Raw genomic sequence first — 115,343 nt, 5'->3', positions numbered from 1 at the left:
GTAAAAACCCTCAAAAATCATAGATGAGATATAGCATCTAATAATTAAATTGTATACTATTAAATAATAATAAGGGCCCATGAATTCATCATGAACCCTTATTAAAAATTTACTATCTATTATTGTTCATCATTAAGATAGATATATTTATCGGATTTCAATTTAGACACGAGGTCAGGCACCAAACCGATAAGGCGATCAAAGCTATTGCTGTAAGGATTGCCTTTAATGTTGAATAACTCGATGCGTTCGCCTTTAATCACGAGCACAGCGCTTGGTTCCATGCGAGCGCCGCCGCCACCGCCGCCACATTCATGATTCTTGCCAGATGTATTGTGGTTTGTGCCAGTGCCGAAACCAAATGTTACGTCCACAAATGGAACCAATGTAGTATCGCCGATTTGCACCGCTTCACCGACTACAGTTTCCACCTTAATCATATTTTTGAACTTCTCAAAAAGGACTTCTAAATTTTCTTTTACGTTACTGTTCTCCATCGTAGTACCTCCACTGATGTCAACTATGCGTTAGCGGCCTGTTCCGCTTTCAATCGTTCTAATTCTTTCTTTTCTTTGCGCTTAACCCAAACGACCTTGACCGTTTCAGCTATGAGTGCACGCATTGGTTGTGAAAGCACGAATCGCGTGCCGTGCCATGCCAACGCGCCTAGAATAATGCGCCCTTTAATGTGGCCGCTACCTTCTAAATGCCAATTCAAATAATCAATCTCGATATGTTCAGCCTGTTCAGGCCAAATACTGTACAACATCGAAGCAAACATGCCACCCTTAAAAGGATCACCGATGCCGATACGCCCTTCTACAGCGATATCTCGTGGTTTAGAATGGTCATAACACCGCTTAGAAACAAGCAACAATTGACGCCACAATTCCGTATTCGTCACATGTTTCATGAACCAAAAGGTCGGGATTTTCGATTTAAAGCTAGCCACCGGATCATTAGGATCTGGTTTTTGAAAGCGCGATTTTACGCTATCTTTCAAGCCGTCTATTTTCGTAAATACCTTCTCTTTTACGGTGCCATCACTATTGAAAGTGACCTTTTCCATCACTTCATCATCAGGTTTCATCGTCGGGTTATCGCGAATTGAATCATATTGTGCAGCCCGCGCTTCAGCACCCTTATTATCATCCTTAGATGCATCAACACGTTCAACGCGAACCTGTTTACCTTGTGCATCTGATGTTTGCCCTGCACTGCGCGTAGCATCTAGGCTTTCACCAGAAACACCAGTAGTCGTCGGCTCAGTCGGTTCAGTACCGCCCTGGCCATCACCTTGCATGGCTTTCATCATCGCTTCCGCCTGCGCAGCCATCGGATCATTTTCAAATTCGTCAACAGCCTTCTGATATTCGTCATCAACCCGTTGTTGAATCCATTCGTCGTATTCTTTCACAGGGCCTATTTTCTGCATACCTAATAGATAAAGTTGTTTAAAAAAAGGTTTGCCCTGAAAATATGCGAGATGCAGCGACAATACGCGCCACAGCCATTTGACTGACAGTTCTACGCGGTACGGCGTCCTGCCGTTCCATTCGATGCTATATGTGATTGGCGTTAGTAGGATAATCATGATCAGCGCTACGATGAGAAGCACTACGACGAGTGCCACAATAGCGACTATACTCAACCACATCACCTCCTTAGGTTATGGGATTTGTGAAAGTATACTCTAATTTTCAATGCCCTTGCGAGCCATTACACCTTGCATGTAATAATGCTTAACTTCCTTCATTTCCGTTACAAGATCGGCCACATCAAGAAGTTCTTGCGGTGCCCCGCGCCCCGTAAACACCACTTCGGTTTCCGGATTACGAGCCTCTAATAGAGCCTCCGTTTTTTTCCAATCAATGAGTTCAAAGAACAAAGCCATGTTATATTCGTCGAGAACCACCAAATCATAGTCGCCGCTAGATACAGCCTCTAACGCGCGTTCATAGCCCTTTTCAATAAGCGCTACATAATCCTTAGGCGGATTTCCCGATTCAAATACAACCACCTCATCACCCCATTTGGCGAGCTCATCCTTGCTCTTCATGCCTTCCTTGATGATAAAAAACGGTTTACCTACAGTTTCTAATGTAATATTTTTGAGGGTCGGTAAAATATTATGTTCACTATACACTTTAGACTTCATAAACTGTAAAAATAAAACCTTTTTGCCAGCGCCTATAGCTCGTATAGCGAGACCGATTGCAGCCGTCGTTTTACCCTTGCCTTCGCCGGTATAAACTTGTACATAGGCCTTCATAGATATACCTCCGTTCATATACCATAATTGTACAATATTTATAGACGAAAAGGAATAGATATCACATGAAAGACAATCCTAATTATGCATAAGATAATAATATCTATTGATCCATTAATTATATTACCTACACATTGGTGCCAAACATGATGATGATGGGGCCCTAAATCCTCCACCGGCCAGGTCTGACTACGGCCTTCGGCCTTCGCAGGGCCAAAGTCGGATTTAGAACCCCATCATCATCTTACCATCTAGCACTTCAATAATGTATGCTTATAAAATAATAGATACCAATACAATATCCAATAGATATTATTATCAACCCAAAAGGATTATCCCACATGTGATATCTATACCAGCAGTATATAAACATGTACCAATTATGGTATATGAATTACTACCAACCCAGCCGTTTGGGAAGAGATGTAATGAATACTTGTTACATAGGTTCCTTATAGTGTGTCCCAAAAAATAGAACAGGCCTGTTCTATTTTTTAAGACACATATACTAGGTCCCCAGAATTAGTACACTCCTGTTCTATTTCAAAACACATATACTAGATCCTCAGAATTAGTACACTCCTGTTCTATTTTAAAACACATATACTAGGTCCCCAGAATTAGTACACGCCTGTTCTATTTTTTAAACACATATACTAGGTCCCCAAAATTAGTACACGCCTGTTCTATTTTTTAGGGCACATATATTAGGTACTCAGAATTAGAACACGCCTGTTCTATTTTTTATAAGGCATATATAAGCCAATCTCGTACACTTCTTTATCCTAAATTGTACAATGGTATTTTATGCCAATTAGTCAACTAAATTTAGATAGAAAAAAGATAGACCCCTCCGGAAAATGATTTCGGGCTCCGCGTAAGCGCAGTAGCTTCCCCACTCCCGCCAGTTTAGTAATTAATATATAGCGTAGAAAAGGAGTGTCCTCCAAAAACAACTTCGGGCTCCGCGCAAGCGCAGTAGCGTGTTGTTTTTGGAGGACACTCTCTTTCACATAGCATATTTAATTACTAATTGGCAAAAATACCATTGGATCAACCGCGGATCCATTAATCCGTACTTCGTAGTGTACGTGTGCGCCAGTACTTTTACCAGTACTACCCATAAGGGCGATGACTTGGCCTTGTTTTACGGTCATGCCCGGTGTAACGAGAACGGCGCTATTGTGGCCATAGCGAGTCACAAATCCGTTGCCGTGATCGATTTCTACGAGGTTACCATAACCGCCTTCGGTGTAGCCTGCAAATGTTACGGTACCCGCTGCAGTAGCAACGATAGGTGTGCCGTAATCGTCAGCGATATCGACACCTTCGTGGAATGCGCTAGCAGCACCGGTCACAGGATCGACACGAGTGCCATATGGGGATGTAATAACACCCTTACTTGGCCAGATGCTTGGCGTTGTACTATTCGTATATCCACCAGAACCTGTGGTGTAGTTCAATTGTTGCAATGCAGCGATGTCTTGAGCCCCACCATCGCGCAAAATGTTTCGCATCGTGTAGAAGCTAACCAATAATTTTTGTGCATCCTTATCTAATTTAGATAGTCTTGCTGAAAGTTGCGCCGCACTTAGCGTGGGACTAGTCTCATCGCTAGCGGCTTCCTGCTTTGGGTCAGAGCCATCGCTACCACCTTGAGATGGTGTGCCGGACTCAGCACCCTTCAACATTTGTTTGTTTTCTTCACTAATTTGATTTAAGTTTTGGATTTTCTTATCCAACACTTCTGTTTTTTGTTGTAACAGTTTTAATTGTTCTGTTTGCAATTGTGTTTGTTGACGCAATTGAACGATTTCTGCTTGTCGTGCAATGCCCCAAATGGATAAAACAAGTGCTGCTACAAATAAGATTACGGCCACTACGGCTACAATCTTCGCTTGTTTATGACTCAATGTAATGGTGCAATTATCACCATTCTGAGACACTACAGAACTCAAAATACTTGGTACTTTCAAAATGCCTTCCTTACTTTTAATCATTTCTCAACTCATCATGCATGTGCGCTCTATATGAACACGATAAGGCGATTTGCCTATTGAGAATGGATAACGCTCGCTAACGCTTCCTCATTCGTACGTTCCCCAAGCGCTTCATTTAAACTTTCTAATTCCTCTTGTGAAAGATTAACGAGACTTTTACCTTTCACAATTGGTTTACTGAAAATACGAGAGTCATTTCGGCCATAGATACTGGAAATGCAAACCCCATTATTATTGCCATCAAGCAATGTAAGGGCAAAGGACAAATCGTTGCCGATGTTATCAAATGCATTATACTTCTTAAAGCCGATTTTTTGCAATGTGTTGCCTTGAATATTGCGAATTTGAGTTTGTTCCTCAATCATATCCTGCAATCCCTTTGCAGCCTCGCGAATTTCAGTGATTTCTACTGAAAGTTTACGTTCTAGGCTAGCCCCGTTTTCACCTTGCATGAAGAAATTGAACTTCTTCGTTAAGCTCCCTAATCTAATGTGTAGGATAATGCAATATACCAATAAAATAACGGCTAATACGCATCCTAATACACCGATATAGGGTTGTATAGATTCTAACATTCAAAACCCTTTCTATCTAATTCGTCCATAAACGGACTAATAGCACGTTCTAGTATACCATGTAATGACGCAATAAGTACACCATAATTCACAATAGGCGTACCTTGCACAACGGCACAATCAATGCGTCGTAACACCTCGCGACGCGTCAACATACAAGCCCCGCAATGGATGATAAGATCATAACCGCTCACATCCTTAGGGAACGCGCCACCGCTGGTAAATTCAAGCTGTAGATTCGTATGCCCCTTCTTTTTAAGCCACATCGGAATTTTAACGGTTCCAATATCATCGCATTGGCGACGATGTGTGCAGCCCTCACTGATGAGCACACGCGCACCAGGTTTCAAGTTGTTAAGGGCTTTCACCCCCGTTACTAAATCCTGCAATTTTCCCTTGAACCGAGCCATTAAGATGGAGAATGATGTTAATGGAATATCTGTAGGCGTCAACGCATTCACCGCTTCAAAGGCTTGTGAATCGGTGATGACGAGTTTTGGTTTTTGTGAAAGCTTACTGAGCATGGTCGGTAGCTCTTCTGTTTGGCACACCAAGGCAAGACCTTTGTGGTCCAAAATTTCGCGAATTGTCTGTACTTGAGGCAAAATCAACCGTCCCTTTGGCGCCGCCGAGTCAATAGGACATACCAAGATAATAGCATCCCCAGAATCAACCAACCCCTGCAACAAAGATTGCTCGCCTTCTACATCGAGCGGTGTTAACCCTCCTAGCAAATCGAGCAATGTAAGACGATCGCGATTCGATGTAAAATCCGTAGAGCCTACGACAGTGGCAATAGCAGATAAATCAGGATACGCATCTACATAATTTGGATTAGTATCATTACCATTGCTATCGTTATCATGAGTGCTTTCACTATCAAAAGCGTTAATTTCATTGATGAATAATGCGACAGGCACATTGTTTTGTTTCAACTTATTAAGCCACATCATATCATCAGCAGTGGGCGCTTCATCATTACGCAACACATAGACAGCGAGATTGATTTTTTTGATAATTTCTTCGGATTTTTCAATGCGAAGAGCGCCCAGTTCCGATGTATCGTCAATACCCGCTGTATCGGTAATGACCACAGGGCCTAGAGGCAATATTTCCATAGATTTGCTAACGGGATCGGTCGTAGTACCTGCCACCTCAGACACAAGGGATACTGGTTGATCCGTTAGCATATTAATTAAGGTCGATTTACCCGCATTACAACGTCCAAAAAAGCCGATGTGTACGCGGTTCGCCTTTGGTGTTTGTTCCATTATACGCGAAACTCCATTGTTTCTTCATCATCTGTGCTCTCCTGAGCATCCATATACGCAATAAGACGTTCTAATTCAGTTTCAGAGCTAAAGGCAATTTCAATTTTACCTTGTACCTTCTTACCAGCTCTAAATTTAATAGATACTGGAGAACCTAGGCTCAATTTTAAACGATCTACCAATGCGCGAACCTCAGCTGTATCATGTGGCTCTGTAGTGTCTTTAGACTTAGTCTTTTTAGACATCATTGCTTTCACGAGCTGCTCTGCTTGACGAGCGCTTAACTCGCCCTCTTTGATGCGCTCTGCTGCTTCTACTTGTTGCGCTGCACTACGTAAAGCCAATAAAGGTCGAGCTTGACCAACAGTTAAATCGCCTTCGATCAAATCCTTTTGAACAGATGCAGCTAATTTCAAAAGGCGCATCATATTGGCAATATAAGAACGACTACGTCCAAGTCGTGCAGAAATCATCTCCTGAGTTTGCCTATACGTATTCATCAAACCTTGATACGCCAAAGCTTCTTCAATCGGATCCAAGCCTTCACGTTGGAGATTTTCTACTAAAGCGACTTCTGTCATTTCCTCTGTATTATAATTTTTTACAACTACAGGTACTGTTTCTAGGCCCACCATCAATGCAGCGCGATAGCGGCGCTCACCGGCTACGATTTGGTATTTATCCTTTTGCTTGCGAACGACGATTGGTTGAAAGATGCCTAAATTCTTAATAGATTCAGCCAAAGTAGCTAAACTTTGTTCATCAAAATTCTTACGTGGTTGATCCTCATTAGGAATCACTTCCCCTATAGGCAACTCGTGAACTTCACGCTCAGGTAAAGCCGTCTCTATGGACTGTTCTCCCATCATTGCTGCTAATGTTTTTCGTTCCTTTTTCTGCTTCATCGCCATAATTAACCCCAATCTATTAGTACTTTCACACCGCATATATAAAATGCAGCACAAACCAATATACAGTTTGTGCTTACATTACATAATCATATTTATTTAGTCTATTCCATACCAATTATTTCGTTTTCTTAGAATCTCGAATAACCTCTTTAGCTAATTTAGTGTAAACAGCCGCACCCTTTGATTTCGGATCATACACAATAATCGGTTCCCCATAACTTGGTGCTTCACTGAGGCGAACATTTCGAGGAATAATTGTTTTATACACCTTAGTACCAAAGAACGATTTTACCTCATCTGCCACTTGGACAGACAAATTAGTACGTCCATCAAACATGGTAAGTAACACACCTTCTATTACAAGTTCTTTATTAGATGTTTGTTGCACGATTGTAATCGTCTTAACCAGTTGACTAACACCTTCCAAGGCATAAAATTCAGTTTGAATTGGAATCAAAACACTGTCAGCCGCTGTGAAAGCATTCAATGTTAGCAAACCAAGAGATGGCGGGCAATCAATGATGATAAAATCATACTCATCGCGTACAGAAGCGATGGCTTTTTTCAAAATTGTTTCACGTGAAACAATCCCTACTAATTCTACCTCAGCACCAGCCAATTGAATCGTTGAAGGCACTACAAAAAGCTTTTTAAGCATTGTAGGTTGAATCACATTAGTAATGTCTTCACCATCTATCAACACATCGTGAATACATAATTCCAAATCATCTTTTTCAATGCCTAATCCAGAACTAGCATTACCCTGCGGATCCAAATCTATTAATAACACCTTTTTGCCTGCATCAGCTAAACAAGCACTGAGATTAACAGATGTTGTAGTCTTGCCTACACCGCCTTTTTGATTAGTAATCGCTATTACTTTGCCCACAAAATTCACCTCAACTTTACGTTCAAAAATATTTCATTTCATTATAACATAGGGCACGCAAAAGAAATAGAACTTTATAGGTCTGACCATCATTTTTCAAATAAAATCTAAAAACAAATAAGAATGTTTCACGTGAAACATTCCAAAAAACATATGTTCACTAACATGATATATGAGCTTATAAATTTATTTGATTATGTGTTATCACTTAATTGATTTACACCATTATGTATAAAATAATTACGTATAACTTTTTTCTATGGACGCACCTTAATAAATTATATGAAGCTATGACCTTTACAGTATATATAGATATATTTATACTTATAAAAGACAGTATTTTAATAGGTTTAACATTTTAACCATACAATCTATTTTATTTTTAAAGGAGGCGTTTCACATGCCCATTTATAACGGAATGCTTCCCGTCATCAACAAGGATGAAGTAAAGCGATATGCAGGACTTCGTCATGCCGAAGATTTTCCAGAAAAATTCGTCGACGAAGCTTGTAAAGAAATCCAATTATTAGCGACACCAAAGGGTGTCTACCAAGAATATGATTACGATGCGGAAAACAAAGTTATCCTAAGTAATCCGCCGCTCAAAATTGAAGGTTCTATCATTGAAAAACATCTTGAAAAATCAACGAAAGTGTATGTGCTAGGTGTTACAGTCGGTGAAGACGTTGAAAGACGTAGCGAACAGCTATTCAAACAAGGCAACTACACCGTAGGTCTCTTACTAGATGCAGCTGCAACAACTGCAGTTGAACAAGTGGCTGACCAAGTTAACGAGGTAATCAATAACATTGCTAAGAAACAAGGTTATGCACCTACATGGCGTTTTAGCCCAGGCTATGGCAACTGGCCTTTAGAAATTCAACCACAACTTGGCAAAATCATCAAAACCGAACAAATCGGACTACAAGTTACAGAAAACTTCTTATTATTTCCAAGAAAATCCGTAACAGCTATTATCGGTTTGATGCCAGGAGATCAATGCTTGACAACAAAACGCGGTTGTAGCTCTTGCTCACAAAAAGATTGCCAATCAAGAAAACTTCCAGAAAAAGCAGCGGCTACAAAACCAGAAACAAGCAAAACAACAGCCGAAACATCTGGTATAGCTATGAAAGCACAACCAACAGAATAAAATTTTAACACACGATGTTTCACGTGAAACATTACCTTGTACATCTGTACCATTGTACCAATTCTGTACCATTGTACCCATATGCAGGCAAAAATGTTTCACGTGAAACAATCTATTTATGATAATAAAAAGATGCAATTATGATGATGAACAACGAGATTGTAAGCCCGCACATACAAGTAGCTAACAGATTTTGTGAATAAACATTACTTTCACAGCGACTTTGGCCCTGCGGAGCCCAAAGGGCGTAGACAGACCCGGCCGGTGGAGCGAGAAAGAAATGTTCATTCACAACTCTAATGTTTACATACTTTAAGGCGGGCTGACATCACAGAGTTCATATATCAATAATTGCATCTATTATATATAAAGGATGATTCACATGTACATTTTTGACGGCGCTATGGGTACAATGCTCCAAGCAGCAGGCCTAGAAGAGGGCTATTGCCCAGAATTATTTAACGTGGAACGACCAGAAGTGGTAAAAAATATCCACGCACAATATTTACAACATGGTAGTGATGTAATTACTACTAATACATTTGGCGCATGCGGCCTTAAATTAGAAGATTACGATTTACAAGATCGTGTAAAAGAAATAAATATAGCAGCCGTAAAGGTTGCCAAAGAAGCAATTGCAGAGTTCAAGCCATCCGCTCGTGTGGCTGGTTCTATGGGCCCTACAGGACGTTTTTTACAACCATTGGGTAATATGAGCTTTGATTCTATTTATGATACATATAGAGAACAAGCAGAGGCTTTGATTGAAGGCGGCGTTGATTTCATCATTATCGAAACGATTATCGACGTACAAGAAATGCGTGCCGCTCTATTAGCATCTTTAGATGCTCGTGAAGCAGCAGGTAAGACTAAAGAAGATGTACAAATTATCTGTCAATTTTCTTTCAGTGAAGACGGTCGTACCATCACTGGTACACCTCCAGAGGTTGCTACAACTATCGTAGAGGCAATGGGGGCTGATATCATCGGTATTAACTGTTCTCTTGGACCTGAACAAATCACACCACTTATCGAAAAAATCGCTAGTGTTACTAATTTACCAATCATCTGCCAACCAAACGCAGGTATGCCACAACTCATTAACAAGCAAACGGTATTTCCGCTTTCAGCAGAAGATATGGGCCCATTGATGATTCCAATTGTTGATGCAGGTGCCAGTTATGTAGGTGGCTGCTGTGGTACAACACCAGCGCATATTCAATCAATTTCTGACGCTGTGAAAGCACATACGCCTAAGGAACGTGCTCATATTGAACCAAAAACGGTGATTACAAGTCGTACAAAATTGCTTGAATTAGGTCATAATGTTAAACCGTTGATTATCGGTGAACGCATTAACCCAACAGGTCGTAAAGTGCTTGCTCAAGAACTACGGGACGGTTCTTTCATTTGTGTAAAACGCGATGCCTTAGACCAAGTAGAAGCAGGTGCAGATATCCTCGATGTGAATATGGGGGTAGCCGGTATGGATCAAACACCTTTGATGGAAAAAGCCATCTTCGAATTATCCATGCTTGTGGAAACGCCATTGTCCATCGATACATTGGATCCAAAAGCCATGGAGGTAGCCCTTAAAAACTATCCTGGCCGTGCACTTATCAACTCTGTAAATGGAGAAGAAGAGTCCATCACACACGTTATGCCATTGGCTAAACGCTATGGCGCTGCATTACTTTGCTTGCCAATCTGCAGTGGTGATTTACCTGAAAAGGCTGAGGATCGCGTTGCTTTGGCTGAAAGCATCGTAAATCGCGCATATGGCTATGGTTTACAACCGCACGACCTCTTGCTTGACCCATTGGTATTAACACTTGCCAGCGGCGAAGATAGTGCACGACAAACGCTTAGCACATTGCGTTTATATAAAGAAAAATTCGGTTTCCCAACTGTTATGGGCTTATCCAATATTTCCTTCGGCATGCCACAACGCCCATATCTAAACGGTCAATTCCTAACAATGGCCCTTGCATCCGGTTTGACTACACCAATCATGAATCCGCTTAACTACGCAGCTAAAAAAGCATTTGTATCAAGCACTACATTACTTGGTTGGGACCCAGGTTCTGCTGAATTCATCAAAGAATATGGTTACGAAGACGAAACTACAGCACCAGGCAATGCGGCGCCAAAAGGTCCAGATAAAGCATCCTTTGACAGCAACGATCCATTAGCCAATATCCGCACTTGTGTAGAACAAGGCGAAAAGGAAGCCATTGTTGATCTTGTAAAAAAAGCATTAGCTGACGGCATGGACCCATTGGATATTACGAAAAAAGGGCTTTCAGAAGCCATGAACGTAGTAGGCGATAAATTCGGTTCTGGTAAATTATTCTTGCCACAAGTTATGCTCGCTGCGGAAACGATGCAGGCTGCTTTCAATACCATCAAAGAAATCATTCCGGCCAGCGACAGTTTAGATAAAGGAACCGTTGTTGTAGCCACTGTTAAGGGCGATATTCACGATTTAGGCAAAAATATCGTAGCTGCATTGCTCGAAAACAATGGTTATAAAATCGTCGATCTCGGCAAGGATGTTGACCCTGAGGTCATCGTACAAGCCATTAAGGACAACAAGGCGGCCCTCGTAGGCATTTGTTCCTTGATGACGACCACAATGCCTCAAATCGACAATACCATCGCTGCTATTCGTGCAGCCGGCCTTAAAACGAAGGTCATGGTTGGTGGCGCCGTAGTATCCCAAGATTACGCTGACCAAGCGGGCGCAGATATTTACGCCAAGGACGGCATCGCGGCTGTAAACCACGCGAACGATTTCTTTGAAACTTTGAAATAATGGCTAATCTAGGCATATAATATAGATAATACTCATGGTTAAAGTCTAAAATAATGCTCACATAACGCATATGAGGCTTTCACCATACATAGAATAGATAAGAGGTATATGATGACATTACGTGAGAAACACCAAAAAGGCCAGTTCACCATCACCGTTGAATTGGACCCACCTAAAAGCAGTTCTGCCCAAAAGGTTTTTGAACAAGCAGCGCGCCTAAAAGGCAAGGTTGACGCCATAAACATTGCGGACAGCCCTATGTCTAAAATGCGCATGAGCCCTATTTCCTTGTCCTATTTATTGCAACATAATGAAGGCATCGAAACGATTTTCCACCTCACATGCCGTGACCGCAACATCATAGGCTTACAATCCGAACTGCTCGGTGCTGCAGCACTTGGTGTTAATAACATTTTGACACTGACAGGCGATAAGCCGGACCATGGCGACCACCCATTCGCACAATCCGTATTTGAAGTGGACTGCATGGGCTTACTAAATATTGCTAAAACATTGAACAGCGGTAAAGATTTAGCAGGTAACGACCTCGATGAACCTACGAACTTCTACATTGGCGCTACAGGCAATCCTGGTGCTCCTGATTTAGAAATCGAACGTCAAAAACTAGCTGCTAAAATCAAAAATGGGGCCCATTTTGTGCAAACACAACCAATCTATGATTTAGAACAAGCTAAACGTTATATCGATAAAATGTCTGAATTCAATGTACCTATTATGCTTGGTTTGATTCCTCTTAAAAGCTTTAAAATGGCAACATACCTACACGAAAAAGTGCCTGGGATTAACCTTACCCAAGACATTCTAGACCGCGTAGAAAAAGGCGGAAAAGAAGCGGGTACAGAAATCGCCATCGAAACCTTGGAACAAATCAAAAAAATCGCTGCAGGCGTACATATCATGCCGCTTAATGATATAGATACGACTTTGCATATTATTGATCACGTGTAATACTTTTAATACAACAGTAAAAGGAATGTCCTCCCAAAACCTCCACCGGCCGGGTCTGACTACGCCCTTCGGGCTTCGCAGGGCCAAAGTCGGTTTTGGAAGGACATTCCTTTTTATTCATTTATAAGACATTACACGTGATTAAATAATATGCAAATCTTAAAAGAACAGGGAACAAATCAATTTTGATTTGTTCCCTGTTTCGTTATACTGTAAAAAATAGACCATTCCAAAAACGATTTCGGGCTCCGCGAAGCGCAGTAGCGTATCGGCTTTTGGAATGGTCTATTTTTATAGCGGTCTATCTTTGATTTCTTTTGGTTTTCTCGGATATTTCCCAGGTGTTTTTCCTGTTTTCTTAATGTACACGATAGCTCGTTTATCATCCAATGTCGGTAAGGTCACGGTTTTTACATCTTCGATGGATGCTTTTAATGTGCTAAGGGCTTTATCAGATTCGCCGACTTCTTCTTCGTAGATAGCGCCTTTTAAGGCGATAACATAGCCTCCTTGTTTAACGTAGGGCACGGTCCATTCTAATAGGATTGGTAATCTTGCAACGGCACGGCTTGTGGCGATATCAAAGCTTTCACGATAGTCCTGATGACTCAAATCTTCAGCGCGTCCATGTAAGGTCTTGCAGTTCGTCAATTGCAATTCGTCGATAACGGACTCAAGAAAGGTAAGGCGTTTCTTGAGGGAATCAAACAATGTTACGTGCACGGTTCTATCATAAATGGCCAAGGGAATGCCGGGAAATCCTGCACCGGTCCCGACGTCAATAATAGAGGAACCAGATTTGATTATCAACGGATCATAACAAGATAGGGAATCAATCATGTGCTTAACCACGACTTCCTTCATATCCGTAATACCCGTCAGGTTGAGGTATTTATTTGTTTCAATCATGCGTGCATAGTACACGTAGAAATCTTTTGCTTGCTGCTGTGTGCATGGCAAACCAAATGCTGCCATTTGTGAAAGCATATATTCAACAAATTCAGATTCACTAGCGATAGGCACATCATATTTTTCTTTCATCGGTGCTCCTAACTATATGTATGTAATTTAGGCTAAAATTCATTTATTCGCGCTGTAAGGCCTATTTAAGTGTTTTTATGATAACTTAATATAAAGCACTTAAAAAAGAGCATACAAGCGAAATATAAGAGTCATATTTGTATCTATTATACCATATTCTCAATATATTCTCATTTATTATATAGATAAAAGTGCAAAAAGAGGAGGTACGCATAAAAATCTTATATCATCTAAACCGCCTCATAATTGTAAACCTATTTTGTTAACCTTCTAACACATCCTTTTCCAAATTTATATATCTTATTTCTACCTTTTAAATTTTACTATTTATCTCTAATTTATCACTATGAACTTTTCTTCACATACAGATTATTTTGTCTATTCTGAATGTACACTCAGTGTATTTCTCTAGTGTACATATTTTACTAGTATAATAATATGTATTTTATAAATATTCATATAAATTTACAAACTTTTACGTATATACGCACTTTTACATTTATAAAAAATAAAGCTTGCTAATGGTATCATTTATAGATACACTACAATCAATAGGAGGTGATACCCATGAAACAAAAATGTATGTGGTTCTTATTTAAACTTGGGCTATCCTTATTTACTCCAGATTATATGAGTCAAGGTCGCGAAGTCGATGAGCATCAGGAACGGGAAATCTTATAACAGAAAAAAGCTAGTTAATCAAACGATTAGCTAGCTTTTTTCTATGTAATCACATATTCTATTTGTTCCTATTATATTGTTCTAGTTGAATCAACAGTACAGACACGTCCGCCGGGGATACGCCAGAGATACGGCTGGCTTGGCCGATGGAGTGAGGGCGAATTTTGTTGAGCTTTTGTTGCGCTTCAAGGGAAATACCTTTAATTTCTGTATAATCCCATTCTTTTGGAAGAATTTTTTCTTCCAGTTTGCGAACCTTCTCAACTTGTTCCATTTGCTTTTTGATGTAACCTTCATAGGTAATGGCAATATCCATAGCTTCTTCTACGTCAGGTGTAAAGCGTTTCAAACCGAATGCATCAGCTACGGTAGCATAGGAGAGTTCGTTACGTTTTACCAAATCATATGCGTGGATGCCTGTTTTGATAGGGGCTGTGCCCAAGCTTTCAAGCAAGGCTTGCGTTTCCTTGGACGGATTGACAGGTGTGTTGCGCAACAATTCCATGCCTTCTTCGATGGCCGCTTTTTTAGCTGTAAATTTAGCCCAACGATCGTCTTTCACAAGGCCGATTTCACGACCTTTTTCGGTAAGGCGCATGTCCGCATTATCTTGACGAAGCAATAGACGGTATTCACTACGGCTCGTCATCATGCGGTACGGTTCGTTGGTACCTTTTGTCACGAGATCATCGATGAGAACGCCAATGTATGCTTCGGAGCGAGCAAGGATGAAAGGTTCCTTACCTTCAAGCCATAAAGCAGCATTAATACCAGCCATGAGGCCTTGTGCAGCGGCTTCTTCATAGCCAGATGTACCATTAGCTTGACCTGCAGAGTAGAGGCCTTCAATATGTTTCACTTGAAGCGCTGGTGTTAATTGTGTTGGGTTCAAGCAATCGTATTCAATAGCATAGGCAGGACGCATGATTTCGACGTTTTCAAGACCAGGAATGGTGCGAAGGAATGCATATTGTACGTCCATAGGAAGGGATGTACTCATGCCTTGTACATACATTTCATTTGTGCCCATTCCTTCTGGTTCTACGAATAATTGATGGCGTTCTTTATCGGCAAAGCGCACCACCTTATCTTCGATGGAAGGGCAGTAGCGCGGGCCAACACCTTCAATTTTACCGCTGTACATAGGAGCACGATGAATATTGCTTTTAATAATCTCATGCGTTTCCTTATTCGTATACGTCAACCAGCACACATCTTCGTTGCGGTTGATCCATTCATCCATAAAGGAAAAGGCATGATGATGTGCATCGCCTTCTTGAACGGCCATATTTTCAATATTAAGCGTCCGTTTATCTACGCGAGCTGGCGTGCCAGTCTTAAAGCGCATCAATTCAACGCCATTATCTAGTAGGGATTGAGAAAATTGTTCCGCTACCCGTTGCCCATTTGGGCCACCTACATAGTCGATATCGCCGATGAGGATTTTACCTTTCAAATAGGTCCCTGTACAAAGAATGACAGCCTTAGCGCCATAGAATTCGCCAAGCTCAGTAACGATGCCCGTTACCTTGCCATCCTCAACCTTGAGCTCGGTCACCATGATTTGCTTAACATTGAGATTATCCGTATTTTCCAAGGTATGTTTCATCAAATGTTGGTATTTAATTTTATCTGATTGGCAGCGCAAGGAATGCACGGCAGGGCCTTTACCCATGTTGAGCATACGCATTTGAATAGCCGTAGCATCCGCATTGATACCCATTTGACCGCCCAACGCATCGAGCTCATACACAAGATGGCTTTTACCAGGACCGCCAACGGCAGGGTTACACGGCATAAGTGCAATATTATCCAAACTGATGGTCGCCATCAACGTGCGATGACCCATGCGGGCGCAGGCGAGGGCCGCCTCACAACCAGCATGACCGCCACCGATGACGATGACATCATAATTATCTACAGTATACATATCTATTGAATTCCTTATATTTATTACTTATTTTGAAAGTTATTTACCTAAACAGAAGCGACTGAATAGTTCGTCGATCATGGATTCACGAATGGTATCGCCCGTAATGTCGCCTAGTAGTTCCCAGGCGCTACGCAAATCGGTAGCGACAAAGTCCACCGGCATGCCCATGTCGATGGAGGAGAGGGCTTCTTCGACTTGAGCCTTCGCTTGTTCCATGAGGCTGATGTGGCGCACGTTACTGATCATAGCGCTGTTATCTTGTTTTACACGACCGCCATAGACGAGTTCTTGCACCCATTTAGAGAGAACTGCAGATCCTTCGCCGTCTTTGGCACTGATGCGCTCAATAGCTGTAAATGTGCCGTGTTCTTCGATATTTTCGTCTGTAACGACTTGTGCCACATCGGACTTATTGAGGAGTACGATGGTATTCAAACCGCTCACAGAGATCAAAATTTCGATTTCTTCAGGGGTTAATGAAGTAGACCCATCTATAACGCAGAGCACGATGTCTGCTTTGTTGATATAATCGCGAGCACGCTCCACGCCGAGGGCTTCTACCGTATCTTGAGTATCGCGAATACCTGCCGTATCGATGAGGCGCAATGAAATGCCTTCTACGGTCATATATTCTTCAATACTGTCCCGCGTCGTTCCCGGAATATCCGTTACAATAGCGCGGTTTTCGCGCAAGAGAGCGTTCATAAGGCTCGATTTACCTGCATTGGGGCGGCCTACAATAACCGTCGTAATACCATCGCGAATAAGACGACCTGTGTTCGCTGTAGACAAGAGTTCATCCATAGCTTTCAAAATAGGCTCTAGCTGCTCACGAACCTCTTGGCTCGTTACATCCTCGATATCCTCCTCAGGATAGTCGATAGTTACCTCTAAATGAGCAATCATGGCGATGAGCTGTTCACGCACATCTTTTACAAAGGACGAAACTGTGCCGTCCAGCTGCGATACAGCGAGAGAAAGGGAGTCCTCTGTTTTTGCTTCAATAATATCAATGATTGCCTCTGCTTGAGTGAGGTCGATACGTCCGTTCATAAAGGCGCGCTTCGTAAATTCGCCGGCCTCTGCCATGCGCACATCATGATTTACGAGCAATTTCAAGATTTGTCGAACCGGCACAATGCCGCCGTGACACTGAATTTCCACCACATCCTCTGCCGTGTAGGAGTGGGGGCCCTTCATCAATAACACAAGAACCTCGTCGATGGTCTTGTTCGTCGCTGGATCCACAATCGTCCCGTATTGAATCGTTCTATTTTGGCGGTCCATCAACGGAACCGTGCCAGCGCTCTTGAACAGGCTATTTACAATAGGAAAACTATCCTTACCGCTGACCCGAATAATACCAACCCCGCCGATGCCGGGCGGCGTCGCAATGGCCGCTATTGTATCATCTATATACATAAAAATCTCCGTACTTCGAATATCTTTAATTTCTTCGCCTGTGAAAGTTAAACTAAACCAATCTTACCCATGCGAAGATTACCTTAGGTTAGCTTTCACCATAACCTATCGTATTACGTATAAATAAAATGGTGGTGGCGGTGGCATTCTGAAACCGACTTTGGCCCTGCGGAGGCCGTAGGCCGGAGTCAGACCCGGCCGGTGGAGGTTATCAGAATGCTATCGCCACCAAACACTTTTATTTTTTGTAAGAGATCACGATATGGCGGAATGGTTCATCACCAGCGGATTCTGTGACGATGTGTTTATCATCATGCAACGCCGTATGAATGATTTTGCGTTCAAATGCATTCATAGGTTCTAAGGAAACCTTTTGACGGTTACGTTTTACCTTAGATGCAAGGCGTTTTGCAAGATTAATCAACGTTTCTTCACGACGAGCACGGTAATTTTCCACATCCACCACGATGTGACAATGGCCAGACACCTCTTTGTGAGCCACCAAATTCGTTAAATATTGGATAGCATCAAGGGTTTGACCGTGTTTACCAATCAAGATACCAAGGTCTTCACCATGTACTTGGAACGTGATTTTATCAGCGGTAAACATCTTTTCAATCATCACGATAAGGCCCATTTGACCGAACATCTTTTCAAGGAATTCCTTACCTTTTTCAGCGATGATTTGTTGTGTTTCTTTTGAAAGCTCTTGTTTAGCTTTCACAGATACCGGTGAATCATCAACAGATTCAGCCACATCGCGTTCATCAGTCGCAACAGGCGTATCCGATACAGCATCAGAAGTCTCAGCGATGACTTCTTTTTCTTCTTCCGTAGCCGCAGCTGATACCGTTGTATAGAACAAACGAACCACAGCTGGTTTACGGCCAATACCTAAAAAACCATTAGAAGGTTGTTCAATAACCTTTGTTTCTACCAATTCCCGGCCATCTATAGAAAGTTCTGCAACCCCTTTAGCGATGGCATCTTCAATCGTTTTAGCAGATACATCGATAAATTCCATAGTGCCTCCTATTTATTAGCTTCTAAGCCTTTGTAAATGAAATGTTGTTGCACCAATTGGAACACATTGGATACAATCCAGTAAATAACAAGACCAGATGGGAAATTCAAGGAAATGTAACCGATGAACAATGGCATAAAGATTTGCATAATCTTTTGTTGTTGTGCAGCGGCACCACTAGCACCCATACCAGTTTGTCGGGACATAAGCCATGTGGACAAAGCACTCAATACTGGCAAAATGTAGTATGGATCTGATTCGCCAAGGCTAGGAAGCCATAAGAAATGTTCGAATTCAGGATTGTAAGGATATCCTTGCAATGCGTAGAAAATAGCGATCAAGAACGGCATTTGCACCAATAAAGGCAAGCAGCCAGCCAATGGGTTTACGCCCATTTCTTTGTACATAGCGCCCATCTCAGCTTGTAAACGTTGAGGGTCGTTTTTGTATTTTTCTTGAAGCTCTTTCATGCGAGGTTGTAACTCTTGCATTGCTTTCATAGATTTAATTTGTTTTACTGTCAACGGCGCTAAAATCGCTTTAATAATAACAGTAATGATGATAATAGCCACCCCATAGCTTGGGAAGCCGACCATGTCAGTGAAGTTGAAAGCATATGTCACAAGTGTGCGCATAAATTCAACTAAATAGTTAAAAATTTCCATTGTTTCTCCTTCGAGTGCAGGTCTAAATTGGGTTCCTTCGCGCATCCATATATCGTTATGGTATGGTCTAAATTTCATCCATACAGATGCTCAGGTATTTCCAAAATTGTGCTCGCTTAGACGAATATTATTTGTGAAAGTTTTCACTAACGCCATTTTACTATTGCTTGTGAAAGCCCTAACTAGCGTTAGCTTTCACCAAAACCAATCTACGGAACGGGATCATACCCACCCTTGTGGAATGGATGACAACGCAAAATGCGTTTTAGCCCAAGCCAGCTACCTTTCAAAGGACCATATTTTTCAATGGCCTGCAGAGTATATGCGGAACAAGTGGGATAATATCGGCAACATCCCGGTTTGAGAGGGGAAATGGCAATCTGATAGAAGCGAATAACGAGCCATAAAACAAAGGTAATACCTCGTTTTATACAATTTAATACAGTTATACATGTATTTTTCATAGAATTCACCATGATTGGATTAGCGTATGTATCTAAGACATTTCCACCAAATCCATATACCTCATAATACGCGAATAGGACCAAAGCATAGCGCTGTCCATGCTTGTGGTCCTATATAGGATTATACTAAGAGCTTGCTTTTACGCAATAAGTACAGTATTTCCTTTTCCGCTCGTTCATAGGTTGCGTCCTTCAGAGGGCCACGTCCAACGATAACAATATGATACCCTTCGCGAATTTGATGCTGATTGAGGCGATACACCTCTTTCATAAGGCGACGTGCTCGATTGCGTTCAACCGCACAACCCACCTTTTTACCCGTCACAAATCCGATGCGAGTCTTTTGCTTCGCTACAGGCATACGATATAACACACATAGGCGTCCTACCTCGTACTTACCATGCTTATACACAAGGCGATATTCATTATTGTTTATAATACGTCTCGTTTTATCTAAGCGGTAATCCATTGTATCGTCCGAGTCCTATAGAATAGAAAAACTTGGCAAGAGCGCCAAGTTTTCTGAAAGCTCTTGCTGAGCCATTATATTATGCAGATAAGCGTTTTCTGCCTTTAGCACGTCTTCTTTTTAATACGAGACGGCCACCGATAGTTTTCATGCGTTCACGGAAACCATGGGTACGTTTTCTCCAAAGAGTATTTGGTTGATATGTACGTTTCATTAGTAAAACACCTCCTCGTTATATATTTGTTTTACTTATACCATAACAGGGTAATTATAGAGGGAAAACGCAAATCTGTCAATAAAAAACAGGTGTTTTCTTAGCATTTTTAGTATATGCGAAACCGATATCACACTATTTTTGAATATATAATTTGTTTGCTGCCAACATTTTCATAATTTAGTAATGAGGAAAGGACCATGATTTTTCGCTCCACCGGCCGGGTCTGACTACGGCCTGCGGCCTCCGCAGGGCCAAAGTCGCTGCAAAATCATGGTCCTTTCCTCATTCTACTGTAACTATGAAAACGTCAAACAAATTATATTGCATTCAAAGATCATCCTATCGGTTTCGCACATATTAAAAACAAATAAGTAAATACCTGTTTTTTTTATTGAAACAGATTGCGCGCACCTTCCCTTGGCGGGGAATACAAAATCTACTATTTTAGGGCAACATACCTACACCTCTTTTGAAATAGAACAGGCCTGTTCTATTTCCGGAACACCCTATATACATACCTATTTCGAATTAGTACACGCCTGTTCTATTTTTCAGAACACCCTATACACATACCTATTTTGAATTAGTACACGCCTGTTCTATTTTTCGGTACACCCTATACACATACCTATTTCGAATTAGTACACGCCTGTTCTATTTTTCGGAACATCCTATACACATACCTATTTTGAATTAGTACACGCCTGTTCTATTTTTCAGAACACCCTATACACATACCTATTTTGAATTAGTACACGCCTGTTCTATTTTCCGGAACACCCTACTTATTTCCCTGCGAAGGGCGGAGTCAGGCCCTGCCATTTTTCTTCTACCCATTATGAAATTTGTTTATTTTAACTAGTTTTAGATTAAAGTAGGTTTGGTGGTCACTTTTTCGCGACTTTGGCCCTGCGAAGCCCGTAGGGCGGAGTCAGACCCGGCCGGTGTTCCCCATTCCCATATGAAATTTGTTTATTTTGACTATTTTTGATCAAAAGAGGTGAGGTTATCATTTTTTTGCGACTTTGGCCCTGCGGAGCCCGTAGGGCGGAGTCAGACCCGGCCGGTGGAGTAAAAAAATGATAACCTTACCGACCTACGCAAAAATACGAAAATAAACAAATTCCATAAAAGTTATCCACAGATAGAATGACAATCTTCCTCATTTTTGGTACAATCATAATTGAAATTGGTAAAAAATATATATTTTTATAAGTTTTTTTCGGATAGTTTAGAAAAGTTATCCACATTTTTTCTCTTTTGACCTATGAATAGTATAAACTCAGTATTTATAAGGTTGGAAGGGAATTTTATTTTCTCTTATTCACAAGTTGTGCACAGGTTATTCACAGGTATTTGTGGTTTTTCCACAGTTTTAGAATAAGTTATACACATAACAACGAAAGTTATACACATTTTTAGTAAAAGTTATACACAAGAGGAACAAAATGCAAGCAGCTGATATTAATGATATATGGGAACGTATATTACAAGTAGCAAAACAAACACTGCCGCCTGCGATTTATTCAAGTTTGAGTACTTCTCTCATACCGATGAGTATAGATAATAATTCTATACACATTGGGGTTATGCAGAGTTTTATAAAAAGTGTCATCGAATCTCAGCAAACGGTAAGTAAGTTGTTAACAGATGCCATCAAGCAAGTGACAGGCAAAGAATTAAATATGGTTTTATTGGATCTGTTTCCACAAAAGGATGATGTTCCAACAGCACCGCATGTAGCAGATACTTTCACAGAGAATACTGCAGAAAATACTAGTACAAACACTATAGAAAATACGGTGGTAAGTGACGCGGACAACATCGATAAAAAATCCTCAAAACCTGCAAAGCAGGAGGTTCCATATCAAGAGGAATTTTACACACCGGTGTACGCAGATCCTGTGTATATCCAGCGTAAAGAGGTGGACGAGTTAATTCCAGATGAACCGATGTTTCCTGTAGAGCAGCCACAGATGGTGCAAACGTTGCAATCTACGGATATTCCTATCGATTTGTCATCGTCACAGCTCAACAGTGGTTATCGATTTGATAATTACATTACAGGCAATGCAAACCGCATTCCGTTTGGAGCAGCACAAAACGTGTCGGAGCATCCTGGCGGCGATTATAATCCGCTCTTTATCTACGGTCCATCGGGACTCGGTAAAACGCATTTGATGCACGCTATCGGCAATGCCATCGTTGAAAGATATCCTAATCTCAAGGTGATGTGCACAACGAGCGAAAAGTTCATGAATTTGTTCATCGAATCTATACGCAAGCGACAAGGAGAGTTGTTCCGTAATACGTTCCGCAACATCGATGTATTGCTCATTGACGATATTCAGTTCTTGGAAAATAAAGAGGGCACGAAAACAGAGTTTTTCAACACCTTCAACGAATTATTAGACAATAACAAGCAAATCGTCCTCACCAGCGATACTATGCCAAATGACATGGACCAATTCGAAGAGCGCTTGCGTTCTAGATTCCAAGCGGGCTATGTGGCAACCATGGAAAATCCAGATTTGGAAACGCGCATTGCCATTTTGAAAGCCCTCGTTGAAAAGGAAAACAACAAGAATCGTAATCTCGTTATCGACAACGATGCCATCAACTACGTGGCGTTACAATTCGACGAAAACATTCGCGTATTACAAGGGGCTTTCAATAAACTCATCGGTACCGCATCGCTAGAACAACGGACCAGCAGCATTGATTTGGAATACACGAAAAAAACATTATCCGACATCATCACGACAGAACGGGTAACACTCATCGACATCGAGTCCATTCAAGACTTTATCAGCACCTATTTCAACATTAAGAAACAAGATTTGTTAGGCAAGAAACGGAAAGCCCAATTCGCATTTCCACGACAAATTGCCATGTATTTGTGCCGCGATGTGATTAATGAAAGCTACCCACAAATTGCAGCGGCTTTTTCCAGAGATCATACGACGATTTTGCATGCGTACGATAAGATCAGTAAAGAAATCGACAAGAATCCGGAAACGAAACAGATTATCCTAGACATCAAAGCTAAACTGTCATCACTCAATTAAAACGGGTGTGGATAACTCTGTGGATATATTGTGTATAAATCTGTGGATATTGCAGAAATCAATATTTTCTGTGACTATGTGGATAACCTAAAACAAGGTATACACACACTTATCCACAACTGTGGAAACGCATGAAATCTAGTAAACTTTCACATGTACACACATTCACAGCGCCTACTACAAATACTACTAAACTAACAAACAAATCAAAAACATATCAGAAAACCGATCTATCGTTGATTATCTATAGAGCATCAACGAAAATCGCACAACGAATATTACAAACAAGGAGAGTATTTACGTTATGAACATCAAATTCCCTAAGGCCAATCTCCAAAAAGCCATTAACGTTCTACAAAAAGTATCACAAAATAAGACAAGTTCAAATCTACCAGGATCCATTTATATAACTACAAAAAATAATCAAGTGGAACTACAAGGTAACGATTTTGAATTGGGCATCAAATTAACAATCGACGCGGAAATCCTAGAACCAGGTACTTTAGTGGTTGCTTCCCGTTATTTCCAAGAATTAATCCGCAAATTACCAGGCGAAACGATTCAATTAAGCAAACCAGAGGATGGCAATACACTAAAAATTACATCCGGTTCCTCTGAATTTAATTTAGTAACCTTGCATCCAGACGATTTCTCCTTGGTAGAACAAATTCACGACCAAGACTATGTCAATATCGATAGCCAAGCGATGAAAGAACTCATCGACCTTACGAACTATGCAGCAGCAAGCGACGATGATCGCCCTGTATTTGCTGGTGCTTTGCTGGAAATCAAAGATGCAAACGACAAAGAAGTGACTATGGTTGCTACTGATACTCATCGCATGGCTGTTAAAAAGGTAACCATCGATGAACCTGCCACATCCCCTATGCGCGTTATCATTCCAACAAAGGCTTTGGCAGAAGTATCTCGTTTATTGCCAACCGATAATCCTTCTATTATTAAAATCATTTGGAACCGCACACAAATCGTATTCATGTTCGAATCCATCTACATTATTTCCCGCTTAATCGAAGGCACGTACCCAGAATATGAAAAGGTAATTCCTGCTCAATTCGATTCTAGTGCCGTTGTAGATCGCAAGGAATTTGCCGGTGCTGTTGATCGCGTATCCTTGTTAGCAAAAGATATGAGTTACAACGTTATTCGCTATGATTGGTCCGAAGAACAAGTGACTTTGTCCAGCCAAAATGCTGAAATTGGTATGGCGAAGGAAGAAATTCCTGTGGAATTTAAGGGCACACCGTTTACGATTTCCTTTAATGGTCGTTATATTTCCGATATTTTGCGTCATAGCACAGGCGATAACATACACATGTATTTAAAACAAAATGGTCCTGTTGTGATTCGCCAAGATAATAATCCGAACTATACCTATGTAGTAACACCTGTTCGTACAAATTCTTAATTGTTAGATATGGTAATATATTCTCATATTTGTGAAAGCTATTTCTAATACTGCTTTTTATATTGAGAATTAATTATGTATTATATATAAATAATTGCATATTTATATGCATAAAAATTCATATTATCAAGTATATAATGATGAGTTTTAGTCATGATTATATACTTGGTATATCCTGTAATTTGTCCACCATAGGAGGACGTTATGAAACAACAACCTGTACCAATCCATACGGAGTATATTCAAATCGATCAATTGCTTAAATTAGAAGGCGTCATTGAAACAGGGGGACAAGTAAAAGGTCTCATCGATGATCAAGTGCTGACATTAAATGGCACCATCGTTACAGAAAAACGCAAAAAATGTCGCGTTGGCGATGTGATTGGTGTAGAAGGTCTCGATGTGGAATTCATCGTTACCAAAGAGGAGGCATAATCGGTGAGAATTAACTCACTGCAATTGTTCCAATTTCGCAACTATAAGGATTTAACCCTTGATTTGCAGCCTGAAATCATCGTCTTGTACGGCACCAATGGGGCTGGTAAAACCAATATTTTAGAGTCCATTTACGTCGGTACCATTGGTAAAAGCCACCGTACAAACGATACGTCGGATATGCTTTTATTTAACGCTGATGAAGCGGGTATTGTGGTGAACTTTGAGAAAAAGGAGACGCCGCAAAAGGTTAATATCAAGCTATTTCGACAAGGTCCTAAGGATATCCGCTTAAATGATACTAAGATTTCGCAAAAGGAATTGATTGGTACTTTAAATACGGTCATCTTCTGCCCAGAGGATTTACAGCTCATTAAGGGCAGTCCATCGGGTCGTCGCAGATTTTTAGATATGGAAATATCTCAAACGAGCGCTACTTATTATCATCAATTATTGCAATATAATCGTTTATTGCAACAACGGAATACATTGTTGAAGGAATATCGCGGTAAACAGAATATTCCTCTTGCTGAATGGGATGTACAACTGGCGGATATGGCGGCTTTCATCGTAAAAAAACGGATGGAAAGTTTAAAGAAAATCAATTTGCTTATCGATTTGATGAATCGTAAATTGACGGGAGGCCTAGAAAATCTCACTATAGGCTATGAACAATCATATGGGGAAGAGGGTCATATGGTGTACACGAAGGAGGCCTTTTACGATTTATTGCAAGAGGCATTGCCTCAAGATCGTCATCGCATGACGACAAGCGTAGGTCCTCATCGAGATGATTTACGATTCTTTTCCGATGCTATCGATTTAAAAAAATTTGGATCCCAAGGGCAACAGCGGACGGCTGTGCTTTCACTAAAACTGAGCGAATTAGAATTCATCAAATCCGAAGTAGGCGAATATCCCGTATTGCTCTTAGACGATGTGTTGAGCGAGCTCGACGAGGCGAGACGGAACAATTTGTTGCAGTTCATTCATAAACGCATTCAAACCGTCATTACCACGACGGATATACATGATTTTGAAAATATGCAAGGTGTTCAATTTATTCAATGTCAGGAGGGGCACATCCATTATGGAAAGCCTTGATATGTGCTTAGCTGGTGGCCTACATGAGTTAGGTTTACTGGAACAATTTAAACTGAATACCCTCGTTCATCATTGGTGTGATGTGGTGGGGCCGATTTATGCTGGTCATACGCGCATCATCGACATCAAACCTCCAAAAATTGTGCTCAGCGCGGACAATTCGCAGTGGATGCAAGAGGTTAAGATGAACCAAAAACGCATCCTTAAGGCCATTAATGACTATTACAAAAGTGATATTATTACAGAAATGGGCCTCATCATGCATCGGCAGAGCTATGTGAAAGAAACGGCTAACACAGACATTCTGAAAATAGACATGCCCGACATCGATGGGTATATCGATATGTCGAAAATCGCCTTGTCCGATGATGATATGAAATCTATTGATGCTATGGTTGAAAGCTTAGCAGAAGAGAAACTAAAAGAACCGTTTCGTAAGGTGCTCATTAGTAGCCGCAAAAAGGAAATCTATTTGCTTGAACACGGCTATCATCGATGCGAGCGATGCCATACGTTGATGAGTAGACAAACAAAATATTGTGTGTCCTGCGAATATGAAATGCATCGTAATCATATTAATGATATAAAAACACAAATTAGACGACGTCCGTACATAAAATATAGCGAAGCTCAACAATACATCAAATGCACTTTTAAAGATTTTTCCATAGCCATGCGAGAACTGATTTATTTCTATTTAGATAAGGTCTACCACGGATCTACAAGCCGAAACCACATGTACATGGCCACCATGCTCATCACTCATAAACGGCTTGAAGAACTGACAGACCAGCACGTTATCAACTTGTGTAATAAATATCGATCAAAATTCTTGAGCGAGGAAAAACAAAAAGAGCTAAATATGCTTAGGGGTGTATTGGAATAGATGACCATTATTTCTCGCTCCACCGGCCGGGTCTGACTACGCCCTTCGGGCTCCGCAGGGCCAAAGTCGCTGCGAAATTAATGGTCATCTATTCAATAGCAGGACAGAGAAAAATGGAGTTTATTTAGCATTCTTACTTAGATGAAAATAAGAGGAGAAATATGTATCTTCATATTGGCGATAATTTTAGTATCCCTATGAATTCGATCATTACCATGATTCATGCGGAGTCTGGTAAGCATCATAGGACGGGCATTTCTCATTATGACGCAGAGGTTATATACATTGTGCCCGAGGATAAGGTAAAGACGTATATTGTAACAGATGATGGTGTGTATGCATCTGGTATATCACTTAAAACGCTTAAAAAACGGATTGATGAGTTTTATATGCTTTTAAGTAGCAAATTATAGGGCTTTCACGATATAAGCAATCTATAGTATAATAAAGAGATAATCTAGCACCGCAGATGTATTGTGTATTAGCATATTGCGGTTTATGTCGTTAGGAGGAGTTTGTTTAATGGCTGAAGAAAATTATGGCGCTCAGAATATACAAGTTCTTGAGGGTCTAGACGCGGTCCGTAAACGCCCAGGGATGTATATTGGTAGTACGTCCATTCGCGGTTTGCATCACCTCGTTTATGAAGTAGTAGACAATTCAGTGGATGAAGCGCTTGCAGGGTATGCGACGCATATCGAAGTATCCATTAATGAAGATAATAGTATTACCGTTGTCGATGATGGTCGTGGTATTCCAACAGGAATGCATGAGTCCGGTATGTCTGCGGTAGAGTTAGTTTTAACAAAATTGCATGCTGGCGGTAAATTCGGCGGTGGCGGCTATAAGGTATCAGGCGGCCTTCACGGTGTAGGTATTTCCGTAGTCAATGCGTTGAGTGAATGGACTAAGGTTCAAGTATCTCAAAATGGCATTATTCAAGAAATCGATTTTTCCCGTGGTCATAAAACATCTGAATTGCACGAAATCGGCAAGGCAGAAGGTACTGGTACGACTGTTATTTTCAAACCAGATTCTGAAATTTTTGAAACGACGGTGTTCAATTTCGATACATTGAAAATTCGTTTACAAGAGTTGGCATTCCTTAACAAAGGCCTTCGCATCACATTGAGCGATTTGCGCCAAGAGGAACCTCGCATTGAAAGCTTTCATTACGAAGGTGGTTTAAGTTCTTTCATTACATTCTTAAACGAAAATAAGGAAGTTGTTAACCCTACTGTTATAGACATCGAAAATACAAAGGATGACGTTGTGGTAGACGTGGCGTTGCAATACAACGATAGTTACAGCGAAAACTTGTTGTCCTTCGTAAACAACATCAACACTGTTGACGGCGGTACCCATCTATCCGGTTTCCGTGCTGCCTTGACGCGTACCCTCAATGATTATGGCCGTAAATCCGGTTTGATCAAGGAAAATGAAAGCAATCTTTCCGGCGAGGATGTACGTGAAGGTTTGACAGCGGTTGTGTCTGTGAAAGTATTAGAACCTCAGTTCGAAGGTCAAACTAAAACGAAACTTGGCAATAGCGAAGTTAAAGGTATTACCGATGTTATCGTATCTGAAGGTCTTAAAACATTCTTTGAAGAACATCCACAAGATGCGAAGAAAATCATCGAAAAAGCAACGATGGCAAGTCGTGCTCGCGAGGCTGCTCGTAAGGCCCGCGACTTAACACGCCGTAAAAATGCGTTGGAAGTATCTAGCCTTCCTGGTAAATTGGCAGATTGCTCTGAAAAAGATACATCTATGACAGAAATTTATCTAGTCGAAGGTGATTCTGCGGGCGGTTCTGCAAAACAAGGTCGCGATCGTCGTTACCAAGCGATTTTACCATTGCGTGGTAAAATTCTTAATGTAGAAAAGGCGCGTCTTGATAAGATTTTAGCGAATAACGAAATTCGTTCCATGATTACCGCATTTGGTACAGGCATTGGCGACGAATTCGATATTACAAAATCCCGTTATAACAAGATTATTATCATGACAGATGCGGACGTTGACGGCGCTCACATCCGTACATTGCTTCTCACATTCTTCTACCGCTATATGAAACCATTAGTAGAAGAAGGCCATATCTACATCGCACAACCGCCTTTATACCAAATCAAAAAAGGCAAATCTCATTGGTATGTGTACTCTGATGCAGAATTGACGGCTAAGCTTGATGAAGTAGGCCGTGATGGTATCACAATCCAACGTTACAAAGGTTTAGGTGAAATGAATCCTGAACAATTATGGGAAACAACAATGAACCCTGAAAATCGTACGATTTTACAAGTTAGCTTAGAGGATTCTATCGAAGCTGATAAAATCTTTACGGTTCTCATGGGCGACAAGGTTGAACCTCGACGTAAATTTATTGAAGATAACGCAAAATATGTGCGCAATCTAGATTTGTAAGAGGTGACCCATGACAGATAATCAGAATACTAACGTAGAGTATACTTCTAATACTCAAAAACATTTAAAACGATCCCTCAAAGCGCGTCATATGAATATGATCGCCTTGGGTGGTGCCATCGGTACAGGCTTATTCGTAGCCGGTGGTGAAGTAGTAAGTACGGCTGGTCCTGGTGGTGCTCTTGTGGCCTATGGCCTCATCGGCATCATGGTATATTTCCTCATGACATCCCTTGGGGAAATGGCGACGTACTTGCCAATTCCGGGTTCTTTCGGAACCTACGCAAAACGCTATGTAGACCCTGCCTTTGGCTTTGCCTTAGGTTGGAACTACTGGTTTAACTGGGCTATTACATTGGCTGCCGAAGTATTGGCAGGGGCGCTCATCATGAAATATTGGTTCCCTGACATACCGGCCATCGTTTGGTCCGCATTATTCCTGTTAATTCTATTTGGGCTTAACTATTTGTCCACTCGTTCCTTTGGTGAAAGCGAGTACGTGTTCTCGTCCATCAAGGTTATTACCGTTTTCGTATTCCTATTCTGTGGCTTTATGCTCATCTTTGGTATCGGCGGTACATCCCCTGGATTTGAGAATTGGACAGTAGGGGAAGCACCATTCGTAGGAGGTTGGGAATCCATCCTTGCTATCTTCATGGTGGCTGGTTTCTCCTTCCAAGGTACTGAGCTTATCGGCGTAGCCGCTGGGGAAGCAGAAGACCCTGAAAAGAACGTGCCAAAAGCGATTAACTCCATCTTCTGGCGCATCCTATTGTTCTATATTGGGGCTTTCATAGTTATCGGTTTCCTCATTCCTTACACTGATCCAAACCTATTGAATTCCAGTGTAGAAAACGTATCCATTTCTCCATTTACACTCGTATTTGACCGTTTTGGATTCGCGTTTGCAGCTAGCTTTATCAATGCTATCATCTTAACTGCCGTATTGAGTGCTGGTAACTCTGGCCTCTATTCCTCTACGCGTATGCTTTACGCACTCGCTAAGGAAGGTCAAGCACCACAAATCTTTGCAAAACTCAACAAACGCGGCGTTCCAGTTCCTGCATTGATATTGACTACAGCCATTGGCTTGTTTGCATTCCTTACAAGCTTTATCGGCGAAGGTACAGCGTATACATGGATTGTTAACATCTCCGGCCTTTGCGGTTTCATCGCTTGGGTAGGTATTGCCATTTCCCATTATCGCTTCCGCCGTGCGTTCATTGCACAAGGTAGAGACCTTAAAGAATTGCCTTACAAGGCGTGGTTGTTCCCAGTTGGTCCAATCTTGGCGTTCATCCTATGCGTTATCATCATCTGTGGCCAAAACTACTCCGCTTTCACAGGCGATACCATCGACTGGTACGGCGTATCCGTTGCGTATATCGGATTGCCTATCTTCTTCGCTGTTTACCTAGGTTACAAATACATCAACAAAACTAAACTCGTTCCGTTGAAAGAAGTAAACCTAGATCGCGATTTTGATAAATAAAAACGCAATACAATTAGACCTATTCATTATGAAAGTAGTGAATAGGTCTTTTTTTGTACATGCAGTATTAGGTTATTGTTTTTATATGAAAGCTATCATTATGAGATTGTTTTTCTATAAAAGCCTTGCTATAATGAATCAAAATATATTGTAGTTAATTAGAGAGGATATAATTATGATTATTACCACAACTATGCATATTGAAAACAAACCTGTACAAGAGTATAAAGGTATCGTATTTGGTGAGGTCGTAGAAGGCCGTAACTTTGTAAAAGATTTTATGTCTGGTATTCGTGACATCGTTGGTGGCCGCAGCGGAAGCTATGAAGATTCCTTAATGAGTGCACGCCAAGCAGCAATCGATGAAATGGCAAAACGAGCTAGCAAAATTGGCGCTAACGCCGTTATTGGCGTATCATTCCAATACAGCACAGTAGGGGCACAAAATGGCATGCTTATGGTGACATGTAATGGGACGGCCGTTGTAATTTAATCAATATTAATAGGATAAGTAGTGTCTCCTCACTCCATTGGCTATACGGCCTAAAGGCCTACCCAAAAGTCGTTCGAAAACACTACTTATCCTATTTTGCTTAAAATTCCACCGGCCGGGTCTGACTCCGGCCTTCGGCCTCCGCAGGGCCAAAGTCATGAAACAAGTGGCCCCATCTATTTTCTATTAAATACAATCGAACTAAGGAGAGAAGGCCTACCCATTACTTAGTCCTGAACGTAAGATTTCATGAAATGAAATCCACAGTGAAGGTAAAGTCGCATGGAAGTCATGTTCAGCTTTTCTTATTAAATACGACAGGCTAAATTAGAGAAAAGGCAGCAGATCAAAAAATCTGCTGCCTTTTAGTATTCAATGATGGGGCTCTTAAAAAATTAGAACAGGCGTGTACTAATTTAAGAAAGGTGTGTATAGTGCTTTTTAGAAATAGAACAGGCGTGTACTAATTTAAGAAAGGTATGTATAGTGCTTTTTAGAAATAGAACAGGCGTGTACTAATTTAATAAAGGTGTGTATAGTGCTTTTTAGAAATAGAACAGGCGTGTACTAATTTAAAAAAGTATGTATGGTGCTCTTAAAAAATAGAACAGGCCTGTTCTATTTTAAAATAGGGATATGTATGTAAGGCAATATAAAACAGCAGGGCTGCCACCCTGCTGTTTTTTCTTTGTTGCGTGAATACATTGCAACTTATTTATTTCCCTTGTCAAAGTTATATTAACATTATCAGAATTAGTAGTCAATCAATTATTAGATTGATAATAGATATCTATTTATATTATTTATTTAACCTTATACCATGTTGCGTACATAACTGGTAGTACGATGAGTGTTAGTATGGTTGCTACGAGTAGACCGCCGCTGAATGCGATGGCGAGTGGACTCCAGAATACGGATCTCATGAGTGGTATCATACCTAGGATGGCCGCGATGGCGGTTAGCATGATTGGTCTGAAACGCAATGTAGCGGAGTTGATGATGGCTTCGCGGGCAGATTGTCCTTCGGCGCGGTGAATTTCGATTTGGTCCAACAGGATGATGGAGTTACGAATAATCATACCGGAGAGGGCAATGATGCCGAGTATGGCCATAAATCCAAGTGGTGTACGCGTAATATTTAAGGCCAGTACAACACCGATGAGTCCAAGCGGGGCTGTAAATAGGGCCATAAACATAAGGGCAATTCTCTTTAATTGGAACATGAGAATCGTCATGATTGCAAAGAGCATGATTGGCATTGGCACAAGCAATTTTTGTACAGCAGTGACGCTCTTTTCAGCAGAACCATCGAGATCAATAGAATAGCCAGTTGGTAAGTTTTGACGATATTCAGCAAGTTTATTGTAAATTTCTTTCGTCTTAGCATTGCCGAGCACGCCAGGTCCTACATTAGCATGAATGCTAATGGTTGGCATCATGTTGCGGTGCCAAATAATGCCTTCCTCTTGGCTCATAGAAATCGTTGCAATTTGGCTAAGCGGTACATAGGAACCATTTCCTGTTTGGATTGGTAATGATGAAAGTGCCGCCAAGTTGTGGTTTTCATTGCCGCTTAATCTGAAAGTAACAGGAATGGTTTGGTTTCCTTCGTAGTATTCACCAGATTTTGTACCGGATAATAAACTTTGTAGATGAAGCGATACGGCATAACTATTAATGCCTAGCATACGCGCTTTATCTGGGTCAATGTGGATTTGAGCAACTGGCTCTGTATCCGGCCAATCGAAGGCGATATTATGTAAATCTTTATCCTCCTGCATTTTGGCTTTCACATCGTTTGCAATCGTTTTAACCTCAGATGCATCAGGACCTGATACGCGGAGCATAACAGGGTATTTGGACGGCGGTCCGATTTGGACGAATTGCATATTGATGAGCGCCGATGGATATTGATCGTTTAGTTGATCTTGTAAATCCTTGAATAATGCATCTCGATCCTCTAAAGATTTGGTAACGATGATGGTTTGCATGAAATTAGCACGTGGCAATTCTGGTTCTAAGGTCAATACAAACCGCGGTGACCCTTCGCCTACATAGGTGGTGAAATGGTCGATATGTTCATTATCCTTTAACAAAGCATCCAATGATTTAGCTTGGTTTTGGGTATAATCGATGGATGAGCTTTGAGGAAATTGCATGGATACGATGATTTCATTCCGTGTCGACGATGGGAAAAATTCCTGTTTGATGAGAGGGAATGAAAGCAAGGACAGGATGAAAGCCCCTAATGTTAGGAGTAATACGGCCTTATGATGACCTAGTGCCCAGTGAAGGAGGCTTTCAAAACGAGCATAAAAAACGGTTTTCAAACGATGCATGATATGATCGCGACGAGTCCATTCCGACTCGGGTTTTTCATCCTTGTTTTCGATGATTTTATAGCCTAGCACCGGACTGACCAGAACGGACGCAATCCAGGATAGGATGAGGGCCATGAAGACAACAATGGACAGGGATTTCGTGAATTCTGCAACCATGCCCTCCGCCAAGGCGAGAGGTAAGAAGCCGGCACAGGTAATGAGAGTGCCAGACAGCATTGGAAAGGCCGTTGATTCATAGGCGAACGTAGCGGCGCGCCAGTGATTAAAGCCTTCTTCGAGCTTAACGCTCATCATTTCCACGACGATGATAGCATCATCAACGAGCAGGCCCAGTGCCAAAATGAGGGCGCCAAGGCTAACCTTATGCAAATAAATGCCATTTTCATACATCAGTACGAATGTCGTAGACACGACGACCGGAATGGTGAGGGCCACCACGATACCGGTGCGAATGCCGAGGGATGCAAAGCTGACGAGCAATACGATGGCGATGGCTTCGAATAAAGATTGCGAGAAATCGCCAATGGATTCCTTAACAATGTGCGGCTGATTTGACACTTGGTCGAGGTTTAAGCCTGCAGGAATCGTTGTTTTTAGCTCTTTTAGTTTCGTATCGATAGCGTTACCAAATTCGATATTATTGGCGCCTGCATCCATGGAAATGGCGATGCCAATGGCCGGCTTGCCTTCGTAGTAGAATTGAGGACTGGATGGGTCCTTATAGGTCATCGTTATGTCTGCAATATCGCCGAGTCGAATTGTTTGGTTATTGATGCGAATCGGCATATTTTTGACCGCATCCACGCTATCAAAGACGCCGTTAATGCGTAAATATACATTATTCGTATCCGTATTGACCATGCCCGCCGGCACCATGGCGCTTTGCTGTTTAAGGGCCGTCAATAATTGTTGTGTGCTCACCTGATACGATGCGAGCTTGTCCTTGTTAATCGTTACATCTAAGGACTTTTCTTGTACCCCGATTAGGGTAATTTTCTTAACATTCGGAACGGACAAGAGCTGCCGTTTTAAATCTTCCGCCTGTTGACGTTTCTCTTCATACGAGAATTCGTCACCTGAAAGTGCGTAAATGGTGCCATATACATCATCGAATCGATCGTTGATAGATGGGCCTTGTACACCGGATGGCAAAGATTTCCATTCATCATTGATCATATTCCGCGCTTCTTCCCAAGCGGGGCGAATCTTGTTCGATGGCAAATCTTCTTTTAGATTGATATAAATAACGGATTTGCTACCATCTGTGAAAGACTTCGTATAATCTACACCTGGCAAATCTCGTAGCTTTTCTTCGAGCTTGTCCGTTACTTGATCTGACATTTGTTGCGGTGAAGCACCGGGCCATGAGACACCCACAACCATGGTACGCATCGTAAAGTCTGGGTCTTCCATACGTCCCATGTGGGTGAACGAGAATATACCAAAGGTGAGGAGTACAGCAATGAAGTAGTAGATAATGGATTTATGGCGTAACGCCCAATCTGCTAAATTAAACTTCTTCATTTATGCACCGCCGTTCCTTCTTGTAATTGTTGGGTTCCTGCGGTGATGACGATATCCCCTTTAGTGAGGCCATTTTTAACAATGACCGAATTATTACCAAATTCGCCAGTTTGAATAGGAACGAGATGTGCTTTGTTGTCTCGAATGACATAGACTGCGTTATTACCTTGTTTGTCTTTCACCAACGCCGTCAACGGTATGGAGATATCCGTTGTATCCGTTTGATTGAGGATGGCATTGATAGTCATACCGAGTTGCACCTCTTTTGGAGGGTTTTGCAAGGTAATTTTGACCATATACGTCCGCGCTACAGGGTCTGGGACCGGTGAAATTTCACGAACAATACCTTGTACTTTCACATCAGGCAAAGCCCAAAATGTGATGGTTGCCGTGCTACCAGGGTGAATTTTGCTCATTTCCTGTTCTGGCAAAGCGATGACTGCCTCAGGTTCGTGACCGGCCGCCAAGGTACCTATTGCCTGGCCTGCTGCTACGACCTGACCGGCCTCGACATTAAGAGCCGTAATAATACCGCTGTCTGGAGCAACCAAAGTAGTATAACTATTTTGATTGTTACTCAAATTGAGACCTGCTTGGGCCTGTTGCAACTGAGCTTTCGCCGCATTCAGTTGATTTTCAGCCTGATCCAATTGCAATTTGCTGATAGCCTGCTCAGCGTACAAAGCGCGATATCTTTCAGCATTTGTATTGGCTAAATCATAGGCCGATTGCGCCGCCGTAACAGCACCTTGCGCATTTTGCACCTGACTTGCTGTATCAGCGCCATTAATCTGAGCAATTACCTGACCGGCCTGCACAGTAGTGCCCACACTGACAAACTTATTAATCACGCGGCCGCCCACCTGGAATGCTAGATTCGTTTCCGTCCGATTCTTGATGGTTCCCGAATACCCAGCACTCGTCGTTCCAGCCTCTTCGCCAATCGTAATCGTCCGTACCTTGAGACTCGTATCATGATCATCTTGATTCGACCCACAACCGCCGATGATGAGTGCACTCATCAACAGAGCCGTGGTCAAACCTAATACACTACGATTCATAATCCTCTCCTTCACACACGTAATAGAGATTATTGTAAAAGCAATAACTACTATGAAATATATATTTTATACAATTAAATAATACTATATATTAGATAAAAATTCTATAAGTACATTAGAAAATATATATGTTTTCTGATTTTAGTAACTACGAGGCACCTTCCTAAAACCTCCAGCTACCTTAACGGTCTGCGCCTGATGGCTTGAAGAATATAGCTTAGCAATATCAAAGGACTGGCTCGCCCCAAAGCCGACACGCTACTGCGCTTCGCGGAGCCCGAAGTCGTTTTGGGACAAGCCAGTCCTTTTTTACTGCAAATCTGAATTAGAAAAATTAAAACATATATATTTTCTAATATTAGGAGTAGGGGACCTACGGGGAGAAATTTAGGTTATAATAGTTTTGATAAAGGTTGGTGGAATTATGAAACAAGAAAAAGACAGAGAAGTATATAATCAAAAAACATTAGAAGCAATGAAAGAAGCAAAGAAAATAGCTAGAGATTCAAAATACCCTAGTTATGAAAATTTAGATGAATTAAAAAAGGCTTTATTAGATGAAGATCATAGAAAAAAAGTCACTAATTGATATCTGGCAAAGGGGCTCTCATTGTCCCAAGCGAAATACCATATTAGTGACTTCTTTGAGTTAAGTATACAAAGTGAAAAAGGCACATGGTGCTGCCACTTCGGGTCCCGCTTTAGCGCGATAGCGTGTCTTTCTCATAGATTGTGTTGAACTAAGTTGTGCGAATATAGCAGAAATGAAAATTTGAGCACGTAGAATCATAGGATATTAGTGATAAAAAATAGACTTCCAAAAACGACTTTCCCAGATGCTGTGGATTTTCCGATGGAAAATCTTACGTCTCTGGATTAGCGATGTGTGGCTTCCATGCGTCGCTGCGCTCCTCTGTTAGCTCACACCCTGCGTCGTCCCTGCGGAGGCCGTAGGCCGGAGTCAGACCCGGCCTGTCTATCCGCAATAGATTATGTTAACCAAGTTGTGCAACAAACGTAGAATAGAAGAAGAGAGAACCCCTCCTGAAAACGACTTCGGGCTCCGCGTAGCGCAGTAGCGTGTCGGCTTTCAGGAGGGGTTCTCTCTTCGATCCTTATTCTTCTGTTTGTTCCACAACTGGTTCAACATAACTAACCAAAATTTTGTCTATCCGTGTATTATCCATGTCCACGATTTCGAATGTGTATCCGTCCCAGGTGGTTTTGTCGCCTTCGCGTGGAATTCTACCGAATAGAAGGTTCATAAGGCCGCCCAGTGTTTTGTAGAGATCGTCTTCTTCGCGTGGTAGTTCTTTGACGATGTGGAAGAATTCTTTGAATTCGTCTACGTCGAGTAGACCGTCTACGAGCCATGTGCCGTCTTCGCGTTCGACGATGCGGTTTTCTTCTTCTTGGCGCTCTTCTTCGCCGGATGGCATGAGGCCTACGATTTCTTCCATGATGTCGTGCAAGGTAACGAGGCCGCTAAAGCCGCCGTATTCGTCGAGGACGATGGTTTCGTGAACGCCTTCATTACGCAATGTGTTGAGTAATTTCATAAGAGAAATGGACTCAGGTACGAGCAATGGTTCTTTCAAGCAAGAATGGATGACATGATGCAATGATTTTTCGCCTTGTAAGCATTGGACCATCACATCGGTTACATTGATCATACCTCGTAATTCATCGAGAGAGTCTTCACCTACTGGAATGCGGTATTGGTTCGCCGTTTTTAGGACTTCCATGATTTCTTCTTCGGACGAGTTTAAATCAATCCATTTGAGTTGCGTCCGTGGTGTCATGACGTCGCCTGCGTTCATATCTGCTAGGTGGAAAATATTTTCTACGAGGATTGGTTCTTCTTCTTCAAAGGCCCCCATGGCTACGCCTTCGGTGAGCATTTTGTTGATTTCCGATTCCGTTACAGGCGCTTCTTCTTTCACAGTAACGCCCAATATTTTCAATAGAAAATCGGTGGACACGCCGAGGAACAGTACGATTGGTTTTAATGCTTGTGAAAGCCAGTAAATTGGCTTGGAAACAACAACGGCAATGGCCTCAGGGTTGTTGATGGCTAGGCGTTTTGGCACTAATTCACCGATAACAAGGGATAAATAGGTGATGATAGAAACAATTAAGAAGGAACTGATAGAAGCCTCATAAGGAGCGATACTAGGGAAGGCTTTCACCAATATGTCAGCTAATGGTGCGGAAAAGGTGGCACCGGAATACAAACCGGTCAAAATGCCGACGAGAGTGATACCGATTTGGATGGTAGAGAACATCTCGTTAGGATTCTCCGCCAACTCAAAGGCCTTCTTGGCGCGCTCATTGCCAGACTCGGCCATCTCCTCGAGGCGACGCTTCTTGGCATTGACGATGGCGAGCTCGGTCATAGAAAAAATGCCGTTCGCGATGATTAAAATGACGATAATTATAAAATCTAAGGTCAGATCACTGTCCATGTAAGTAAATACTCCTTTTTATGAGATACAATTCTGCACATGAGAAAATTGAAATATTACTCTTTAGTATATCATATTCGAATCATATATGGTAAATAGCGCAAAAAAAGGAGGGCTGCCACCCTCCTTTTTGTTTGCGTGAAAACGTGTCACACATTGACTTCCTTTGTCATATATTATATTACATGATTATTTAACGTTTGTAAATGATGTTATCTATGTATACAATGATTGATAACGTTGAGATTTTTGGTCTAACATTAAGGGGTCGGTTCATAGCAACCCTGCTTTTTGTATGGTCTATTTTTCCTTAGTTTGGCTGAATAACCAATCTCTAATGCCTTCGATATTATAAGCTACAGACCATGTGTACATATGGTTGCCATCTTTAAATACCGTGTAATTAATAGGAGCCTTTTGATCGACTGTAGCTTTCACCAATGCGTCGAATTGTTCCGGTGTAGAATGGCTATCCCACATAGGAGAGGTTGCAATTTTAGTGCCTAATTCGGCCCAATTTTTAGTAGCTGTATTCATGCCAGGATATGCTTTATCATCGCCTTCGGATACGAGTATCCACAATTTTTTATCCTTTAATACTTTCATTTCCTCCGTATTCCATTGGCATGCTACGAGGAATTGAGCCGTAAATAAATCAGGATGTTTGTCGCTAATAGCGATGTTTGCCATACCACCTTGAGACTGACCAGAACCATAAATTCGGTTTTTATCAATTGGATACGTAGCGATGACATGATGTAATAGATTATCTACCAAGGTAAGACCTGGAGTCCATTCATTTTTATCGGTAGTCATCATACCAAGTGTATCTACTAAATCTTGAGTGTATTGAGGGGCAACGATGATGGCTTCATGTTTTGCTTGTTCCTCAGGGCTAGCGAAAACAGTAGCACCATTACCTTGGAATAGTACCGTGCGATTATCATTGATATTGGCACTGGAGTCAGCTATGAAGAAATATAGAGGATATTGTTTTGATGCATCATAGTTTTTCGGTAAAAATACATTGTAAGGAATGCTATTACCCGTAGATGGATCTGTGTAAATATATGTTTTAAACTCATCTATAATAGTAGATGCCGTAGATGTATTGATTACGCTCGTTTGTGAAGGGCCGTATATAGTACCTGTTTTAGTCACTACCGGTTGAACTTGTGTGACTGTAACGTTTAAATCAGGCAATTTACGATTGGAACGTAGCGGTGCATCGCCGCCTACAGCACTATTATTTTTAGGTTTATTAGAGCGTGGTGCTAAAACGAATGGTGTAGAGTTTTCATATTCAAATTCCACTACAACGTATTGATCAGCTGCTGTAGCTTTGGAGTTATTGTCTTTTTTACTAGCTTTGACCGTATTTGTTTGTCCTACTGTTGTATCTATTTGAGGGGCACCATCGTGCAAACCTTTAGCTGTAGATTTGTAATTTTCTTTCAGTTCAGGCACAGAATTAGTATAGATATTGTTGATTGTTTTGCCTTCTACCGTGAAAGTATTGAGCGCTAGTGCACTTTCTTGGATTGCTTCTGGATATTTGATGATGATAGCCGCTATTTTTTCACCATCACCATAAATTTTTGGCACTGCCGTTACAGATTGCATGCCGTACGCTTCTGTTTGATGAGTCTTAGCTTCAGAGGTAGCAGTGGTAGAGCTTGTACTAGACATAGTAGTAGCCATGTCCGTAGCAGCTAGTGCATTTGTTGTAGAAAGTGTGCCTAGCACAAGAGCCATTAATAAGATTTTATTAATCATATCTCCTTATTTTACAGCGTTTATCAAAATATTGATTAAATTATATAATAAAATTAAATTTAGCGCAATTTATTAGAAATCGTGTAATTTATAATTACATACATTGGATAGGTAATCTTTATGTATTGATAGAGAAATATAATGTAGTAGGAAATTAGTAGTAGATTTTGTAAGATAGTATAATAGAAACAATAACAATATAACATAGCGCAATATTTACGATAGTTGGGAGTGTATCAATGGTAGCCGATCAAGAATGGGAAAGTATATTACAAATAAAGACAGCAGGTCGCGATGATAGCCGTTCGGATACAGAGCACCATCCATATGAGCCAACAGATTACTGCGTTCTTGAACGCCTTGCGAATAGCGGATATATTACGAAACAAAACACCCTCATCGATTACGGCAGTGGCAAGGGGCGCGTTAGCATATTTATAGCTAATCAGACGCGGTGCCATTCCATTGGTATCGAATACGATGAACGTTTGTATGAACGGGCCATCGTAAATGGTGAAAGCCCAGCTACCAAGAACCGTGTATCCTTTGTCCTTGGCGATGCTGCTACCTATACATTGCCAGACAATGCAGATCGATGCTTTTTCTTTAATCCCTTTGCACTTCACACCATTAAACGCGTACTAGGTAATATCTTTGATTCTTTATATCATCATCCAAGAGAAATTCTACTATTCTTCTACTATGTTAACGAAGAAGTAGAAAACTTCCTAAATAACCATGTGCGCCTCGAAGCAGAAAAACCTATACAGTGTGGTGATTTATTTCGAGAAACTGATGAAAAAGAACGCATATTGGTATATAGAGTGAATGTGTTTTAGTAAATTGACCTTAATATTGGCTAATGATAGTATGTGAATATAGATTAAAGTAGTATTGGAGGTGTAGTATTGGATAATTTAGAAAAGTTTAATACAGATAATTTTGTTATGTATAAGACACAAGATGGTTTAACACAAATTGAGTTATATGAAATAGATGGTGATATTTGGCTTAATCAAGAACAAATTGCTGAATTATTTAATACTACGAAACAAAATATTGGTAGACACCTAAAAAACTGCTTTAAAGATGGTGAATTAGATATTAATTCAGTTGTAAAGTATTATTTTATAACTGCACGAGATAATAAGAATTACAAAAATGCATTTTATAATTTAGAAGCTATTTTAGCAGTTGCTTTTAGGGTTAGATCAAATAGAGGCGTTCAGTTTAGAAAGCAGAGTTAATTTTATCAAGGGCTGATTCTACTAAACCAAATATGGCATTGACTAGCTGGAGTGGTGAGATAGTCCGTAAAAATGATATATATATAGCCAAAAATTATTTACTAGAAGCTGAACTTAGTATATTAAATCGATTAGTTACAGCTTTCCTAGAAATTGCAGAATTAAGAGTTTCATTAAAGAAAACTTTGACTCTTGATTTTTGGAAAAATAGTATAGATAAATTATTGAGCGATAATGAGCTATCGATTTTAGTAAATAATGGTTCAATATCTAATGAAGTAATGAGGGAAAAAGTGTCTTTAATCTATGCTGAATTTGATAAAAAGAGAATTGAGTATAATAAAGCTATAGCGGATGAAGAGGATTTTTATAATCTAACAGGTAATGATGAACAATCATCTATAGATACAGTATGGATGCATGTAAAAGAGATTAATAAAAAATAAATTTTATAAGTTACTAAAAAGATATCCTTTAGGGGATATCTTTTTCTATTATCTTCAGAAAATCCGCATATTTTCTGATATAATAATAGATTAGAGAGTATAAAAATTTATTTTTCTATTCACCATGGTATGTATTGATTCGTAATGATTAATCGTAGTGATTAGGGCTGAGTATATACCATAAAGGAGGAACGTATGGAACGCGTATCAGCAAGTCTTATTGAAGAAGTTCGCAATGCCTTAGTGGAGCGTTATAATCGTGATCAAGAAATTCAGCAAATGATTGAGGAAATCGGTGCTGAGGAAGGTCTCAACGAAAAAGAACTGTCTGTTATTTACCAAGCCTATTTAGAGGTTAAGGAACGCATGCAATATACGGCGAATTTGATGGAATTGTGGAATCAAATTGAGGTCGTTCAGGACCGCATGAGCATGCTTAATTCTTATGAAAGCTTGGAACGTGATTTATTTGGCGATGTTCTTTCCTTTGATAAACCGATGGGCTATGGTGCGTCCAATCAAGATAATTTGGACTATGCAATGGAGCAAATTAAGTTGCACGATATAGATCATAACATCGAAGATATCGACCTTTCTAAGGAATATCCTATTGATAATCAAGATGCTGTTTATTTTAATGAGCATTCAGTCAATAAGAAAACAACATCTAGTCGTAATGACGTCAATAATGATGACTTTGATGACGAAGAGGACGATTTTGATGATGAAAGCCTATTAGACCGAGATATTCATACATCTTTAGATCCTTATGATATGGTAAATTCCTTGTTGTATTCCAAACAATCCACGGGCGATAAGGATAAAACTAAACAACAAAAGGAAATCGACAAGCTTATTAAAAAACAACTGAAACGCGTAGAAGAAGAATGGGCGAAGCTTTCAGGTAAAAAGGATAAAAAAGATAAGAAAAAGAAAGATAAAGATAAAAAGAAGGACAAGAAAGACAAGCAGTCTAAGAAAGAGTCCGAATTAGTAAAGGAATCTAAGAAGTCCAAGAAGGACAAAGAGTCCAAAAAGAGCAAGAAGGATAAGGATTCTAAAAAAGCTAAAAAAGACAAGGATGCTAAGAAGGATAAAAAAGCTAAAAAATTAGAAAAAGCCTTGAAGAAGGAGTCCAAAAAGTCCACAAAAAAGGACTAACCGTAGATTTCATAGATGACCACGGACAGAAAACTACGGATAAGGGCTGTGGAAAATGCAAGCGGTGCAAAGGGCCAAGTTGTAAAAAATATTAGTCTAAATAATGAGGACCTAACTATAATGTCTTATTCGAGTTTTAAATATAGAGATTTCTTTGGTGGAAATACAGTTATGGTGATTGTTCCCCATCAAGATGATGAAATTAATATTGCAGGAGCAACAATATATGGTGCTATCGAAGAAGGATTAGATGTTATTCTTGTATATGTTACAAATGGAGATTACCAGTATAAGGCAGATATTCGTTATAAAGAGGTCATAAAAATGGCCAAAATAATGCATTTGCCTTTAAAAAATATACATTTTTTAGGATTTCCAGATGGATATGGTAAAGAATTCTTATCTAATCGGGAGAGTATTGTTACACATCACGCTGGTTTTAGTCAAACACATGGCGCTTGTAATATTCAAGACTATGCAAGTAAATATATGGGTAGATTATTAGATTATACCTATACAAATATAGTGCTTGCTTTAGAAGATATTATATTACGATTTAAACCCAATGCTATTATTGCTGTTGATCACGATATACATGTAGACCATAAATTGACATCTATTGCTGTTGAAGAAGCTATTGGTATAATTCTAAAAAAACAGGTTACCTATAAACCTAAAGTGTTAAAGTCATTTGCTTATGATACTAATTTTGAATCTATTAATGATTACTATGACAATCATTTAGAATCTACGGTCCAAAATAGACAATGGATTAAAGATAAGCGATGGAGTACGAATAATCCTATGTTACTATGGGCTGATCGTATTAGAATCCCTGTACCACAAGCTTGTCGTAATACAGTATTAATAGAAAATCCTATATTTAAAGCGCTAGGATCACATATGTCTCAGTCATCGTATAAACATGGACCTAAACTTATTAATGGAGATCAAGTATTTTGGGAGCGTAGAACAGATAATGTAGCGTTACATGCTACAATAACTGCTACATCTGGTGATTGTAGTAAACTTAATGATTTTTTACGTTATGATGTAAGAGATGTAACAAAGAATATAGCTTCTTCTATAGAATATGCATGGATTCCAGATACAAAAGATAATAAACCAACGATAACCATTAGTTTTAATAAACCAACAACTATAGAACGAATAGATTGGTTTGAAAATGTTTGGTTCGAGTCTGATGAATTGAATGGTTTGCAAGGTGTCACTATTAAAACTAGTAATGGTTTAGAGGTTAATGTGCCTCAATATTCATATCCACTTTTTGAAGACTGTCCATATATGAAGACCTATGTATTTGAACATCCTATAGTTGTTGAATGGATAGCGATGACTGTTACTAAGGCAAAAGAAGGTATAGCTGGTATTAGTGAAATTGAAATCTATTCTTTTAATGAAAGTAAACCTACTTTTTGTCATATAGTAGCTAATCAGCAATTTGCTTATGATTGGACTATATATAGAAGAGAAAGTTTACCATCTATATATGTTTATTATGATTCAATGTTAGATAAAACAGATATGGAATTTTCGATAGATGGTAATTCTATAAAACGTGATTTTATGATGGATTATATACCAGTTATGATTCAACATGGACCAGTTAATATACGATATGGGAATGACACTATATATCATGAAATGATAATAAAAAAAGGAAATATTATTGATTCTATTCGCAAAGAATGTTTGAAAATATATAATAAATTTATGTATGTACTTCGTAAAATAAAGTATAGGATTGGATTTAATATGGCTCAGAAATATAGATATAAGGGGTTTTAATGGAATGGAAAAAAAACGAGGTATTCTTAATATCATAGAAAGTTCTGTATGGGGTGGTATGGAACAATATGTTTATGATATGAGTGAAGAACTTAAACGACAGGAAATTGTACCATTTATATTGACTGATGGATGGAAAATAGATTTTGTTGAGCGTTACAAAGAGGTAGCCACGGTTTTTACATGTACAATCCGTAAAAGTAAATGGGTATTTTCTCTTAATAAAATAGCTACTTTCATCCGAAAACATCATATTGATACTATTTTATGTCATACAGGTAAATATATATTGTTATCTATAATTTTAAAAAAGATGACCGGTGTAAAGGTTATCTTTTTTAAACATAATGTATTACCAGCGAAAACGGATATCTATCATCGATGGATTCAAAATCAAGTAGATGCCTTTGTATGTGTTTCAAAATGTGTATATGATGCGCAAGTAGTACCTGGAAAAGAAGATAAGTATCATTTAATTTATAATGGAATAAATACACATCGATTTCCTGATAAACACATTGAAAAGCCTCATGATCGATTTGTTGTTGGGTATGCGGGTAGAATTAGTGAAGATAAAGGTATTATCGAATTATTAGATGCTATAAAATATTTACATGAATCAGGTAAATCCGTTGAATTACGTATGTGTGGGGATGTATCAGAACAAGCGATACAAATGCTAAATACTTATATACGTGATAATCATATGGAGTCGTATGTTATTAATTTAGGGTTTCAGTATAATATGAACGAGTTTTATCGTTCTATTCATTGTTTGGTAACACCATCGAAAGTAAAAGAGGCATTTGGTCTCGTTATTTGTGAATCTATGTATTGTAAAACACCTGTTATCACTAGCATTTCAGGAGCTCAAAGAGAAATTATTACTCATGGGGATGATGGTTTATTATTAGATTTTGTAGATGGTGAACATATAGCTAAGGCCATTATGTATTTTTTGGATCAACCAGCGGAATATAAAAAAATACAGAAACACGGTTATAATCGTGTAGCATCTACATTTACGATAACTTCAATGGTATCGTCTATCAAATCTTTATAAACTTGTTGATATGATGGACAACTATTTACCAGAGGGAGAGATATAACATGACAAAAGTTACTGCAATCATTCTTGCTAGAAACGAAGAACAGCATATAGCGGACTGCATTAAAAGCATTCAATGTGCAGATGAAATACTCGTCATTGATGATGGTAGTACAGACAAAACAGTTGTATTAGCAGAAGAATTAGGGGCTAAGGTTATTTCTCATCCTTTGAATAATGATTGGTCTCAACAACGACGATTTGGTATTAGCCAAGCAACATCAGAGTGGATTCTATTTATTGATTCTGATGAACGAGTATCTCCTGCATTAAATGAAGAAATAAGAAAAGTTGTACAAGGTGGGGAGAAAAAAGCGTATTGGTTATCTCGTCACAATATATTTCATCACAATTCTGCAACGCATGGATCTATGCGTCCAGATAAGGTATTACGGTTGATGCCAACAGAAGGGGCGACCGTAGAGGGCTTTGTGCATGAAACCTTTATTAGCCCATTTCCACAAGATACACTAAAAGGAAAACTGTTTCATTATACCTACGATAATTGGACTCAGTATTTCAATAAGTTCAACAAATATACATCGGCAGCTGCTGAGAAATATCATGAACAAGGTAAACATTGTTCTTTTTGGAAGGATATTATACTTCGCCCTCATTGGGCATTCTTTAAGATATATATTTTGCAAAAGGGATTTCTTGATGGCAAAATAGGTTTCATCTTATCTTTATATCATTATATGTATACTGTTACAAAATATGTAAAGCTGTATTACTTAAATAAATCAAACGGGAGATTGTGATTTACTTTAATATTAGAAGAATTAAGGGGATATATTAGAATCTATAGTGAGAGAAAGTCGTAATATATAATGAGTGAACAATTTTTCTTATCATTACAACAAAATATAAAATTAATGATATGGGCCCCTATATTAAGTACTATATTCCGTATAATATTTATGCGTAGCTATAATCCATATCCTACTTGGCAAGGACGTTGGCAATCTGTTTTAGGTGCACTACGCTATGGATTTTGGTGGGGCATGGACTTTGATGCCTATGTATTTTTAGTACCTTTAGTTCTCATTACTATACCAGCATTATTCTTTGGTACATATCATCAATATGAAGATATGGTGCGCCTCATTGGATTAACGATTTACTCTTGTGTAGTATATGCTGCCTTTGCAGGAAAGATGATCTTTTATAAGCATTTTCATGATACTTATAACTATATGGTCCACTATGGCAAACATGCAGAAAAGAATAATCTTATCGATGTATTTTTCAACCAAGATAGAGGCCTATTGGTATTGGTTGGATTTATTCCAGTAGCTATCATTTCATGGTTGGCAGGAAGTGCTTTTCTATCTTTACCATCTATCCCTTATCCTACTTTTGAGAGTACATGGATGACAGTATTGTGGAATATATTCTTAGTCATTGTATCGGTTATTGGCTTTTATTGGTTTCGTTATGGTGGTACTTTATCTCATGACGATAAGCCAGAATGGGATACGATTCCTACAGTTGTAAAAGAAGATATATTTTTTGCTCGTGCGACTGTACCTGATTTATGCGCATTGGAAACGGTTTATAAAAACCCATTACGCTCTGAGTATACTGCATCTGAAGAAGATATTAATAACGCTATAAATCGTGTTGTACCTAGAGATTATAAAGATAATTGGGATACTCTTGATAATCCATTATATGCTTTCAAAAGAATTGCTAAAGGTCCTAAGATTACGAAACCTAAGCATATTTTCTTTATTGTTGGTGAAAGTATCCCTCAGTGGTCGTTAGATAAAACGCATAAGTCTCTTAATATTTGCCCAGGATTATGGAATTTTAAAGAGCAATTACATACAGTTCAAATCCCTAATTTTTTACCGGCAGGTAATGTATCAAGACCATCTATCGTAAGTCTTATGAGTGGTATCTATGATGCGGGATTGGAAATTAATGAGAGAGAAAGTTTCTGGAAGGGTGCATTTCCTACGTCCTTTGCACATCAAATGAAGCAACTAGGATATCAAACTATATATTGGTATGGTGGTAATGCATCGTATGGCAATTTTAATCACTTTGGGAAAGCACAAGGCTTCGACCGTGTGGAAAGTGCGTCTATCTTCTGTGGACCTAATGCACCTAAAACATGGGTTGGTGTTTATGATCATGTATTTTTAGAAAATATTGCACAACAAATCAAAGAAATTGATGAGCCTACATTCCATTTTATCTATACAACCTCTAATCATGGTCCGTATAAGATGGAGGATGACTTACTTGATTATGATCCACAAAAGGTTATGCCAGACGTAGGTGAGGATTTACGTTCTAATAAAACGCGTAATAAGGAACTAGCAACCTATCGTTATAGCGATAAGGCTATCTTTACATTTGTTGAATCTATGCAACAATTGTATCCAGATAGCTTATTTATTGTTACAGGAGATCATTCGAATCTATTTGGTTCATTAAATAATACGTCGCTTATTCATCGTGATTATACATTACGCGATACATTCTGTACGGTTGGTTTATTTCAACATCCTGAGTTAGAGGATAATATGATCGTTACTAAAAAAGGTACCCATATGAGTATTATGCCAACGATTATCGAGGCTATTGCACCTAAAGGATTTGAGTATTATTCTATTACTCCATCGTTATTTGAGGAGCAGCCTGAAACCTTAGTAACTCCTTATCAATGGATGACTGATACTATGATGGGTGATGTCCGTATGGATTATGGTGAAAGTAATATGCCTTCAACTGAGCCTGTGGAACAAGTTCGACCTATCGATAATCATGCTGATGAAGCACGTAATTGGACTTTACTAACAACTTGGTTGATCAATTATGAAAAGATACTATTTTCTAAAAAGTAGATGAAAAATAAATACATATATGATTAAATATATATAGTTAATTGCAATATATATTTTAAGGAGGGTATCTATGTCGATACTAAATGTAGTAGGCGCCAAAGTATGGGGCGGCGGAGAGCAATATGTATATGATATGTGCGACGAACTACATCGACGGCAGATATCCTCTTTTGTTTTAGTAGATGAAACAAATCAGGAACTACAAGACCGATTTACATCAGTATCAGAAATCATTACAGCTAATCTTTATTCGTGTAAAGGTTTTTTATCTATTGGTTCTATTGTTAAACAAATGAACCAATATGGTATTGATGTTATTCAATGTCATTCGGGTAAATATATTCTATTATGCTTGGCATTAAAACATTTAACAGGTGCAAAACTGATTTTTTACAAACACAATATAGTACAGGCAAAAACTGATATTTACCATCGTTGGATTCAATCTCATGTAGATGCTTTCATTTGTGTATCTAAACGAGTCTATGATGCACAAGTTATACCTTCAATTTCTGAAAAATATCATCTAGTTTATAATGGCATTAATACACATCGCTTTCCTACTATTGAGAGTAAACAAAATGAATCTAAGCACTTTATTGTAGGGTATGCAGGACGTATTACGGAAAACAAGGGAATATATGAGTTATTAGAAGCCATTAAAATAATACATGATTGTAATGGTGATATTCGATTGCGTATATGTGGTGATGGTATTCATGATGATATTCAAGAATTGCATCATTATATGATGCAATATGATATGAAAGACTATGTGGAATATATTGGTTTTCAGCAGGATATGAATCGTTTTTATCGGTCTATCGATTGTCTAGTGGCTCCATCAAAAGTACGAGAAGCATTTGGTCTTGTATTATGTGAGGCTATGTATTGTAAAGTTCCTGTTATAGCAAGTACATCAGGAGCACAGGGAGAAATTATTGAGAATGGCGTATCAGGTATTCTTATTGATGCGGTTAATAGTGAAGTAATTGCTGAAGCTATTCAAACGTTAATGCAGGATGATGTAATTCGCGTATCTATGATAGAACAGGGCTATAAGCGTGTGAAATCTACATTTACCATCATTAAGATGGTGGATTCCATAATAACGATAGTTCGTAATTTGAGGTGATAAGGTGTTAGAGTATATACAAAATCAATGGGCCAAAGGTCGAAAAATATATGGTAAGCGTAGCTGGAGAGAAACGCGTCGTGTTGTATTGCATACAGTACGGTCTATGAGTCGTCGGCAACAGATGAATCGGTTAGAAAATTATTTTGCTAACTATAAACCAGATTCAGAATTATTACAACGTCAAATTGGTTTATATGAATTAATGACACGTATCTTTTTCTATAAAGATTCCACAGTGGATGAGCGCTTAGATGCTATCATTAATCATTTTGATTACATACAAAATGTATTTACTGATGAAGCGATTCAGTCCATGTATTCTGTGGATAAAGATAATTTTTTAGATGATGTGAGTCGTATTAAGCGTGGTCTTGTGGTATGGCAATCTGAAGAACTCAATATGAAAGCCCAATTATATTATGGCGCAGGGCAACGCAAGGAAGGTTTATTAACATTATTATTGACGTTAGAATCCCAAGGTGTATATCATGCTAATTTCCGATTTGGTAAAGGCTTTAATGGGGAAAAAGCTATGTGGATTGGTACCATTCAGGGATATAAGGACGGTTTAGCCAATGCAAAAACAGCTACCAAAAAGATGTTTGGTTATCGTCCTAAAAACTTTATTATGTATTTGCTTAGATTAATTGCTCAACAATGTGGAGTAGAAACTATCTATGCAGTATCTGATGAAGGGTTTTATGCAAATACACATTTAGTACGTGGTCATCGTGCAAAGGTAGCAGAACTTGACTCCTTGTGGCAAGAAAGTGGTGGGAAACTTTCACAAGACCCAAGATTTTACATTGTTCCATTAGAGGAATACCGGAAACCGATAGAAGAAATAAAATCACAAAAGCGAAGCCAATATCGGAAACGTTATGATATGTTAGACCAATATGCAGCGGAAGTACAAGAAAATTTGAAATCGTATATGAAATAGGAAATCTGTTAGGGGAGAGTCATGAAACAGTGGATTTTAGAAAAACATGAGTTAGTATTAACTATTTTACTAATTATTATGATGTGTACAACTAGAATGTCTGTGGCCATTGGGAATGTGGTATATGGATTATTGTTATTGATTACAATTTGTACATGTTTTATAAAGCGAAAAGAATTGTGTATATCAAGTTCTATTAAGCAATATGGTATAGCCTATGGTATTATGTTACTATGTTTATTACCATCCGTATTTTGTAGTGAAGATATTGGTAGGGCATTAAAGTACTTTTTTAATATATATGTATGGAAAAGTTTAATCGTATTACCGATACTATTATGTATTAAATCTAAATCTAAATTATATACTTTATTAATAGCATTTTTCTTATTTATGGGAATTAATTCCATAACGGCTTTTATTCAACAACTACTAGATTTTCGTGTTAATGATGGACGTTCTGGTGGTTTATTCAACGGATCTGTTATGGGCTTGGCTATGTTGTTAGCATTGGCATTCCCTATATCTTTGATAGCTGTATTTGATAAAACATTTCCTAGTAAGGTTCGAAAATCTGCATTATTTTCTATTGTATCTATGTTGTTTGGAATGTGGGGAAATCAAAGTCGCGGTACCTGGCTATTTAATGGTATTAATGGATTATTAATCACATTGCGTTATGGTCTATCTAATATAAAATATTTGCTTATTGTAGGCTGTATTGCTATTGGTATTGTTGGGGTTGTGAGTCAGCATGACCATTATGTGAATCGATTTAAATCGACATTTAATACTACGACGGATGGTTCGAACCTTGGCCGATTATATGTGTGGAAAGCTGATAAACATATGATTATTGACCATATAGTTGCAGGTGTAGGTCCTGGGTTATGGCAACGTACGTATGAAGAACGATATAGATTACCTGAAGAAACACAAGGGTTAGGACATTCACATAATAATTTTTTACAAGTAGCAAGTGAATCTGGACTGTTGGGATTGTTAGGATTTTTGGTATTTAATATATTTGTACTATATAAATTTATTCGGATGTATTTGAAAAATTATAATCCCTATGATTTAAGTATTATCTTTGGATGGACTAGCTTTATATTCTTATTTGGATCTATTGATTACACATGGGGAAATTCATCGGGCATTAAAATTTTCTGGATAGTTATGGCAACGATGCTCCAGTTAAAAATATCCCATGAAATTACTGATAAGAATGAATCTACAATATAAAAAAACTTAAATTATAATGATTTTAAGGATTGTTTAAATGAAGAATATATGAATCTATAGTATACTAATACTAATAAATATTTAGTGAGATTGTTAGTTATTGGTAGAAGAAAGAAGGTTGTTTACTTAATGAGTGTATTAAGCGAGCAACCTTCTTTTTATTTGGGGATACTATGACAATATGTAGACATCAGAATGTAAGAATGGCTATTACAATGTTGATAACGATATTTGTTGATTATATAGCCATTATATTAGGTCTTTTATCTGCGTATCATTTGCGGATATCTTTATCATTGATTGAGGTGAGCCCTCATTTTAAGTTAGAAAGTATCTATACTTTTATCATTGTACCTATTGTTTTTTTAGTAACTTTATATTTGAATGGCTCTTATCAGATAGATAAACCTTATTGGGACAAGGTTAAAACTGTATTTCGTAGCGTCACAATTGGTGTCATTGCAGCCATTGTTTTGATGTATACAGGACATGTAACGAATGATGTATCTCGCTTGTTTGTAGGATTTAGCTATATATTTATTATGCTATTCATTACTGTGTTTAGATTTATATCTCATAAAATTTTAAATGCTCTTCAGATTTTGTATATACCTGTACTATTAGTGGGTGCTGGGAAAACAGCGGAGTTAGTTAATAAATCTTTACAGCGGATGCCTGTTTCATATTATAAAATCATTGGTTATGTAGATGATAATCCTAAATCCTATACCATTGCTAAAGAATATCCCTGTCTAGGTGCTTTTTCTGATGTTGAAAGAGTTATTAAAGATACAGGTGTACAAACAGTTCTTATTTGTGCACCGGGCCTTGAGTCTAAAAAATTGGTAGCCTTAATTAATCGATTACAACTATTGGTAAAACGCGTAGCCTTTGTGCCTGAATTATTTGGTTTGCCAACAAGTAATATTATGGCTCGTGGCATGATGGAAGAACAAGCCGTTGTATTACGAGTACAAAACAATTTGGCTCGCAAGTCTAACCGTATTATGAAACGAATCTTTGATATTGTAGCTACTGTATGTGGGGGTATTTTTATATTACCATTTATGTTAATCATAGCTATTATTATTTATTTAGATTCAGGTGGACCTATTATATATAAACAAAAACGAGTAGGCCGAGATGGAAAAGAGTTTAATTTTTATAAGTTTAGGTCTATGGTTAAAAATGCAGATATGATACTTGAAGAGTATCTAAATACTCATGAGGATGAAAAAAAAGAATGGCAAAAGAATTTTAAATTAAAAAATGATCCTCGAGTTACTAAGATAGGTAAAATAATTCGAAAAACAAGTATTGATGAATTACCGCAATTATGGAATGTATTAATTGGTGACATGAGCCTAGTTGGACCGAGACCGTTATTACCCAATGAAGTAGAACGATATAGTAGCTATATTGAGGATTATAAGTTAGTATTACCAGGACTAACCGGTGTATGGCAAGTAAGTGGTCGTAGTGATACAACATTTGAAGAACGAGTGATAATGGATTCTTGGTATATTCATAATTGGTCTGTATGGATTGATATTGTGTATTTATTGAAAACCGTTTTGGTAGTTGTGAAGTCAAAGGGTGCTTATTAAATAATATATAGGAATTAGTATGAATACATATCTTATTTACATTGCTCCAGGTATTGGTGATTTTATTATTTCCGTACCTCTTATTCAAAATATTAAGGAACAAGATCCAACAGCTGTCATTGATATATTTACATGTAGCAATAAACGACGCATAGGTCTGAATAAAAAGATGGTAGAGTTACAAGGTGATATTCGTCATTGTTACTACTATACTAAGGATGAGCCATTTCATTCTTTAATGTTTTTGTTGAAAGCTGGTTATCATAGTTATGATTATGGTATTGTACTTGAGCATTTTGATTCTAAATATATGTCATCGTGGCCGAGTAAAATTATTGATTTCTGTTGTAAAACAACCATAGGTGCTAATAATCCATATAATGGTGCGACTTATAAAAAAACTATTAATCGTCTAGATAGTTATTATATATATGATTTAGAAAATGATATTTTGAAACAGTTAGGTTTTGCGCCGACTGTTATGCAGCGTGAATCATATTCTATTGATAAGAATCTTGCATCAAAACCAATCGTAATCAACCATCCATCTATCGTTTTTTGTATAGGATCTGGTCATGTAGCAAATGAAAAATTGCATGATCCTTATGCATTAAGTCTTAAGTCATGGCCGACTAAGAATTGGGTAGAGCTTGGAAATAAACTGGTTCGACTTGGTTACGAAATTATACTTATTGGAGGTTCTATGGAGGAAGGGATGATTGCTCCTTATCGTGATGAATTAGATTCACGTATTGTTAGTTTTATAGGAGAACATTCCATTGAAGAGAGTTTTCAAGTGGTACGAGAAGCAGATCTTGTTGTCGGTGTAGATACGGGCCTTATTCATGCAGCGGCTATGCAAGGAACGGCTACATTAACACTTTTTGGTCCTACAGACCCAATTATTGTAAAACCATTTGGTCCATATAGTGAGATTATTCATTATACTGTAGAATGCTCACCATGTTTAGGTTATGATCATTCCTACACATGTATTAATAATAAATGTATGCAAGGAATTTCAGTAGATCTTGTATTAGATTCTATATTACAAATTTTCGAGAGATAGAGGGAGATTCATGGATAGTTATTTATTACTATTAATATCTTATGTGATATTTGTAGTATTAGGCTATAAGAAATTTGAATTGCCTATCATATCCCCAACAATGATTACATTGGTATCTTTAACGATTGTTATTGCTTTAGGATACTGGTATAGACATGAAATGGGAACAGACCTTTATTTTTATACTTTTATAGTAATGGCTCTTGGTGGAGGGGTTATTTTAGGTACTGGTTATGGTGTGCAGAGATGGGCTAAACTTAATTGGGGAAATCCAACATCTATTGAGTATAATTTTGATAGTAATCGCTACCCTTTAGTGGGGATAGTAAAACTTTCTGTACGATATAAATATATATCTATGTATATGATATTTTTTATTTTGTTTTCTTTATTCTGTGTATTTATTAATACGACGGGTGATAGTGATATAGGTCGTATGGCTCAATATAGAGATATTATTTTATATCCTCAATTACATCCTAATGATACACGATTTGTATTTATTAACTCTCAATTTTATAAGATTGCATGGGCCATAACATATGTGTCGGCTTATGTAGCTATATATAATGGCATTATTTTAAATAAGCCTATTTTTAAAGGAACGGGTCTTCTTACAATAGTTATTTTTTTCTGTATTGGTAGTTCTATTGCTATGGGGGCACGCCAACCAGCTATCGAAATATTTATATTCATGATTTTGACGTATCTATTTCTCCTGGTAAAAGAGCAATATTTTGATCAAATTAAAAGATTTTTATTTAAGCTCATTCCTATTACAGTAATTAGCCCCTTTTTATATATTCTTTATGGTATATTAGTAGGTCGCCACGATGGTAATAATGTAACATTACAACGGATTACTGAATTATTAGCTGGTGGTATTTATGCGTTAAATATTCATATATGGGAGCCAGCACGCACTACTTATTTCGGACAATCTAGTTTTGCTGATGTGTATGATAAATTGATTAATTTTGGCTTGTTACCAGAATCAGCACGAATGGCTTATCATGAATTTGATAAATTTGGCAATACATTATCTTTATTTGGGCGTTGGTATGAAGATTTTGGTATTTTGGGTGTTATTATTATGAGTATTATAGTAACTGCATTATTTTCATTAGCCTATGAATATTTACAGCGTCGCTCTAATGGCAATATTTGGACACATGTTTGGACAGCTATTTTTCTCACTGAACTAGTATCACTTGTATGGGCAGGTTATGATGATCGTATCCGTGCATTATTAGCATTTTATCAATTTGTTATCGTTGGTTTAATAGGGCTATTTATTTACGTAGGTTATCGAGTAAAGATAAAGCAACCAAAGAGGTAGATTATGAATATTTCCATCAAAAAAAGAGATGTTCTATGGTCTTATGGAAGTATGGCTCTTACGATGGCAGTAAATCTCTTACTATTGCCACTTTATATCTATTTCTTTACACCTGATATGGTGGGACTATGGTATGTATTTATTAGTATAGGATCTATTGCCTTACTATTTGATTTTGGTTTTTCCATTACCTTTGCTCGTAATATCACGTATTGTTGGAGTGGTGCTCAAGAACTTAAAGAAAAACATGTTGCTTTTTCTGAATCAAAAGAGGTTAATTTTTCCTTATTAAAAGCTGTCCTTAAAGCTTGTCAATCGATTTATGCTATCTTAGGTGGTAGTGCTTTAGTGTTAATGTATACTTTAGGAATGTACTATATAGGTAGCTTAGTTGGTCCGAGTTCTCACTTGGAAGCTTATATTGCATGGGCAGCGTATGGATTTGGAATTTTTTTAAATCTTTATTACAGTTACTATATCTCATTTCTTCGAGGTGTAGGTGCTATTACATTGGCTAATAAAAGTATTGTTTATGCTCGTTTATTGCAAATGGTATTTACGATTATTTTACTTTTATTGGGCTTTGGTATTATTGGGGCGAGTATAGGTTACCTTATATATGGTCTTGGATTTAAACTCTTTGGGCATAGATATTTTTATAAATATGAGCATATTGGTGAGAAATTGACATCTGCTACAAATCTTGTTGCTACATCTACAGCAGATATATTCCGAACTATTTGGTATAATGCGTGGCGAGATGGGATTGTATCTATATCTAATTATATATCAACTCAAGCAACTATTATTATTTCATCATTCTATTTAAGTTTGGCACAAACTGGTATGTATTCCATTGCTATTCAACTGACTACTGCAGTAGCTGTTGTTGCTAGTACACTATATAATACATACCAACCGGCCTTTCAAAATGCATATATAACTAAGGATCAGCCTCGTTTGATAGAATTATTTTCTTTTTCGGTGATGATATTTATTGTGATTTACTGGGTTGGTATATTGGGTTTATGGCTTATTGGACTGCCACTATTAAATATGATAAAGTCTAATTTTGCTATTTCTAATACCGTTCTTTTAGGGGCTGGTGTTATGCAATTTATTATTTATTATCGAAATTGCTATACGTCTTATTTCTCTTGTACAAATCGCATTATTTATGTAAAGAGTTTTATTTTCTCATCTGCAATAGGACTAGTATTATCTCTTTCATTTATGCAATTTTTTAATCTTGGTATTCTTGGGTTACTTGGAGGAATAATATTATCTCAATGTATGTATAACAGTTGGTACTGGCTCTACAAGGCTCATAAGGAAATGAGGATAGGTTGGATAGAATCTATTATGAAAGGGATTGTAATTATTGGGGCTAAAATTAAGAAATAATTATATTGACTCAAATATTAAATATAATTATTTTTCTATTTAGAAAGAGGAATTAATATGGAAAGTAAACCTATTCGTATTTTACATATAATTGGGATTTTAGTTGGTGGTGGTGTAGAAACAGTTGTTATGAACTATTATAAGAATATAGATCATTCTAAGATACAATTCGACTTTGTTGTTCACGACAATGATAAAGTAGATATTACAGATATTGTTGAAAAGATGGGTGGTAAGGTTTATAAGATTCCAGCATATTATAAAAATATTTTTGGTTTTATGCATGGTATCTATAATATAGTAAGGAAGAATAAATATAATATTGTTCATTGCCATATGACAACCCTTGGTATATTTTCACTATTACCTTCATGGATAGCAGGTGCTAAAGTCCGTATTTTACATGGTCATAGTACAACTGTTAAAAGTGAAACGAAGCGAAACCTTATGAAATTAGTATTACGTCCATTTTCAACATTTGTAGCTAATCGTCAATTTGCTTGCAGCAAAATAGCAGCTCGTTGGTTATTTGGACCTGATAAAAATGTAGAGATTATTAATAATGCAATTGATGTAGAAAAATTTCAATTTAATGAGCATTATCGAAAGACGCTTCGTGAAGAATTGGGGTTAGAGAATAAGTTTATTATTGGACATATAGGTAGATTTATGTATCAAAAAAATCATGAATATTTGATACAAGTATTTAATTATATAGTTCAAAAAATTCCTTCGGCACATCTTGTTCTAGTTGGTGATGGGCCTTTGAGAAAAAATATATTACAAAAAATTGAGAATTTAGGTTTATCTACACGAGTGACATATCTAGGTTTACGTAAAGATGTACATAAATTATATAGTTTATTTGATATATTTTATTTTCCATCTTGGTATGAAGGCTTAGGAATAGTAGCAATTGAGGCTCAAGCCGCAAAGTTACCAATTTTGATGAGTAATTTTGTACCAGATGAAGCCGTCGTAGATAGTACATTAGCTAAAAAATTAAACATTACAGAGCATGATATAAATTTATGGATAAATGAAACAGAACAAATTTATGAGTACACTTATCAGAAATCTAATAATTTTAGTTACCGTATGGGTGTAAATGATATTATTAAACGTAATGGTTATGATATACATAAAGAAGCAAAACGTTTAGAGGAGCTCTATTGTGAATACAGCAAAAGCTAGTACTAAGCAATTAAATATTTTAGTTGAAATTATGCATGGTCTAGGGGATACGGTATGTGCCATATCGTTATTGAAGGGAGTTCGTTATTTGTATCCTAATGCAAAGGTTACAGTACTTTGTAAGACGAACCCCGGACGTGATATTATTGAGGCTTCTTGTCTATCAATAGATAAGATTATTGTTCTTGATGTGTATAAGAATTTATATTTCACATATAAAACAATATCAGAATTAAGGCGAGAAAAATTTGATATAGGTATTAGTACAGCAATTACACCGGTAAATAAATCGCAACTTTTTATGAAACTTTGTGGAGTAAAGGAACATATAGGATTTCAAGCTTCAGGTACGAATAAATATGATTATAATATGCATTTTGTAGAAGCTAATGTAAAGACTTTAGGTTTAGATCTTAGTGATAAATTTAGGCCACAATTATATGTAGATTCTGATAGTGATGCATTTGTAGAATCTTACTTTAAAACCTTAGATAAAACCAAACCAATTATTGGATTATGTATTGGTAATGCAGATCCATCACTTACCAATCGTTGGTTACGGACGGGTCGTGTTTTTCCTAGGGCTTGGGGAATTATTCGAATGCATAATCTTCTAGAATTATTGGTGAAAGAGGGAAATCAAATTGTTCTAATTGGTGGACCTCAAGAGATACCATTATTGGAAAAGCTAGTCGAGTTTTTAAGACTACCACAAGTTATAAATTTAGTGGGAAAATGTAGTATTAAACAAAGCATAGCGGCTATTAAACGATGTACCTGTTCTATAGGTATTGATACGGGAATGCAACATATAGCGGGGGCCTTATCGGTACCGACTATATCAATATTTGGTCCCACAAATCCTAAAAATCATGGTGCATTTTCAACATGTAGTTCCTTTGTAGAACATGATGTGGATTGCAAGTACTGTTATGGAACAGATAACTATATTCATTGCAAAGATCGTCGTTGTTTAACAGAAATTACTCCACAACAAGTGATGGATACTGTGTATCAGGTATTAGATTATGAAAATAATAAGAGATTATAATCTGTGTAGTTTAATTATATAATTATCAAATTATATTAGTTATATGGGGAAATATATGAATAGGAATTTGGGGATTGAACTATTTCGTATAGTCTGTATGTTATTAATCATAACATTTCATATGTCAGATCATGGTGTCATATCTATTAATAGTTCTATGCCTATTACAGTAAATTGGCTAACTCTTGCTTTAGCAAGACTGGGTGGTGCTATAGGAAATTGCGCCTTTGTAATAATTGGTGGCTATCTGTTATGTATGAAAGAGTTTGATAGTCGTCGTGTTATTAAATTATGGCTACAAACACTTTTTTACTCTATTATATGTGGTCTTATAGCCTTTAAAATAGGAGTTATCGATGTAAGTGTAAAAAGTATTATAATGATGTTATTGCCAATTACCTATAATGAATATTGGTTTATTTCATCCTATTTAATTCTTATGCTATTGGTGCCTTTCTTAAATCCATTATTGAAGGGGATGTCACGTAACAAGCATCGAGCTTTTATAGGTCTAGGTTTACTTGTATTTAGTATTATACCAACCATAACACGAAATTCCTAGATGGATACTTATAATCATATATTGTTATTTATATTCTTATATACGATTGGTTCATATATTAAAATTTACTCTATACAGGGTCATCTTAAGTATCTATTGTATGGTTTTATATTGATGATACTAGTAACGGGATCAATTTGGGGCATAGCTTATGTAAATCAGTCCTTTGGTAAAAGCATAGATATATTTGCTCTAGTATGGCCAACCTATAAATTTACCGAATTATTGATATCGTTATTTTTCTTTTTAGGTTTTAAGGATATACGACCATTTTGTGGAAAGATGATTACATTTTTCTCTACATCTGTATTTAGTGTATATCTTCTCCATATAGGGCGTTTGAAAAATTGGATATTCCTTAGCCTACTAGATGATTCTTATGTTTATACTCAATGGTTTTTCCCTTTATGGTTAATAGCGGTAGTATTACTTGTTTTTATAGCCTGTGTGCTTATTGATAAGATACGTATTTACCTTGTAGAACGGCCAATGGATCCATTAGTAAAATCGCTGGCGGGACGGTTAAACACGTGGCTTAAAAGTAAAGAGATTATATAGGATTTATTGTTTAGGGAATTAATATGCTTTTTAGCATTAATATTAGTTCATTATATAAATAGGAGGCATTACTTATGGATATTATTACACAAAGATTTGATGATCATTTAGATATTCACACAAAGATGCGTAATTATATAGGGGACATTCGAGTAGTTGCTAATATATGCAAAAATGCTATTGATACAGGTCATAAGATTCTTTTCTGTGGTAATGGAGGATCAGCAGCTGATGCTCAACATTTGGCTGCAGAATTGGTAGGACGCTTTGTGAAAGAACGTGAGTCTTTACCTGCTATTGCTCTTACAACAGATACTTCTATTTTGACAGCTGTAGCTAATGACTATTCTTATGATGATGTTTTTTCTCGTCAAGTAGCTGGATTGGGACAAGCTGGAGATGTATTAATAGGCATTTCTACATCAGGAAATTCTAAGAATGTAGTTAAGGCCATAGAGCTAGCAAAACAGAAAGGTTTAAAAACCGTTGCTTTTACTGGTGAAGGTAGCGGTAAACTTGGTACTCTTTGCGATGCCCTGATAGCTGTTCCGTCTAAAACCACGGCCCGTATTCAAGAAATGCATATAATGGTAGGACATATTATTTGTGAAATTGTTGAGGAAGATTATGATTAAGAAAACTATTAATAAGTTTTTACACGATAGTCTCCCTAATCTTCATATAGCTGTCATTGGCGATCTAATGGTAGATCGTTATGTATTTGGCAATGTGAGCCGTATTTCACCTGAGGCTCCTGTGCCTGTTAATCGCGTATCCTCTGTGAAAGAAGTACTTGGCGGAGCTGGTAACGTAGCATCTAACTTAGCCAATCTTGACTGTCATGTCTATTTGGGTGCTGTTGCAGGTGTCGATGATCATGGTAGAGTTCTTGATAACCTATTAGCTGCTGATAGAATCGATACATCTGGTCTCATCCATGATGAAAGCCGATTGACCATTACTAAAATGCGTATTTTAGGTGATCGTCAACAAATGATGCGCCTCGATTTTGAAACGATTACACCTATTACATCTGCTGAAGAAGAACAATTAATCAGTTGGCTGGAAGGTCTTTGTCAACGTGGATTACAAGGCATCGTAATTTCCGATTATGGAAAAGGTGTATGTACACCGACATTGTTGCAATATGTATTTAAGTTGGCGAACACTTATCAAGTACAGACCATTGTAGATCCTAAGGGCGCTGATTGGTCCAAATATGATGGTGCTACATGTATCACACCGAATGTAAAAGAATTGGGTGAATCCTTAGGCCGTGTAATTCCAAATGATGATACATCTGTTATCGAGGCGGCTAAGGAAGTACTTAATAAGGTTAACATTAAATATATTATCGGTACCCGTTCAGCGAAGGGCATTACCGTTGTGGCTAAGGATGGTAGAACTTGGCATAATCCAGCCACACAACAGGATGTATTCGATGTGAGTGGGGCTGGTGATACTGTCGTAGCCATGATCATTTCATGCTTAGCTAGTGGTTTATCTATGCGATTAGCCTTACATATCGCCAATGGTGCGGCTGGTATCGTCGTATCCAAGGTGGGTACATATCCAATCCATCGCCAAGAGCTGATTGATTTATGGCGCTCTGTGCGACAATTGACAACATCTAGTCCTTTATATACGAAAGAAGAAATGAAGGCGTTAATCGATAAATGGCAAAGCATGGATGAAACCGTTGTATTTACAAATGGTTGCTTTGACATTCTACATCGAGGACACATTACGTATTTACAAGAGGCGGCACAACTTGGCGGTCACCTCATCATTGGACTTAATTCTGATGCGTCTGTTAGACGATTAAAGGGTGAAACAAGACCTATCGTATCCGAAGAGGATAGGGCTGCCTTATTAAGTGCTTTGCAATGTGTAGATGGTGTTGTCCTTTTTGAAGAGGATACGCCTGCTGAATTATTAGCTTATTTACGTCCTAATATTCTTGTTAAGGGCGGCGACTATAAAAAAGAGGATATCGTTGGTAGAGAATCTGTTGATGAAGTAGAGGTACTTTTATTTAAAGAAGGATACTCCACATCGGATATCGTAAAGAAAATAGTCACGATGGCTAAGAAGGGGAAATTATGATTATTGTAACTGGTGGTGCCGGTTTTATTGGTAGTAATATTGTGAAAGCGTTGATGATTTAACAGATGGTCGTAAAATTCGCAATCTTCAAAATTTGGATTATTTAGATTACATTGACTGTGATGATTTTGATGCTGCCATTGTAGACGGCATATTCAATGTAGGTCCTATTGAAGTCATATTCCATGAAGGCGCATGTGCAGATACGATGGAATACAATGGCAAATATATGATGAAGAACAACTACGAAGGTTCCAAAAATCTATTCCACTATTGCCAAGACCGTGCTATTCCATTTATCTATGCATCCTCTGCATCTACGTATGGCAATGGTACAAATGGCTTTGTAGAAATGCCAGAAGCAGAAGAAGCTTTAAATCCGTATGCATATTCTAAGCTATTATTTGACCGCTATGTACGTAAATTTGAGGGCGAATATACAGCGCAAGTGGTAGGCTTGCGTTATTTCAATGTATTTGGTCCTAATGAAGCACATAAGGATAAAATGGCATCTCTTGTACGCCAAATGTTCTATAAAAACCAAGAAACAGGCGTTATCAATTTGTTTGAAGGCACAGATGGCTATGAAAATGGTGGTCAAACACGTGATTTCATCTATGTCAAAGACGTGGTAAATGTAAACTTCTATTTCTGGGAACATCCTGAAATTTCTGGTACATTCAACTGCGGTACAGGTCACGCACATAGCTTCAATGAATTCATGCAATCTGTTATTGACTATAATGGTAAAGGTCGTATTGAATACATTCCGTTCCCAGAAGTGTTGATTGGTAAATACCAAAGCTTTACCGAAGCTGACACAACAAAATTATTGGCGGATGGTTATGATAAGGGATTCACGCCATTAGCAGATGCAGTAAAGGAGTATTGTGAATTATTAGATAATAACGAAGGATATCTTCGCCGCTAATATACTTGTATATCCAGACTAAATGATTTAAGAGAAGTTCATTTAGTATAGAATTATCCATCTTTACTCTGTAAAGCTGTTTATTCTCTTTATACTAGGTGTATTAGGATTCTAATTATGGGGAATCTTTCTATATACAAAACGATAAAAATTTTACCATTTTATATATTCTATCTCTCAAATATATAGTATTACATAAATAAGAAAATAGATGCTTTCTGTAAAATACAAAAAGCATCTATTTTTTACATACTATTAAACAGGGTTATAGGACGAAAAGTGTTGCTAAAAAGTCTGAAACCCCTTGATTTTACTGACTCAAATAAGGTTTTATCTTTCTAAAGAGATAAATTTTTTAGAAGGAGTATAATTATGAAACTAGTCAGATGCCCTAATTGTGGTTTCGTCTGCAAGAGAAATGGTAAAACAAATGCGGGTTCTCAATGTTGGTATTGTAATCAATGTTCTTGCTCATTCACAAATAAAGTGAATAAAACTAACAATAATTTACAGATATTTTTGGATTGGTTATTTGGTAAACACACACAGTTAGATATGGCTGGCGAGGGACGTTCATTTCGTAGAAAAACATCACAGTTTTGGGAGCTTTGGCCATTACCACCAAAAGTTGAATCATCAAGTAGTGTGGTATTTGTTGATGGTATTTATTTAGCTAGAAATGCTTGTATTTTAATCTGTTGTAATGAGACGCATATCTTAGGCTGGTATGTTTGTAGATATGAGCATTCTAAGGCTTGGGAGGCTTTATTACGACGTATTTTATCACCTATAGTAGTTATATCCGATGGTGGTACCGGCTTTCAAAAGGCATTAAAAAAAGTTTGGCCGAAAGCCAAACTACAAAGGTGCTTATTTCATGCATTTCAACAAGTAAAACGCTATACAACAATACGTCCTAAAACGATTGCTGGTTGTGAGTTATATGGAATTGCAAGGGATTTATTAACAATACACACGCAAGATCATGCTATGAAGTGGATACAAAACGTTATGTCATGGAAAGTACGACATAGGGTATTCCTATCAGAAATAACAGTTGATGAAAATGGTACGATACGACCTAAACATGAACGACTTATAAAAGCAGTGTTCTGGTGGTGCTATATGCACTCACCAAACCCGCTTTCTAATGCAGAAATACTTAAGGTTATGCCGACCAACAAGAGTATTTCTGATATATATCATACCATACATGAACAATTTAGGTTGGAAGCTTCTATTCCGACTTGGGGTGATGCTATTGTTTGGAGTGATTTACATAATTATGATCGCCTATTTACCAAACTTTGGGACTAAAATAGCAACACTTTTTGCCCTATAACCCTAATTTGGGCAGTGTAATATATTTTGTGTAAACTGTTCTCAAACAATTGAAAAGAGAACCAATCTTCTTTATGATTAAGTTACCAATCAAAATCACAGAAAGAAGGTTGATTCTCTATGTTTAATGGTAACATAATCTTAGTTGACACTCCAGATAATCATTCAGTTTTTATGGATTCATCTCGTAATTTGAAGAAATGATTATACAGTTATATCAAAAAGGTATTACCACACGTGAAATAGCAGATATTATTGAAAAAATGTATGGTTGCTATTATTCGCCACAAACTATCTCTAACATGACTAAAGTCGTTGCAGAAGAAGTGGATGCGTTTCATAATCGGCCATTACCTTCACAGTTTGCTGTAGTCTATCTAGATGCTACTTTTATTACCGTTAAACGTGGAACAGCGCAAAAAGAGGCTCTTTATGTTTTAATTGGTATTACACCATCAGGCGAGAAACATGTCGTTGATTATGGCATATATCCTAATGAAAGCACATTAGCCTACAAAGAGCGATTAGATTATGTAAAACAAAGAGGTCTAGAGGATATTCTCCTTTTTATCGCTGGTGGTTTTCAAGGATTGCAGCAAGCTTGTCAGGAAATCTAAGTATCCTAAGATTACGAATACATTATCCGATATTACTGATGTATTCACTTTTTTAGAGTTTCCTGAATCCATTAGACCGTCAATCTATTCTAATGATCTAATTGAAGGCTGGAATAGACAACTAAAAAGACGTTTGCACAAAATTATTGACACTACCGATTTATAAGGTGTAGAAATTGTAGTATTAAATAGGGGAAAAAAGATTATGAACTATAACTCAGATAAACCAATTGAATCTTCAGAACAGGATTTACTTGGGAGAATAACATTCGCCAAACAGTTAGGGGAAGCAATATACAAATATGATGGCAAAGATGGATTAGTTATAGGCGTATTTGGTAAATGGGGAGCTGGCAAGACATCTATTTTGAATATGGTTGTAAATGAAATAAACTATTTGTCTGAGAGTAATGATGAGAGGCCTATTATTGTAAATTTTTCCCCTTGGAATTATACCGATAAAGATAATCTTATCAGTATATTCTTTGAGGACTTGAGAAAAAAGATAAAATTTAATAGTAATAATGAAAACATGAAACAAATAGTTAAGGCTATAGATCAGTATTCTGGAGTCTTAAATTTATTATCATTTACATCAGTTGTATTAAATCAGAATTGGATTATGATGTTAAAGTACCCTTTTAAATATTTTTATCAATATATTAGAGGCAAGATATTAGAAGATACTAATCTAGATAAAGCAAAGACAAATCTAGAAAAAGCACTTATTAAAAGTAATCAAAAAATTATTGTGATTATAGATGATATTGATCGTTTGACCAATACACAGATTAGGGATATTTTTCAATTAGTTAAGCAGGTTGGTAACTTTCCTAATATAATATATGTTTTATCCATGGATAGAGATGTTGTATGTAGTGCTTTAGAAAGTGTACATAATATTGATGGTGCAGAATATTTAGAAAAAATTGTACAGATTCCATTTGAAATACCTGCACTTTTGAAGCCAAAATTGAAAGAGATATTTTTAGAAAAGCTTGATGATACAGTTAATGATATTTCTGATAATGTTAAAATTGATAAATATTATTGGAGTGAAGTCTTTATAAATTGTATAGAGCCATACATTAAGACATTAAGAGATGTAAATCGAGTTATAAATACATTTCAATTTAGATATAAATTATTAAGTACAGAGACTTCTTTGGAAGATGTGGTAGCTCTTACTACTATTGAGGTTTTAGAACCTCAATTATATCAGTGGATTGGTAGCAATAAAGATTTACTTTGTAGCACGGCAAATCATAACTCATTATCTGGGTCTAAGGGAAAAAAAGATTATCGAGAATCTATTGTTACTGAATTAAAAAATATAGGTATAAATACGGATATAGCGATAAAGTATCTCACAACATTATTTCCCGTATTTGCAAGTGAAATGAGTTCTAGTAATTCTGGATACCTATCATCAAATATTAGCGAGTCTCTGCGAATAGCACAAGAGAATCGATTTGACTTATATTTTTTGTTTGACTTGAGAGGGATTCCAGTTCCAAGATATGTAATTAATGATTGTATAAATGAACTCGAGTTAAATGATTTAATTATTACGATCACTCAAATTAATAATGAGGGGAATATTGAATATTTTATAGATGAACTAAGATCACTAGTTGATACTATTCCTTATAAGCGATTAGGGTTATTATCATCTGTAATATTAAATAAACTATACACATTCTCTAATAATAGCGGATTTTTTAGGTTATCAGCATATAGTAAAGCCGAATTTCTTGCTTTTGATATTATGAATAGAATTAACGATGAAAGTGAACGATATAGTTTAATTAAAAATGTATTAGAAAATATAAATAAAGAGCAACTAGGGTCGTTAGCTTCTTTTATCAATGAAATAGAAATATCTCATGGAAGGCTCGCAGGAAAAGAGGGAAATATAGATAAACAACTTATTGGTTTGCATTACTTAAATAATATAGAAGAAATTTATATTTCAAAAATCAATGAGATTACTCAATCTGAAGCAATTATTGATATTAAAGGGTTTTATATGGCTTTCTATTTGTGGGAGTGTATCGATAAAGATAGAGCACAAAATTATTTAGACAATATATTGAACGAGGATTGCAATATACTTAAGTTTATATGTGCTATTGCAAGTAGGTGGACGAGTAGTAATGGTGATAGTGGGTGGGATTTTCCAGTAGATAAGTATTTAACATATGTTTCTAAAGATACAATATATGAGAAAATTCAAGCGTTTGATAAAGGACTATTGGATATATTTACATTAGAAGATCAGATTAAACTAGCTTCTTTTGTTTTAAATTATGAGAGCGCAAATCACCATAATGTTAGTGAAGAAGAAGCTATGAAGTTTGTAAATGACTGGATAAATCAATGAAGTTAAATAATTATTATATAAGTAGATTTAGGAATAGCATAACCAAACTATTAACATTTATTTGGCATTCTATGAGAACTGATATATATACGCAGTATCGTCTTTATATTAAAGAAGAATTAATTAATAAATCTAACTCAGAGTTACGAATTATACATCAATTATTAGTAAGTGATTTTGAAAGTCGATATATGTTTATATGGGGCACGATTGCTTTAGGTGCTATTTTGACACTTGTAGTAAGTATAGGATCAAATTTAGCAATAGAAGTATTAAAAGCGGGTGCTAATGAAATCATTGTATTTGCCTATAGCCAATTTATGATAGTTACCATAAAAGCACTATTGTTCTGTAGCGCAGTTGGATTTGTTTTAACTATGCATTTGAGTATTTCAAAATTTAAATCTATTGGGTTTTATGGTATTTTTTTGTCGGAGTAATAGGGGTAACTTATTGGAGTCATTATGAATACCCTATTATTATGGATTTATTTTTTCTAATATTAAGTTGTATATGTACAGGTATTATGTTTGCCGCAGTTTTTGACACTATAAAAAAATGTGCTGTTATTAAGAAATTAATAATAGAGGATCTTATAAGTAGTAGACAAAAGAGTATTTGATTACCAAAAATTGTTAATTGATTAGATAATTTTACTTAATACGCTTTGGTTAATATTCAAAATTTGATATTTTTGAACATTACTAGATATTGAAATGATATAAACAGGACAGTTGATGAGAATTAGCTGTCTTTTTTAGGCTCTCTGTCAAATGTAGTGGTGTCACCCCAACATTTGACAGAGAGCCCCACCTTGTATTACTTTAATTATTTGTTAATTAGCATATCAATAAAACTTTATATTAGCAATACTAATAAGAATTCGAGAAAAGAGGTGCTGACTTCGGTCCGTGCCTCTTTTGTTTAGAGGTCTTTCTAAATGACATGTTATTTTGTCCCAAAATATATATTATTTGTCCCAAATGTGTTAATATAAACATAATAATGGAGGACGAATCTATGAAGAAGCAGAATATCATCAATCTCATAAAGTATCATGTAGAAAAGAATGAAGTGGCATTTAGAAATGAAGCTATTGGTATTGCACGATATTTTGATAGTCATAATGATGAACAATTAGCTGAATACATCATGGGGCTGCTTTCAGAAGCAAATGTATATTCTCCGCAAAGTACATCATTTGATCAAGGGTATTTAAAACCGATATCATTGGATAAAGAGGAGCCTTTATATCTACCAGTATCGTTGACAGAGGATATAAAGGGAATTATTAATGCTATTAATCATAATATAGGTATTGGTAAGTTTTTGTTCGAAGGAGCACCAGGAACAGGTAAAACTGAGGCTGCTAAAATTATTGCCAAATTATTGCATCGTTCATTATTAATGGTTGATTTTGACCACTTGATTGATAGCAAATTAGGCCAAACAAACAAGAATATTTCTGCAGTATTTAAGGAAATTAATTCAATTTCTAATATAAATCAATATATTATACTTATTGATGAGATTGATGTCATTGCATTAGATCGTGTTAATATTAATGATGTACGTGAAATGGGTCGTGCTACGTCAACATTATTTAGAGAGTTAGATCGGCTGACAGAATTAAATAAAGAGATTGTTATTATTGCTACTACTAATTTATTTAAAAATTTTGATAAGGCTTTAATTAGGAGATTTGATTCGGTTATTAATTTTAATCGGTATACGACAGATGATTTAATTGAAATTGGGGAGCATTACTTTAATCAATATAGTAAGAACTTTAAAGACATATCGAAGGATATGCGCTTATTCAAAAAAATATTACGTCTATCAAAAGAACTGCCTTATCCTGGTGAATTAAGAAATATCATTAAGATATCATTAGCATTTAGTACGCCTAATGATACATTTGATTATTTGAAACGTTTATATAATGACTTGATTGGTGATTTGGACCAAAAAGATGTAAGCACTTTACATACTGAAGGGTTTACCGTTAGAGAAATAGAAAAATTAAAAGGGGAGTCTAAGAGTTCCGTATCTAGAAAATTAACTACGATGGGAGCATAACTATGAATAGTATATTGGAATTGAAAGGGAAACGATTTGAGCAAGAATCTAGACGCGGTGGCGGTGGTGGAGCGTCTATGAATAGTAAAGTCGTTGTTACTGCTACACATATTAATCGTCTTATTCATCAATTGAAAGATATACAGAGATTTTGGGCCGATGAGCAGCGGGCTTTCACAGGTGTTCTCATTAGTGTTCATTATAATAAAATTGTTGCGAAGAGTAATCGGATATCAGGCCTATTTAAAGGCGCTGAGTCTAATACATGCGTAGTAGGTGCTAAATTTGATGATAGTAAAAGTAAGCATATTATTACGTATTATATTAATTCTCAAGATTTAGATTCGAGTATACAGTTCTTAAATGATGCAAGAGATATTTTGGAGACTCATTTTCATGGCCAAATGAACAAAATCTGTCATGAAGATAGAGATCATAGTCACTTCCCTGCAGCGTATTTTGCTAATAGAATTCTTTCAAAATCTGCTTTTAGACAGATTATAGCTGATGTATCATATATTGAATCATTTCAGGTAGATATTCCTAAATTAGAAGATACGAGTAGCATTATTACACTGTATAATGTTGGTATTGATACACAAGTACTACTTCAACATATTGGTATTAATATTATGCGTAGTCGTATATTAGATCATCGTAGTGTATATTTAGATGCAAATCAGTTACAAGTATTGAGTCAAAAAATGCCGTACTTGGTTGCTATGTCGACTATCGATCTTTCAACATTAACGGTTGATTCTAATCAAAGTGAGTATGAAACTAGTGATGCTTTGATATTCGCGCCTACAATAGAACCGACAATTGGTGTAATCGATACATTGTTTGATGAGCGTGTTTATTTTTCAAATTGGGTTGAATATCATGAGATGGTATCTAAAGATATTCCTAGAGATGCAAACGATTATAAGCATGGAACCGCTGTTTCTTCGATTATCGTTGATGGGCCTAGAATGAATCCGTGGCTAGATGATCATTGTGGACATTTTAAGGTACGCCACTTTGGTGTTGCTGTGGGGCAGCAATTTTCTTCCTTTTCTATTATTAAACAAATTAAATCTATCATTGCGGATAATCTAGATATTAAGGTATGGAATATATCTCTTGGTAGCAATCAGGAAATTAATGATAATTTTATATCTGCAGAGGCAGCTGTACTTGATCAAATTCAATTTGAATACGACGTTATTTTTGTGATTGCTGGTACGAATCGGTCTAGTGAAAGTATTATAAAAATCGGTTCACCTGCAGATTCTATTAATGGTATTGTCGTTAATGCTATTACTAAATTTGGTGTTTCAACACAATATTCCCGATGTGGATTAGCGCTGTCTTTCTTTGCAAAACCAGACGTTAGTTATTATGGTGGCAGTAGCGAGCAATATATGAAGGTATGTGAACCATTAGGCCCTGTTTTAGTAGGTGGCACATCATATGCAGCACCATGGATTGCCCGCAAACTATCCTATTTAATCGATATCGTAGGGCTACGTAGAGAAGTGGCAAAAGCATTAATCATCGATGCAGCTAAAGGATGGAATAAAGCACCTACTGCAGATGAAATTGCATGGTATGGCCATGGTATAGTCCCTATTGATATTAATGAGATTTTACAATCAAAAGATGATGAGATTAAGTTTTTAATTTCCGATGTTAGTGAAAAATGGAATACCTATAATTATGAGTTTCCAGTACCTATGAAATCTGATGAATATCCATATATTGCTAGGGCAACCATGTGTTATTTTCCAATGTGTAATCGTTCACAGGGGGTAGATTATACCAATACAGAGCTGAATCTTCATTTTGGTAGAATTAATGATAAAGGCAAGATTATAGCAATTAATGATGATAAACAAAATACGGAACAAACGGGGCGGTTAAGGTATCTACTAGAGGAAGAAGCACGCAAGCAATTTAGAAAATGGGATAATGTGAAGTATATAAGGGAACGCAGTGATAAGCGATTAGAGTCAAAGAAATCTTATACTAACAAAAATTGGGGCATGGAAATTAAGACTAGTAATCGTTTAGACCCTAGAGATGGTTTTGGTGTCCGCTTTGGTGTCGTTGTGACCTTAAAGGAAATAAATGGCGTTAATCGAATTGACGAGTTTATAAGAAACTGTAATCTGAGAGGTTGGATTGTCAATCGATTAGATGTAGAAAACCGCATCGATATTCATAAGAAAATCAATGAAGAGATTGAATTGCTGTAGTTATATTATTATATTAATAGTGAATTTCTAGTGTAAATATTCATTTGAAAAATCTAATAAAGTTTATATTCAATTTATTGCCCCCTAACACATCGATTTTATATAATCAATATATGAATGAAATTATCATGAAAATCGATTGAGTCGATTTCATATTATTAGATGGGTATGTATATAATGTGTATTGATGGGGGTTAGTATGGGGACATATGTATTGTCTGTAGGAAACAAACAACCGATTCATATAGAAATTATGAATGCAGCTAATGATGTAGTTGTTAACGGACAATTGAATCGATATCGTCTTGATTATGATATGGAAACCAGTGCTGCCATCTTGCGCTTTTCCTTGCAAGGTTCAGATATCGTATACTCATTACAACTAGGTGAGGCAGATACAGCCCTTGAAGCGGAGGCTATGACACCACAAGAGATTTTCTTTACCATTGTTAATTTCCTTGGTGAGCTTATTCATAAGGCAAAATTCTTTGGCCGTACATTAGCTATGAAACTAGATGACACAACATCTCGTGTATACGTGAAAGACTTGTTACAAACACACGATACATACCGTGTATTTACTGGTAAACTAGCGTACTAATGTATTGCAATATAAACATAATATTGATAGAACCCCAAAATATGAGGCATCGACTATGATCGATGCCTCATGTTTTGTGTACATTGGAATTATAGAAGTTAAATGAGTATCTTATTGATATCATAATGGTTTCATGAAAATTAAATGAAAATTTATATTGATATTAATAATTATTAATAAATTAATGATAGTATATTAGTGTATATTACAAACTAATGATTATGTTTTATATGGAAACATGGATACATATGAAAAATCATTGGGCTGTAGCATGCGTATTTTGTATTTTGTTTTCTTATAAAGAAGAGGTATTGTATTATGAAAAAACAATTCGCAGCAATTTTTGCAGCAACAGCTGTTTTGGGTGTAACTACTGCATTTGCAGCTAACCCATTCTCCGATGTAACTCCTGATTCTTGGGCATACCAAGCAGTTTCCCAATTGGCAGCAGCTGGTATCGTTAACGGTTATCCAGATGGTACTTTCAAAGGCCAAAATGATATCACTCGTTATGAAATGGCTCAAATGATTGCGAAAGCAATGGCTAACCAAGATCGCGCTAATGCAGAACAACAAGCTATGATCAACCGTTTGGCTGATGAATTCTCCAACGAATTGAATAACTTGGGTGTTCGTGTTGCTAAATTGGAAGACCGTGTTGGTAATGTAAAAGTAACTGGCGATATGCGTCTTCGTTATCTTGGTTCTCAAAAGAAAAATGGTAGCTATGTAAATACTACTGGGGATTATAGCAAACATTCCAAATTTGATGCTCGTGCACGTGTTCAATTCAATGCAAAAGTAAATGACCGTACAGAAGCTGTTGTTCGTATGACTTCTGGTGATTTTGAATTGGGTGATGCTAGTAGCACTGCATCTGCTTCCATCGATCGCGCTTATGTAAACCATAAATTTGGTGAACGTGTATCTGTGAAAGCTGGTCGTTTCGATCAAACTATCGGTAATGGCTTGATTTATGATGATGCATTTGATGGTGCTCAATTCAATGTAGGCAACGATAAAGTTCAATTCCAAGCTGCATATGGTTATATGGTTGCTGGTTCTGAAGATGAAAATCAAAAAGATAATCATACATTAACTTATGTTGGTGTTAAAGGTGATTTGAATAAACACGTTAATCTTGGTGGCTTCTATACACGCAGCAATGATAAAGGTAATGACTGGAGAAATATTTATGGCTTCAGCACTGATATGAACTTTGATAAAGTTTGGGTTGGTGGTGAATGGGTTCGCGCTTCTCATGTTAAAAAAGGAGATGCTTGGACAGCAGGTATTGGATATGGTAATTATGACCAAGCAAAACAAGGTACTTGGGGTGTAAAAGCTCAATACTTTAACTTTGGTGAAAACATGGGTGCCGTATCTTCCACATGGGATATTGCTTATGACTATACTAATACTTATGCTGGTGGTACTGATTTCCGTGGTTACAAAGGCTGGTTGGCAACTGCTAACTATGCATTGCAAGACAATGTTGGTTTGACTGCATACTATGGTTTCAATAACAAAACAAATAAAGCAACAGGTAATAACGAAAAATTATCCAACTACTACCGTGTTGACCTTAACTACCAATTCTAATCAAATAGATTGGGATAACTTAATCACTCTTGAAAGGATAGCGAAGCATAAGCTTCGCTATCTTTTTTGCTATGTTATAGTTTTTAACTTGTGTTGGTGCTTTTTTTATGACCCATGAAAATCCAATGAACTTTTCTCTGAAATATAAAATATTTGTTATAGTATGTTATACTTATGTTATATTCTGTATATAACGGTTATCACTTATAAGGGGTTAGGGAGATACGTGTTAGTAGGGCCGAATTGCAGATGTGTATGATTCTTTTTTGGAGAGAGGTATAGTTATGAAAAAACAATTTGCCGCTATCTTTGCAGCAACAGCTGTGTTGGGTGTAACAACTGCGTTTGCAGCGAACCCATTTCCGATGTAACCCCTGATTCTTGGGCCTACCAAGCCGTGTCTCAATTGGCTAGCACTGGTATCATCACGGGCTATCCAGATGGTACTTTCAGAGGCGAAAATGGTATTACTCGTTTCCAAGTAGCACAAATGGTAGCGAAGGCGCTTGCTAACCAAGATCGTGCGAATGCGGAACAACAAGCCTTGATTAACCGTTTGGCTGATGAATTCTCTAACGAATTAAATAACTTGGGCGTTCGCGTGGCTCGTTTAGAGGACCGCGTAGGTAATGTGAAAGTAACCGGTGATATGCGCCTTCGTTATCTTGGTTCCCAAAAGAAAGATGGTAACTATGTAAATGCTATGGGCGATTACAGCAAAGGTTCCCAATTCGACGCGCGTGCTCGCATTCAATTCAATGCGAAGGTGAATGACCGCACAGACGCTGTCGTTCGCGTAACTTCTGGGGACTTTGAATTTGGCGATGCAACTAATGGTGGCAATGCAACGGCTACTATCGATCGCGCTTATGTAAATCATAAATTTGGTGAACGCGTGTCTGTGAAAGCTGGTCGCTTTGACCAAATGCTCGGCAACGGTTTGATTTACGATGACACATTCGACGGCGTTCAATTCAATGCAGGTAACGATAAAGTTCAATTCCAAGCAGCCTACGGCTATGCTGTGGCAGGTGCTTTTGACGGCTTAACTAAAAAATCTAATAAAACTTTCACCTATGCAGGCGTTAAAGGTCAACTTAATAAACATGTGAACCTTGGTGGCTTCTATGCGCGTAGAAATGCGCACAAATCTAGTGGTGACGCACTTAGAAACATGTATGGCTTCAGCACAGACATGAACTTTGATAAAGTTTGGGTTGGTGGCGAATGGGTGAAAGCAGCTGGCGTTTCTCACGGTTCTGCATGGACTGCTGGCCTTGGCTATGGTGACTACGACCAAGCAAAACGCGGTTCTTGGGACGTAAAAGCACAATACTTCAACTTCGGCCAAAACTTAGGCGCTGCATCCTCCACATGGGACATCGCTTACGATCTAACTAATACCGCATGGATGGCTACACCAGCTGGTACAATTAGTGCAATGAACTACCAAGGCTTCAAAGGCTGGTTATTAACTGCTGATTACGCATTACAAAAGAACGTGGGCTTAACAGCATACTACGGATTTAATAACAAAACAAACAAGGCTACTGGCGATAACGAAAAACTTTCCAACTACTACCGCCTAGACCTTAACTACCAATTCTAATATGATGATTGGTATCGTTCATAACTAACACAATCCCCTTGATGAGTATCTAGGTACTTATCAAGGGGATTTTAAATTAGAACACGCCTGTAGTAATTAGCAAGACGAGTCTGATATAGTGTCTCTGGAATTAGAACAGGCGTGTTCTAATTTGTAAGATAGCCTGATATAGTGTCTCTAGAATTAGAACAGGTGTGTTCTAATTAGTAAGATAGCCTGATATGGTCTCTCCAGAAATAGAACAGGCCTGTTCTATTTTTTAGGAGAGGTATTAAAGGGTCCAGGCAATACTACAGGCCTGTACTAATTTTCAGATGAGATATTAATAGAACAAGGCCTTACCTCTAGAATTAATATACCCTCTCGTGATATATTACAGATAAGTAGTGTTTTTACGTTTATATGTATAAGGAGATACTCTATGTTTCGCTTTCAAAGTGAGTTATTATTACGTTTACAGAAACAATTTGTATCTGAACATGAGGCTGAATTCAAATCTATTGAGGATTTGATAGAAGCATTTATGACTCAATATAATCGTGGTGATTTTAATGATACGATAGAAATGAAATTACGTGATTTATACGAGGCTGCAAAAGAGGCTGATACGACTGAGGAATCAAAGAAATTGTACAATAAGATTCTTGCGTTATGTCCTGATGAAGTAGATGCTAAACGGGAACTTATAGCTCTTGAGTTGCATCCAAGTTTTCAACTTCATCAGCTAAAACAGCTAGTAGAATCGTTGAAAAAACCTAAGAAAATGGATTGGCATATAATCGAGGCTCGTCCTTATATGCGCTGCCTCATCGACATGGGGATGATATATTTAGAATACAATATGTATAATGATGCAATTGCATGCTTTACTCCTGTCTTTCACGGGGACAAACAAGATCATTCAGGATTCCTTGTGTACATGATGGTTGCTTGTTGTGGCGCGGCCGACTGGAATCGTGGTCGCAAGGTATATCAACGCTATTTCGCATGTTGTGATGATATACAAAATGCATTTAATCAGGCGCCGGATATCATGTTGCCGATGCATATGTTGTATATTTTATTGGCTTTGCAGTGTGGTGAAAGTAAGGTTGCCCATGATGTATTAGCAGACCTTGTTGACGAATATGAAGATATTGATTGGTTATTACAAGATGCAACGCGGTGGAACGATTTTGTGGAAGACCATTTAGAGACCATTATGTATATGGTAGACCAAGTGATTGATATAGATTTTGATCCACGGGAATTAATAAGCTTATATACTACTATCTCATTTTTACCGACTCAATTGGTGAGTTTTGAAAGCCCATTATGGCAGACTTTATATGATGCGTATGAATGTGTTACCGGTCTAATTGTTGTGAATCGGTACTCTAATGATAGCTATATAGGAAAATGCGAGACAGCTCATATGAGTACCGTAGAGGTTACTAAAGGCGGGGCTGTGCGTAGCAATCCGGTATATGACAATATACGGTTTGGTGCACAAATTACACTTTCACAAGCTGGCCTATACACAGTAGCTGATTTTAAAACAGTTACTAAACAAGAAGTATTGATGCTACCAGGCATTGGTAAAAAAACGGTGGAACAACTAGAGCATAATGGTGTTATCTTTAAAGCCTAATATATTACCTATAGTATTGCCTATAATCAATATTAATAAATTATTACAGGGCTGTATTAATTTATAAAACATCATATATTTATTAAGTTCATTCGAATTTGACGATATATATAATTATCTTTATAATATAAGAAGATAGTCAGACGAGTAGATCCGTCAGGCTCATCTCAAGAAACAGAAAAGTGATGAAATGGCCTTTCAGTTACCTAGCTATCCTAGGATAACGAAGGGCTATTTGTCTTTTCCAAGACAAATAAGAGCCACAAGTGAACCAAAGGCAATAACAACAGTCATTACCTCTAGAATTATCATGATTAACTCATAATCACTCATAGAGAATCCCTCCCTCCATTAACGAAGAGAGGCCCAACCTCGCCGACTATCTTAGGTCAATTATAATGCGAACATATGAGTTAAGCAATAAGTATCTATAAATACAGATATACGAATTAAAGGAAAATTAGAGTCTTGATGATAAAGATACATTTGTAACTGAATTAGGTGGACTTATTAAGGGGTTTTTACATTACTACAGGCGTGTAGTAATTAGTAAGATGAGGCTGATATAGTGTCTTTAGAATTAGAACAGGCGTGTAGTAATTAGTAAGACGAGCCTGATATGGTGTCTCTAGAATTAGAACAGGCCTGTTCTAATTTTTAGGAGGGGTATTAAAGGTCCCAGACAATACTACAGGCCTGTACTAATTTTAAAAAGTATGTTAATGGAATCAACAGATAGTACAGGTCTATACTAATTTTATTTCTCTCATATTTACAAACGACAAACTATAAATTATAATTTAAGATAATTTATAGTTTATTTATACTGTGAGAGTGAGAGGATTTTTATGAGACATGTAAGTAAAGCAAAGCTATCGCTAGCTGTGGCACTGGCGATTGCTGGATTTGTAATGCCTAATATGGTGGTAGATGCGGCTTATACCGCTCCGTATACTGATAATACAGATTTTGTAGCTAACAGTGATGATATGATACGTGTATTCCCAGAATACGATAAAAATATATCTTCTATAGTAGCGAATGGTGGTATGGTTATTATTGAAGATGGGCGTTCTCATATTGGCTATGGTCATAGTGCATTTGCTACCAGTAAAAATGGTGGTACCATTACATTGAAAGAAGGTGTGTATTATTCTGGCAGCGTGAGTACACCTGTTGCTCTTGCTCAAGGCGGCGCAATTAATATAGGTGTTCAGGACCAAGGTGGCCAGTTTACGGGTGATAAAATATTCGTTGAAGGCGATGTTATAGTTAAAAATGATCCAATTCATAGCTCAACCATTAATATCGGTATAGATGGTGAGGAATCCAATTGGTCTGGGCTAGCTTTCAATTTATCTGATGAAAATAGACGAAATTTTAATAATATCAATGTGTTCCTTGGTGAAAGAGGGGCTTGGGAGCTTTTGTATCAAGGCGGCCTTAGTGGCACTAACCTTGATAGCAGTACTATGCCTAGTCGTGTGCATCGACTCGTTGGCTCTACGAATCGTAATTCTCAAAATATGGTAGAGCAAAATGAGCATAATAAACTCTATATAGATAAGCTCGAAGGCCATGTGAATTTTATATATGATCCTAATGATGAATATGCAGATACCGAGGATCCAGAATATACACCGCCGACTACAACATATAATGGTTTAACGGCTGATTCCTTCTGGGGTGGCGACATTCATATCACAAGTGCAGCCCCTAATTCTGGCGCTCATCTATACACCAGCCGTAAAGGACTAGACTTGTCTACTGAGGATAATGTAAACAAGGTTTTAGATAATCTTGCACATAAGGTGTATTACCATAATTATGTAACTGGTGAAAGAAACCTTGAAGGCACAGTAGCCATTGCTTCTGAAGGTGCTGAATCTGGACGTATTAAGGTAGTAACATCTGGCTATGCTAAAGAAGGTGCTATTACATGGCAAGCTGACCAAAATGGTCAAGGTAAATACGTGTACGGCAATACAACAGTAACCCCAGCACCGCATCCAACTCCGTCACCAACACCGGCGCCACAACCGGCACCGCAACCAACGCCGGCTCCAACACCACAACCAGCACCAACGCCGGCTCCAACACCGCAGCCAGCACCAACGCCGTCACCAACACCGCAACCGGCACCAACACCGGCGCCACAACCTGCACCAACACCAACCCCAGCGCCACAACCGGCACCAACACCAACGCCACAACCTGCACCGCAACCAGTGCCACAACCGGTACCAACCCCACAACCTGCGCAAACAACGGCATATGATACTCCTCATATGCGTGGCGCTCGTTCCGCGATTATGAGCAATATCAATGGCTGGCGCACATTAACAAATACTTACCGCCCTCGTGCATTGCAACAAGGCGCAACAACAGGTATTTGGGCCCATATCGGTGGCGGTCAATATAGCTATGATACACAAGGTATTGATACCGACACAACCTATACACGTATTCAAGGTGGTTACGACGCTAAAACTGGTAGCGGTTGGACCGTAGGCGGTCAAGTGTCTTACCTTCGTGGCCATGATGATTATGTGTTCAATGGTTCTGGCAAAGAAAAGGCCTTTGCTGTTGGCGCCTATGGTTTGAAAGACCTCGGCCGAGATCAATACATTCAACTTGAATCCCAAGTTGGTCGTGTAACGAATACTTTCACAGCTCGTAATGAAATTGGTGAAAGCCTATCTGGCGAAACGAAGGCTAATGCATACACTATCGGTGCTCGCTATGGTAAAACTGTGAAATTACAAAATGGTGTATACATCGAACCGCAAGCACAATTGAGCTATACTCACTTTGGTGGAGATAGCTTTAATGCAGGCACCATGCATGTAGACCAAGCTGGCGTAAGCAGCACTTCTGGCGGTCTTGGCCTTGAGATTGGTAAGACCTTTGGCGCAGGCAGTATCTATACTCGTGTCGGCGTTAACCATGCCTTCTCTGGCTCGGTAAAAACTACATACACAAGTGGTTCTACTGTGAAATCAACAGAACAAGATCTTAAAGGGACATGGACTGACCTTGCATTCGGTGGCCGCTATGGCATCAATGCTAACAACAGCCTTTACGCTGATATTAGCACTGGTTTATCTGGCGACTATAAAGCAGGCTGGTCTGTGAACGCTGGATTTACACATAAGTTCTAAACTATGTTTACCTAAAATAATTTGAAAATATAGTCTATATATAAAATAGCCCCAGAGTACTAATAGCGGTTTATATTAGCTGTTAGTACTCTGGGGCTTTTATGAATATGGTCTCTCCGGAATTAGAACAGGCGTGTTCTAATTTTTAGGAGAGGTGTTAAGGGGGGCACCAATACTACAGGCCTGTACTAATTTATGAAACATTATATATGTATTGAGTTCATTCAAATTTGACGATATATATAATTATCTTTATAATATAAGAAGATAGTCGGGCGAGTAGATCCGTCAGGCTCATCTCAATAAGTACAAAAGTGATGAAATGGCCTTTCAGTTACCTAGCTATTTTAGGATAACGAAGGGCTATTTGTCTTTTCCAAGACAAATAAGAGCCACAAGTGCACCAAAGGCAATAACAACAGTCATCACCTCTAGAATTATCATGATTAACTCATAATCACTCATAGAGCACCCCTCCCTCCATTAACGAAGAGAGGCCCAACCTCGTCGACTATCTTAAACTAATTATAATGCGAACATATGAGTTGAGCAATAAGCATCTATAAATACAGATATATGAATTAAAGGAAAATAAGAATTTTAAATTAGTATAGACCTATATTAATTAGTAAGATGAGTTTGATATAGTGTCTCTAGAATTAGAACAGGCCTATAGTAATTTTTAAGATGAGCCTGATATGGTCTCTCTAGAATTAGAACAGGCGTGTTCTAATTTTAAAAGGGTATGTACGAAGGTTCGGAAATTACTACAGGCCTGTTCTAATTTTTAGGAGCAGTATCAAAGGGGCCCATCAATACTACAGGCCTGTTCTAATTCCAAGTAGGTATGTCAGAGGAACGCAATCTCAGAAAATGTGGTATAATAAGTTGTTAAATCGTATACAATCATTTTTATACTTACATAATCTATCTACCAATAGTATGTATTAATGTATATATATATAGTATTAATATAGGTAGTAATTCATAATGAGGAGGCCTCATGTTTCAACGTATGTGTGCAGTGGCTATGTTTGTAGCAGCGCTGTTTATATCTGTTATACCCAATGCCGATGCTCGGCAAGATATTTATGCTTTCACCTATAATGGCAATAATTGGTATGTGGACCGCGATTCGATTGATCGCAGTAAACCGGACGGGTTGCTACATTTTACGGTATATACTATGATTGGTTTGCGTTATGATGTGGCCAGTGGTAGTGAGTATTACAACGCTGATGTATATTATTACGATCAAAAATTGTCTACCGAAGGTGGTCAGTTATTATATCGCAACCCAGGTATCTTGGCGGCGGCTCGTGTGGCACGTCAACAACCGGATGCGCCTAAACAAGCACCAAAACCAGTGGTAGCACAGCAAACAGCATCTCAATCGATAGCAGCTCAAACGGCGGCTCAATCTGTAGCGCCAACGGCACCGCAACCAAATATCGTCAAGGCTTTATCGACACCGGTTCAAGCCCCTGTACCTGCTAATGGTCCTGTGAAAGTAAACACTCAAATACCTATTGTATTACCAACAGGCCCAGTGAAAAAGGTGGCGGCTAAAACGGTGATGACCTTCCATAATCCATCGAAACAAACGACAGGTACGACATCTGAATCCGATGAAACAGAGGCTAATCGTACTCGTAAATAATCCTAAAAACTGCAATTTAGTCTTATGTATACTGAGAATGTATCAGTTACAGTATATATGACTAGGTTGCAGTTTTTATTTTGTATATATGAGGCTGTCTGAAGAAATCTCTAACTTGTAATCTGTATGCATTCCTTTCTATCAATATGCGGAATTAGCAAATCAGCAGGTTGAAAATTGTGGTCTTCTAATGAGGCATTAATGAAATAGATGGTATATAATAGAATGTATAAAGTGTTAACAATAGACTGATGACTGGGGGGCAGAGGTCTAACCGTAACTTGATTGTATTTGAGCTGTCATAGAGGGTAGAGAGAGATGAAGCAGTTCGTAAAGAGGCTGGCTTGCGGTGTATTGGCAATGGCCATGATAGGCATCCTTGTAGGGTGTAGTCGAGAGGCGCCGAGTGTGACGACAAATTCTGACCGTGCGCCCGTAGGGTATAAGGCGATTGCCGCTATGAATGCGTCGGCTGCGGAAAAGGCGGACCGCAGTGTGCGCACGATGTCACAAGAGGATAAGATTGGTCAGTTAATGTGTATCGGTCTAGAAGGCACTACATTTGACGAGTCACAAAAAGAATTAGTACGTAAATATCGCGTAGGCGGTATTGTATTAGATAATGATAATATGGAATCCAAGGAACAAGTGCGGGCTTTCACAAAAGGAATACGAGACACGGCAAATACGTCGAGCCTCATGATGCCGTTCATCGCCATGAATCGAGAACGCATGCAGTACAGACCTAGCCTGATGCTACCGTGGACGGACCCTAAGCTATTATCGAAACAGGGGATTAATGCGGTGTCGAGTCTAGCGACGCGCACGGCCATTGAGATGCGCGACCTTGGGTTCAATCTCAATTTGGGTGTCATGGTGAATACCCACTCGTTTTACTCGTACACGAGCGATGTGGACCGGGCGGCCCGCATCGGTGAGACCATTACTAAACGCTATGCGGCGAATCGCGTGTTTACGGGATACCAATATTTTCCAGGCGGCGCTGATTACACGGTGCCGGGCATGAAACTAGATGCATCTAAGGCGAGCCTCATGGACGATGATGGTCGCGTATTTGCTCAGCTCATCGATGCGACGCGTGACGAATATCCTATGATTATGGTGAATGCTGTGAAAGTACCCTCTATCGATGCGAATCATCCGGTGAGTCTATCTAAACCGATCATTACAGATTGGCTACGGAATGAACTGGGCTTTGAGGGCGTGGTGATGACCGATGATATCGAGGTCGGCGCTGCTGTTGCTGGTATGTCCATAGAGGATTATGCGGTGCGCACCATCAATGCGGGCAGCGACATGGTTATCCTTTGTAAGCATGCCAAGCATATCAAGGCAGTTCACGATGCGTTAACACAGGCTGTAGAGAATGGAACCATTTCCGAAGCACGGCTTGATGAATCGGTGCGCCGCATCATGCTCATGAAATTTAGCAATGAACAGTAGAGTAAGCATATGCTTTCAAGAATAACATATTAAACATACAGAAACTCTTTTCTCATCAGGGAAAAGAGTTTTTTATGTGTAAAAAATGAATTTATTATCTATTTGTTAAAATTTACAAGATATATTTTATAGTTTATTTAAAATATGATATAATAAACTCCTGAGAACTATTTTAAGGGAGGTGAGATCTTATATGAAATGTAGTAACCATGAGGTGGTCATTGACGCCATAATGGAACTATACAATCAGGATCGCATGGAAATGAGTGTTGTACACGGTCCTTACAGCGTTGGTAAAACGTATATCGCTAGACAGTTACAGGCTCGATTAGGCAAGGGTCATACCATATATCTGCTTGGACGCTTGGCGAATGAGTCCATTCATATTCGATCAATTGAGAGAGAACTAAAGGTGCCATTAGGGTCTTTTAAGACCTTAGAGGATGCATTGCGTGGCGTTTTTCAAGCAAGTCTTGACAAGCGGATCATGCTCATCATAGATGATTATCCTTCATTTGTGGATACGGTTCCACAAGCGCCTATCATATTGCGTGACTTGATGGAAACCTATCGCGACCATGGCAAAGTATTCGTACTTCTCATGGGAACCCATGTGGACGAATTAAAAGGGCGAATCTTAGGCGAATCAAGCTTGATTGCAGCCTACATTCATAATTATTTCAAGGTCAATCCGTTCACACTTGATGATGTGAGAGCATTAGGTTGGGACTATACGGATGAAGATATTGCTAAGCTATACCACGTAACAGGCGGTATGCCGGGGAACCTCGTGCATATAGATCCCGCCTTATCGGTAGATGAAAATATGGTGCGTCTATTCTTCAGACCACAAGGCATATTATGTACGGAACCACAACGATTACTTATGCGCTACATTCGTAATGTAGGCGCCGCTAATGCGATTCTCTATGCGTTAGCACAATTGGATAAGCCGTTCTATACAGAATTATGTCATGCCAGTGAGCTTAAGAGTGGTACCTTTGCAACCCGTATGGCCGACCTCTTAGATATGGAAATTATTGGACGTATTCAAGGTGGTAGCCGTGGTCCATTGCGTTACGCAGATTACCATTTTGTGAATACTATGTTCCAATTTTGGTACCAGTTCGTGTTCCCAAATCTCGAGGAAATCAACTGTGGTCAAGGGCAATATATTTACGATACCATTGCAAAACCTGTGCTAGATACACTCGCTTAATACAATCGTTTTAGTGAAATGAATTCGAATTCGTGCGACTTGTAATTGATTCGAACTTGCTCACTGTACAACGATCGATTCAAATTCATGTAGCTATGTAAAATTGATCTAAATTGACGTACTTTTCTGAAATAGGTTTGTAATTATACACAAATACATATGTAACAACAAAAATTCCGCTGTAAATGTATGCATTTATGGCGGAATTTCTCGTTTGTCTAAATACTCATTTGGGTGTATATTCCAAGTAAGCCTAGGCAGAAAGGAACGAATATGAAGGTAAAGCATGTGGTTTGTCCCCAAAAGGTATTACAAGCGGTGACAGACCTTAGTTTAGTGCGCGTCTGCCAAGAACGTCGTGTATCAGTGCTCAGTACGGAACGAGCCGTGTGGCCCATCGAGGAATTGACTATCGATGCGGCACAAATCGAGCTATGCCGGCGCTATCGGCCGCTCATCATGCGGTATGCAACCCGATGTAGTACGGCTATGCTGACGGATGACGTCGAATCATTTCTGTGGATCATCTTTATCGAATCCATCTATAGCTTTCACACATCGGGAAAGGTACCATTTTCAGGATATGTGAAAGCAGCCATTCATTATGGTTATCTTAATTTTTATAAACAATCAGCTCATCAGTGGCGCCACGAGTTGACCTTGCCCCTATGTACCGGTGATGATGTATCAGAGCCAGCGATGGATCAGTTCCCTAGCGATGTGGATATTGAACGAGATATTGTCGGTACGGTAACAGAAGACGAATTGCGCAATCGTCTGTGGTCTGCTTTCAGAAAACTGCCCCGGCAGCAACAACAGTTATTGTATGCCCTATATCGAGATGGCAAGAGCTGCGTAGACATAGGCTGTGAAACACATCAGTCTAGACAGGCTGTGCAACAACGCCATAAAAAGGCCATCGACCAATTGCGGTACTATATGATGGTAGCGGATAACAAAGAATTCGATATTCAAGATATGCAAAATATGCATAGTTATAAGTAATTTTAAAAAACTAAAATATTTTTTAATTTATATATTTACAGTTTGTAATTATAGGTATACAATTAACTCATAAGTGCTGCTAAAGCACCTACTATAACACGTGTTATTTATAAGCTTTTACAAGAGGAATTCCTTATTTTATTACTGACTATTTATTAATCTTACAGAAAGGTTAAGATAATGTTGAATACAACGTGTGCAAATGTAAGTAATAACGAATCAATTTCTTGTAATCCAAATGCAATATATGGCGATGTAGATCACCATATATGTTGCTTGATCCCAATCTATATTGACGGCGGTGATTGTACCGCGTGTTACTATGTAGATGGTCGGCGTGAAATCATCCATAAATCCATTAAGATGGTATTGAGAGAAGTAGCGCACCACGAGGGAGTTCTAGCAAACGGCATTCAATCGTCGAGGCGGTCAAAGCCGATGTATACGGACCCTAGAACGATGAGTCCGAACATGACTTTTGCGAGCCTGAAATCGCGCAAACCCATCGGGCGTGATGTGGTATATGGTTTATTCAACGTTATCATTCCATTTCAATACCGCATTGAGCCAGGACCAGAACCACATACAACGTATATCATCATAGGAGACTTTGATCCTATACTCGTATTTCATTCCCCTGACCACGTGCAACGCAAACTACGCGATGCTTTGTTAGAACATCTAGATTATACGAAACGGATACTCGCCAAATTGAGTACCTGCGGGAACCCTTATGTGGTGGCTGAAATTTATGGTGCCTCGAGAACGCTAGCGGGAGTATAGCAACACATTTTGAAAGTGTGGGAGGGTCGTAATATGAATTACGCAACAAAATTATGTATTGTTTCAATGATGAGTGTGTTTAGTGTATCGTCTATAGGCTTGGTGCAAGCCGCTGATACACCTATTGTTTCCGCTGGTGGTGCAGCCTATAATATCGGACTACAGGGTGCTTCTTTCACCAATTCGGATAATGTATCCTTAGGTGGTCAAGCTGGGGCAACCAACAGTAATCCATATTCTCATTCAGGAGATCCAAATGCAACGGGTAATAACATTGCCATTGGTCGTGTAGCATTGAATGGTTCTCAAGGTGGTGGGAACGTCGCATTAGGTGCTAAAACATTTATGGAAGGCAAAGGAGACTATAATTTCTTAGGTAACTTTGCGGCAGGCTTTAAATCAACTATTTCTGATACAATTGCTATCGGTGCTTTCGCCGGTTCTAATGCTAAGGGGAATAAAAACGTATGGCTTGGTGCTGGCCAAGCGGGTGGCAGCACAGGTAACAATACAGTGTTGATTGGCTCTAACTCTAATGTAAATGGTGATTTCAACTATGGCATGGGTCATGGCGTTATTTTTGAAGGTAACAAGAATTCTGCCATAGGTGCATACAACAAGATTGAAGGTGACCAATCTGGCGCCTTTGGTGTAGGTACGTATAATGTGGCCACTGTTAAGGGGGATAACTCCTATAGCATAGGTAACAAGAACGAAATTGGTGCCAATAACACATTCGTAATGGGTAATAATGTGAAAACATCCCTAGATAATGCAGTTGTATTAGGTAATAATTCCACTGCTGAAAGTAGCGATGTGGTGAGCACTCCAAGCTACACTTATGCAGGTGGCACCGTTAACTTTGCCGGCACTGCACCGGTATCCACCGTATCCGTAGGCGCTACCGGTCAAGAACGGACCATCACTCATGTAGCGGCAGGCCGCGTAAGCGCGGATTCTACAGATGCCATCAATGGTTCCCAATTATATGGTGCAAATCAACAAATCGATAATCTATATAACAAAATTAGCAACATTGGAAAAGAGGCCAATAAAGGCGATGCTCGTGCTGCGGCACTAGCTGCATTACATCCAATGCAATTTGATCCAGATAATCGAGTACAAGTGATGGGCGGTATTGGCCACTACAAAGATGCCAATGCGCTAGCCCTCGGTGTGGGGTATTATCCAAAGGAAAACTTGCTCCTCACAGCCGGTGCTACCGTTAATGACCACATCATGGCCAACCTTGGTGTATCCTATAAATTCGGTGAAAACAAAACGCTACAAAAAATCTCTCCTGCGTCCTATAATGCTCTCGAACAACGGGTTGATACATTGGAGGCTCAAAATAAAAAGTTACAAGAAACAGTAGATATGCTCGTACAAAAATTGAATAACAGATAATATTGAGATACTCAGATAGCTGTATAATATAAACAGATCATTCATAAAAACCTCAGTATATAAGCGGATAGTTAGTCCATTGCGATTAGCTATCCGTTTTTTATTATATTAATTATCTTATAAATTTGTTAATAAATTAAAGATAATTATAAACAAACTATTTACAAATGTTTAAAATATGATAATATAATTCATGTAAACATCATGAATAAATGATGAGTGAGAGATCGTATTATGTATTTGTTTGTAAATGGAGAGGGAAGATTATGAACAAACGGAAACGCTTATTGGCGATATTGATTAATGGTATGTTGTTATCCAGTTTATGTGTGGCTAGTGCAGCGGATGTTACGGCAGGTGCTGGTAATGGTGTTGCTTATGGGACAGGTAGCAATGCGCCAAAGATTGAAAACGTAGCAATTGGTAATGGTGCTAAGATTGGGTATTCTAATGGCGCCAGTGCCGCTACAGGAGATATCGTAGTCGGTAATGGTGCTAACATCAATAACTATGCTAGCCAAGGTGGTAGTGTTGCAATCGGTAAAAATGCAAAGATTGAAAATATGGCTGGTGGTGTTGAGGCTAGCTTTGCATTAGGTCAAACAACCTTTAGTGGTAATTGGTTCTCTTCTGCAAGAATTCCGTCGGATCCAACAAAGGTAGTAGGTAGCGTAGCAATTGGTGACAATACATTTGCTCGTACTGGCAGTACTATGATTGGTTCCCATAACTATAAAGGTAATCTTGGTGATACCACAGTAGATACAGCGACTACTCGTAAAGATGCATTGAATGCGTATGCCACTACAGTAGGTGCCAATAGCTTTACTAATGGTGCATTTGCTACTAATACAGGTACTTATAACATTATTTCCAGTGGATATAATGGTGGACGTATGGCAAATCCTGTTAAGAACTTGGGATCCACTATTAATGGTTCTTTAAATAGCATCGAATCTAAAACAGCTAATAACTATTACTCTGGTATTGCTAATAGTATCGTTGGTACAGCAAACCGAACTTTCAATTCCAATGGTTCTATTATCATGGGTGCTGGTAACGAAATTACTAATTCCGTTACATCTATTTATGGTGCACCGGAGGATGGTGGCAATTCTGCGAAGGAATTAGCTGGTAAATTCCGTGAAGCCGTAAAAGAATCTAACGGTGGCGGCGCAACGATGGCCTTTGGCGGCGGTAACAAAGCAGACTACACATTGCGTACAGCTATGGTTGGTATTAACAATACTGTAACAGGTGCTAACCGTGCTGAAAGCGCAGACAACCTTGTTATGGGCGTAGGTAATACTGCATCTAATGTACAGCATTTGACTGCTATCGGTTCTAAGAACACCGTTTCTGATGCAAAGAATACGATTATCGTCGGCGATAACCGTACCGTAACAGGTGCTAATCATGCTGTTATTATCGGCTCTAGCGACAATGGAACGACAACAGCAGTTCACGATGCAGTGGCCCTTGGTCATAACACAGACGTATCCACCGAAGGTGGTGTAGCACTTGGTAATGGTTCTAAAGCAACAGTAGCGGCCGGTGCAGTTGGTTATGATATCCTTACTAACGCGCCATCTACCGATACATCTGCTACCTGGAAATCCACAGCATCTGCTGTGTCCGTTGGTGATGTAGCAAATGGCGTAACGCGTCAAATTACATCCGTTGCGGCTGGTACAAATGATACTGATGCGGTAAACGTGGCACAACTTAAACGATTACATGACATGATATCCGTGAATGCATACAATACTGTCAACGTTCAAGGGGATGTAACGAATCTTAAAAAAGATGTATCCCGCTTAGATAAACGCGTTAATAAGGCCGTAGCTGGTTCGGCTGCCTTGGCGGCCCTTCATCCGCTCGACTTTGATCCAGATGCAAAATGGGACTTTGCGGCTGGCTATGGTCATTACCATAATGGCAATGCTGCTGCACTCGGTGCATTCTATCGTCCTAATGAGGACGTTCAATTGAGCGTAGGTTCCACTATAGGTAATGGGGAAACTGTTGTGAATGCAGGTCTTTCTGTGAAAGTCGGTGCTCATAGCAATGTATCTCGTTCTCGCGTGGCCATCGGTAAAGAAGTGTTAGAACTTAAGAAAACCGTAGCTCTTCAAAATGCACAAATCCAAAAATTGACAGCCCTCTTAAACGATGTGGCAGGTACGCATATGAAAGCAGACCGCACTACATTATTCCCAGATGTGGCTAGCAACCATTGGGCATATGAAGCAGTGAGTGACCTATCCCGTCGTGGTTTAGTAGAAGGATACCCAGATGGTACATTTGGTGGTAATCGCTTGTTAACTCGCTACGAATTTGCAGAAATCGTATACCGTGCCCTTCAAAACGGCGTACAAGTAGACGAACAACTGGTAACAGAATTCAGCCCTGAAATGGCATTGTTCCGCGTTGACACAGTGGCAAAAAATAGCCAAGGACAACCGACAATTGAACGAGTTAGAGTGAATAAAAAATAATATATAGAGAAAAAACTGATACGAACTCTAGCGATTAGTAGTAGTGTTTGTATCAGTTTTTTTATTTGTGGTATTACAAAACGTAAATTAAAATAGTAAATCGTAATATAAAATATCGTTTTTGCAATTTAATTGAATATAAATAGTTGGTGTGTTACACTTAGCATACTAGGAGGTAAGTATATGAACACTACCAAATATATTCGTTTAGCATCTATGACGATAGATAATATAAAGAATATTGAACACGGTCGTATCAATTTCATAAATACCAGAAAGGACTATAAATCGAGTCTATTAGGTATATATGGTCAAAATGGTTCCGGTAAAACGGCACTTATAGATGCGATTAGCATTTTAAAATTATTACTTACAGGCCAAAAATTGCCTTCTACAATTCGTGATTATATCAATATATCCTCTGCCTCTCATACGTGTGAATTAAATTTTGAATTGTTAATAGAGGATAATCATAAACATATTTTAGTAGATTATGAGGTGGAATTAGGCATTACTTCATCGATTACTGGTGAAAGTAATATATCGGATGATACCAGAGATGGAGAACATCGTATTTGTATTACAAAAGAGCGCTTACAATATAAGCTTGAAAGTATAGAAACCAATATTAGAAAACGTGTTTTAATTGACACGAATGTACCGGCTAAGCAAATCTTTAAACCTAAATCAAAATTAGACTTACTAGTTGGTCGTGATATTGATGATATTACAGATCTAATCGTAAATAAAAAACAAGCGAATGTGGAATCGCGATCCTTTATTTTCTCTCCTGAGTTTATGAAACGGCTTCATAGTCGTAATGAAGTGATGGAATCAAATCAAGATTTTGCATTAGTCTATTCGATTTTGACAGATTTAGTGAAGTATGGAAATCATGATTTATTTGTAGTAACAACGGAACATAGTGGCTTAATTAGTCTCGATGCACTACCATTAGAGATTAACTATCGGGCTGATACGAGACATATTGTAGGTACGATTGGATTATCCTTAAATCAACCTAATGTATTTCCTATAGCCGTTGTACAAGATATTAGAGATAGTATAGCTATGATGAATTTGGTATTAACCCAAATTGTACCAGGATTAACTATAGGTGTAGAAACACTAGGTAAGGAAAAATTGCAGGATAATCAAGACGGAGAGCGATTTGAGTTAGTATCCTATAAATCAAATACATATATTCCATTAAAATATGAATCTGAAGGGATACGTAAAATTATTTCCGTTTTAGGCCTATTAATTTCTGTCTATAATAGAAAATCCATTACGGTTGCCATAGATGAGCTAGACTCGGGTATCTTTGAATATCTACTTGGTGAGATTTTACGAATCATTTCAGAGAAAGGTGAAGGCCAATTAATATTTACATCTCATAACCTAAGACCTTTAGAAACACTTGATAAAGGCTGTATTGCTTTTACCACAACTAATCCTAGCAATCGATATACGCGAATGGTTAATGTAAAGACAAGCAATAACTTACGCGACTTTTACTATAGAGATATCATGCTTGGGGAACAGAACGAAGAATTATATAAATCGACAAATAATGCTGAAATTTCTTATGCTTTTAGGAAAGCTGGTGCATATAAAATAAGATAAACACTTATTAGAACGTAATTCCAATTTAGGGTTATGTTTTATATAGAGTGGATTGATAGATAGCAATAAAAAGGAGCTGTTTTATTACAGCTCCTTTTTAGATTCTATAAGATGAATTTTAAATACCAATATTGATAAGTATAGATTATAATATAATAAGAGAATATATAGGAAGTTATGTGTTGATTTTATGTATTCTAAATTAGTATCAATAGAGAGCTTTTGTGATACTAATGATGTTAGTGTTAAATTTGTGTTGAAGGGGATGAAAACATGTTACCATTATTGGTTGGTAGTGGGATATTGTCATTATTGTTTGGTAAAGGGAAAGATAAAAAATTAGAGGCTGAAAAAAGAGGCGTTGAACGCGCTGCGAGAATTTATGAACCTATTTTAGAAGAAATAAAAGAATGCGAAGCGCAATTAATATCAAAGTATACTTTGGATAAAGAACGTTTTAGTAAATTAATAGATGAAAAGTTAGAGTACTTAAAAAAACTAGAGAAAGACATACCAAGATATAAAGAAGTATATGAAGAAAAATTAAAATATGAAATTGAGCAGTATAACTCTAAAGATACAAGTAAAACGAAAAGTTCAACTGCAGGTGGATTAATAGGAATAGCAACAGGCGGGTTAATAGGAACGGCAACTGGTGCAATGGGAAGTGGTCTGTTAAAAGCAGCAGGAAGTGGTATCGGTAGAATAGTAGGTGGAGTGCCATTAGCTTTAGGCCTTGGCCTTGCCGGTATGGCCCTTGGTTTAATAGGTCCTATTACTTGGAAAATGCTAAAAAAACGGGAAAAAGAAATTGAAGCCATTGAGAATCGAGGTTTTGAAAATGCACAAAAAATGTGGGAGATAAAGATATCTGAATGTAGAAAGAATATGGATATATTAAAATCTAAAGGAGATAAAGAGTCACAAAATCTCATAAATCTTTATGATGAATGCATTTCTAAAGTGATAGAACATGAAAAAGTTATTGCTTATTATCAAGAACGTGTAGGTGATTTGGGATGAGTACCATTGATGAATTACTAGCCAGAAAAAATGCTACTGTAAAGTCTTTAGATAATACGATTAGTTCATTTGATGATAAACAAAAAGAGATAAAGCGTTTACAGTCTATTGCTATTAATACAACAAATATACTTAATGATTTAGATGAAGAATTTTCTAAGCGTACTTCGTTGAATCGACAAGATATTGCATTTCTATTCACTGCGACAGCTTTGCAATGTATTAGGATATATGTAATTAATGCACTTACTAAAGTTGAGCCAGCAGGGGCAGAAAATAAAAAGGAAGATCTATTACATAAACTACAAGATAGATTATTAGGCAAGTTAAATGATGGAGTAGATACGACTCCAGATGTTTATTATGCACCATTAATGCAAATATGTACTACTCGTGGAGTTCCCTATGATGCTACGAGATTTAAAGGTATAAATCATGGATTTTTTAAAGAAGCGAATCATCGATTTGCTACTTTTGGTCATGATCCAATAATTGGTTTGGTTTTAGGTACATCTAATATACTTACTAATACAATTACTTGTAGGGCGAAAGGTCCTTTACCTTTACCTATTCCTATTACATGTCATGTAGAATATGATGCAAATTTGAAAAATCCTTGTATAGGAGATATTTGTTCAACTATAGAAACTTTAAAAGCTGCATCTTCTAGACTTGATAATGATGCGACTTCTATTGTAGCCGCATTGATAAAGCAGGTTATTCATATAGGTACGGATCTCTATACACCTTGTGGCATTCAAATTCCAGGGGCTAATTTAATACTTAATAATCGATATGCAGAGGAATTAACTAAATATATTAGCGCAGGGGATATCATTAAATTTGGTATGTCTTATCAGATTTATAATCTTATTAATATACTCATCAGTTCTGTACATATGCTTACCTGTCCTTCTACAGATCATCGAGAAAGAGAATTATATCATGTAAAAACAATGAAAATATTAGAATACTCTAATATTATTGCTACAGGTAGTGATGTAATTATTCATGCAGTACGAGCTTATTTTGGGAATGCAAAAGTGTTAAAAGAAATCGATTTTGCAGGCCTTATTGGAACTATAATAATGCTCTTTAGAAATGAGACGATAAAAAGGAAAATTAAAAGAGAATTTATTTTAGGTGAATATGAACGTATAGTTTTAGGTGATTCTTATAATCCGACAGAGTCATATTTATTGGACTCTTATAAATAGTCATTTTAAAACTATATATTATAAAAACAACAAAATGAGGCAACGGCCATATGGCCGTTGCCTCGTTTTCGTATTCAAATTATTTCTCAAAATACCCCAGCATTTCAATGTGTGTCAACACTTCGTCCATGTATTCTTCGGTCGGTACAACGTAGTTATAGCCGTCCTTAGTGGTGCGATTAACAGTTAGGTTTTCGTCGAGATTGGCGATTAAATCGGCCCGAGAGATTGGTTTAGCCAATTGTTTCATCACATATAATAGGCCGTTGTCGACGACCTCGTCCACTTGGTTGTACATGTTACCCGGTGTGAGGTATTGGTTGCCGCCTTTTTCCACAATGGTTTCGATGTATTTAATAAAGCGCTCTGGGATGTAGCTTTCATTTTCAACAAACGGCGTGCGAAGATAGGAAGAACCGTAAATGTTGAGGTTGTCCGTCACGATGAGGAGGAACAGACGTTGATACAACACGTCGCCATCGATGACATAGCCCGGATAGTGGGAACTAATATAGTTGACGATATCCTGAACGGTAAATTCCTTGAACGTATCCATCAACACCTTGATAGCGATGTGAACAGTATTGGTCCAGTCCTCAGGAACACCCTTCACATTTCTAGATGGCGCCATAAAGTACAGGTTGTTCAAGATGTCTTGGGTTACAGTTTCGTCGTGATTGATCTTGTCCTCGTTGGACAGTTTCGTCAATAGGCTCATGCGGAATTGCGTGTCGTACACGTAATCGTAGAACTGTTCCTTGTCGATGTAATTGCCGTTAGATAGGGTGGAAATGTTTTTTTCCACGTCTCCTGAAAGCCAGGTAATGAAGGATCGTTGTAATGATTCGTCACCTACATAGGCACAGCCGTGTTGACGAGCTCGTTCGATAAAATCGGATACATACACTGGATCATTGTACGTTTCCAAGTACTCGTGTGCTACGTAATAATCATTAGATTGTAACACCCGATTGATGTTGTTAATTTTGTAATTCGATTGTGCCCGAGAACGATCGTCACTGTTCATCGTTTCCGCTACAAGCTTTAACACACTCTTCGTATACAACGTGCGTTCTAATAACCCCTTATCTTCCGCCCGTTTATCCGCGTATAACATAATGTCGCGCAATTGCTCCAACCGCTTCCAGCCAGGGTACGTATTGTACGATACATAAGCGATGCCGCGGCTCGATAAATTCTCGCTGCAAATGTCGAGAATTTTGTCTTTCACCATGTCCGGTACCCAAGACCAGATACCATGAACGATGATGTAATCGAAGGTGCCAAAACTCTTATCCACGTCCATAATGTTTTTTTCGAGCAGCGTCACATTCGTAAGGCCGATAGAATCGATGGTCTCCTTGCCGTGCTCCACCTGTACGCCGGATAGGTCGATGCCTGTGAAAGTCGCTGTAGGGTAGTACATCGCTTGCGGGATGATATTACCGCCACAGGATGCACCAAGCTCTAGCACGCGCGCCTTGCTTGGCGCAACCGGATCGAGGCCATAAATCTTAGCCTTAGCGTACAAATTGTTAATATTTGTGCTAGAAAATGGCTTTGAAATGTATAGGAACGTATCATAGGATGCCTTTAAATCGTTGATACCCTTTTCTACATCTGTAGGAACGTCCATAGTATGCGTTGTTGTATCCGTTGCATCCGGTTTAGTTACAACATTCTTGTTTGTTGCCGTTTCAGCAGAGGCTGATGCGGCCTTATTTTTTTTAGTTTCTTTTTTCATAATTAACCCCTTTGTCTACACTCCCTCATGTATTACTGTAGATTAGTATATCATACTACATAGTTTTATGGTGAAAGTTTATATCCCTATATATATAACTATATATAGCAAATTAAAAGGATCATAGAACTGGCATTTCATAGATATATATAACTATAAATAGAGAAAATAGAGAAATTTAAAATTTAACTATTATAGATGGGCTCACAACTAAATTCATGAATAACTCATTCATGCTTTATGATGTACATTTGATAAGTTTCACTAATTTAAACACTTGTTTTTCCTGATAGGTAATGGTTTTTATATCCTTATTTAACATGATTTAATAGCATTTTACAATATATCGAAAAAACTTGTAGTGCATAAACATATTAACATCATATTTATGAAGAAATCGTGATTGTTAATATTTATGTAAGTAAATAAATCGAAAATGATTAATATATGTTTACTGAAATTGAAAAAAATAGTACAAAATGTGTAAAAATTACACCATTTCTTAACAAAAATTAAAAAATAAAACATTTTTCCAATTTTATGAGAAAAAAATGAGAGAAAATGTTTTACAAAAAGAAAATTTTTTGTTATAGTATGTACATGAAGTAAGATGAATGAAAAGTGAAACATGAGAAAATGTTCTTCACACAATGATTTTTATTTCTATTGAATAGGGATTAATTAAGGATTATAAGTGTCTTAAAGAAAGAGAAAAAGAAAGGGGTTCATAGAAATATGAATAAGATCTTTAAAGTTGTTTGGAGCAAAACAAAAGAATGCTACGTTGTAGTATCTGAAGTAGCGAAAAACAATGGTGGTAAGAAAAAAGTTTTAGCTAGCGTATTGGCTGGCTTGGCTATGGTTGGTGCAGGGGCTCAAGTACAAGCGTATAGTGGTTTGTACGGTCATGATGATCCATCTATAGAAACACTAGCAGTAGGCCCTGATACATGGGCAAATCAAGAAGCTGCTGTTGCTATTGGTATGCACAATAATGCAAATGGTCGACCAGCAGGTAAACATTCTGTGGCTATCGGTAATTTCTCAAATGCTAATGGTGAAATATCCATTGCAATGGGTGGTGTAACCAATGCAAGCGGTAAGATGTCTGTTGCAGTTGGTTATCAAGCTAGTGCTACTGATGAAGCTGCCGTTGCATTAGGTAATATGGTTAGCGCTGATAAAAACTCCACAGGTGTTGGTCCTGGTGCAATAGCAAGCGGTACATATGCATTTGCAGGTGGTTACCAATCCGAAACAACTGGTATTAGTGGTGTAGCTATTGGTGATAATGCAAAAGCAAAAGCAGCTAGAGCAATGGCTATCGGTGGTCATGCCGAAGCTACAGCTGAGCAAGCTATTGCTATTGGTAGTGATACTGGTGCAGGTAATAAAACAACAGCATCTAAAAAGAATGCTATTGCGGTTGGGCATGGAGCAACGGCAAGTGGTTTAGATACGGCTGCTATTGGCACTTCTGCTACTGCTAGTGGTCAAAGCTCTGTTGCTCTTGGTAATGGAACACAGTCTACTAATCTTAATACAACTGCTATTGGTAGTAATGTTCAATCAACAAAGACAGGTTCAATTGGTATTGGTGGCAATGTTGAATCCATTGGTGATTATTCTGTTGCAATCGGTAGTGCTTCAGCAGGAAAGACCGTTAAAGCTGTTGATTATGCTACTGCAGTTGGTGGCTTATCGAATGCGGCTGAACGTGCGGCAGCATTGGGTGCTGGTGCCAATGCAGCTCAAGCAAGGTCCGTTGCAATAGGTTATAGAGCTACCGCAAGTACTGCAGATGGTGTTGCAATTGGTTCCACGTCTGTAGCATCTACTGCGGCAGGTGTACAAGGTTTCAATCCAGCTGATTCTCGCACAAATAAATATGGTGGATTAACTAGTGCTGCACAAACATCTACACTCGCGGCAGTCTCTATTGGTAATGGTTCTGCACAAACTCGTCAAATCACAGGCCTTGCAGCAGGTAAAGAAGATACTGATGCTGTTAACGTAGCTCAGTTAAGAAGCGTTAACTTAAAATATGCTGCTGATACGGGTAATAGTGATTTCTTGCTAACAGATGGTACATTGACTGTAAATGGTGATGGTGACCTTATTTCCACATCTGTTGAATCAACTGGTGCTATTAAAGTAACAGCTAAAAAAGGTGGTAATATCACTCATACAGATGGTAAAGCTGTAAAACCTACTACAAATGGCATTGCAACAACTGATAATGTAGTTGACGCTATTAATGATTCTTACTGGAAAGCAACTGCTGGTGGTAACACAGATGGTACTCCAAGTGTAGGTAATGTTAAACCTGGCACACAAGTTACTTATAGTGCAGGCGATAATCTAAAAGTAAAACAAAGTATTAATAATACAACTGGTGATCAAGAATATACATACTCCTTAAATCCAGTTTTAACAGGCATTACATCTATTGCTAATACAGCTGGTGGTCCAACAATGACATTTGGTGGTAACTCCATCAATATCACTGGTGGTTCCTTGAATATGGGAAATTCTAAGATTACAAATCTTGCTCCTGGTACAGACGATAAAGATGCAGTTAATCTAAAACAGTTGAAAGATACTGAATTACATATTACTCCTGGTACGTATACGCCTGACGCTAATAAAAAAGTTAAATTAACATATACAGATGGTAATAATACTGTAGTTACTGGTAAAGAAGCCGTTATTGATTTATCTGGTTTGGCAACAGGTGGTACTGCATCTACTGAAAAAGTACAAAAAGCAGCCAACGGTGCTAATGATACGAATATTGCAGAAGTAAATCCAAAAACTGGCGATACATTTGGTGATGCAGGTGCAACGTATGAAGTATCCGTATCCCGTAACGCTGTTAAAGACTCGGCTCGTGAAGCTGTAACAGTAAATAATGGTGGTACAACAACTGGTGGTACCTATACAGCAGATACAAATAACCCTATCTCTGTAACAGCGGCACCAGATAATGCTAATCATAATACAACATATGCAGTTACATTCGATGGTAATAAAGCTGCAAAACAAATTCCATTGACTTATAAAGCAACTAATGGTACTACTACAACTGCTGATCAAACAGTAAAACTTGATAAAGGTTTGAACTTCACTGGTGGTGATTATACAACTGCTAGCGTTGGTGCTGATGGTAAAGTAACATTTGATGTTAATCTTGGTACAGCTCCAGTGGTAACTGATGGTAAACCTGGTGTTCCAGGACAAGCTGGTGCAGCTGGTAAAGATGGTATTGCTACTGTTAAAACTGTTGTAGATACAATTAATAACTCCGGTTGGAAAGCCAATGCTAAAGCAAATGGTGGTACACTTGTTGGTAATTCTACAGCGACTGTTGTAAAACCTGGTGATCAAGTAAACTTTGCGGCTGGTAAAAACTTAACAGTTAAACAAGATTTGACTGGTGAACATACATATACTTATTCTTTGAATAAAGATCTTAAAGATTTAACTTCAGTAGAAATTGGTGGTAGTACAATTAAGACTGATGGAGATCACATTACAATTACATCTCCAGATACAACTACTGGTGCTGCACCTGGTGCTACTGTAACAAATAAAGTTGCAAATCTTGGCGATGAAAAACATATTAAGCCTGATACTTATGCTGTTGCTAATGATGGCTCCGTAACATTAAAATATGTTGATGGTAATGGCAAAGATTTGACTGAAACAACTAAAATTACTGGTATTGCTAAGCAAGATCTCTCCAATATTACACCTGCTGGCGAAACTAAGATTAAAAACTTAGCTAAATCTGCTATCAATATGGAAGATGGTAAAAATACAAAAGCATCTAAACGTGATGTGAATGGTGTAGATACATATAAAGTAGATGTAGAAGGCGATTTAACTGGTATTTCTTCCATTACAAATGGTGGTACAAACAACGGAAAAATTTCCTTTGGTCCAAATAAAACTGTTACTGTAGATGGTGATCATAGCATTACACTTAATGCAAGCACAGGTAAGATTGGTGGTTTACAAAACTTAACATTTGATCCAACAAACTTCACATCTGGCCAAGCAGCTACAGAAGACCAATTGAAATCTGTTCATGATACGTTGAAGGCTAGTGAACTTCATATTGCGCCAACAGCATCTACTCTTACTAATGAACATCTTGGTGGTACTGCATCTGGTAATACAGCAACAGGTGCTGCCGCACAAGCTTATAAATATGATGCAACTACAAAACAAGTTGTATTGGAATACAACGACGGTACTGGCGCTAATAAGACTGGTACTAAAGCAGTTATCGACTTCTCTGCGTTAAACACTGGTGCAGGTGCTTCTTCTTGGAATATTGCATCTGATAAAGTATCTACTACTGAAGGTACTGTAGCAGCAGGTTCCGGGGCAACTCAAAATATTGCTGATGGCAAAACTGTTACTATGAAAGCTGGTAAAAATTTAACTGTTAAGCAAGAGAACGTGGGTGGTAATGCATCTGTTGCATTCTCACTAGATAAAGATCTTAAAGATTTAGATAGTGTAACAACTAATAAAACAATCACTAAAGAAATTACCTTGAAAGATCCTAATGGTGGTGCTACTTCAACCACTATTAAGAAAGATGGCGACCGCATTACATACACTAATGATGGTAGCACTACAGTTAATAAAGTAGCTAACCTTGCAGATGAAAAACATATTACTCCAGGTACATATTCTGTAGATAGTACTGGCAAAGTTACCATGACCTATACAGATGGTAATAACACTCTTGTACCTAATACGACTACAGTAATTGATGGTCTTGTTACTAAGAAACTTGATAATATCGATAATGATGGTAAGAAAACTATTACTGGTCTTGGTACAATTGTAAAAGCTGGTAACAATGTCACTGTATCTGAAGCATCTGATGCTACTACAGGTCAAAAAACATATACTGTAAATGCTGTAACTCCAGCGGTTTACACTAAAGCTGATGGCACTAAAGTAGTTAAACGTTCCGATGGTACATATACAACTAACTTAGATGGTTCTTCTGGTAATGATGTAGCTGCAAGCGATGTAATCATATCTTTCCAAGATGCAGCTGGCGATACAAAAAATGCCACTTCTATCGTTAATAACGTTGGTTCTGCTATCAAAAATCAAACCGGTGGCGATTTCTTAACAAAATTAGATAATGCTAATACAGCAACTCCAAATGCTGCAGTTAATGTATCCGATTTGAAAAATACGGCAGATGGTTTGACAAATAAAGGTTTGAAATTCGACGCTAACGTTGGTGGTGTAAAAACTAATAAATTAGGCTCCACTGTGAAAGTACAAGGTGCTGGTAATGGTGTAGATGCTGATTATAGCGGTACGAATATCAAGACTTTTATTTCTCAAACTGGTGATGATACTACAATCGATGTAAAACTCGATAAAAACTTAACCGGTATTAACTCTATTACTGGTGATACTAACTCCGGTAAATTAGTATTCCAAGATCCAAACGCTACTGGAAATAATGGTGATGCTTTCAAATTCACTGGTGGTAACATCAATGCTGGCAATAACAACATTACTAACCTTAAATCTGGTATTGTAAACAATAATGCTAGTGATGATAAAAATGGTGCTAATATTGGTGATGTTAAGAAAATTGCTAAAGATACTGATTTACACATTGCTCCAACTGCAGGCACTACAAATAATGTAGCTGAATATACAGTTGATGCTAATAATAAAGTAACATTGACATACCAAGATGGTAATGGCACTGCACAATCTGGTCCTAAAGCGGTTATCGATTTGTCTGCATTGGCTAATAAAATTACATCTGGTTATACTTTCAACACGAATGCTATTGCCAAAGGTGGTACTGTTGATGGCTCTGCATCTGTAAAAGCAGTTGATAATGGTGGCACAATCAATTATGCAGCAGGCAAAAACTTGACTGTAAAACAAGAAGTTGATACTACTAATAAAACACAAACGTATACATACAGCTTAGATAAAGATATTAATGTTGAAACTGTGACTGTAACTGGTCAAAACGGTAAAGACGGTAAGATCGGTATCAATGGTAAAGATGGTGTAACTCGTACTATTTCTGTTGAAGTTCCTGGTCAACCAGGACAACCTGGTACACCTGGTGTAGATGGTACAACAACTACACGTCTTGTATTCGATGATAAAGCACAAGCTAACCTTGATGATGGTATGAAATATGCTGGTGATGATGCACAAGGTACTGATAAAACTAAAGTTATCGCTAAGAAACTTAACGAAACATTAGATATTATCGGTGGTGCTAATAAAGCTGACTTGACTACTGGTAACATCGGTGTAAACAATGATGGTAATGGTAAATTACTCGTTCAATTGTCTAAAAAACTTAAAGGTTTAGATTCTGTTCAAACTAAAACTGTTGAATTAGGCGATCATACAACACCTGGTGGTACAACTAATATTACTTATAATACTGGTGATAAACGTATTGAATACACAACACCTGGTGCAACTGCTGGTTCTACAGAAACTAAGAAGGTAGCAACTACTGACGATATCTGGACAATCCAAGGTAATGGCACTGATGTTGCTCCTGTTAATGGTAAAGTTAATGTAAAAGCTGGAGACAATGTTGTTATTAAAACACCTACAACAGCAGATGGCTCTATGACAATTAGCGCGGTAACTTCAGCAGTTTATACTAAGGCTGATGGCACTAAAGTATATAAAATTGTAGATCCAACAACAGGTGCTGTTACATGGAATACAAAAGCTGATGGTACTGGTACTCCAGTCGTTGCAAGTGATGTAATTGTATCTTTCCAAGATGCAGCTGGTAATACAACTGGTGGCGGCTCTATCGTTAATAACGTTGGTTCTGCTATCGATAAAACTGGTACATCCACAGGTAATACATTCTTAACTAAATTGGATACAGCAGCTAATGATACTCCAAACGCAGCTGTAAACGTAAAAGATCTTAAAACTACATCTGATGCATTGATTAATAAAGGTTTGAATTTCACTGGTAACAACACTGGAACTGAAAATGCTCATAAACTTGGTTCCCTTGTGAAAGTTCAAGGTGAAGGTGTTGCTGCAACAGACGTTCCAAGCTTTGCATCTGCAGCTGGTAATATCGCTGTAGTAGCTAATGGCACAGATACATTGGAAATTAAGTTGAATAAAAACTTGAAAGGTATCAACTCCGTAAATAACGGTAGCACATCTATTACATTGAATGATGCTCCAAATGCTACAACACCTGCTGTCACTATTAAGGGTGGTAACTTATCCATGGGCGATGGCACAACTAATGGCAATAATAAAATTGTGAACTTAGCTCCTGGTACAGATGATAATGATGCAGTTAACGTAAAACAATTGAAGGCTGCTAAGACAGTTGTTGCAGCCGGTACTAATGTAACTGTTAATAAGACTACAGGTGCAAATGGTGAAGATGTTTACACAGTAAGCGCTACTGGTGGTGGTACTGGAACTGCTTCTTCCTGGAATGTAAAATCTACAGGCAACACAGATCCTACATCCGAAACTGCTGCTAAGAACATTTCCGATGGTAAGACTGTTGAAATGGCTGCAGGTAAGAACCTCACTGTAAAACAAATATCTGATGCTAATGGTGCTAAAGTCGAATTTGCCTTGAATAAAGATTTGTCCAACCTCGATAAAATCGTTGTTAATGGTAATGATGGTGCTACAGGTCAAGCTGGTGTATCTATCGTTGGTCCTAAAGGCGCTAATGGTGTTGATGGTAATGACGGTAAAGTAGGCATTACAGGTAAAGATGGTAAAGACGCAGTATCTATCTCCGGTAAAGATGGCGTAGGTCATATCGGTTTAAATGGTAAAGATGGTGCTAATGGTATTAGTGCTGATATCGTTGTTGAAAAAGGTAAAGCTGGTGTAGATGGCAAGGATGGTGTAGATGGCATTACACGTATCATCTACAAAGATCAAGATAATAACTCTCATCAAGTAGCGACTCATGATGATGGTATGAAGTTTGCTGGTGATGATGGTCAAGCAAACCAAGATACAAACCCTAATGTTATTAAAAAGCATCTTAACAATGTAGTAGATATTATTGGTGGTGCAGATAAAAATAAATTAACTGACAATAATATTGGTGTTAATAACGTTAATGGCAAGTTGAAAGTTCAATTGTCTAAGGAAATTGACCTAACTCCAGATGGTAAATTAACGATTGGTGCTACAACTGTTGATAAAAATGGAGTGACAATTGCTAATGGTCCTTCCATTACTAAGACTGGTGTAGATGCAGGCGATAAGAAAATTACTAATGTAGCTAATGGCGATGTAAATGCGACATCTAAAGATGCAGTTAATGGTTCCCAATTGTATCAAGCTATGCAAGATGCAAAAACACATTTAGATCATGGTCAAAATACGACTGTGTCTGGTACAGGTACACAAGCTGACCCATATAAAGTGAATGTTCAAGGTGATTTGAATAAAATTTCCTCTATTACGAACAATGCTGGTGATGGTAAAGTTAAATTTGATCCTAATCAAACCGTTACTGTAGCTGGTGATCATAATATTAGTTTAAATGGTAAGACTGGTGATATAACTGGTTTAACAAACGTAACAATTCCAACAACACCTGGTAGTGATTTCGCTACTAAAGGTCGTGCAGCGACTGAAGAACAATTGAAACAAGTTCTTGATGAGGCTAAGAAAAAAGCTGTTGAAAAAGTACAAGCTGGTACTGCAGCCGCTGGTGATACAAATATTGCTAAAGTAGCTCCAAAAGCTGGCGATACATTCGGTACAGCTGGTGCAACATATGAAGTGTCTGTATCTAAAAATGATGTTAAAGATGCTGCTAAAGAAGCTGTTAAAGTAACTTCTGTAAGCCCTGCTATCACAGTAACTCCAGATACATCTGTAGCTCATGAAACTACTTATAAAGTTGGTTTCGATGGTGCTGAAGCAGCTAAGTCTATTCCATTGACTTATAAGGCTAATGGTAATGGTACTCAAACTGTTACATTAGATAAAGGTTTAGATTTCAAAAATGGTACTAATACTACTGCACGTATTGCACCAAATGGTCAAGTATTCTATGATGTAAATCCTAATCTTCAAAATATCTCTTCTATTTCTGGTTCTACAACTGGTAATGGCCCACGTATTTCCTTTAATAATGCGGGTTCTAATAGCACTGTAAATATTGATGGTGGTAACCTTAACATGGGTGGTAATAAAATTACTAACATTGGTAAAGGTACAGATCCAACTGATGCGGCACGTGTTGGTCAATTGACTAAGGTAACATCTAACAACCACTCTGTTGTAGTAACTAAAACTACAGATGCTGATGGTGCTCCAGTTTACGACTTGGCAGTAACAGGCACTCCAGGTGCTCCTGCAGCTGACCCTCGTGTAGATATGCTTGGTGAAGAAATCGGTCGTGTAGGTGCTCAAGGCGCAGCTCTCTCCGCATTGAAACCTATCCAATACGATCCATTGGAACCAACTCAAATCATGGCTGGTTATGGTAACTACCGTGGTAACTCCGCATTGGCTCTTGGCGTAGCTCATTACAAAAATGAATCTACATTAATCCATGGTGGTGTATCCTGGGCTGGTGGTTCTAGCCACATGATGGCGAACGCTGGTGTAACTTGGAAAGTTGGCAACCGTGATAGCGAAGCTGCTGTAGCAGATCGTTACCGCAAAGGCCCTATCAGTTCCGCGTATGCAATGCAACAAGAAATGGCAGCTATGAAAGCTCAAAATGCCGGATTAAAAGGCGAAGTATCTGACTTGAAAGCAGAAAATGAACAAATGAAAGCTCAAATTGCTGCAATGATGGCAAAATTAGGTTTATAATTTGATAGATTAAACTTTCACAGATAACGGGAAGAGGGAACTCGATACCGAGAACCCTCTCGTCCCTTTTGGTTCGACTAAGAAAAGAGGAATAGATATGAAAAAATCTACAATGCTTGCTTTCACAGCAGCAGTATTAATGAGCGCTGCATCCCTTACTGGTCACGCAGCCAGCGCACCTACATATGATGATGTATTAATTGTTAAAAACCCTGTAATGACGCCACAACTTGGTTCTGTTGTACTCGTTCCTGTAGCGAGCCCACAAACGGTGGCAGCTGTTCATGATTATGTGAAAGCTTGGCAAAATGCTGAAATCAACATCGCAAAAGCTAAGGTTAAATACGATGATCATAAACAATTGACGAAATCTGAAAAGATTTGGTTGCATTCTTATGACAAACATAACTATGCTGATTATTTCCGCACACATTCCATCGGTCGTGTGCATGGTCAAGAAGTGTTCATGAACTGGAACGGCGAAAACCGCAACAAAAATGAATACGAATACTTTGATATGCCAAAATACAATGAGCAAGATGGTTTCACTAATAGCTATGGGTACAATGTACTTCGTGGCATGGTAGACCAAATCAATGCAGTTATCCAAGAGCAAAAGAAAATCGGTGGTCCTATGACTGACGAAGAAGCACAAGCGTTGGAAGACTCCATTTTGGACATCATGGCTCATGATCAAGAACATGTAAACAATGACGAACTTCGTCACTACATGAATGAAACAATTTGGTACGCCGCAAAACAAACGGTGAAAAACAAAGCTAGCGAAGAACCTCAAGCTGGAGATGACCACGAAGTAGACCTTCGCGCAGCAATGGCTAATCCGCCTGTAGATCAACCTCAATCCCGTAAAGTAAACTTACGTGATGCTATAGGCAAATAATCTGGCTGAACACTAAATTATAAATCCATATGGCCCTTATAGGCTCTCTAATCCCACCCCCCTTTCTTCTATAGGGGCCATAATAAAAACGCTCACACTGTGAGAACGGACTTTTGAATTGAACGCAATTTTGAAAGTACCGTCCCATAGTGTGGGCGTTTTTTGGTGCATAGAATATGGTTTTTAGTAGATCCATAGGTTCATTTTGTGTGTAGTTTTATTTGGAATACTAGCATATATTAATAGATATATATTAACAAACCATAAAATTTAGCATTATACAATTTAATGTGTTGAATTAATGAATGTCTTATAAATACAGTATTTTGCTGATTTATCGTGTAATTTCGATTTATGAAATTTATAGAATAGTGATGTTAATTAGAGGCCTTGTTTTGTCTGATTTTATATTATTTAACATATTTATAAACTAAAAAGAACTATGACTTATATGAAAAGTATATGAAGAAAATGTCGTTGAGTACGCTATAAACATAGTTATGGCGTACTTTTTGATAAATGTGATTGTTTTTACACATACATATAAAATTCAGTTTATTTTCATGTAAAATATAAAATTTCATTAAATAAATAGATGTAAAAGTATTTACAATTAATTAATAAATTGATATTATTAAGTTATCCTATATGAAGTGTGTGTGAATGAGAGAAAAACCACTCTTCATGAAGTGAACTAAAGTGTAAAAGTTACATTTTTCATGTACTTATGAGAAAGGGGTTCAAAGGTTTTATGAATAAGGTCTTTAAAGTCGTTTGGAGCAAATCTAAGGAATGCTACGTTGTAGTTCCTGAAATTGCGAAAAATAATAGCGGCAAAAAGAAAGTCCTAGCTAGCGTATTAGCTGGTTTAGCTGTAGCTGGCGCTATGGGCGGCATTGCTCCTCAACAAGCAATGGCTGGAGTAGATACTGGCAATAGCCATGTTAATATCTGGGCAGAAACAAGTCCAAAGAGCAATGGTCAAAACTATAATGTTGGTCAAAACTCTATCGTTGTAGGCTATCAAAATACTACTGATAACGTAGCTGGCCATGATGGTAAAGTAGCAATTGGTGCTAAAAATACATCCACAAATAACGCTTCTACAGCTGTAGGTAATGAAAATAAAGCTACAGGTGGTGCGGCAACAGCCGTTGGTGCTGGTAATACTGCTTCTGGTAAAGCTTCTGTTGCTCTTGGTAATGTAAATAATGCTGATGCTAAGGCTGCTATTGCTATTGGTACCTACAATAATGTTAATTACACCAAAGGGTCTTGGCAAACAACACCTAAACAAGCAGGTGAATATTCTACTGTAGTAGGTAATTACTCCAGTGCAACTGGTACAAGTGCATCCGCTATGGGTGTGTATACTAATGCTACTGGTGCAGGTTCCTTTGCCGCTGGTTACAACAATAATGCAAAGGGTCAAAACTCCGTTGCTATTGGTTCTGAAAATACATCCCATGTAGCAGACACTGTAACTTTGGGTCAATTTAATAATGCAAAAACAATGGGTGGTATTTCCATTGGTAAAAATAACTTGACTGATTCTTCTAATGATGGTCGAAATGCTGCGAATACTAGAGATGAAAACTCTCAAATCGCTATCGGTCGTGACAACGTTGCAACTCACCTAGATACGATTGCTATCGGTCGTGAAACAACTGCATCTGGTTCTGGCTCTACTGTAGTCGGTGCTCGTGCAGAGGCTTCTGGTGACAATTCTATTGCTATTGGTCAAAGTGGTAAAGGTTCTCCTAAAGTAATTGCATCTGGTGTAAACTCCATCGCTATCGGCATGCAATCTCAAGCTACTGGAGAAGCTGCCATCGCTGAAGGTGCTGGCTCTCGTGCAGGTGGTAAATATGGCGTTGCATTAGGTCGTACAACTAAAGCGAATGCAGAAGCTGCTACTGCATTAGGTAATGCAGCAGAAGCTAACATTGCCAATGGTGTAGCACTAGGCTCTAGCTCTGTTACAACAACAGATAAAGGCGTTAAAGGTTACAATCCTTCCGATGACCATACACGTCATTACACAAACTTAGCTAACAATGTTCGCACAGCTACTACTGCTGCTGTATCCATCGGTAATGGCAGTACATTGACTCGTCAATTGACAGGCCTTGCTGCTGGTACTGCTGATACAGATGCTGTTAACGTAGCTCAATTGAAAAACGTTGGCGTTGCATTGATTGGTAATACTGGTTCTAGCGACTTCTTGGCTGACGGTGGTAAATTGAATGTTCGTGGTGAAGGCCGTGTATCCGCAGCTGTTGCTGATGAAAATACTAAAGACTCCAGATTGACTTTGACATTTGATGACAAAGGCATGGTGAAAGCTGGTAAAAACGTTACTGTTGATGAAAAAACAGTTAATGGTCGTACTACATACACAATCAATGCTGCAGACGCTGCTGCAAAATACGATTTCTTAACAAATGCTAAGGCTAATGGTGGTAAATTAGATGGTACTGCTACAGCAACTAAAGTTGAAAGCGGTCAAACTGTTACCTATGCAGCTGGTAAGAACTTAACAGTAAAACAAGAAATTAACCAATCTGCAGGCGAACAAACATATACATATTCCTTGGATAAGGATTTAAAAGAAATTACATCCATCACTAACAATGGTGGTCCTACAATGCACTTTGGTGGTGACAACATCAGCATCACTGGTGGTAACCTAGATCTTGGTGATAATAATATCACTAACCTAAAATCTGGTGGCAATGTAATCAATAACGCTGCTAACATCGGTGATGTTATCCGTATCTCCAAAGCTAATGACTTGCATGTAGCTCCTACAGCAGGTACTAACAACAATGTGACTGAATACACTGTAGACGCTAACAAAAAGGTTACATTAACTTACCAAGATGGTAATGGCAACACTGTTAACGGCCCTAAAGCAGTTATCGACTTGAGCGGTTTGAAAACTGGCGATATGAGCTCCTTCAACGTGAAATCTTCTGCTACAGAAGGTAAGGTTGCACAAGGTTCTGCTGGTGTTCAAGAAATCCGTGACGGCAAAACTGTGGAAATGCAAGCCGGCAAAAACATGACCATTAAACAAACTAATAAAAATGGTAATGCAGCTGTTGAATTCTCCTTGAATAAAAATGTGGACCTCACTCCAGATGGTTCCTTGAAAATTGGCGACACTAACATCACCGACAATGGTTTGACTATCAACGGTGGTCCTTCCATTACTAAAACTGGTATCAACGCTGGTGGTTTGAGCATTACTAATGTGAAAGCTGGCGTAAACGACAACGATGCAGTTAATGTTAGCCAATTGAAACAAGTTCGTGCTGATGAACGTCACATCAAACCTGGTGAATACGCAGTTGATAACAACGGCAAAGTAACAATGACTTACCTTGATGGCAATAATAATGACGTTCCTAACGAAACGGCTGTTATCACAGGTATTGCTAAACAAGATCTTTCCAATATCAACAAGGGTGGCGAAACAGTCATCCAAAATCTTGCTAAAAAATCCATCGATATGGAAAATGGTAAGAATACAAAGGTGAGCAACCGTGAAATCAATGGCGTTAAAACTTTCAAAGTAGACGTTGAAGGTGATTTAAACGACATTACATCCATCACAAACAAAGCTGGCGATGGCAAGGTTGTATTCGGTGGTAACCAAACTGTTAACGTAGCAGGTGATCATAACATTAACTTGAATGCTAAAGTTGGTGACATCACTGGTTTAACTAACGTAACGTTGGATGCTCCTGATTTCGCTAAAAAAGGTCGCGCCGCTACTGAAGAACAATTAAGCATCGTTAATAACGGTTTCAATAACACAGTTGGCTTGACTGGTAACACAGGCGCTACTGATCTTCAAAAATTGAACCAAGCTGGTGGCTTGAGCTTTGGCGTAATTGGTGCTAACAATGGCCAATACATCAAAACAACTGCATCTGGCAGCAACGTAGCTGTTGACTTGTCCGATGAAGCTAAAGGTAAATTGAACAATACTGTAGAGGTTCGTGGTAAAAATGCTGCGAAGGTTACTTCTGTAACAGAAAATACTGTTGACGGTGGTAAGAAAACAATCTACACAGTAGACGTTGATAATGTAACACCTACAGCTGCTTCTACTGAAAAGGTGAAAGCAAAAGCTGATTCCAGTAGTTCTACAGATAAAAACATTGCTAAGGTTACTCCTCAAGCAGGTGACCAATATGGCGACGCTGGTGCAACTTACGAAGTAAACGTATCCCGTAACGACGTAAAAGACGCAGCTCGTGAAGCGGTAACTGTAAATACTACAAACACAACTAACAACCCTATCACTGTTACACCTGTTCAAGATGAAACAAACCATAACACAACTTACACAGTAACATTCGATGGTAACAAAGCAGCTACTCAAATTCCTTTGACATACAAAGCGAATGGCCAAAATGCTCAAACAGTTACATTGGATAAAGGTTTGAACTTCACAAACGGCAGAAACACAACAGCTTCTGTAGATGCTGAAGGCGTTGTTAAATACGATGTGAATAAAGATTTAGTTAACATCAATTCCATTTCCAATACTACAAATGGTCCAAAAATGGAATTTGGTCCTAACTCCATTAACATCACAAATGGCCCTATCAACATGGGTGACCAAAACATTACTAACCTTAAATCTGGTGGTGATGTTATCAATAACGCAGCTAATATTGGCGATGTAAAACGTATTTCTAAAGAAAACGATTTACACATTGCACCTACAACATCTAATCGTCAAGGTGAAACAACTACATCTTACGCTTACGATGCAGCAAGTAAATCTGTTACATTGAAATATAACGATGGTAATGGTGCAACTCAAGCTGGCACAGTAGCAAAAATTGACTTATCCGGTTTGGCTGATCAAATCAAAGACGGTTATTCCTTCTCTACTGACGCTAAAGGTAATGTAGTTGGTAACCATGCTGTTACACCTGTAGCAAATGGTAAAACTGTTTCTTATGCAGCAGGTAAAAACTTAACTGTTGCTCAAAATATTGATAATGCAACTGGTGAACATACTTATACATATGCATTGTCCAATGATGTTGATTTAACACCAAATGGTTCCTTGAAAATTGGTGACACAATTCTCAACAATGGTGGCTTAACAATTACAGGCGGTCCATCCGTTACTAAGACTGGTATCAACGCTGGTAACTTGAACATTACTAATGTGAAAGCTGGCGTAAACGATACAGACGCAGTTAACGTTAAACAGTTGAAAGATGCTCGTACAGTTGTTACATCTAACGATAACTCCGTAACAATTAACAAAACTGAAAACGGTAACCAAGTGACTTACGACTTGCATGTAGCTCCTGGTGCTGCACAATCCGTATGGAATGTGAAATCCACAGGTAACACAACTGCTGATTCTGAAACAGCTGCGAAAACTATTTCTGATGGTAAAACAGTTGAAATGGTTGCAGGCAAGAATTTAACTGTAAAACAAACTAGCAACAACGACGGCGCTAAGGTTGAATTCGACTTGGCTAACGATATCAAGATTGGTAAAGATGGCAAAGACGGCGTTGATGGTAAAATCGGCGTAAACGGTAAAGATGGTTCCTCTGTTGTGATCAACGGTAAAGACGGCTCCATCGGCTTAAATGGTAAGGACGGCAAAGACGGTCTTACTATGAAAGGGGAAAAAGGCCAACCTGGCTTAAACGGCAAAGATGGCATCACTCGCATTGTTTATGAAGATAACAACCATGATAAACATGAAGTTGCTACGTTAGATGATGGTTTGAACTTCACTGGTAACAACACCGATACAGTGAACAAACAAAAATTGAACAGCTTAGTAAAAGTACAAGGCGAAGGTGTAGATAAAAATACATCTGCTACATTCAAGAGCGCAGCTGGTAACATCAACGTAAAAGCTAATGGTACAGATACTTTAGAAGTTCAGTTGAACAAAGACTTGAAAAACATCAACACAATTAAGAACGGTGGCAATGCTACTTTCACAATTGGTGGCGATAACTTTGCATTCAATGGCGGCAACGTAAGCATCGGTGGTAACAACATTACTAACCTTAAATCTGGCATTGTAAATAACAATGATACAGATAACACAAATGCTGCTAACATCGGCGACGTTAAGAATATTTCCAAAGCTAACGACTTGCACATTGCTCCTACAACATCTAATCGTACTGGTGAAACAACTACATCTTACGCTTACGATACAGCAAGTAAATCCGTAACATTGAAATACAACGATGGCAACGGCGCTAACCAAGCTGGTACAATCGCGAAAATCGACTTGTCCGGGTTGGCTGATCAAATCAAAGACGGTTATTCCTTCTCCACTGACGCTAAAGGCAATGTAGTTGGTAACCATGCTGTAACAGCTGTTGGCAATGGTAAAACTGTTTCCTATGCAGCAGGCGATAACTTGACTGTAAAACAAGATATCGACGCTACAACTGGTGAACACACTTATACATATGCATTATCCAATGACATCAAGGTCGGCAAAGACGGTAAAGATGGCATCGATGGTAAAATCGGCGTAAACGGTAAAGATGGTTCCTCCGTTGTGATCAATGGTAAAGATGGTTCTATCGGCCTCAATGGTAAGGACGGTAAAGATGGTCTTACTATCC

General features: G+C 38.1%; 78 protein-coding genes and 2 pseudogenes. 59 read left to right on the top strand and 21 right to left on the bottom strand.

The window, feature by feature from the left end; all coding sequences use genetic code 11:
- Nucleotides 1–119: 119 nt before the first annotated feature.
- The 8 genes from HMPREF1151_RS05665 to HMPREF1151_RS05630 form a co-directional block, all read right to left on the bottom strand.
- Nucleotides 120–497 carry a GerW family sporulation protein gene (locus HMPREF1151_RS05665; RefSeq protein ID WP_005379443.1) on the bottom strand — a complete coding sequence of 126 codons (378 nt, stop codon included), beginning with the start codon at nucleotides 495–497 and terminating at the stop codon, nucleotides 120–122.
- Nucleotides 498–520: 23 nt separating this feature from the next.
- Nucleotides 521–1,651 (bottom strand): hypothetical protein, encoded by a 1,131-nt coding sequence (locus HMPREF1151_RS05660; protein ID WP_038141375.1) that lies wholly within the window; start codon nucleotides 1,649–1,651, stop codon nucleotides 521–523.
- A 42-nt stretch (nucleotides 1,652–1,693) separates the two neighbouring features.
- Nucleotides 1,694–2,272, bottom strand: coding sequence for a cob(I)yrinic acid a,c-diamide adenosyltransferase (locus tag HMPREF1151_RS05655; RefSeq protein ID WP_005375894.1), 579 nt, complete (start codon nucleotides 2,270–2,272; stop codon nucleotides 1,694–1,696).
- Between the two features lie 1,022 nt (nucleotides 2,273–3,294).
- On the bottom strand, nucleotides 3,295–4,272 hold the full coding sequence (locus tag HMPREF1151_RS05650) for a M23 family metallopeptidase (protein WP_009661386.1): 978 nt from the start codon (nucleotides 4,270–4,272) through the stop codon (nucleotides 3,295–3,297).
- Nucleotides 4,273–4,325: 53 nt separating this feature from the next.
- Complete coding sequence (locus HMPREF1151_RS05645) at nucleotides 4,326–4,847, bottom strand: DUF4446 family protein (protein ID WP_005382831.1); 522 nt, start codon at nucleotides 4,845–4,847, stop codon at nucleotides 4,326–4,328.
- Entirely contained in the window at nucleotides 4,841–6,118 is a 1,278-nt protein-coding gene (hydF, locus tag HMPREF1151_RS05640; RefSeq protein ID WP_009661338.1) for a [FeFe] hydrogenase H-cluster maturation GTPase HydF, read from the bottom strand. The genes HMPREF1151_RS05645 and hydF overlap by 7 nt, the downstream gene beginning before the upstream one ends.
- A complete protein-coding gene (locus HMPREF1151_RS05635) occupies nucleotides 6,118–7,029 on the bottom strand; it encodes a ParB/RepB/Spo0J family partition protein (RefSeq protein ID WP_009661357.1) in 912 nt (303 codons plus the stop codon). Before HMPREF1151_RS05635 ends, hydF begins: the two co-directional genes overlap by 1 nt.
- 115 nt (nucleotides 7,030–7,144) lie before the next feature.
- Nucleotides 7,145–7,918 carry a ParA family protein gene (locus HMPREF1151_RS05630; RefSeq protein ID WP_009661393.1) on the bottom strand — a complete coding sequence of 258 codons (774 nt, stop codon included), beginning with the start codon at nucleotides 7,916–7,918 and terminating at the stop codon, nucleotides 7,145–7,147.
- 400 nt (nucleotides 7,919–8,318) lie between these two features.
- Between HMPREF1151_RS05630 and HMPREF1151_RS05625 the strand changes: the two genes are divergently transcribed.
- The 3 genes from HMPREF1151_RS05625 (at nucleotide 8,319) to HMPREF1151_RS05615 (ending at nucleotide 12,855) form a co-directional block, all read left to right on the top strand.
- Entirely contained in the window at nucleotides 8,319–9,071 is a 753-nt protein-coding gene (locus HMPREF1151_RS05625) for a methionine synthase (protein WP_005375806.1), read from the top strand.
- 382 nt (nucleotides 9,072–9,453) lie between these two features.
- Nucleotides 9,454–11,886, top strand: a complete 2,433-nt coding sequence (locus tag HMPREF1151_RS05620) for a homocysteine S-methyltransferase family protein (protein WP_009661380.1) — start codon at nucleotides 9,454–9,456, stop codon at nucleotides 11,884–11,886.
- A 111-nt stretch (nucleotides 11,887–11,997) separates the two neighbouring features.
- A complete protein-coding gene (locus HMPREF1151_RS05615; RefSeq protein WP_005375925.1) occupies nucleotides 11,998–12,855 on the top strand; it encodes a methylenetetrahydrofolate reductase in 858 nt (285 codons plus the stop codon).
- Nucleotides 12,856–13,146: 291 nt separating this feature from the next.
- Here the strand turns inward: HMPREF1151_RS05615 and rsmG are convergent, their stop codons facing one another.
- The 8 genes from rsmG to rpmH all read right to left on the bottom strand — a co-directional run bounded on the left by rsmG (nucleotide 13,147) and on the right by rpmH (nucleotide 20,768).
- A complete protein-coding gene (gene rsmG / locus HMPREF1151_RS05610; protein ID WP_009661322.1) occupies nucleotides 13,147–13,896 on the bottom strand; it encodes a 16S rRNA (guanine(527)-N(7))-methyltransferase RsmG in 750 nt (249 codons plus the stop codon).
- A gap of 739 nt (nucleotides 13,897–14,635) precedes the next feature.
- Nucleotides 14,636–16,507: a tRNA uridine-5-carboxymethylaminomethyl(34) synthesis enzyme MnmG gene (gene mnmG, locus HMPREF1151_RS05605; protein ID WP_009661368.1), complete on the bottom strand. Its 1,872-nt coding sequence runs from the start codon at nucleotides 16,505–16,507 to the stop codon at nucleotides 14,636–14,638.
- Nucleotides 16,508–16,546: 39 nt separating this feature from the next.
- A complete protein-coding gene (gene mnmE / locus HMPREF1151_RS05600; RefSeq protein ID WP_009661364.1) occupies nucleotides 16,547–17,932 on the bottom strand; it encodes a tRNA uridine-5-carboxymethylaminomethyl(34) synthesis GTPase MnmE in 1,386 nt (461 codons plus the stop codon).
- A 238-nt stretch (nucleotides 17,933–18,170) separates the two neighbouring features.
- Nucleotides 18,171–18,956, bottom strand: coding sequence for an RNA-binding cell elongation regulator Jag/EloR (gene jag, locus HMPREF1151_RS05595; protein ID WP_009661385.1), 786 nt, complete (start codon nucleotides 18,954–18,956; stop codon nucleotides 18,171–18,173).
- Between the two features lie 8 nt (nucleotides 18,957–18,964).
- Nucleotides 18,965–19,621 (bottom strand): YidC/Oxa1 family membrane protein insertase, encoded by a 657-nt coding sequence (locus HMPREF1151_RS05590; RefSeq protein ID WP_009661373.1) that lies wholly within the window; start codon nucleotides 19,619–19,621, stop codon nucleotides 18,965–18,967.
- Between the two features lie 209 nt (nucleotides 19,622–19,830).
- A complete protein-coding gene (gene yidD, locus HMPREF1151_RS09665) occupies nucleotides 19,831–20,085 on the bottom strand; it encodes a membrane protein insertion efficiency factor YidD (protein WP_071529969.1) in 255 nt (84 codons plus the stop codon).
- Between the two features lie 121 nt (nucleotides 20,086–20,206).
- On the bottom strand, nucleotides 20,207–20,554 hold the full coding sequence (gene rnpA, locus HMPREF1151_RS05585; RefSeq protein WP_005375872.1) for a ribonuclease P protein component: 348 nt from the start codon (nucleotides 20,552–20,554) through the stop codon (nucleotides 20,207–20,209).
- 79 nt (nucleotides 20,555–20,633) lie between these two features.
- Nucleotides 20,634–20,768, bottom strand: a complete 135-nt coding sequence (rpmH, locus tag HMPREF1151_RS05580) for a 50S ribosomal protein L34 (RefSeq protein ID WP_004692946.1) — start codon at nucleotides 20,766–20,768, stop codon at nucleotides 20,634–20,636.
- A 1,451-nt stretch (nucleotides 20,769–22,219) separates the two neighbouring features.
- Here rpmH and dnaA point away from each other — a divergent pair.
- From dnaA to HMPREF1151_RS05535, 9 genes are all read left to right on the top strand, one after another.
- Nucleotides 22,220–23,839, top strand: a complete 1,620-nt coding sequence (gene dnaA, locus HMPREF1151_RS05575; protein ID WP_009661362.1) for a chromosomal replication initiator protein DnaA — start codon at nucleotides 22,220–22,222, stop codon at nucleotides 23,837–23,839.
- 304 nt (nucleotides 23,840–24,143) lie between these two features.
- Nucleotides 24,144–25,265, top strand: a complete 1,122-nt coding sequence (gene dnaN / locus HMPREF1151_RS05570; protein WP_009661359.1) for a DNA polymerase III subunit beta — start codon at nucleotides 24,144–24,146, stop codon at nucleotides 25,263–25,265.
- A gap of 204 nt (nucleotides 25,266–25,469) precedes the next feature.
- On the top strand, nucleotides 25,470–25,700 hold the full coding sequence (locus HMPREF1151_RS05565) for an RNA-binding S4 domain-containing protein (protein WP_005379450.1): 231 nt from the start codon (nucleotides 25,470–25,472) through the stop codon (nucleotides 25,698–25,700).
- 3 nt (nucleotides 25,701–25,703) lie between these two features.
- Entirely contained in the window at nucleotides 25,704–26,804 is a 1,101-nt protein-coding gene (gene recF, locus HMPREF1151_RS05560) for a DNA replication/repair protein RecF (protein ID WP_009661379.1), read from the top strand.
- Nucleotides 26,791–27,690: a DUF721 domain-containing protein gene (locus HMPREF1151_RS05555; protein ID WP_009661335.1), complete on the top strand. Its 900-nt coding sequence runs from the start codon at nucleotides 26,791–26,793 to the stop codon at nucleotides 27,688–27,690. Before recF ends, HMPREF1151_RS05555 begins: the two co-directional genes overlap by 14 nt.
- 161 nt (nucleotides 27,691–27,851) lie before the next feature.
- Entirely contained in the window at nucleotides 27,852–28,103 is a 252-nt protein-coding gene (remB, locus tag HMPREF1151_RS05550) for an extracellular matrix regulator RemB (protein WP_009661344.1), read from the top strand.
- Nucleotides 28,104–28,212: 109 nt separating this feature from the next.
- Entirely contained in the window at nucleotides 28,213–30,114 is a 1,902-nt protein-coding gene (gene gyrB / locus HMPREF1151_RS05545) for a DNA topoisomerase (ATP-hydrolyzing) subunit B (protein ID WP_005375943.1), read from the top strand.
- A 10-nt stretch (nucleotides 30,115–30,124) separates the two neighbouring features.
- Nucleotides 30,125–31,606, top strand: coding sequence for an amino acid permease (locus HMPREF1151_RS05540; protein WP_009661382.1), 1,482 nt, complete (start codon nucleotides 30,125–30,127; stop codon nucleotides 31,604–31,606).
- Nucleotides 31,607–31,781: 175 nt separating this feature from the next.
- The gene (locus HMPREF1151_RS05535; RefSeq protein ID WP_005375828.1) at nucleotides 31,782–32,099 is read left to right on the top strand and encodes a YbjQ family protein; all 318 of its coding nucleotides are present in this window, start codon (nucleotides 31,782–31,784) and stop codon (nucleotides 32,097–32,099) included.
- An 803-nt stretch (nucleotides 32,100–32,902) separates the two neighbouring features.
- Here the strand turns inward: HMPREF1151_RS05535 and HMPREF1151_RS05530 are convergent.
- Nucleotides 32,903–35,965 (bottom strand): efflux RND transporter permease subunit, encoded by a 3,063-nt coding sequence (locus HMPREF1151_RS05530; RefSeq protein ID WP_009661376.1) that lies wholly within the window; start codon nucleotides 35,963–35,965, stop codon nucleotides 32,903–32,905.
- Nucleotides 35,962–37,026, bottom strand: a complete 1,065-nt coding sequence (locus HMPREF1151_RS05525) for an efflux RND transporter periplasmic adaptor subunit (RefSeq protein WP_009661370.1) — start codon at nucleotides 37,024–37,026, stop codon at nucleotides 35,962–35,964. The genes HMPREF1151_RS05530 and HMPREF1151_RS05525 overlap by 4 nt, the downstream gene beginning before the upstream one ends.
- A gap of 424 nt (nucleotides 37,027–37,450) precedes the next feature.
- On the opposite strand from HMPREF1151_RS05525, the gene HMPREF1151_RS09835 reads away from it, so the two are divergent.
- Nucleotides 37,451–37,615, top strand: coding sequence for a hypothetical protein (locus HMPREF1151_RS09835; RefSeq protein ID WP_009661324.1), 165 nt, complete (start codon nucleotides 37,451–37,453; stop codon nucleotides 37,613–37,615).
- 526 nt (nucleotides 37,616–38,141) lie between these two features.
- Here HMPREF1151_RS09835 and HMPREF1151_RS05520 read toward each other — a convergent pair.
- Nucleotides 38,142–39,491: a hemolysin family protein gene (locus HMPREF1151_RS05520; RefSeq protein ID WP_009661336.1), complete on the bottom strand. Its 1,350-nt coding sequence runs from the start codon at nucleotides 39,489–39,491 to the stop codon at nucleotides 38,142–38,144.
- Nucleotides 39,492–39,791: 300 nt separating this feature from the next.
- Complete coding sequence (locus HMPREF1151_RS05515; protein WP_009661378.1) at nucleotides 39,792–41,267, bottom strand: prolyl oligopeptidase family serine peptidase; 1,476 nt, start codon at nucleotides 41,265–41,267, stop codon at nucleotides 39,792–39,794.
- Nucleotides 41,268–41,506: 239 nt separating this feature from the next.
- Between HMPREF1151_RS05515 and HMPREF1151_RS05510 the strand changes: the two genes are divergently transcribed.
- From HMPREF1151_RS05510 to HMPREF1151_RS05300, 43 genes and pseudogenes are all read left to right on the top strand, one after another.
- Nucleotides 41,507–42,106: a class I SAM-dependent methyltransferase gene (locus HMPREF1151_RS05510; protein WP_009661360.1), complete on the top strand. Its 600-nt coding sequence runs from the start codon at nucleotides 41,507–41,509 to the stop codon at nucleotides 42,104–42,106.
- A gap of 69 nt (nucleotides 42,107–42,175) precedes the next feature.
- Nucleotides 42,176–42,514 (top strand): RhuM family protein, encoded by a 339-nt coding sequence (gene rhuM, locus HMPREF1151_RS09925; protein ID WP_009661332.1) that lies wholly within the window; start codon nucleotides 42,176–42,178, stop codon nucleotides 42,512–42,514.
- Nucleotides 42,515–42,546: 32 nt separating this feature from the next.
- Nucleotides 42,547–42,960, top strand: a complete 414-nt coding sequence (gene rhuM / locus HMPREF1151_RS09920) for a RhuM family protein (RefSeq protein ID WP_038141370.1) — start codon at nucleotides 42,547–42,549, stop codon at nucleotides 42,958–42,960.
- A 195-nt stretch (nucleotides 42,961–43,155) separates the two neighbouring features.
- Nucleotides 43,156–44,121, top strand: coding sequence for a hypothetical protein (locus tag HMPREF1151_RS05495; RefSeq protein WP_009661323.1), 966 nt, complete (start codon nucleotides 43,156–43,158; stop codon nucleotides 44,119–44,121).
- A gap of 48 nt (nucleotides 44,122–44,169) precedes the next feature.
- Complete coding sequence (locus HMPREF1151_RS09580; protein ID WP_198002249.1) at nucleotides 44,170–45,930, top strand: PIG-L family deacetylase; 1,761 nt, start codon at nucleotides 44,170–44,172, stop codon at nucleotides 45,928–45,930.
- Nucleotides 45,931–45,934: 4 nt separating this feature from the next.
- Complete coding sequence (locus tag HMPREF1151_RS05485) at nucleotides 45,935–46,993, top strand: glycosyltransferase family 4 protein (protein ID WP_009661384.1); 1,059 nt, start codon at nucleotides 45,935–45,937, stop codon at nucleotides 46,991–46,993.
- 47 nt (nucleotides 46,994–47,040) lie between these two features.
- Nucleotides 47,041–47,799 (top strand): glycosyltransferase family 2 protein, encoded by a 759-nt coding sequence (locus tag HMPREF1151_RS05480; RefSeq protein WP_009661363.1) that lies wholly within the window; start codon nucleotides 47,041–47,043, stop codon nucleotides 47,797–47,799.
- 69 nt (nucleotides 47,800–47,868) lie between these two features.
- Nucleotides 47,869–49,893, top strand: coding sequence for an LTA synthase family protein (locus HMPREF1151_RS05475; protein ID WP_009661367.1), 2,025 nt, complete (start codon nucleotides 47,869–47,871; stop codon nucleotides 49,891–49,893).
- Between the two features lie 70 nt (nucleotides 49,894–49,963).
- On the top strand, nucleotides 49,964–51,028 hold the full coding sequence (locus HMPREF1151_RS05470; RefSeq protein ID WP_009661372.1) for a glycosyltransferase family 4 protein: 1,065 nt from the start codon (nucleotides 49,964–49,966) through the stop codon (nucleotides 51,026–51,028).
- 4 nt (nucleotides 51,029–51,032) lie between these two features.
- On the top strand, nucleotides 51,033–51,974 hold the full coding sequence (locus HMPREF1151_RS05465; protein WP_009661342.1) for a DUF535 family protein: 942 nt from the start codon (nucleotides 51,033–51,035) through the stop codon (nucleotides 51,972–51,974).
- A gap of 21 nt (nucleotides 51,975–51,995) precedes the next feature.
- On the top strand, nucleotides 51,996–53,219 hold the full coding sequence (locus tag HMPREF1151_RS05460) for an O-antigen ligase (RefSeq protein ID WP_009661366.1): 1,224 nt from the start codon (nucleotides 51,996–51,998) through the stop codon (nucleotides 53,217–53,219).
- 203 nt (nucleotides 53,220–53,422) lie between these two features.
- Nucleotides 53,423–54,826, top strand: coding sequence for an undecaprenyl-phosphate galactose phosphotransferase WbaP (wbaP, locus tag HMPREF1151_RS05455; RefSeq protein ID WP_009661355.1), 1,404 nt, complete (start codon nucleotides 53,423–53,425; stop codon nucleotides 54,824–54,826).
- Between the two features lie 19 nt (nucleotides 54,827–54,845).
- Entirely contained in the window at nucleotides 54,846–55,895 is a 1,050-nt protein-coding gene (locus HMPREF1151_RS05450) for a glycosyltransferase family 9 protein (RefSeq protein ID WP_009661381.1), read from the top strand.
- A gap of 10 nt (nucleotides 55,896–55,905) precedes the next feature.
- Nucleotides 55,906–57,234, top strand: coding sequence for an O-antigen polymerase (locus tag HMPREF1151_RS05445; protein WP_009661388.1), 1,329 nt, complete (start codon nucleotides 55,906–55,908; stop codon nucleotides 57,232–57,234).
- 3 nt (nucleotides 57,235–57,237) lie between these two features.
- Nucleotides 57,238–58,638 (top strand): O-unit flippase-like protein, encoded by a 1,401-nt coding sequence (gene wzx / locus HMPREF1151_RS05440; protein ID WP_009661325.1) that lies wholly within the window; start codon nucleotides 57,238–57,240, stop codon nucleotides 58,636–58,638.
- Between the two features lie 57 nt (nucleotides 58,639–58,695).
- Complete coding sequence (locus HMPREF1151_RS05435; RefSeq protein WP_009661389.1) at nucleotides 58,696–59,832, top strand: glycosyltransferase family 1 protein; 1,137 nt, start codon at nucleotides 58,696–58,698, stop codon at nucleotides 59,830–59,832.
- Nucleotides 59,813–60,883, top strand: coding sequence for a glycosyltransferase family 9 protein (locus tag HMPREF1151_RS05430; RefSeq protein ID WP_009661361.1), 1,071 nt, complete (start codon nucleotides 59,813–59,815; stop codon nucleotides 60,881–60,883). Before HMPREF1151_RS05435 ends, HMPREF1151_RS05430 begins: the two co-directional genes overlap by 20 nt.
- Nucleotides 60,884–60,926: 43 nt before the next feature.
- Complete coding sequence (locus HMPREF1151_RS05425) at nucleotides 60,927–61,445, top strand: acyltransferase family protein (protein ID WP_083842112.1); 519 nt, start codon at nucleotides 60,927–60,929, stop codon at nucleotides 61,443–61,445.
- A 632-nt stretch (nucleotides 61,446–62,077) separates the two neighbouring features.
- Nucleotides 62,078–62,638 (top strand): D-sedoheptulose 7-phosphate isomerase, encoded by a 561-nt coding sequence (gene gmhA, locus HMPREF1151_RS05415; RefSeq protein ID WP_009661351.1) that lies wholly within the window; start codon nucleotides 62,078–62,080, stop codon nucleotides 62,636–62,638.
- A complete protein-coding gene (rfaE2, locus tag HMPREF1151_RS05410) occupies nucleotides 62,631–64,109 on the top strand; it encodes a D-glycero-beta-D-manno-heptose 1-phosphate adenylyltransferase (RefSeq protein WP_038141365.1) in 1,479 nt (492 codons plus the stop codon). The genes gmhA and rfaE2 overlap by 8 nt, the downstream gene beginning before the upstream one ends.
- Nucleotides 64,106–65,040: pseudogene (gene rfaD, locus HMPREF1151_RS05405) on the top strand (ADP-glyceromanno-heptose 6-epimerase). The gene rfaE2 and the pseudogene rfaD overlap by 4 nt, the downstream one beginning before the upstream one ends.
- A gap of 372 nt (nucleotides 65,041–65,412) precedes the next feature.
- Nucleotides 65,413–66,357: an IS1249 family transposase gene (locus HMPREF1151_RS05400; RefSeq protein WP_009661358.1), complete on the top strand. Its 945-nt coding sequence runs from the start codon at nucleotides 65,413–65,415 to the stop codon at nucleotides 66,355–66,357.
- A 224-nt stretch (nucleotides 66,358–66,581) separates the two neighbouring features.
- Nucleotides 66,582–66,998 (top strand): IS256 family transposase, encoded by a 417-nt coding sequence (locus tag HMPREF1151_RS05395; protein ID WP_009661348.1) that lies wholly within the window; start codon nucleotides 66,582–66,584, stop codon nucleotides 66,996–66,998.
- Entirely contained in the window at nucleotides 66,958–67,164 is a 207-nt protein-coding gene (locus HMPREF1151_RS09985) for a transposase (protein ID WP_071529968.1), read from the top strand. Before HMPREF1151_RS05395 ends, HMPREF1151_RS09985 begins: the two co-directional genes overlap by 41 nt.
- Before the next feature lie 39 nt (nucleotides 67,165–67,203).
- Nucleotides 67,204–69,381 (top strand): P-loop NTPase fold protein, encoded by a 2,178-nt coding sequence (locus tag HMPREF1151_RS05390; protein WP_009661349.1) that lies wholly within the window; start codon nucleotides 67,204–67,206, stop codon nucleotides 69,379–69,381.
- A 71-nt stretch (nucleotides 69,382–69,452) separates the two neighbouring features.
- Nucleotides 69,453–69,821: a hypothetical protein gene (locus tag HMPREF1151_RS05385; RefSeq protein ID WP_009661369.1), complete on the top strand. Its 369-nt coding sequence runs from the start codon at nucleotides 69,453–69,455 to the stop codon at nucleotides 69,819–69,821.
- A gap of 580 nt (nucleotides 69,822–70,401) precedes the next feature.
- A complete protein-coding gene (locus tag HMPREF1151_RS05380) occupies nucleotides 70,402–71,460 on the top strand; it encodes an ATP-binding protein (protein WP_009661353.1) in 1,059 nt (352 codons plus the stop codon).
- 2 nt (nucleotides 71,461–71,462) lie between these two features.
- A complete protein-coding gene (locus HMPREF1151_RS05375; protein ID WP_009661377.1) occupies nucleotides 71,463–73,697 on the top strand; it encodes a S8 family peptidase in 2,235 nt (744 codons plus the stop codon).
- 199 nt (nucleotides 73,698–73,896) lie between these two features.
- A complete protein-coding gene (locus HMPREF1151_RS05370; protein WP_009661383.1) occupies nucleotides 73,897–74,298 on the top strand; it encodes a hypothetical protein in 402 nt (133 codons plus the stop codon).
- 318 nt (nucleotides 74,299–74,616) lie between these two features.
- Nucleotides 74,617–75,900 carry an S-layer homology domain-containing protein gene (locus tag HMPREF1151_RS05365; RefSeq protein WP_009661333.1) on the top strand — a complete coding sequence of 428 codons (1,284 nt, stop codon included), beginning with the start codon at nucleotides 74,617–74,619 and terminating at the stop codon, nucleotides 75,898–75,900.
- 284 nt (nucleotides 75,901–76,184) lie between these two features.
- A pseudogene (locus HMPREF1151_RS05360) lies at nucleotides 76,185–77,509 on the top strand (S-layer homology domain-containing protein).
- Between the two features lie 421 nt (nucleotides 77,510–77,930).
- Complete coding sequence (locus HMPREF1151_RS05355) at nucleotides 77,931–79,139, top strand: helix-hairpin-helix domain-containing protein (RefSeq protein WP_009661334.1); 1,209 nt, start codon at nucleotides 77,931–77,933, stop codon at nucleotides 79,137–79,139.
- Between the two features lie 848 nt (nucleotides 79,140–79,987).
- A complete protein-coding gene (locus HMPREF1151_RS05350; protein ID WP_009661341.1) occupies nucleotides 79,988–82,300 on the top strand; it encodes an autotransporter outer membrane beta-barrel domain-containing protein in 2,313 nt (770 codons plus the stop codon).
- A 1,003-nt stretch (nucleotides 82,301–83,303) separates the two neighbouring features.
- Nucleotides 83,304–83,960 (top strand): hypothetical protein, encoded by a 657-nt coding sequence (locus HMPREF1151_RS05345; protein ID WP_009661329.1) that lies wholly within the window; start codon nucleotides 83,304–83,306, stop codon nucleotides 83,958–83,960.
- A 318-nt stretch (nucleotides 83,961–84,278) separates the two neighbouring features.
- Nucleotides 84,279–85,424 carry a glycoside hydrolase family 3 N-terminal domain-containing protein gene (locus HMPREF1151_RS05340; RefSeq protein WP_009661350.1) on the top strand — a complete coding sequence of 382 codons (1,146 nt, stop codon included), beginning with the start codon at nucleotides 84,279–84,281 and terminating at the stop codon, nucleotides 85,422–85,424.
- A 193-nt stretch (nucleotides 85,425–85,617) separates the two neighbouring features.
- Entirely contained in the window at nucleotides 85,618–86,643 is a 1,026-nt protein-coding gene (locus HMPREF1151_RS05335) for an ATP-binding protein (RefSeq protein WP_009661328.1), read from the top strand.
- A 273-nt stretch (nucleotides 86,644–86,916) separates the two neighbouring features.
- Nucleotides 86,917–87,648 (top strand): sigma-70 family RNA polymerase sigma factor, encoded by a 732-nt coding sequence (locus HMPREF1151_RS05330; RefSeq protein ID WP_009661321.1) that lies wholly within the window; start codon nucleotides 86,917–86,919, stop codon nucleotides 87,646–87,648.
- 180 nt (nucleotides 87,649–87,828) lie between these two features.
- A complete protein-coding gene (locus HMPREF1151_RS05325) occupies nucleotides 87,829–88,431 on the top strand; it encodes a hypothetical protein (protein ID WP_009661375.1) in 603 nt (200 codons plus the stop codon).
- Between the two features lie 33 nt (nucleotides 88,432–88,464).
- On the top strand, nucleotides 88,465–89,838 hold the full coding sequence (locus HMPREF1151_RS05320; RefSeq protein WP_009661371.1) for a YadA-like family protein: 1,374 nt from the start codon (nucleotides 88,465–88,467) through the stop codon (nucleotides 89,836–89,838).
- A 266-nt stretch (nucleotides 89,839–90,104) separates the two neighbouring features.
- The gene (locus HMPREF1151_RS05315; protein ID WP_009661330.1) at nucleotides 90,105–92,336 is read left to right on the top strand and encodes an S-layer homology domain-containing protein; all 2,232 of its coding nucleotides are present in this window, start codon (nucleotides 90,105–90,107) and stop codon (nucleotides 92,334–92,336) included.
- Nucleotides 92,337–92,519: 183 nt separating this feature from the next.
- A complete protein-coding gene (locus HMPREF1151_RS05310) occupies nucleotides 92,520–93,962 on the top strand; it encodes an AAA family ATPase (RefSeq protein ID WP_009661337.1) in 1,443 nt (480 codons plus the stop codon).
- Between the two features lie 273 nt (nucleotides 93,963–94,235).
- Nucleotides 94,236–94,985 (top strand): glycine zipper family protein, encoded by a 750-nt coding sequence (locus HMPREF1151_RS05305; RefSeq protein WP_009661390.1) that lies wholly within the window; start codon nucleotides 94,236–94,238, stop codon nucleotides 94,983–94,985.
- Nucleotides 94,982–96,202 (top strand): hypothetical protein, encoded by a 1,221-nt coding sequence (locus HMPREF1151_RS05300; RefSeq protein WP_009661394.1) that lies wholly within the window; start codon nucleotides 94,982–94,984, stop codon nucleotides 96,200–96,202. The genes HMPREF1151_RS05305 and HMPREF1151_RS05300 overlap by 4 nt, the downstream gene beginning before the upstream one ends.
- A 79-nt stretch (nucleotides 96,203–96,281) precedes the next feature.
- Here HMPREF1151_RS05300 and HMPREF1151_RS05295 read toward each other — a convergent pair whose 3' ends face one another.
- Nucleotides 96,282–97,946, bottom strand: coding sequence for a class I SAM-dependent methyltransferase (locus HMPREF1151_RS05295; RefSeq protein ID WP_009661347.1), 1,665 nt, complete (start codon nucleotides 97,944–97,946; stop codon nucleotides 96,282–96,284).
- A gap of 735 nt (nucleotides 97,947–98,681) precedes the next feature.
- On the opposite strand from HMPREF1151_RS05295, the gene HMPREF1151_RS05290 reads away from it, so the two are divergent.
- The 3 genes from HMPREF1151_RS05290 to HMPREF1151_RS05280 form a co-directional block, all read left to right on the top strand.
- Nucleotides 98,682–107,807: an autotransporter adhesin gene (locus HMPREF1151_RS05290; RefSeq protein ID WP_009661345.1), complete on the top strand. Its 9,126-nt coding sequence runs from the start codon at nucleotides 98,682–98,684 to the stop codon at nucleotides 107,805–107,807.
- Between the two features lie 97 nt (nucleotides 107,808–107,904).
- Entirely contained in the window at nucleotides 107,905–108,708 is an 804-nt protein-coding gene (locus tag HMPREF1151_RS05285) for a hypothetical protein (protein WP_009661352.1), read from the top strand.
- 727 nt (nucleotides 108,709–109,435) lie between these two features.
- A partial coding sequence (locus tag HMPREF1151_RS05280) for an ESPR-type extended signal peptide-containing protein (RefSeq protein ID WP_255324140.1) occupies nucleotides 109,436–115,343 on the top strand: 5,908 nt, incomplete at its 3' end.

The organism is Veillonella sp. ACP1 (assembly GCF_000286635.1).
GTDB classification, from domain to species: domain Bacteria; phylum Bacillota; class Negativicutes; order Veillonellales; family Veillonellaceae; genus Veillonella; species Veillonella atypica.
This window is presented reverse-complemented; position numbering and strand designations above follow the sequence as displayed.

Coding starts and splice junctions, on each gene's coding strand:
- HMPREF1151_RS05350 (WP_009661341.1), top strand. CDS start 79,988: ATGAGACATGTAAGTAAAGCAAAGCTATCGCTAGCTGTGGCACTGGCG.
- HMPREF1151_RS05330 (WP_009661321.1), top strand. CDS start 86,917: ATGAAGGTAAAGCATGTGGTTTGTCCCCAAAAGGTATTACAAGCGGTG.
- HMPREF1151_RS05460 (WP_009661366.1), top strand. CDS start 51,996: ATGAAACAGTGGATTTTAGAAAAACATGAGTTAGTATTAACTATTTTA.
- HMPREF1151_RS05565 (WP_005379450.1), top strand. CDS start 25,470: ATGAAACAACAACCTGTACCAATCCATACGGAGTATATTCAAATCGAT.
- HMPREF1151_RS05290 (WP_009661345.1), top strand. CDS start 98,682: ATGAATAAGATCTTTAAAGTTGTTTGGAGCAAAACAAAAGAATGCTAC.
- remB (WP_009661344.1), top strand. CDS start 27,852: ATGTATCTTCATATTGGCGATAATTTTAGTATCCCTATGAATTCGATC.
- HMPREF1151_RS05365 (WP_009661333.1), top strand. CDS start 74,617: ATGAAAAAACAATTCGCAGCAATTTTTGCAGCAACAGCTGTTTTGGGT.
- HMPREF1151_RS05480 (WP_009661363.1), top strand. CDS start 47,041: ATGACAAAAGTTACTGCAATCATTCTTGCTAGAAACGAAGAACAGCAT.
- HMPREF1151_RS05655 (WP_005375894.1), bottom strand. CDS start 2,272: ATGAAGGCCTATGTACAAGTTTATACCGGCGAAGGCAAGGGTAAAACG.
- HMPREF1151_RS05305 (WP_009661390.1), top strand. CDS start 94,236: ATGTTACCATTATTGGTTGGTAGTGGGATATTGTCATTATTGTTTGGT.
- mnmE (WP_009661364.1), bottom strand. CDS start 17,932: ATGTATATAGATGATACAATAGCGGCCATTGCGACGCCGCCCGGCATC.
- HMPREF1151_RS05625 (WP_005375806.1), top strand. CDS start 8,319: ATGCCCATTTATAACGGAATGCTTCCCGTCATCAACAAGGATGAAGTA.
- HMPREF1151_RS05650 (WP_009661386.1), bottom strand. CDS start 4,272: ATGATTAAAAGTAAGGAAGGCATTTTGAAAGTACCAAGTATTTTGAGT.
- HMPREF1151_RS05590 (WP_009661373.1), bottom strand. CDS start 19,621: ATGGAAATTTTTAACTATTTAGTTGAATTTATGCGCACACTTGTGACA.
- gmhA (WP_009661351.1), top strand. CDS start 62,078: ATGGATATTATTACACAAAGATTTGATGATCATTTAGATATTCACACA.
- HMPREF1151_RS05425 (WP_083842112.1), top strand. CDS start 60,927: ATGGGGAAATATATGAATAGGAATTTGGGGATTGAACTATTTCGTATA.
- HMPREF1151_RS05285 (WP_009661352.1), top strand. CDS start 107,905: ATGAAAAAATCTACAATGCTTGCTTTCACAGCAGCAGTATTAATGAGC.
- HMPREF1151_RS05485 (WP_009661384.1), top strand. CDS start 45,935: ATGGAAAAAAAACGAGGTATTCTTAATATCATAGAAAGTTCTGTATGG.
- wbaP (WP_009661355.1), top strand. CDS start 53,423: ATGGCTATTACAATGTTGATAACGATATTTGTTGATTATATAGCCATT.
- HMPREF1151_RS09835 (WP_009661324.1), top strand. CDS start 37,451: ATGAAACAAGAAAAAGACAGAGAAGTATATAATCAAAAAACATTAGAA.
- HMPREF1151_RS05620 (WP_009661380.1), top strand. CDS start 9,454: ATGTACATTTTTGACGGCGCTATGGGTACAATGCTCCAAGCAGCAGGC.
- HMPREF1151_RS05615 (WP_005375925.1), top strand. CDS start 11,998: ATGACATTACGTGAGAAACACCAAAAAGGCCAGTTCACCATCACCGTT.
- HMPREF1151_RS05395 (WP_009661348.1), top strand. CDS start 66,582: ATGATTATACAGTTATATCAAAAAGGTATTACCACACGTGAAATAGCA.
- rnpA (WP_005375872.1), bottom strand. CDS start 20,554: ATGGATTACCGCTTAGATAAAACGAGACGTATTATAAACAATAATGAA.
- HMPREF1151_RS05495 (WP_009661323.1), top strand. CDS start 43,156: ATGGAACGCGTATCAGCAAGTCTTATTGAAGAAGTTCGCAATGCCTTA.
- HMPREF1151_RS05380 (WP_009661353.1), top strand. CDS start 70,402: ATGAAGAAGCAGAATATCATCAATCTCATAAAGTATCATGTAGAAAAG.
- rpmH (WP_004692946.1), bottom strand. CDS start 20,768: ATGAAACGTACATATCAACCAAATACTCTTTGGAGAAAACGTACCCAT.
- HMPREF1151_RS05540 (WP_009661382.1), top strand. CDS start 30,125: ATGACAGATAATCAGAATACTAACGTAGAGTATACTTCTAATACTCAA.
- HMPREF1151_RS05385 (WP_009661369.1), top strand. CDS start 69,453: ATGAGAACTGATATATATACGCAGTATCGTCTTTATATTAAAGAAGAA.
- HMPREF1151_RS05315 (WP_009661330.1), top strand. CDS start 90,105: ATGAACAAACGGAAACGCTTATTGGCGATATTGATTAATGGTATGTTG.
- HMPREF1151_RS05325 (WP_009661375.1), top strand. CDS start 87,829: ATGTTGAATACAACGTGTGCAAATGTAAGTAATAACGAATCAATTTCT.
- rhuM (WP_038141370.1), top strand. CDS start 42,547: ATGGCATTGACTAGCTGGAGTGGTGAGATAGTCCGTAAAAATGATATA.
- dnaA (WP_009661362.1), top strand. CDS start 22,220: ATGCAAGCAGCTGATATTAATGATATATGGGAACGTATATTACAAGTA.
- HMPREF1151_RS05665 (WP_005379443.1), bottom strand. CDS start 497: ATGGAGAACAGTAACGTAAAAGAAAATTTAGAAGTCCTTTTTGAGAAG.
- HMPREF1151_RS05295 (WP_009661347.1), bottom strand. CDS start 97,946: ATGAAAAAAGAAACTAAAAAAAATAAGGCCGCATCAGCCTCTGCTGAA.
- HMPREF1151_RS05445 (WP_009661388.1), top strand. CDS start 55,906: ATGGATAGTTATTTATTACTATTAATATCTTATGTGATATTTGTAGTA.
- HMPREF1151_RS05645 (WP_005382831.1), bottom strand. CDS start 4,847: ATGTTAGAATCTATACAACCCTATATCGGTGTATTAGGATGCGTATTA.
- HMPREF1151_RS05400 (WP_009661358.1), top strand. CDS start 65,413: ATGAAACTAGTCAGATGCCCTAATTGTGGTTTCGTCTGCAAGAGAAAT.
- HMPREF1151_RS05475 (WP_009661367.1), top strand. CDS start 47,869: ATGAGTGAACAATTTTTCTTATCATTACAACAAAATATAAAATTAATG.
- HMPREF1151_RS05470 (WP_009661372.1), top strand. CDS start 49,964: ATGTCGATACTAAATGTAGTAGGCGCCAAAGTATGGGGCGGCGGAGAG.
- HMPREF1151_RS05435 (WP_009661389.1), top strand. CDS start 58,696: ATGGAAAGTAAACCTATTCGTATTTTACATATAATTGGGATTTTAGTT.
- HMPREF1151_RS05525 (WP_009661370.1), bottom strand. CDS start 37,026: ATGAATCGTAGTGTATTAGGTTTGACCACGGCTCTGTTGATGAGTGCA.
- HMPREF1151_RS05355 (WP_009661334.1), top strand. CDS start 77,931: ATGTTTCGCTTTCAAAGTGAGTTATTATTACGTTTACAGAAACAATTT.
- hydF (WP_009661338.1), bottom strand. CDS start 6,118: ATGGAACAAACACCAAAGGCGAACCGCGTACACATCGGCTTTTTTGGA.
- HMPREF1151_RS05320 (WP_009661371.1), top strand. CDS start 88,465: ATGAATTACGCAACAAAATTATGTATTGTTTCAATGATGAGTGTGTTT.
- HMPREF1151_RS05635 (WP_009661357.1), bottom strand. CDS start 7,029: ATGGCGATGAAGCAGAAAAAGGAACGAAAAACATTAGCAGCAATGATG.
- gyrB (WP_005375943.1), top strand. CDS start 28,213: ATGGCTGAAGAAAATTATGGCGCTCAGAATATACAAGTTCTTGAGGGT.
- HMPREF1151_RS05535 (WP_005375828.1), top strand. CDS start 31,782: ATGATTATTACCACAACTATGCATATTGAAAACAAACCTGTACAAGAG.
- rsmG (WP_009661322.1), bottom strand. CDS start 13,896: ATGAAAGAAAAATATGATGTGCCTATCGCTAGTGAATCTGAATTTGTT.
- HMPREF1151_RS05370 (WP_009661383.1), top strand. CDS start 73,897: ATGGGGACATATGTATTGTCTGTAGGAAACAAACAACCGATTCATATA.
- HMPREF1151_RS05340 (WP_009661350.1), top strand. CDS start 84,279: ATGAAGCAGTTCGTAAAGAGGCTGGCTTGCGGTGTATTGGCAATGGCC.
- dnaN (WP_009661359.1), top strand. CDS start 24,144: ATGAACATCAAATTCCCTAAGGCCAATCTCCAAAAAGCCATTAACGTT.
- HMPREF1151_RS05510 (WP_009661360.1), top strand. CDS start 41,507: ATGGTAGCCGATCAAGAATGGGAAAGTATATTACAAATAAAGACAGCA.
- HMPREF1151_RS05300 (WP_009661394.1), top strand. CDS start 94,982: ATGAGTACCATTGATGAATTACTAGCCAGAAAAAATGCTACTGTAAAG.
- mnmG (WP_009661368.1), bottom strand. CDS start 16,507: ATGTATACTGTAGATAATTATGATGTCATCGTCATCGGTGGCGGTCAT.
- HMPREF1151_RS05450 (WP_009661381.1), top strand. CDS start 54,846: ATGAATACATATCTTATTTACATTGCTCCAGGTATTGGTGATTTTATT.
- HMPREF1151_RS05515 (WP_009661378.1), bottom strand. CDS start 41,267: ATGATTAATAAAATCTTATTAATGGCTCTTGTGCTAGGCACACTTTCT.
- yidD (WP_071529969.1), bottom strand. CDS start 20,085: ATGAAAAATACATGTATAACTGTATTAAATTGTATAAAACGAGGTATT.
- HMPREF1151_RS05310 (WP_009661337.1), top strand. CDS start 92,520: ATGAACACTACCAAATATATTCGTTTAGCATCTATGACGATAGATAAT.
- HMPREF1151_RS05390 (WP_009661349.1), top strand. CDS start 67,204: ATGAACTATAACTCAGATAAACCAATTGAATCTTCAGAACAGGATTTA.
- HMPREF1151_RS05520 (WP_009661336.1), bottom strand. CDS start 39,491: ATGGACAGTGATCTGACCTTAGATTTTATAATTATCGTCATTTTAATC.
- HMPREF1151_RS05555 (WP_009661335.1), top strand. CDS start 26,791: ATGGAAAGCCTTGATATGTGCTTAGCTGGTGGCCTACATGAGTTAGGT.
- rfaE2 (WP_038141365.1), top strand. CDS start 62,631: ATGATTAAGAAAACTATTAATAAGTTTTTACACGATAGTCTCCCTAAT.
- HMPREF1151_RS05375 (WP_009661377.1), top strand. CDS start 71,463: ATGAATAGTATATTGGAATTGAAAGGGAAACGATTTGAGCAAGAATCT.
- HMPREF1151_RS05335 (WP_009661328.1), top strand. CDS start 85,618: ATGAAATGTAGTAACCATGAGGTGGTCATTGACGCCATAATGGAACTA.
- HMPREF1151_RS05345 (WP_009661329.1), top strand. CDS start 83,304: ATGTTTCAACGTATGTGTGCAGTGGCTATGTTTGTAGCAGCGCTGTTT.
- wzx (WP_009661325.1), top strand. CDS start 57,238: ATGAATATTTCCATCAAAAAAAGAGATGTTCTATGGTCTTATGGAAGT.
- HMPREF1151_RS05530 (WP_009661376.1), bottom strand. CDS start 35,965: ATGAAGAAGTTTAATTTAGCAGATTGGGCGTTACGCCATAAATCCATT.
- jag (WP_009661385.1), bottom strand. CDS start 18,956: ATGGAATTTATCGATGTATCTGCTAAAACGATTGAAGATGCCATCGCT.